The organism is Synechococcus sp. M16.1 (assembly GCF_014279895.1).
In the GTDB taxonomy this organism is placed as follows: Bacteria; Cyanobacteriota; Cyanobacteriia; order PCC-6307; family Cyanobiaceae; genus Parasynechococcus.
In genome coordinates, this window is the sequence record NZ_CP047954.1 from 1,849,252 (window position 1) to 1,959,441 (window position 110,190).

The 110,190-nt window shown below is 63.5% G+C and carries 114 protein-coding genes, 1 tRNA gene and 3 pseudogenes (2 of these 118 cut by a window edge); 51 read left to right on the forward strand and 67 right to left on the reverse strand.

What is annotated here, in order from left to right; translation table 11 throughout:
• From SynM161_RS10595 to SynM161_RS10615, 5 genes are all read right to left on the reverse strand, one after another.
• A protein-coding gene (locus tag SynM161_RS10595) for a glycosyltransferase family 39 protein (RefSeq protein WP_186541384.1) crosses the window boundary here: on the reverse strand, window positions 1-736 show its 5' portion. Its footprint begins 1,331 nt before the window's first position; only the first 736 of its 2,067 coding nucleotides appear in the window; it begins with the start codon at window positions 734-736; its stop codon lies beyond the left edge, outside the window.
• The gene (locus SynM161_RS10600; RefSeq protein ID WP_186541385.1) at window positions 733-1,401 is read right to left on the reverse strand and encodes a J domain-containing protein; all 669 of its coding nucleotides are present in this window, start codon (window positions 1,399-1,401) and stop codon (window positions 733-735) included. The genes SynM161_RS10595 and SynM161_RS10600 overlap by 4 nt, the downstream gene beginning before the upstream one ends.
• Window positions 1,398-2,366, reverse strand: coding sequence for a cysteine synthase A (gene cysK / locus SynM161_RS10605; protein WP_186541386.1), 969 nt, complete (start codon window positions 2,364-2,366; stop codon window positions 1,398-1,400). Before cysK ends, SynM161_RS10600 begins: the two co-directional genes overlap by 4 nt.
• A gap of 113 nt (window positions 2,367-2,479) precedes the next feature.
• Window positions 2,480-3,985: an iron uptake porin gene (locus SynM161_RS10610; protein WP_186541387.1), complete on the reverse strand. Its 1,506-nt coding sequence runs from the start codon at window positions 3,983-3,985 to the stop codon at window positions 2,480-2,482.
• Between the two features lie 213 nt (window positions 3,986-4,198).
• Entirely contained in the window at window positions 4,199-5,626 is a 1,428-nt protein-coding gene (locus tag SynM161_RS10615) for an iron uptake porin (RefSeq protein WP_186541389.1), read from the reverse strand.
• Between the two features lie 432 nt (window positions 5,627-6,058).
• Here SynM161_RS10615 and SynM161_RS10620 point away from each other — a divergent pair, with 432 nt between their 5' ends.
• The 3 genes and pseudogenes from SynM161_RS10620 (at window position 6,059) to SynM161_RS10630 (ending at window position 10,306) form a co-directional block, all read left to right on the forward strand.
• Window positions 6,059-7,654: a glycosyltransferase family 39 protein gene (locus SynM161_RS10620; RefSeq protein WP_186541390.1), complete on the forward strand. Its 1,596-nt coding sequence runs from the start codon at window positions 6,059-6,061 to the stop codon at window positions 7,652-7,654.
• A 23-nt stretch (window positions 7,655-7,677) separates the two neighbouring features.
• Window positions 7,678-8,808, forward strand: a pseudogene (locus tag SynM161_RS10625) (glycosyltransferase).
• Entirely contained in the window at window positions 8,771-10,306 is a 1,536-nt protein-coding gene (locus tag SynM161_RS10630; protein WP_255441785.1) for a glycosyltransferase family 39 protein, read from the forward strand. The pseudogene SynM161_RS10625 and the gene SynM161_RS10630 overlap by 38 nt, the downstream one beginning before the upstream one ends.
• A 40-nt stretch (window positions 10,307-10,346) precedes the next feature.
• Here SynM161_RS10630 and SynM161_RS10635 read toward each other — a convergent pair whose 3' ends face one another.
• The gene (locus SynM161_RS10635) at window positions 10,347-11,975 is read right to left on the reverse strand and encodes a DUF2079 domain-containing protein (RefSeq protein ID WP_186541391.1); all 1,629 of its coding nucleotides are present in this window, start codon (window positions 11,973-11,975) and stop codon (window positions 10,347-10,349) included.
• 27 nt (window positions 11,976-12,002) lie between these two features.
• Window positions 12,003-12,962: a hypothetical protein gene (locus SynM161_RS10640; protein WP_186541392.1), complete on the reverse strand. Its 960-nt coding sequence runs from the start codon at window positions 12,960-12,962 to the stop codon at window positions 12,003-12,005.
• An 87-nt stretch (window positions 12,963-13,049) separates the two neighbouring features.
• Between SynM161_RS10640 and SynM161_RS10645 the strand changes: the two genes are divergently transcribed.
• Window positions 13,050-13,790, forward strand: coding sequence for a hypothetical protein (locus SynM161_RS10645; protein ID WP_255441786.1), 741 nt, complete (start codon window positions 13,050-13,052; stop codon window positions 13,788-13,790).
• A 50-nt stretch (window positions 13,791-13,840) separates the two neighbouring features.
• On the opposite strand, the gene psbD is transcribed toward SynM161_RS10645, so the two are convergent.
• Window positions 13,841-14,896: a photosystem II D2 protein (photosystem q(a) protein) gene (psbD, locus tag SynM161_RS10650; RefSeq protein ID WP_006851499.1), complete on the reverse strand. Its 1,056-nt coding sequence runs from the start codon at window positions 14,894-14,896 to the stop codon at window positions 13,841-13,843.
• Between the two features lie 164 nt (window positions 14,897-15,060).
• Here psbD and SynM161_RS10655 point away from each other — a divergent pair, with 164 nt between their 5' ends.
• The 4 genes from SynM161_RS10655 (at window position 15,061) to SynM161_RS10670 (ending at window position 17,162) form a co-directional block, all read left to right on the forward strand.
• A complete protein-coding gene (locus SynM161_RS10655; RefSeq protein ID WP_115081151.1) occupies window positions 15,061-15,324 on the forward strand; it encodes a hypothetical protein in 264 nt (87 codons plus the stop codon).
• Complete coding sequence (locus tag SynM161_RS10660) at window positions 15,314-16,003, forward strand: ABC transporter ATP-binding protein (protein WP_186542659.1); 690 nt, start codon at window positions 15,314-15,316, stop codon at window positions 16,001-16,003. Before SynM161_RS10655 ends, SynM161_RS10660 begins: the two co-directional genes overlap by 11 nt.
• 16 nt (window positions 16,004-16,019) lie before the next feature.
• Window positions 16,020-16,091 (forward strand) — tRNA-Asn (locus tag SynM161_RS10665).
• A 282-nt stretch (window positions 16,092-16,373) separates the two neighbouring features.
• Entirely contained in the window at window positions 16,374-17,162 is a 789-nt protein-coding gene (locus tag SynM161_RS10670; RefSeq protein ID WP_186541393.1) for a response regulator transcription factor, read from the forward strand.
• A 14-nt stretch (window positions 17,163-17,176) separates the two neighbouring features.
• Here the strand turns inward: SynM161_RS10670 and holB are convergent, their stop codons facing one another.
• From holB to SynM161_RS10685, 3 genes are read right to left on the reverse strand one after another with little or no spacing between them, the layout of a single operon-like run.
• A complete protein-coding gene (gene holB / locus SynM161_RS10675; protein WP_186541394.1) occupies window positions 17,177-18,121 on the reverse strand; it encodes a DNA polymerase III subunit delta' in 945 nt (314 codons plus the stop codon).
• Window positions 18,118-18,747: a dTMP kinase gene (gene tmk, locus SynM161_RS10680; protein WP_186541395.1), complete on the reverse strand. Its 630-nt coding sequence runs from the start codon at window positions 18,745-18,747 to the stop codon at window positions 18,118-18,120. Before tmk ends, holB begins: the two co-directional genes overlap by 4 nt.
• The gene (locus tag SynM161_RS10685) at window positions 18,744-21,071 is read right to left on the reverse strand and encodes a cation-translocating P-type ATPase (protein ID WP_186541396.1); all 2,328 of its coding nucleotides are present in this window, start codon (window positions 21,069-21,071) and stop codon (window positions 18,744-18,746) included. Before SynM161_RS10685 ends, tmk begins: the two co-directional genes overlap by 4 nt.
• An 85-nt stretch (window positions 21,072-21,156) precedes the next feature.
• Here SynM161_RS10685 and SynM161_RS10690 point away from each other — a divergent pair, with 85 nt between their 5' ends.
• Window positions 21,157-21,678, forward strand: coding sequence for a photosystem I assembly protein Ycf3 (locus SynM161_RS10690; RefSeq protein WP_006849793.1), 522 nt, complete (start codon window positions 21,157-21,159; stop codon window positions 21,676-21,678).
• Window position 21,679: 1 nt separating this feature from the next.
• On the opposite strand, the gene radA is transcribed toward SynM161_RS10690, so the two are convergent.
• Window positions 21,680-23,077: a DNA repair protein RadA gene (gene radA, locus SynM161_RS10695; protein WP_006851231.1), complete on the reverse strand. Its 1,398-nt coding sequence runs from the start codon at window positions 23,075-23,077 to the stop codon at window positions 21,680-21,682.
• A 90-nt stretch (window positions 23,078-23,167) separates the two neighbouring features.
• Here radA and rpaB point away from each other — a divergent pair, with 90 nt between their 5' ends.
• Genes rpaB through SynM161_RS10720 form a run of 5 tightly spaced genes read left to right on the forward strand, consistent with a single transcriptional unit; the run spans window position 23,168 to window position 27,836 of the window.
• Window positions 23,168-23,914 (forward strand): response regulator transcription factor RpaB, encoded by a 747-nt coding sequence (gene rpaB, locus SynM161_RS10700; protein WP_025362545.1) that lies wholly within the window; start codon window positions 23,168-23,170, stop codon window positions 23,912-23,914.
• On the forward strand, window positions 23,895-25,214 hold the full coding sequence (gene plsX, locus SynM161_RS10705; RefSeq protein ID WP_114987532.1) for a phosphate acyltransferase PlsX: 1,320 nt from the start codon (window positions 23,895-23,897) through the stop codon (window positions 25,212-25,214). Before rpaB ends, plsX begins: the two co-directional genes overlap by 20 nt.
• Window positions 25,215-25,271: 57 nt before the next feature.
• A complete protein-coding gene (locus SynM161_RS10710) occupies window positions 25,272-26,261 on the forward strand; it encodes a beta-ketoacyl-ACP synthase III (protein ID WP_255441997.1) in 990 nt (329 codons plus the stop codon).
• 28 nt (window positions 26,262-26,289) lie between these two features.
• Complete coding sequence (gene fabD, locus SynM161_RS10715; RefSeq protein WP_186541398.1) at window positions 26,290-27,186, forward strand: ACP S-malonyltransferase; 897 nt, start codon at window positions 26,290-26,292, stop codon at window positions 27,184-27,186.
• Window positions 27,183-27,836 carry a 1-acyl-sn-glycerol-3-phosphate acyltransferase gene (locus tag SynM161_RS10720; RefSeq protein WP_115081170.1) on the forward strand — a complete coding sequence of 218 codons (654 nt, stop codon included), beginning with the start codon at window positions 27,183-27,185 and terminating at the stop codon, window positions 27,834-27,836. The genes fabD and SynM161_RS10720 overlap by 4 nt, the downstream gene beginning before the upstream one ends.
• Here the strand turns inward: SynM161_RS10720 and SynM161_RS10725 are convergent.
• The 3 genes from SynM161_RS10725 to SynM161_RS10735 are packed head-to-tail and all read right to left on the reverse strand — an operon-like array spanning window position 27,799 to window position 29,245.
• The gene (locus tag SynM161_RS10725) at window positions 27,799-28,374 is read right to left on the reverse strand and encodes a YdcF family protein (protein ID WP_115081171.1); all 576 of its coding nucleotides are present in this window, start codon (window positions 28,372-28,374) and stop codon (window positions 27,799-27,801) included. The two genes, SynM161_RS10720 and SynM161_RS10725, sit on opposite strands and share 38 nt — an antisense overlap.
• Window positions 28,374-28,997, reverse strand: a complete 624-nt coding sequence (tsaB, locus tag SynM161_RS10730) for a tRNA (adenosine(37)-N6)-threonylcarbamoyltransferase complex dimerization subunit type 1 TsaB (RefSeq protein ID WP_186541400.1) — start codon at window positions 28,995-28,997, stop codon at window positions 28,374-28,376. The genes SynM161_RS10725 and tsaB overlap by 1 nt, the downstream gene beginning before the upstream one ends.
• Window positions 28,994-29,245, reverse strand: a complete 252-nt coding sequence (locus SynM161_RS10735) for a Ycf34 family protein (protein WP_115160855.1) — start codon at window positions 29,243-29,245, stop codon at window positions 28,994-28,996. Before SynM161_RS10735 ends, tsaB begins: the two co-directional genes overlap by 4 nt.
• Window positions 29,246-29,277: 32 nt before the next feature.
• Here SynM161_RS10735 and SynM161_RS10740 point away from each other — a divergent pair, with 32 nt between their 5' ends.
• Together SynM161_RS10740 and SynM161_RS10745 are read left to right on the forward strand one after the other, a co-directional pair.
• Window positions 29,278-30,471 (forward strand): CCA tRNA nucleotidyltransferase, encoded by a 1,194-nt coding sequence (locus tag SynM161_RS10740; protein WP_186541402.1) that lies wholly within the window; start codon window positions 29,278-29,280, stop codon window positions 30,469-30,471.
• Window positions 30,472-30,532: 61 nt separating this feature from the next.
• Window positions 30,533-30,964 (forward strand): annotated as a pseudogene (locus SynM161_RS10745) (RNA recognition motif domain-containing protein).
• Window positions 30,965-31,034: 70 nt separating this feature from the next.
• On the opposite strand, the gene SynM161_RS10750 reads toward SynM161_RS10745, so the two are convergent.
• Together SynM161_RS10750 and pds are read right to left on the reverse strand one after the other, a co-directional pair.
• Window positions 31,035-31,943, reverse strand: coding sequence for a phytoene synthase (locus SynM161_RS10750; RefSeq protein WP_186541404.1), 909 nt, complete (start codon window positions 31,941-31,943; stop codon window positions 31,035-31,037).
• Window positions 31,944-31,946: 3 nt separating this feature from the next.
• Window positions 31,947-33,365 carry a 15-cis-phytoene desaturase gene (gene pds, locus SynM161_RS10755; protein WP_115081175.1) on the reverse strand — a complete coding sequence of 473 codons (1,419 nt, stop codon included), beginning with the start codon at window positions 33,363-33,365 and terminating at the stop codon, window positions 31,947-31,949.
• An 88-nt stretch (window positions 33,366-33,453) separates the two neighbouring features.
• Here pds and SynM161_RS10760 point away from each other — a divergent pair, with 88 nt between their 5' ends.
• Window positions 33,454-33,801 (forward strand): NAD(P)H-quinone oxidoreductase subunit M, encoded by a 348-nt coding sequence (locus tag SynM161_RS10760; RefSeq protein ID WP_186541406.1) that lies wholly within the window; start codon window positions 33,454-33,456, stop codon window positions 33,799-33,801.
• A complete protein-coding gene (locus tag SynM161_RS10765) occupies window positions 33,798-34,433 on the forward strand; it encodes a DUF3172 domain-containing protein (RefSeq protein WP_115081177.1) in 636 nt (211 codons plus the stop codon). The genes SynM161_RS10760 and SynM161_RS10765 overlap by 4 nt, the downstream gene beginning before the upstream one ends.
• On the opposite strand, the gene SynM161_RS10770 is transcribed toward SynM161_RS10765, so the two are convergent.
• Entirely contained in the window at window positions 34,424-35,413 is a 990-nt protein-coding gene (locus SynM161_RS10770; RefSeq protein WP_186541408.1) for a LysR family transcriptional regulator, read from the reverse strand. The two genes, SynM161_RS10765 and SynM161_RS10770, sit on opposite strands and share 10 nt — an antisense overlap.
• An 81-nt stretch (window positions 35,414-35,494) precedes the next feature.
• Between SynM161_RS10770 and SynM161_RS10775 the strand changes: the two genes are divergently transcribed.
• The 6 genes from SynM161_RS10775 to SynM161_RS10800 all read left to right on the forward strand — a co-directional run bounded on the left by SynM161_RS10775 (window position 35,495) and on the right by SynM161_RS10800 (window position 42,652).
• Window positions 35,495-36,226 (forward strand): NnrU family protein, encoded by a 732-nt coding sequence (locus tag SynM161_RS10775; RefSeq protein WP_186541410.1) that lies wholly within the window; start codon window positions 35,495-35,497, stop codon window positions 36,224-36,226.
• A gap of 34 nt (window positions 36,227-36,260) precedes the next feature.
• Window positions 36,261-38,270: an NAD(P)H-quinone oxidoreductase subunit 5 gene (locus tag SynM161_RS10780; protein ID WP_186541412.1), complete on the forward strand. Its 2,010-nt coding sequence runs from the start codon at window positions 36,261-36,263 to the stop codon at window positions 38,268-38,270.
• A gap of 89 nt (window positions 38,271-38,359) precedes the next feature.
• Window positions 38,360-39,997, forward strand: coding sequence for an NAD(P)H-quinone oxidoreductase subunit 4 (locus SynM161_RS10785; protein ID WP_186541414.1), 1,638 nt, complete (start codon window positions 38,360-38,362; stop codon window positions 39,995-39,997).
• Window positions 39,998-40,064: 67 nt separating this feature from the next.
• A complete protein-coding gene (locus tag SynM161_RS10790) occupies window positions 40,065-40,466 on the forward strand; it encodes a lipopolysaccharide assembly protein LapA domain-containing protein (protein ID WP_115160864.1) in 402 nt (133 codons plus the stop codon).
• A gap of 58 nt (window positions 40,467-40,524) precedes the next feature.
• Window positions 40,525-41,427 carry a segregation/condensation protein A gene (locus SynM161_RS10795; protein WP_186541418.1) on the forward strand — a complete coding sequence of 301 codons (903 nt, stop codon included), beginning with the start codon at window positions 40,525-40,527 and terminating at the stop codon, window positions 41,425-41,427.
• 46 nt (window positions 41,428-41,473) lie between these two features.
• A complete protein-coding gene (locus tag SynM161_RS10800; protein WP_115009929.1) occupies window positions 41,474-42,652 on the forward strand; it encodes an NDP-sugar synthase in 1,179 nt (392 codons plus the stop codon).
• Here SynM161_RS10800 and SynM161_RS10805 read toward each other — a convergent pair.
• Window positions 42,633-43,538, reverse strand: a complete 906-nt coding sequence (locus SynM161_RS10805) for a methylenetetrahydrofolate reductase (RefSeq protein ID WP_115081182.1) — start codon at window positions 43,536-43,538, stop codon at window positions 42,633-42,635. The two genes, SynM161_RS10800 and SynM161_RS10805, sit on opposite strands and share 20 nt — an antisense overlap.
• Before the next feature lie 67 nt (window positions 43,539-43,605).
• Between SynM161_RS10805 and SynM161_RS10810 the strand changes: the two genes are divergently transcribed.
• On the forward strand, window positions 43,606-43,884 hold the full coding sequence (locus SynM161_RS10810) for a helix-turn-helix transcriptional regulator (protein WP_186541420.1): 279 nt from the start codon (window positions 43,606-43,608) through the stop codon (window positions 43,882-43,884).
• 208 nt (window positions 43,885-44,092) lie between these two features.
• On the opposite strand, the gene SynM161_RS10815 is transcribed toward SynM161_RS10810, so the two are convergent.
• Genes SynM161_RS10815 through SynM161_RS10855 form a run of 9 tightly spaced genes read right to left on the reverse strand, consistent with a single transcriptional unit; the run spans window position 44,093 to window position 51,600 of the window.
• A complete protein-coding gene (locus SynM161_RS10815; RefSeq protein ID WP_186541421.1) occupies window positions 44,093-44,599 on the reverse strand; it encodes a CYTH domain-containing protein in 507 nt (168 codons plus the stop codon).
• Between the two features lie 3 nt (window positions 44,600-44,602).
• Window positions 44,603-45,553: an NAD(+) kinase gene (locus tag SynM161_RS10820; protein WP_115160870.1), complete on the reverse strand. Its 951-nt coding sequence runs from the start codon at window positions 45,551-45,553 to the stop codon at window positions 44,603-44,605.
• Window positions 45,554-45,571: 18 nt separating this feature from the next.
• Entirely contained in the window at window positions 45,572-45,901 is a 330-nt protein-coding gene (gene nuoK, locus SynM161_RS10825) for an NADH-quinone oxidoreductase subunit NuoK (protein WP_038552705.1), read from the reverse strand.
• The gene (locus SynM161_RS10830) at window positions 45,901-46,500 is read right to left on the reverse strand and encodes an NADH-quinone oxidoreductase subunit J (RefSeq protein ID WP_186541423.1); all 600 of its coding nucleotides are present in this window, start codon (window positions 46,498-46,500) and stop codon (window positions 45,901-45,903) included. Before SynM161_RS10830 ends, nuoK begins: the two co-directional genes overlap by 1 nt.
• On the reverse strand, window positions 46,497-47,144 hold the full coding sequence (gene ndhI, locus SynM161_RS10835) for an NAD(P)H-quinone oxidoreductase subunit I (RefSeq protein WP_115009924.1): 648 nt from the start codon (window positions 47,142-47,144) through the stop codon (window positions 46,497-46,499). Before ndhI ends, SynM161_RS10830 begins: the two co-directional genes overlap by 4 nt.
• A gap of 59 nt (window positions 47,145-47,203) precedes the next feature.
• Window positions 47,204-48,322 carry an NADH-quinone oxidoreductase subunit NuoH gene (gene nuoH, locus SynM161_RS10840; RefSeq protein ID WP_170950528.1) on the reverse strand — a complete coding sequence of 373 codons (1,119 nt, stop codon included), beginning with the start codon at window positions 48,320-48,322 and terminating at the stop codon, window positions 47,204-47,206.
• A gap of 27 nt (window positions 48,323-48,349) precedes the next feature.
• A complete protein-coding gene (locus tag SynM161_RS10845; RefSeq protein ID WP_186541425.1) occupies window positions 48,350-49,540 on the reverse strand; it encodes a citrate synthase in 1,191 nt (396 codons plus the stop codon).
• 13 nt (window positions 49,541-49,553) lie between these two features.
• Window positions 49,554-50,042, reverse strand: coding sequence for a phosphohistidine phosphatase SixA (sixA, locus tag SynM161_RS10850; protein WP_186541427.1), 489 nt, complete (start codon window positions 50,040-50,042; stop codon window positions 49,554-49,556).
• Window positions 50,020-51,600 (reverse strand): DUF3352 domain-containing protein, encoded by a 1,581-nt coding sequence (locus tag SynM161_RS10855; RefSeq protein WP_255441787.1) that lies wholly within the window; start codon window positions 51,598-51,600, stop codon window positions 50,020-50,022. The genes sixA and SynM161_RS10855 overlap by 23 nt, the downstream gene beginning before the upstream one ends.
• A 53-nt stretch (window positions 51,601-51,653) precedes the next feature.
• Between SynM161_RS10855 and SynM161_RS10860 the strand changes: the two genes are divergently transcribed.
• Both SynM161_RS10860 and hrcA read left to right on the forward strand, forming a co-directional pair.
• Window positions 51,654-52,010, forward strand: a complete 357-nt coding sequence (locus SynM161_RS10860) for a rhodanese-like domain-containing protein (RefSeq protein ID WP_186541431.1) — start codon at window positions 51,654-51,656, stop codon at window positions 52,008-52,010.
• Complete coding sequence (gene hrcA / locus SynM161_RS10865; protein ID WP_186541433.1) at window positions 52,010-52,984, forward strand: heat-inducible transcriptional repressor HrcA; 975 nt, start codon at window positions 52,010-52,012, stop codon at window positions 52,982-52,984. The genes SynM161_RS10860 and hrcA overlap by 1 nt, the downstream gene beginning before the upstream one ends.
• A gap of 10 nt (window positions 52,985-52,994) precedes the next feature.
• Here the strand turns inward: hrcA and trpB are convergent, their stop codons facing one another.
• Window positions 52,995-54,251 carry a tryptophan synthase subunit beta gene (trpB, locus tag SynM161_RS10870; protein WP_186541435.1) on the reverse strand — a complete coding sequence of 419 codons (1,257 nt, stop codon included), beginning with the start codon at window positions 54,249-54,251 and terminating at the stop codon, window positions 52,995-52,997.
• A gap of 99 nt (window positions 54,252-54,350) precedes the next feature.
• Here trpB and SynM161_RS10875 point away from each other — a divergent pair, with 99 nt between their 5' ends.
• On the forward strand, window positions 54,351-54,677 hold the full coding sequence (locus SynM161_RS10875; RefSeq protein WP_186541437.1) for a translation initiation factor: 327 nt from the start codon (window positions 54,351-54,353) through the stop codon (window positions 54,675-54,677).
• Between the two features lie 31 nt (window positions 54,678-54,708).
• Window positions 54,709-55,353, forward strand: a complete 645-nt coding sequence (cysC, locus tag SynM161_RS10880) for an adenylyl-sulfate kinase (protein WP_186541438.1) — start codon at window positions 54,709-54,711, stop codon at window positions 55,351-55,353.
• On the opposite strand, the gene SynM161_RS10885 is transcribed toward cysC, so the two are convergent.
• From SynM161_RS10885 to purE, 3 genes are read right to left on the reverse strand one after another with little or no spacing between them, the layout of a single operon-like run.
• Window positions 55,313-56,398 carry an AI-2E family transporter gene (locus SynM161_RS10885; RefSeq protein ID WP_186541448.1) on the reverse strand — a complete coding sequence of 362 codons (1,086 nt, stop codon included), beginning with the start codon at window positions 56,396-56,398 and terminating at the stop codon, window positions 55,313-55,315. The genes cysC and SynM161_RS10885 overlap by 41 nt on opposite strands.
• 21 nt (window positions 56,399-56,419) lie before the next feature.
• On the reverse strand, window positions 56,420-57,049 hold the full coding sequence (locus tag SynM161_RS10890) for an oxidoreductase (RefSeq protein WP_186541449.1): 630 nt from the start codon (window positions 57,047-57,049) through the stop codon (window positions 56,420-56,422).
• Window positions 57,046-57,600: a 5-(carboxyamino)imidazole ribonucleotide mutase gene (gene purE, locus SynM161_RS10895; RefSeq protein WP_186541450.1), complete on the reverse strand. Its 555-nt coding sequence runs from the start codon at window positions 57,598-57,600 to the stop codon at window positions 57,046-57,048. The genes SynM161_RS10890 and purE overlap by 4 nt, the downstream gene beginning before the upstream one ends.
• An 11-nt stretch (window positions 57,601-57,611) precedes the next feature.
• Between purE and SynM161_RS10900 the strand changes: the two genes are divergently transcribed.
• Together SynM161_RS10900 and bchM are read left to right on the forward strand one after the other, a co-directional pair.
• Window positions 57,612-58,811 carry an N-acetylglucosamine-6-phosphate deacetylase gene (locus tag SynM161_RS10900; protein WP_255441789.1) on the forward strand — a complete coding sequence of 400 codons (1,200 nt, stop codon included), beginning with the start codon at window positions 57,612-57,614 and terminating at the stop codon, window positions 58,809-58,811.
• A 27-nt stretch (window positions 58,812-58,838) separates the two neighbouring features.
• A complete protein-coding gene (gene bchM / locus SynM161_RS10905) occupies window positions 58,839-59,552 on the forward strand; it encodes a magnesium protoporphyrin IX methyltransferase (protein ID WP_186541451.1) in 714 nt (237 codons plus the stop codon).
• On the opposite strand, the gene SynM161_RS10910 is transcribed toward bchM, so the two are convergent.
• From SynM161_RS10910 to SynM161_RS10920, 3 genes are read right to left on the reverse strand one after another with little or no spacing between them, the layout of a single operon-like run.
• The gene (locus SynM161_RS10910) at window positions 59,516-60,475 is read right to left on the reverse strand and encodes an RNA pseudouridine synthase (protein WP_186541452.1); all 960 of its coding nucleotides are present in this window, start codon (window positions 60,473-60,475) and stop codon (window positions 59,516-59,518) included. The genes bchM and SynM161_RS10910 overlap by 37 nt on opposite strands.
• A complete protein-coding gene (locus SynM161_RS10915; RefSeq protein WP_115009911.1) occupies window positions 60,472-61,209 on the reverse strand; it encodes a response regulator transcription factor in 738 nt (245 codons plus the stop codon). The genes SynM161_RS10910 and SynM161_RS10915 overlap by 4 nt, the downstream gene beginning before the upstream one ends.
• Window positions 61,210-61,248: 39 nt before the next feature.
• Window positions 61,249-61,761 (reverse strand): hypothetical protein, encoded by a 513-nt coding sequence (locus SynM161_RS10920; RefSeq protein WP_170950883.1) that lies wholly within the window; start codon window positions 61,759-61,761, stop codon window positions 61,249-61,251.
• A gap of 26 nt (window positions 61,762-61,787) precedes the next feature.
• Between SynM161_RS10920 and SynM161_RS10925 the strand changes: the two genes are divergently transcribed.
• Entirely contained in the window at window positions 61,788-62,960 is a 1,173-nt protein-coding gene (locus SynM161_RS10925) for a cysteine desulfurase family protein (protein ID WP_186541453.1), read from the forward strand.
• Here SynM161_RS10925 and rsmH read toward each other — a convergent pair.
• Window positions 62,957-63,841, reverse strand: a complete 885-nt coding sequence (rsmH, locus tag SynM161_RS10930) for a 16S rRNA (cytosine(1402)-N(4))-methyltransferase RsmH (protein WP_186541454.1) — start codon at window positions 63,839-63,841, stop codon at window positions 62,957-62,959. The two genes, SynM161_RS10925 and rsmH, sit on opposite strands and share 4 nt — an antisense overlap.
• 54 nt (window positions 63,842-63,895) lie before the next feature.
• Between rsmH and SynM161_RS10935 the strand changes: the two genes are divergently transcribed.
• Window positions 63,896-65,080, forward strand: a complete 1,185-nt coding sequence (locus SynM161_RS10935; RefSeq protein ID WP_115009907.1) for an NAD(P)H-quinone oxidoreductase subunit H — start codon at window positions 63,896-63,898, stop codon at window positions 65,078-65,080.
• Between the two features lie 24 nt (window positions 65,081-65,104).
• On the forward strand, window positions 65,105-65,467 hold the full coding sequence (locus tag SynM161_RS10940; RefSeq protein ID WP_186541455.1) for a DUF2752 domain-containing protein: 363 nt from the start codon (window positions 65,105-65,107) through the stop codon (window positions 65,465-65,467).
• A gap of 4 nt (window positions 65,468-65,471) precedes the next feature.
• On the opposite strand, the gene SynM161_RS10945 is transcribed toward SynM161_RS10940, so the two are convergent.
• Window positions 65,472-66,149 (reverse strand): hypothetical protein, encoded by a 678-nt coding sequence (locus tag SynM161_RS10945; RefSeq protein ID WP_186541456.1) that lies wholly within the window; start codon window positions 66,147-66,149, stop codon window positions 65,472-65,474.
• A 59-nt stretch (window positions 66,150-66,208) separates the two neighbouring features.
• Between SynM161_RS10945 and SynM161_RS10950 the strand changes: the two genes are divergently transcribed.
• Window positions 66,209-66,658, forward strand: a complete 450-nt coding sequence (locus tag SynM161_RS10950) for a thioesterase family protein (RefSeq protein WP_186541457.1) — start codon at window positions 66,209-66,211, stop codon at window positions 66,656-66,658.
• Here the strand turns inward: SynM161_RS10950 and SynM161_RS10955 are convergent.
• From SynM161_RS10955 to menA, 3 genes are read right to left on the reverse strand one after another with little or no spacing between them, the layout of a single operon-like run.
• Entirely contained in the window at window positions 66,629-67,795 is a 1,167-nt protein-coding gene (locus SynM161_RS10955; RefSeq protein ID WP_186542661.1) for an AMP-binding protein, read from the reverse strand. The genes SynM161_RS10950 and SynM161_RS10955 overlap by 30 nt on opposite strands.
• Window positions 67,792-68,760, reverse strand: coding sequence for an o-succinylbenzoate synthase (gene menC, locus SynM161_RS10960; RefSeq protein ID WP_186541458.1), 969 nt, complete (start codon window positions 68,758-68,760; stop codon window positions 67,792-67,794). Before menC ends, SynM161_RS10955 begins: the two co-directional genes overlap by 4 nt.
• On the reverse strand, window positions 68,757-69,701 hold the full coding sequence (gene menA, locus SynM161_RS10965) for a 2-carboxy-1,4-naphthoquinone phytyltransferase (protein ID WP_186541459.1): 945 nt from the start codon (window positions 69,699-69,701) through the stop codon (window positions 68,757-68,759). The genes menC and menA overlap by 4 nt, the downstream gene beginning before the upstream one ends.
• A gap of 70 nt (window positions 69,702-69,771) precedes the next feature.
• Here menA and SynM161_RS10970 point away from each other — a divergent pair, with 70 nt between their 5' ends.
• Window positions 69,772-71,178 (forward strand): isochorismate synthase MenF, encoded by a 1,407-nt coding sequence (locus SynM161_RS10970; protein WP_186541460.1) that lies wholly within the window; start codon window positions 69,772-69,774, stop codon window positions 71,176-71,178.
• Here SynM161_RS10970 and gshB read toward each other — a convergent pair.
• Both gshB and grxC read right to left on the reverse strand, forming a co-directional pair.
• Window positions 71,145-72,068 (reverse strand): glutathione synthase, encoded by a 924-nt coding sequence (gene gshB, locus SynM161_RS10975; RefSeq protein WP_186541461.1) that lies wholly within the window; start codon window positions 72,066-72,068, stop codon window positions 71,145-71,147. The genes SynM161_RS10970 and gshB overlap by 34 nt on opposite strands.
• 3 nt (window positions 72,069-72,071) lie before the next feature.
• Window positions 72,072-72,329, reverse strand: coding sequence for a glutaredoxin 3 (gene grxC, locus SynM161_RS10980; RefSeq protein WP_115009898.1), 258 nt, complete (start codon window positions 72,327-72,329; stop codon window positions 72,072-72,074).
• 77 nt (window positions 72,330-72,406) lie between these two features.
• On the opposite strand from grxC, the gene prfB reads away from it, so the two are divergent.
• The 6 genes from prfB (at window position 72,407) to SynM161_RS11010 (ending at window position 76,103) form a co-directional block, all read left to right on the forward strand.
• A protein-coding gene (gene prfB / locus SynM161_RS10985; protein WP_222930177.1) for a peptide chain release factor 2 occupies window positions 72,407-73,535 on the forward strand; the annotation gives its coding sequence in 2 pieces (ribosomal slippage) (window positions 72,407-72,481 and window positions 72,483-73,535; 1,128 coding nt in all).
• 4 nt (window positions 73,536-73,539) lie between these two features.
• Window positions 73,540-73,704 carry a DUF3285 domain-containing protein gene (locus SynM161_RS10990; RefSeq protein ID WP_071840165.1) on the forward strand — a complete coding sequence of 55 codons (165 nt, stop codon included), beginning with the start codon at window positions 73,540-73,542 and terminating at the stop codon, window positions 73,702-73,704.
• A 2-nt stretch (window positions 73,705-73,706) separates the two neighbouring features.
• Window positions 73,707-74,225 carry an rRNA maturation RNase YbeY gene (gene ybeY / locus SynM161_RS10995; protein ID WP_186541462.1) on the forward strand — a complete coding sequence of 173 codons (519 nt, stop codon included), beginning with the start codon at window positions 73,707-73,709 and terminating at the stop codon, window positions 74,223-74,225.
• A 104-nt stretch (window positions 74,226-74,329) separates the two neighbouring features.
• Entirely contained in the window at window positions 74,330-74,737 is a 408-nt protein-coding gene (locus SynM161_RS11000; RefSeq protein WP_255441998.1) for a diacylglycerol kinase family protein, read from the forward strand.
• A 14-nt stretch (window positions 74,738-74,751) separates the two neighbouring features.
• A complete protein-coding gene (locus tag SynM161_RS11005; RefSeq protein ID WP_115081218.1) occupies window positions 74,752-75,345 on the forward strand; it encodes an aminodeoxychorismate/anthranilate synthase component II in 594 nt (197 codons plus the stop codon).
• Between the two features lie 35 nt (window positions 75,346-75,380).
• Window positions 75,381-76,103: an MBL fold metallo-hydrolase gene (locus tag SynM161_RS11010; protein ID WP_186541464.1), complete on the forward strand. Its 723-nt coding sequence runs from the start codon at window positions 75,381-75,383 to the stop codon at window positions 76,101-76,103.
• On the opposite strand, the gene SynM161_RS11015 is transcribed toward SynM161_RS11010, so the two are convergent.
• Genes SynM161_RS11015 through mnmE form a run of 5 tightly spaced genes read right to left on the reverse strand, consistent with a single transcriptional unit; the run spans window position 76,104 to window position 82,230 of the window.
• Complete coding sequence (locus tag SynM161_RS11015; protein WP_186541465.1) at window positions 76,104-77,087, reverse strand: asparaginase; 984 nt, start codon at window positions 77,085-77,087, stop codon at window positions 76,104-76,106. It lies immediately after the preceding gene.
• Window positions 77,084-78,202 carry a histidinol-phosphate transaminase gene (locus SynM161_RS11020; protein WP_186541466.1) on the reverse strand — a complete coding sequence of 373 codons (1,119 nt, stop codon included), beginning with the start codon at window positions 78,200-78,202 and terminating at the stop codon, window positions 77,084-77,086. The genes SynM161_RS11015 and SynM161_RS11020 overlap by 4 nt, the downstream gene beginning before the upstream one ends.
• Complete coding sequence (argS, locus tag SynM161_RS11025) at window positions 78,199-79,971, reverse strand: arginine--tRNA ligase (protein WP_186541467.1); 1,773 nt, start codon at window positions 79,969-79,971, stop codon at window positions 78,199-78,201. Before argS ends, SynM161_RS11020 begins: the two co-directional genes overlap by 4 nt.
• 43 nt (window positions 79,972-80,014) lie before the next feature.
• The gene (nadC, locus tag SynM161_RS11030) at window positions 80,015-80,854 is read right to left on the reverse strand and encodes a carboxylating nicotinate-nucleotide diphosphorylase (RefSeq protein ID WP_186541468.1); all 840 of its coding nucleotides are present in this window, start codon (window positions 80,852-80,854) and stop codon (window positions 80,015-80,017) included.
• A gap of 23 nt (window positions 80,855-80,877) precedes the next feature.
• The gene (gene mnmE / locus SynM161_RS11035; RefSeq protein ID WP_186541469.1) at window positions 80,878-82,230 is read right to left on the reverse strand and encodes a tRNA uridine-5-carboxymethylaminomethyl(34) synthesis GTPase MnmE; all 1,353 of its coding nucleotides are present in this window, start codon (window positions 82,228-82,230) and stop codon (window positions 80,878-80,880) included.
• A 54-nt stretch (window positions 82,231-82,284) separates the two neighbouring features.
• Here mnmE and SynM161_RS11040 point away from each other — a divergent pair, with 54 nt between their 5' ends.
• Complete coding sequence (locus SynM161_RS11040) at window positions 82,285-82,758, forward strand: DUF2062 domain-containing protein (RefSeq protein WP_186541470.1); 474 nt, start codon at window positions 82,285-82,287, stop codon at window positions 82,756-82,758.
• Here the strand turns inward: SynM161_RS11040 and SynM161_RS11045 are convergent.
• Window positions 82,755-85,088 (reverse strand): bifunctional (p)ppGpp synthetase/guanosine-3',5'-bis(diphosphate) 3'-pyrophosphohydrolase, encoded by a 2,334-nt coding sequence (locus SynM161_RS11045; protein WP_186542665.1) that lies wholly within the window; start codon window positions 85,086-85,088, stop codon window positions 82,755-82,757. The genes SynM161_RS11040 and SynM161_RS11045 overlap by 4 nt on opposite strands.
• A 20-nt stretch (window positions 85,089-85,108) precedes the next feature.
• Between SynM161_RS11045 and SynM161_RS11050 the strand changes: the two genes are divergently transcribed.
• Window positions 85,109-86,749 (forward strand): ABC transporter ATP-binding protein, encoded by a 1,641-nt coding sequence (locus tag SynM161_RS11050; RefSeq protein ID WP_186541471.1) that lies wholly within the window; start codon window positions 85,109-85,111, stop codon window positions 86,747-86,749.
• A gap of 4 nt (window positions 86,750-86,753) precedes the next feature.
• Here the strand turns inward: SynM161_RS11050 and SynM161_RS11055 are convergent, their stop codons facing one another.
• A complete protein-coding gene (locus tag SynM161_RS11055) occupies window positions 86,754-87,758 on the reverse strand; it encodes an RluA family pseudouridine synthase (protein WP_186541472.1) in 1,005 nt (334 codons plus the stop codon).
• Window positions 87,755-88,621, reverse strand: a complete 867-nt coding sequence (gene ylqF, locus SynM161_RS11060) for a ribosome biogenesis GTPase YlqF (RefSeq protein ID WP_186541473.1) — start codon at window positions 88,619-88,621, stop codon at window positions 87,755-87,757. Before ylqF ends, SynM161_RS11055 begins: the two co-directional genes overlap by 4 nt.
• A gap of 118 nt (window positions 88,622-88,739) precedes the next feature.
• Between ylqF and pgk the strand changes: the two genes are divergently transcribed.
• Entirely contained in the window at window positions 88,740-89,945 is a 1,206-nt protein-coding gene (pgk, locus tag SynM161_RS11065; protein ID WP_186541474.1) for a phosphoglycerate kinase, read from the forward strand.
• A 143-nt stretch (window positions 89,946-90,088) separates the two neighbouring features.
• Window positions 90,089-90,976: an NAD(P)-dependent oxidoreductase gene (locus SynM161_RS11070; protein ID WP_186541475.1), complete on the forward strand. Its 888-nt coding sequence runs from the start codon at window positions 90,089-90,091 to the stop codon at window positions 90,974-90,976.
• On the opposite strand, the gene SynM161_RS11075 is transcribed toward SynM161_RS11070, so the two are convergent.
• On the reverse strand, window positions 90,973-91,710 hold the full coding sequence (locus tag SynM161_RS11075; RefSeq protein ID WP_255441790.1) for a hypothetical protein: 738 nt from the start codon (window positions 91,708-91,710) through the stop codon (window positions 90,973-90,975). The genes SynM161_RS11070 and SynM161_RS11075 overlap by 4 nt on opposite strands.
• Window positions 91,711-91,768: 58 nt before the next feature.
• Here SynM161_RS11075 and SynM161_RS11080 point away from each other — a divergent pair, with 58 nt between their 5' ends.
• Entirely contained in the window at window positions 91,769-92,845 is a 1,077-nt protein-coding gene (locus SynM161_RS11080) for a glycosyltransferase (RefSeq protein ID WP_186541476.1), read from the forward strand.
• A gap of 31 nt (window positions 92,846-92,876) precedes the next feature.
• On the opposite strand, the gene SynM161_RS11085 is transcribed toward SynM161_RS11080, so the two are convergent.
• Complete coding sequence (locus SynM161_RS11085; RefSeq protein ID WP_186541477.1) at window positions 92,877-93,992, reverse strand: histidinol-phosphate transaminase; 1,116 nt, start codon at window positions 93,990-93,992, stop codon at window positions 92,877-92,879.
• A gap of 134 nt (window positions 93,993-94,126) precedes the next feature.
• Between SynM161_RS11085 and SynM161_RS12165 the strand changes: the two genes are divergently transcribed.
• Both SynM161_RS12165 and SynM161_RS12170 read left to right on the forward strand, forming a co-directional pair.
• On the forward strand, window positions 94,127-94,441 hold the full coding sequence (locus SynM161_RS12165) for a pentapeptide repeat-containing protein (RefSeq protein ID WP_255441791.1): 315 nt from the start codon (window positions 94,127-94,129) through the stop codon (window positions 94,439-94,441).
• Between the two features lie 9 nt (window positions 94,442-94,450).
• Window positions 94,451-94,930, forward strand: coding sequence for a hypothetical protein (locus tag SynM161_RS12170; RefSeq protein ID WP_255441792.1), 480 nt, complete (start codon window positions 94,451-94,453; stop codon window positions 94,928-94,930).
• A 1-nt stretch (window position 94,931) separates the two neighbouring features.
• Here the strand turns inward: SynM161_RS12170 and SynM161_RS11095 are convergent.
• The 3 genes and pseudogenes from SynM161_RS11095 to rnhA all read right to left on the reverse strand — a co-directional run bounded on the left by SynM161_RS11095 (window position 94,932) and on the right by rnhA (window position 97,576).
• Window positions 94,932-95,570: pseudogene (locus tag SynM161_RS11095) on the reverse strand (type II secretion system protein GspD).
• Window positions 95,571-95,627: 57 nt separating this feature from the next.
• Window positions 95,628-96,809: a quinone-dependent dihydroorotate dehydrogenase gene (locus SynM161_RS11100; RefSeq protein WP_186541478.1), complete on the reverse strand. Its 1,182-nt coding sequence runs from the start codon at window positions 96,807-96,809 to the stop codon at window positions 95,628-95,630.
• A gap of 8 nt (window positions 96,810-96,817) precedes the next feature.
• Complete coding sequence (gene rnhA, locus SynM161_RS11105; RefSeq protein WP_186541479.1) at window positions 96,818-97,576, reverse strand: ribonuclease HI; 759 nt, start codon at window positions 97,574-97,576, stop codon at window positions 96,818-96,820.
• Between the two features lie 51 nt (window positions 97,577-97,627).
• Between rnhA and SynM161_RS11110 the strand changes: the two genes are divergently transcribed.
• Complete coding sequence (locus tag SynM161_RS11110) at window positions 97,628-98,371, forward strand: DUF3747 domain-containing protein (protein ID WP_186541480.1); 744 nt, start codon at window positions 97,628-97,630, stop codon at window positions 98,369-98,371.
• A 271-nt stretch (window positions 98,372-98,642) separates the two neighbouring features.
• On the opposite strand, the gene rplL is transcribed toward SynM161_RS11110, so the two are convergent.
• From rplL to gloA, 8 genes are all read right to left on the reverse strand, one after another.
• The gene (rplL, locus tag SynM161_RS11115) at window positions 98,643-99,032 is read right to left on the reverse strand and encodes a 50S ribosomal protein L7/L12 (RefSeq protein ID WP_114987674.1); all 390 of its coding nucleotides are present in this window, start codon (window positions 99,030-99,032) and stop codon (window positions 98,643-98,645) included.
• 54 nt (window positions 99,033-99,086) lie between these two features.
• Entirely contained in the window at window positions 99,087-99,614 is a 528-nt protein-coding gene (rplJ, locus tag SynM161_RS11120) for a 50S ribosomal protein L10 (RefSeq protein WP_006851480.1), read from the reverse strand.
• Between the two features lie 238 nt (window positions 99,615-99,852).
• The gene (rplA, locus tag SynM161_RS11125) at window positions 99,853-100,560 is read right to left on the reverse strand and encodes a 50S ribosomal protein L1 (RefSeq protein WP_038552494.1); all 708 of its coding nucleotides are present in this window, start codon (window positions 100,558-100,560) and stop codon (window positions 99,853-99,855) included.
• A 71-nt stretch (window positions 100,561-100,631) separates the two neighbouring features.
• Window positions 100,632-101,057, reverse strand: coding sequence for a 50S ribosomal protein L11 (gene rplK / locus SynM161_RS11130; RefSeq protein ID WP_006851160.1), 426 nt, complete (start codon window positions 101,055-101,057; stop codon window positions 100,632-100,634).
• Between the two features lie 109 nt (window positions 101,058-101,166).
• Window positions 101,167-101,835, reverse strand: coding sequence for a transcription termination/antitermination protein NusG (gene nusG / locus SynM161_RS11135; RefSeq protein WP_114987676.1), 669 nt, complete (start codon window positions 101,833-101,835; stop codon window positions 101,167-101,169).
• Between the two features lie 21 nt (window positions 101,836-101,856).
• Window positions 101,857-102,099, reverse strand: a complete 243-nt coding sequence (gene secE / locus SynM161_RS11140; protein ID WP_006850159.1) for a preprotein translocase subunit SecE — start codon at window positions 102,097-102,099, stop codon at window positions 101,857-101,859.
• Window positions 102,100-102,169: 70 nt separating this feature from the next.
• Window positions 102,170-104,947 (reverse strand): AAA family ATPase, encoded by a 2,778-nt coding sequence (locus tag SynM161_RS11145; protein WP_186541481.1) that lies wholly within the window; start codon window positions 104,945-104,947, stop codon window positions 102,170-102,172.
• A gap of 8 nt (window positions 104,948-104,955) precedes the next feature.
• Window positions 104,956-105,354: a lactoylglutathione lyase gene (gene gloA / locus SynM161_RS11150; protein ID WP_186541482.1), complete on the reverse strand. Its 399-nt coding sequence runs from the start codon at window positions 105,352-105,354 to the stop codon at window positions 104,956-104,958.
• A gap of 112 nt (window positions 105,355-105,466) precedes the next feature.
• On the opposite strand from gloA, the gene eno reads away from it, so the two are divergent.
• Window positions 105,467-106,759 (forward strand): phosphopyruvate hydratase, encoded by a 1,293-nt coding sequence (eno, locus tag SynM161_RS11155; protein ID WP_186541483.1) that lies wholly within the window; start codon window positions 105,467-105,469, stop codon window positions 106,757-106,759.
• A gap of 21 nt (window positions 106,760-106,780) precedes the next feature.
• Here eno and SynM161_RS11160 read toward each other — a convergent pair whose 3' ends face one another.
• The 4 genes from SynM161_RS11160 to SynM161_RS11175 form a co-directional block, all read right to left on the reverse strand.
• Window positions 106,781-108,433: an AarF/ABC1/UbiB kinase family protein gene (locus SynM161_RS11160; RefSeq protein WP_186541484.1), complete on the reverse strand. Its 1,653-nt coding sequence runs from the start codon at window positions 108,431-108,433 to the stop codon at window positions 106,781-106,783.
• Window positions 108,433-108,744, reverse strand: a complete 312-nt coding sequence (locus SynM161_RS11165; protein ID WP_115009872.1) for a hypothetical protein — start codon at window positions 108,742-108,744, stop codon at window positions 108,433-108,435. The genes SynM161_RS11160 and SynM161_RS11165 overlap by 1 nt, the downstream gene beginning before the upstream one ends.
• Window positions 108,745-108,789: 45 nt before the next feature.
• Window positions 108,790-109,419: a hypothetical protein gene (locus tag SynM161_RS11170; protein ID WP_186541485.1), complete on the reverse strand. Its 630-nt coding sequence runs from the start codon at window positions 109,417-109,419 to the stop codon at window positions 108,790-108,792.
• A 215-nt stretch (window positions 109,420-109,634) separates the two neighbouring features.
• Window positions 109,635-110,190 carry the 3' portion of a phytanoyl-CoA dioxygenase family protein gene (locus SynM161_RS11175; protein WP_186541486.1) on the reverse strand. 389 nt of this gene lie beyond the right edge of the window, so 556 of the gene's 945 nt are visible here — the last part of the coding sequence; the start codon falls outside the window, past its right edge — the gene reads right to left on this strand; the stop codon is at window positions 109,635-109,637.

Below are 110,190 nucleotides of genomic sequence, written 5' to 3' on the forward strand. Positions count from 1 at the left end.
CCCGGTTGGTGCCGCCCAGGCTGGTGATCCAGTTGTGACGCAACCAGGGGCCAATCAGCACCATCGTGAGCAGAGGCAGCAGCAGGGCCTGGCGTAACCAGGGGCCGCCCCGCCGCATCGCCAAAACTGCTGCCCACACACCCGCCGGGATAAGCACAAGCAGGGCGCTTTGCTTTACCAGCACAGCAGCGATTGCTGCCACGGTGCAGCTCCAGGCCTGACCCCACCGGCCACCGCTCTGAGGATCGCACCAGACCCCCAGACGCCACACGGCCAAACTGCAACTGGCCATCAGGGCCATCTCAAGCACGTAATCCGTGCGCAGTTCCATAAACACCGGGGTTATCGCCGCCAACAGGCAGGCGATCAAGGCCAGGCCATCCCCCTGCAACCGTCTCCCCCAGCCCGCCATCACCACCAGCAGAAGGACGTGCCAGAGGCTGAGGCTCCAGGCCGCCTGCTCCGGAGCATCTCCAGCGATCGCCATGACACTGCCGTTCACCAGCGAGGCCAGGGGCGGAATCTTCGGTGACAGATCCAGCAGCGCCGGCCAACCCTGCCACCCGCCACCGGGAAGCAAACCCAAGGCGCGGCCATGGTCCATGGCGCTGTTGAGGTAGTCAGCCTGATCCCAGGCGGGGACGCCGGTCTGGAGCGTCCACCAGAGCCGATCCACCAGGGTGGAGAACACCCAGATCAGGGCAACCGAAGCCCAGAAACGCCAACGCTGCTTCACACGATCTCCAAGCGACGCCGTTCATCCTGGAGCCGCTTGCGTCGCTGCTTGGCCTCCCGCAGCATCTCGCGACCATCGTGGAGATACCCATCCACGTATCCCATGGTGTAGCGCTCCAATTCGGCCAGAGCGTCTTCCACTTCGGAAAGGCAGTGATACAGGCTCAGTCCGAAGCCTCGGGCCGACGCCGGCGTCGGCAACGACTGGAACAGTTGCTTGACCTTGTCCATCCGGCGTCCACTCGCCTCGAGATAGCTGCAGAACCCCTCCATCAGCTCGTCGTCGTAGGGATCAGCCGACAGTGCCTTGAGTTGCTTGGGGAAGGGATTGATCACCTCACCGAGCATGCGGTCGATCGGGGCGTAAACACGCTGCAGCCACTCCACCAGGGCATCGTCAGCGGCCACAGCACGATCATGGGCTCGGCTGGCCCGCCTCAGGTCCGTCGGCGATGCCGCTCGGCCGGGCTGTGACCGCGTGCGATCGAAGGCCTTGCGGCGCTGGGCATCCCCGAGAACTTCCCAGGCCGCATTGAGAGCCAGCATCTGCTGATCGTCGCCTCCAGCATCGGGATGGTGCTGCTTCACCAGCTGGCGGTAGGCCGCCTTGATCTCAGCGTTGCTGGCGGTGTTGCTGACACCGAGCACGGCATAGGGATCGCTCACAGCTGACCATCCCTCCGGGCGGGAAGCTGCGAAGCAGCACTGAACATCGGGGTGGAGAGGTAGCGCTCGCCATAACTAGCCAGCATCACCACCAGGCGTTTGCCCGCCATGGCGGGGGCTTGGCCCACCCGCAGGGCCGCGGCCATGGCCGCGCCACTGCTGATGCCACAGAGCAGACCCTCCTCCCGAGCCAGACGCCGGCCCACCTGCATGGCCTCCTCATCGCTCACAGTGAGGATCGAATCAATCCGATCGAGTTCCAACACCGCAGGAACAAAACCAGCTCCAATCCCCTGGATGCGATGGGCCCCAGGGGGCTTTCCAGACAGCACAGCACTGGCCTCGGGCTCAACGGCAATCACCTGCAGCTGCGGCTGGCGCTGTTTCAACAGACGGGCACAACCGGTGATGGTGCCGCCGGTGCCCACCCCCGCCACAAAAGCATCGATCTGGCCCTCGGTATCGCGCCAGATCTCCTCAGCCGTGGTGCGTTCATGCACGGCTGGATTGGCGGGGTTATCGAACTGCTGCAGCAGGTAAGCATTAGGAATTTCTTCCACCAACTCCTTGGCCAGCGCGATGGCCCCATTCATGCCCTGGGCACCGTCGGTGAGCTGCAACTCCGCTCCGTAGGCCCGCAGCATCGCGCGACGCTCCGTGCTCATCGTGTCCGGCATGGTGAGAATCAGCCTGTAGCCACGGGCCGCCGCCACCATGGCCAGAGCGATGCCGGTGTTGCCGCTAGTGGGCTCCACCAGCACCGTTCGACCTGGAACAATCGTGCCGGCCTGCTCCGCGTCCAGCACCATGGCGCTGGCAATACGGTCTTTGACCGAAGCGGATGGATTGAAGCTCTCCAACTTGGCCAGGATCTCGGCCTGACAGCCGCAGGCCTGGGGCAATCGATTCAGCCGCACGAGGGGCGTGCCACCGATCAAGGCTGTGATGTCAGGAGCAATGCTCATGGCTGCAGCTTGCCCGCAGAACGACCATAAAAAAAGCCCTCCGCAGAGGGAGGGCTAGGACGTGTATGTGAGGAAGGTCGTTCTGAAGGCCCAACCGAAGTTGGGCTGAGTGATCAGAACTTGAAGACAGTCTGGAGAACGGCACCAAACTGCTCATAGCCCGACTCACCCTGCTTGGAACTGGACTCAGGCAGATAGAAGATTGCCGGAATCAAAGTGATGTTGCTGGAAACCTTGTACTTCAGAGAGGCTTCCCAAGCAAGCTCGGGAGCATCAGGGTCATCACCCTCTTGGGATTCGACATACAAGGGTGCGCCGAAACCAACAGCCAGACTGTGGGAAGAACCGGCAATTTTGTCCCACTGAAGGCCCACCATCCAAGTGCGGAGCTCTTCGACAGTGCTGCCTTCGAGGTCAGACCAGCCGTAAGAAGCACTCAGTGACGGAATAAAACCAGTCTCGGAAGGCTTCCAGAAGCCGTTGATGGCGAAGTTCTGGGAGTCGACGGTGTCACCCTCTGAACCGCAGGACTGGGACTTGAAGTAGCCGGTGCCGAATCCAGCACCACACTGGCCATAGCGATAACCCAATGCAGCGCCCCACTGCTTGGTGCCATAACCAATCTGAGCGGTAGTGTTCCCCTTGGAATCAGACGTGAACATGCCTTTGGATGAATCGGCCTGTTCTCCGTCATCAGCGACGTAGTTGAGAGCAGCAGTCAAGCGGGGCTCACCCTTGGCAACTTGCTGCTTCCAGATCACACCAACGAGACCGCCGGTCTCTTTGTTGTAGACGTTTCCGGCACCAAACTGACCACCGAACATGTTCAAGGTCTTCACCGTGTAAGCCGTGGGCTTCATCCCCAGACTTTCAGTGTTACGGGCCATAGGGCCAACGATGGCTTCAAAGCCTGAAGCGACAGGGAACTTGTAGTACAGGCGGTCAAGCTCAAGAGTGTTGCCAGACATGCCGGAAACATCCAGCTTGCGGAAACCACCTGAAAAAGCAGAGCCGTCCTTCATATTGCCGGCACGCAGGCGTGCAAACAGAAGGTCCTTACCAGTGAAGGAAGTCTTCAGACCGAGGCGGTAGTCGTAGGAGAAGCTGAATGCGTCGTCGTCAGCCTTGGCATCATCGTCCTCAGAATCAAGGGCACCCGTGACGAAGGTGGCTTTACCTTTCAGCTTGGTGGTGGTGGAGAACTGGGTTGCTTCCAGTTCACCAACGCGGGCCTCGAGGCCGTCAACGCGACCCTTGAGGATGGCCAGCTCGGTCTCGAACTCAGCCATGAGGCGACGCAGCTCGTCGGTCACTTCGGTGACGCGGTCGAGGCAAGCGTTCAGCAGGGCAGCCGCTTCGTAGCGGGTCATGGCACGGTTGCCACGGAAGGTGCCGTTGGGGTAGCCGGCGACGCAGCCGTAGGTCTCAACCAGACCAGCCAGAGCCTGATAAGCCCAGTCGGTGGGGTAGACGTCGGAGAACTGGGTGACGCTGGTGACCTGATCAGCGGAAGCCGCGTAATCAGAAACGCCGTTGATGTTCAGCTCGGCGGCATTGGCGCCGGTGGCCAGAAGGCCAAGGGCGGCAGGAGCCACCAGCAGTTGCTGGAAAAGCTTCATTTTGGGGTCTCACACCATGAGAAAAGTGCCGGCAAGACATGCCGACGCCTCGACGCTATTGGTGGGACATCACTTTTTAAGTAAGAACTAGCGAAGGAGCCTTTATGTATCGTTTAAGACCATTCCTTCGCCTGGTCACAAAAAAGTCCCCCACCGAAGTGGGGGACAGAAGTTCTGAAGAAGTTGAATCCCGAAAGGGACTCAACATTTTGATCAGAACTTGAAGGTGGTTTTCACGATGCCACCGAAGACTTCGTCATCAGCAGAGTCGTCATCGTAGATGCCGAAGATTGCGGGAGTGACAGTGATGTTGTCGCTCACAGCGAAGCTGTAGAAGGCCTCCCACATGAGGTTGCCCTCTGCATCATCCCAAGCAGGGGCTTCACCGATAGCACCACCCAAGGAGTTGCCATCAATGAGTACGTCGCTCCACTCAAGGCCAACATACCAAGAGTCGATGTCGTCAGAAACATCTTCGACATCAGCCCAGGAGTAGCCGGTGCTGATAGAAGGAACGAAGCTTGCCTCAGCAGGCTTCCAAGCAGCAGCAACGCTGTAGCCATGGCGATCAGCCGTGGTAGAAGCGGTACCGATAGCGAGACCAGCGTTCTGCTCGTAGGAATAACCGATCTGAGCCAGGAAATTGCCGTCGAAGACTTCGCCTTCGTAGAACAACTGCCAGGAAGAAGTGGTAGTGCCGGCGTCGGTGCCAATTCCCTTAGAGGAATCGTCGCCATCAACAGCAACGTAGTTACCGCTCAACTTGAAGCCGCTACCGAGGGTGTAAACGGCACCAATGCCTGAACCGGTGTAGGCCAGGTTGTTGGTGGTAGGAGCTCCGCCGTAGGTGAAGAAGTCCAGCAGCAGGTCGGAGGGGTAGTACGTGGCATAGCCGGCGTACATGGAGGCATCGTCAGTACGGACGATGGGACCTGCAGTGACGCTCAGCCAGTCACCAACTGGGAAGGTGTAGAACAAGCGACCGATTTTCACGCTGTTACCGCTGCTCATGGCGGTTTCAACGAAGGTCAGGCCAGTGCCGAAGATGGAATCGTCGAAGTTGCCAGACCGCAGAACGGTGGTCAGCTGATCCTTACCAGTGAAGGAGGTAGCCAGCTTGAGGCGGAGGTCGTAGTTGAGGGTAGTGGCTTCAGAACCATCGATGCCGTCAACAGCACCAGCCACCCAAGCGGTGTAACCCTTGAGTTTGGTGGTGGTGGAGAACTGGGTTGCTTCCAGTTCACCAACGCGGGCCTCGAGGCCGTCAACGCGACCCTTGAGGATGGCCAGCTCGGTCTCGAACTCAGCCATGAGGCGACGCAGCTCGTCGGTCACTTCGGTGACGCGGTCGAGGCAAGCGTTCAGCAGGGCAGCCGCTTCGTAGCGGGTCATGGCACGGTTGCCACGGAAGGTGCCGTTGGGGTAGCCGGCGACGCAGCCGTAGGTCTCAACCAGACCAGCCAGAGCCTGATAAGCCCAGTCGGTGGGGTAGACGTCGGAGAACTGGGTGACGCTGGTGACCTGATCAGCGGAAGCCGCGTAATCAGAAACGCCGTTGATGTTCAGCTCGGCGGCATTGGCGCCGGTGGCCAGAAGGCCAAGGGCGGCAGGAGCCACCAGCAGTTGCTGGAAAAGCTTCATTTGATTCCTCACACAGGAAATAGGCGCTAGTGCGCCATCCCAGATTGTGAGGCGCGACCATTCGTTAATAAATGCAGCTTGTGCCGGTCCCTACATCGACATGTATCAGTCGATACTGTCTTGAGCCGGCAAGTCATCCCGCTCAATAAACGATGCCCCCGCCCGGACATCCGGACGGGGGCTCTCGCCGGGTCCGCTTTTGCCGCGGAACCGGATGATCAGTCAGAAGGCGCCGTTCAGCCGGCGTTCTCCGCGATCAGCAGACCCTGGGTCAAACAACTGGAAATCATGGACACCTCCTCCTGAAGGATTGTGAATGCCGGCAACGCATTCGGAGTTGTGCCCACTCCCCGAAGGAAGCCTTCACCTCTCCACGCCACTGCATCCTGAACACCCGGACCATACTCAGTTTTTGATGTCATGAGGGGCCCCATGCGCTCCGGCTCAGCTCCAGACGCAGCACCTTGGATCGCATTGGCTTGGCTCGGCCTGGCTGCTGCCGTGCTGGCCCTGATCGGCCTCGGAGATCTCCCTATGCGGGACTTCGATGAAGCGACCGTGGCCCGGGTGGCCCTCGAACTTCGCCACGGACTCGGGGAAGCACCATTACTGCCCACCCTCTGGGACAAGCCTTACCTCAACAAGGCACCTGGTCTGCACAGCCTGATCGGCCTGCTGATCAGAACAACAACCCAACCCGACCAGCTCCCCTCAGAGTGGACGATCCGTCTGGCACCCGCCTTGCTGTCGTGCCTGGTGGTGCCCCTTGGGGGCTGGCTGCAATGGACGCTGCGGCCGGGAGATCGCTCCAGCACCCTCTCCACCAGTGTGATTCTGCTGACGCTATTGCCGGTGGCCCGGCACGGACGTCTGGCGATGCTGGATGGCACCCAGCTGTCGGCCATGGCTCTGCTCTGGCTGGCCCTGCTGAAGCTCAACGGCAGCCGAACCAGCGCAATCTGGGGTGCCGTCGCCGGCTTGATGGCCAGCGCCATGCTGCTGCTCAAAGCCCCGCTGCTGGTGCCCGCGGCGGTAGCAGCCGGTTTGGCACTGGCCTGGGGCCAGGAATGGAGAACCTGGAACAACCTTGCAGCAGCCCTCGGCGGAATGCTGCTGGGCCTAGCACCCGGGATCGGCTGGCATCTCTGGCATGCCCACATCCGAGGCAGCGAAGCGCTCTGGCTCTGGGGCGGTGATGGCGCTGGGCGGGTTCTTCTGGATGCCGGCGAAGGCAGTGATCTGGGCTGGCGGGTCCCGGTGATCGAAGTGTTGGAGGGGGGCTGGCCCTGGCTGCCGCTACTGCCCTTCGCCCTGGTCTGGGCCTGGCGCTGGCGTCAGAGCCGTTGGGGCCGTTGGTCGCTGGCCTGCCTGCTCACTTTGGCCGGAGCCATTCTTCCGCTGCGCACCCAGCTCCCCTGGTACAGCCATCCGCTCTGGCTGCCCATCGCTCTCCTCTGTGCTCCGCTGCTGGTCTGGCTGGTGGAGTGGCCATTTTCTTCCAAGAGTGCACCCGAGAGCCCAAATCCCCCCTGCCGCTGGCTGCTGTTACGGCTTCCAATGTTCTGGTGCGGACTCGGGCTGCTGCTCCTGCTGCTTTGGCTGAGCAGCTTCAGCAGCATCGGTAGCAGCCTTGGGCCCTACCGCGGCCTGGCGGGCCTGCTAGGCCTCGGCTGGTGTGGCGGCGGATGGTGGCTGCGCTCTGGCGCACCACAGCGACGACGCCTTGGGGTGATCAGCCTCAGCTGCGGCAATGTGGCAGCACTGGCCCTGCTGTTTCACTCCCCCCTGTGGTTGTGGGAGCTCAACGAAGCCTGGCCCGTGCAACCGGTGGCAGCACTGGCCCGTGCCAACCCTGGAGACGAGATCAGGCTGAAGGGCTACGACGAACGCCCCAGCCTGAACTGGTATGCCGAACAACGCATTCAGCGCTTCAAAGGTGGCCCAGGCCGCCGTCTCAGCGACAAGCCGCAGAAGGACTGCATCACCGAAGGCCAGGCGGGGCGATGGACCCTGGCCAACTGTCGGTAACCTGAGACTTACTGGAGCGCACTGTGTCGTCCACCGCGGAACGTGAAGGAACGACAAGCCACAGCGGCCTGTCCGTCGTGCTGCCCACATTCAATGAAGGTGGTTCCATCCGCCAGGTGATCGAAGCCCTGCTTCACTAGGAGATGGATCATCCGCTCGAAATCCTGATCGTCGATGACGATTCCCGCGATGGCACCCCAGATCTGGTTCGCGCCCTGGCCCGCCAGGACCCAAGAATCCGGATCATCCAACGCGTTGGACGCTCCGGACTGGCCAGCGCCATCAAGGAAGGCCTGATCGCAGCCCTCTATCCCATCGCCGTGGTGATGGACAGCGATGGACAGCACGAACCGACCTCCGTGGGCGAGGCCTTGCAGCTCCTGGATCGAGAGGGACTGGACCTTGTGGCGGGCAGTCGTTTCCTCGACCACTCAGAAATCCGGGGACTCAGTGATCGACGCACCGATGGCTCCACCCTCGCCAACCGTCTGGCCCGTTGGAGCCTGCCCAAGTCCTACCGGCACCTGAGCGATTGCATGAGCGGCTTCATGGTGCTTCGCCTCGAGCGCTGCCTGCCGCTGGTGCGTCAAGTGGACGTCAACGGCTTCAAATTCTTCTACGAACTCCTGGCCATCAGTCGCGGCCAGCTGAAGGTGGGAGAAATTCCGCTGCGTTTTCAGCCAAGGCTGCATGGCAGCTCCAAGCTCGATCTCGCCGTCCTCTGGGACTTCGTCGTGTCCCTGATTCACACCGCAACCCTGCGGCTGCTGCCGCGGCGGGCCATCAGCTTCGGGCTTGTGGGCGCCTCAGGCGTGGTGGTGCAGCTGCTATCCACAGCACTGCTGATGGGCCTGTTCAACCTGGCGTTTCAGCAGGCGCTTCCTGTGGCGGTGATTACCGCCGCAAGCTCGAACTATCTGGTGAACAATGCCCTCACCTTTCGTGACCGACGCCAGAGCGGACGGCAATTGCTCCGGGGCCTGCTCAAATTCCTCCTAGTGGCATCCCTGCCGGCGCTGGCCAACGTCGGCCTTGCGACCAGTTTTTACACCCTGATTCAGGCCCATGCGCTCTGGGCCCAACTGGCGGGCATTGTTGTCGTCTACGTCTGGAACTATGCGGCCTCATCCCGATTTGTCTGGAACAGCCCCTAAGCCGACCTGGCTGCCCATCGGCCTGGGAAGCCTGCTGCGGCTTGTGCAGATCTGGATGCCCGTGGTCGGGGTTCACAGCTGGCGGCAAGCCGACACCGCAGCCATGGCGAGGCATTTCAGCCAGGCAGGCACACCGATCTGGCTGCCTCAGATCGATTGGGGAGGTGCAAGTGCTGGCTTCGTGGAATCGGAATTTCCCCTCTATCCCTTTCTGGTGAGCCGCCTGTACAACCTGATGGGCATGCAGGAATGGCTGGGCCGCGGGCTCTCGGTGCTCTGCAGCGCAATGACCATCTGGCTGGTGATGCGCCTGGGCCGGCGTTGGTTCAACCCCGAAGCCGGTTGGTGGGCGGGCCTGGCCTTTGCCATCTCACCCCTGGGGGTGTACTACGGCCGCGCCTTTCAGGCCGAAGCCCTCTTGCTGCTCTGTGCCGCAGGAGCCCTCGAGAGCCTGAGCCTGTGGCGTGAGCGACGGTTGCTCTGGGCCCTGGCCCTGAGCTGGCTGTGCTTCACAACGGCGGGCCTGATCAAGGTGATTCCACTGCTGTGGCTAGGGCTGCCCCTGCTGATGGTGCAGCTCACCCCATCGCCCCAAGCAGAAGTTGAATCTCCTCAACAGATCCTGCAACGGATCAGGCATTTGGCGCTGAATCCATGGTTCTGGGTCTACACAGCAACCGCCCTGGCCATCACGTCCGGCTGGTATTGGCACGCTTATCAATTGGGAGAAGCCAGCGGTCTGACCTTCGGCTTCTGGGGAGGGGACAGTGATCGCAGCAACATCGCGTTGGTGCTGAATCTTTCGAGCTGGATGAACCTTGCCATCCGAACCGGTGTACGCGCCTTGGCTTTGGTGGGGATTCCCTTCTTCGTGATCGGCAGCATCCGCAGCTGGCGGATTGGGGGAGGGCGCATTGCCCTGGGGGGCGTGATCGGGTTGCTGCTCTGCACCATGGCCACGATGAGATCAAGCACCGTGCATGAGTACTACCAATTCCCTTTGTTGCTGTTCAGCTCCCCATTGGTGGGACTGGGATGGCAAACCTGGCAATCCAAACAGCGAGGCTGGCTGGTTCAGGCGTTGCTCAGCATCACAGTGATGATCAGTGTGATGGTGCTGTCGTTCGATTACTGGGCTGTAGAGGTACGTCAACGCAACATCTGGATGCCACTTGCAGACACCATCCGCAGCGAACTCCCAGCTGAAGCCCGAATCGTGAGCGTCACAGGGCCCGACCCAACATTACTCAATCTGGCCCGGAGACAAGGCTGGTTGATCTCAAACAAGAAGCTCACCTCGGAACGCATCGCGAAGTTGAAGCACGCTGGAGCCAGTCACATCACAGGCAGCTTCCACTGGGAAGAGAGCTACCGACCACTGCCGAAAGAGCGGCGAACAATGCTTGAAAAGCTGACAGCTTCGAGCTCAGGTGCCTGGATAGATCCACGACAGCAGACTTTCTTGATTCCAATTGAAGGGTTGCCTAAAAATTTTTAATTCCGAGCCACAACGTTCAATCCTGCAAAGGAGAACAAGCTCAGTTCAACCACGAACAGGAGCGAGGATCGATTGCAGCTTCGGGGGATGTTCCGGCCTGCATTGAAACCCTCTTCAGGACAACAGCTCCCCGATGACAGTGCATTAGCTGATAACTATCAGACGCAACAAGCTTTGAAAGCTTGCGGCCAATCGAGCGTTGCAGATTGCGCTCGAGTTTGAACACTGGTGCCAAGGGTGTGTAGTAACCAGGGAAGGCCACCACCCAATCAACCGACTGTGGCTCTCCACCACGATCGAGATATTGCGTGGACTTCGGGAAACGGATCAACACCTCCCGTTGCGCCAGCCAGGGCAGCACAGACGTGTCGGCAGACACACTGGCCTGGTCAGGGATCAGGGCCACAGCGTCACGCAAAGCAGCGCGGCGCTCGAGCATCGCAGCGGGAGACACATGAACCCACGGCGAAAAACTATCGGGCACGAGGGCCGAAAGGCTGCGATGGGGATTCGCCACCAAGGTGAGCGTTAAGCCAAGCGCCAAGGCACCAAACCAACAGCGACGAATCCAAGGCATGGCCCAAACCGATGCATGGCGCTGCCACCAGAGGACTGAGCCCAAATAAAGACCAGGAACCAGGGCCAGCACATAGCGAAGCGTCACAGACAGTGCCGAGCGCCCTTGCGACACCAGCGCGATGAAGAGGGGAACAGCCACCAACAAAGCTGCATCGACCGACAACAACGGGATCAACAGCAGAGGAAGACTGAGGGCCAGCAGGAAACCAAGTGTTGCGCCAGGGGGAGAAACGATCGCCTGCAGAACCGACAGTGGATGCCGCAACATTGCAAGCAGTACCGAGAGGGTGCCGCCCGAAACGTCATCCACCAAATGACCAAACTTTTCCTGGAGAAAGCGATCGGACAACGATGAATCAACCGCTGGCTGGATCCATCCGGTAACCAGCAAGACCCAGAAAAATGACACCGCCATCAAGCCGACACCCTTCCAACGGGCGGCCGGCTTACGAACCAAAGCCCAAAGCCCCAAGGAGAACAACACCAGCCCGCTGTCTTCCCGAACCAGCAACAACATCACTGCCGCAAAAACGAGCTGACGGTTGCGCTGCTCCAAGAGCGCCTCCACCACGAGGAATCCCAGCAGAGGAAACCAGATCAGATCGTGAAAGTTCTCAAGGGCTGGGCCAATCACAGCACCACTGAAGTAATAAGCGGCGGTGATACGGATCGCCAGCGACTCCGGCAGACGCTTGGCAGCAATCCTCCAAAGCACCAAGCCTGCTGCCGTCAACAGCGAAACCTGCACCAATGGGAGCGCCCAGCTACCGAGCAGAAGCACCAGAGGTGCAATCAGCAGCGTGAGGAAATTGGCATGCTGGCCGAGGTGGAGGTAACTCACCGACGGCAGTTCACCGCCGACTTTTACAGCGGCGGACAGCACCGATGACAAACTGCTTTCAAAAGGACGCCCCTGAACCGTTGACCAGAGCTCTTGCAGGAAGAGGGCCTGGTCATAGGTGGCACTAAGGGTCTCAAGCCGCCAGACCTGAATGCTCAAACATGCCAAAAAAAAACCAGCCGCCAGGATCACCACCGGAGCTGGCATTGGACCTCGGGATGGGGCAGCAGATGCACTGGGATCGCTCATGCAAACCTGACGTCCAATGGATGAAGGTTAAGGATCCTCGGCAACGCAATCAGGAGCTTGAGGCTCCACAGAACCCAGCAAGACGCGCGTCCGTAGAAGCGAGAGGAGGAGCGAGGCGTAAAGCACCAACTCACCCCACTCCTGATCCCGATTGAGAATCACATGGGAGAAGGTGCGTGTGGCAATGCAAAACGCCAGTGCAGAAACGGCCATGAACAACGGCCAGCTGTAGACAGCGGGAGTGAGGGACCGGGACACGGCCGCCATCGATTCAGAACAGTTTGTTGTGAGCGCGCGCATCCAGCGAGGCGCGAGAACCACAACAGCCAAAACCCCAAGGGTCGCCAGGAAGGTGCCCAGATCCAGTCGATCCTGAAACCAACCGATGTTGTGCAGGGTCGTCTCGTTCTGCGCGTTGATCTCGTTCAACAAGGGTGGGGTCTGCCAACTAAAGATGACCTGCCCCCAGGCGAGCTCCTCCATCAAAATTAGGGCCAGGCATGTTGCGCCGAACTTGAACAGGCGCCCGGGTCGGCGCTCCTCAAGACGCGCATTCAAATCGTCGCCGATCAACCAGGCCGTCCGGGTGGCGAGCAGCAATACAAGCACTTGGCTCCACTCCACCAAGCCGCCCTCACCAAACACCAGCTGTTTGTAGGCATCACGGTCCGGCGCGCCTGTCTTCAATCCCACAACCAGCACAAGCACAAGTGCCAGCAGTCCCCATACAGCGCTGGTACGGCCTTGATGGGCTAAGGGATCAGCAACCGACAGCAACCGCAACAGCCCTTGGGAACGGGTGGCCCAAACCGCCAACGCCGTGGTCACACCAGCCAAGACACCCCAACCGAGATCAGGTTGGGAACCGCCAAAGGCAGACATCACCAGCTGCACGGCCATCGTCAACAGAGACGCAGCCGCAACCACCACGAACACAACGGCGATGGCAGTCTTGAGGGCACGACCCCGTGTGTAGATCACAGCCACCAACCCATCCCTTGCGCTAAGCGCAGGTTAAGCAAAGGTTTAGAACCGAACCCTGAGACCGGGGTTCACCCTCCGCACAAGCCAACCGTGATTCAGCAACCCAATGCAGCGGATCCAGGCCAGATCGGAATCATTCCGCTGACGCCACGATCGATCCGAAAGCTGCTGATGGCCATCACCGCAGGGCTCTTGCTGGCCCACAGCGTCGTGCAAGTGGGCATTTACGGCTTCGGGACGGAGAAGCATTGGCTGGACAGCCTCAACATGGACCGCGAACTCAACCTGCCCACCCTGTTCAGCAGCGCGCTGTTGCTGATGGCGGCCCTGTTGATGCAGCGGCTGGGGCAGAGCAGCGATCGCATCGCTGCTCAGGACTGGCGCTTGCTGTCGAAGATTTTCATCTTTCTGGCGCTCGATGAAGCCCTGCAGATCCACGAGATCCTGATCATTCCTGGGTTAAGGCACCAGGTGCACCCAGCCCTGGCATCCACCTGGGTGGTTCCCTATGCCGCCCTTGCCATGGTTCTGCTGTGGCGCTTTCGCCGCTTCCTCGGCTCAATCTCCCGAGCAACGGCATCACGGTTGCTGCGAGCAGGGGCCGTCTACATCGGCGGTGCCATCGGCATGGAGATGATCGGCAGCTTTGCCGTTCGATCAAGCCTGATCCGCCTGCATAGTCCCTGGTACGGCGCCATCACAGGCATGGAGGAAGCGCTGGAGCTGGTTGGCATCATTCTTCTCATCGATGCACTGCTGCGAGCGCTGCTCGATCAACGCAACAGCCTTGATCTCACCTTGCGTTTGAGCACGGATGCAAACGATAACTGAACAAAAAAAACCGCCCGGTTGGGCGGTTGAGGGAACAATCGGCTTTGCGATCAGAGGGCGTTACCGCGGGGCAGAACCTCTTCAGGGAAGACGAAGTTTTCGTGCGGCTGGTCAGCCGGTGCCATCCAGGCACGCAGACCTTCATTCAGAAGGATGTTCTTGGTGTAGAAGGTCTCAAATTCGGGATCTTCTGCAGCGCGGATTTCCTGTGACACGAAGTCATAGGCGCGCAGGTTGAGGGCCAGGCCGATGATGCCGATGGAGCTGGTCCACAGGCCCATCACAGGCACGAACAGCATGAAGAAGTGCAGCCAGCGCTTGTTGGAGAAGGCGATACCGAAGATCTGACTCCAGAAGCGGTTGGCGGTGACCATGGAATAGGTCTCTTCTTCCTGAGTGGGCTCGAACGCCTTGAAGGTGTTGGCCTGCTCACCGTCCTCAAACAGGGTGTTTTCCACGGTGGCGCCGTGAATGGCGCAGAGGAGTGCACCGCCGAGGATGCCGGCGACACCCATCATGTGGAAGGGGTTCAGGGTCCAGTTGTGGAAGCCCTGGAGGAAGAGAAGGAAGCGGAAGATCGCAGCCACACCGAAGGATGGCGCGAAGAACCAGCTGCTCTGGCCGAGGGGGTACATCAGGAAGACGCTGACGAACACCGCAATCGGACCGGAGAAGGCGATGGCGTTGTAGGGGCGGATGCCGACCAGACGAGCGATCTCGAACTGACGGAGCATGAAACCGATCAGTGCGAAGGCGCCGTGCAGGGCCACGAAGGCCCAGAGGCCGCCGAGCTGACACCAGCGAACGAAGTCGCCCTGGGCTTCAGGGCCCCAGAGCAGCAGCAGGCTGTGACCCATCGCATCAGCGGGGGTGGACACAGCAGCGGTCAGGAAGTTGCAACCTTCCAGGTACGAGGAGGCAATGCCGTGGGTGTACCAGGAGGTAACAAAGGTGGTGCCTGTCAGCCAGCCACCGATGGCCAGGTAGGCCGTTGGGAGAAGAAGGATGCCGGACCAGCCGACAAAAACGAAGCGGTCGCGCTTGAGCCAGTCATCGAGGACGTCAAACCATCCCCGCTGTGGCGCGCGTCCTACAGCGATCGTCATGAGAGGTGCTTCATGATCCGTTACACGGCCGAGCCTAGGGGGTGATCACCGAAATGGGGCGGCTCCCCGCACCCTTTTCGAGGGGATGAGTAGAAATGCGCATTTTTGGACCGACGGGATGCCGGTCCCTCCGCGAAGATGACGCATCGCTTCTTTCCAACGCTGTGTACGTCATCGAACTGGCCCTGCGCATGAGTCCTGTCCCGGTGTCTGTTCAGCGCAAGGAGCATGCAGATGCCGATGCGCTGTATCAGCAGATTCGCCAGGCCCTCGAGAACGGCCAACCGCGGCTGCTGGAGCTCACCTGCGAGAAAGTGGAAGGCAAGAAAGTAACGCTGCTGGTCAGTGAGGTTCTCGCCGTTCAGCTTTATGAGAAAGCTGCGGCAGCGGGTGGCAGCAAGCGTCCCGGCTTTTCCTTTGATTCCTGACACCTCAACCGCCGAACTGAGCGTTGAGGCCGTCAGCCACCGCTGGCCGAACGGCCAGCAGGCCCTCAACCGTTGCAGCCTGGTCATTCCTGGCCCAGGCCTGTGGATGCTGGTGGGCAGCAACGGCAGCGGCAAAAGCACCCTGTTCCGCCTGATTTCAGGACTGCTCGAACCCCAGAGCGGACGCATCGCCTGCCGCAGCAAAACGGCCCTGGTGTTTCAAAACCCAGACCATCAGCTGCTGCTCCCCAGTTGCGGCAGCGATCTGATGCTGGGCATGGACCCTGAAGGGCCCCAGCAGCACCGCCTAAGCACCGTGCACGGCCTGCTGAGCCAGCTTGGCCTCGCCCAACTGGAGAAGCGGCCGATTCACAGCCTCAGCGGCGGCCAGAAACAACGCCTGGCCATTGCCGGAGCCCTGGCCAGTGACGCCGGGCTCCTGCTGCTCGATGAACCGACCGCCCTGCTCGATCCCAGCAGCCAAGCAACCGTGCTGACCACGGTGCAACGGCTTTGCAACGACCCCGTGAAGCCGATCACGGCGCTGTGGATCACCCACAGGCTTGGGGAATTGGCCTTCGCCGATGGTGCCGCTCGCATGCAAGACGGTCGGATTGGACCATGGACCCGAGGGCCAGAACTGCAACGGCGCTTGCAGGGGGGCATATTCGAGGGGTAAGTTCTTCGGGTCTCATTCCTCGGTAGCTCAGCGGTAGAGCGGTCGACTGTTAATCGATTGGTCGCAGGTTCGAATCCCGCCCGGGGAGCTTTAAAGCCACAGCTCACGCTGTGGCTTTTTTATTGACGAACAGAGGAATTTCGTGACGGGTGATTGCTCGAAGCGGAAGACTTCCTAAACAGCCACCGGCGAAAGACAAGCAAAAAAACCTCCAAATCGCTGATCCTGCAAGCAATCTGCGACAACTAAGCCCCTAAGGGTCTCTTTGCTGAAAATCTGCAGACAGTTGAAAAGCTTGAGAGAATCCGTTCAGCGTTAATCCCGACAGACAAGCGCTCGTTATTTCGCCAGCCGAATTGCCGCCGAACCCATGAAGCCCTGCATCCTGCTAATCGAAGATGACCAGGACATGCGCGACCTGGTGAGTGGCCATTTGGAGCACAGCGGCTTCGATGTGCAGCGCGCCGACGATGGGATCAAAGGTCAGGCCCTCGCATTGCAGTACACCCCGGATCTGATCCTGCTGGATCTGATGCTGCCCAAAGTGGATGGCCTCACCCTGTGTCAGCGCCTACGGCGCGACGACCGCACCGCTGGGATTCCGATCCTGATGCTCACGGCTCTCGGCGGCACCAAAGACAAGGTGAGCGGTTTCAATTCCGGAGCCGACGATTACCTGACCAAACCCTTCGACCTGGAGGAACTTCAGGTGAGGGTCAAAGCCCTGCTGCGTCGCAGTGACCGAGCTCCTGTTGGAACCAGCAACCAAAACGAGATCCTCAGCTACGGGCCTCTCACCCTGGTGCCCGAGCGCTTTGAAGCGATCTGGTTTGATCAACCCGTGCGGCTCACGCACCTGGAGTTCAAACTGCTCCATTGCCTGCTGCAGCGTCACGGGCAGACCGTGGCCCCCTCGTTGATCCTCAAGGAAGTGTGGGGCTACGAGCCCGATGACGACATCGAGACCATTCGCGTGCACGTCAGACACCTCCGCACCAAGCTGGAACCCGATCCCCGCAAGCCACGCTTCATCAAGACGGTGTACGGAGCGGGCTATTGCCTGGAACTGCCCACCAGCGCCCAGATGGATGGCCTTGAGGACGTGGTGGCCATGGCCAGGGAAGAGCGCAAACAGCAAGGCGATCGAGCCACGGCCTGATCGCCTTCGTGCACCTAGGAGACGGATGGCGTGAGGTCCAGCAGCGCCACCTCCCAGGCCAATCGCGGCTGAACGAACGAAAGCAGCTGGCCGCGCAGCGTGTCCAAGCGCTTGAGACTTGAGGCGGAACTGCCGGAGCGCCAAAGCCGGTGCTGCCACCAGCCAATCAACCAGAGCTGCTGCTCGCCATCGAGGGCTTCGCAGAGATCGCGTGCCAATGCCAGCGCCTCCATGGGAGTAGCGGGAAACGAATCGAGGCGCTGAACCAACGCCTCGGGCAGACCAGCCAGGCTGCGGCGATGGTCGATCAGAGCGCCTGGAGACCCGGCAGCCAGGGCCAGAAGTTCCGGGGCATCCTGAGCTGAGGCGCCGGTGCGCTCGAGCACCTGGGCCATGGCCTCGGGGTTGAGCCGAAGGAAGCGGATCAACTGACAGCGGGAGCGAATTGTGCTGAGCAACCGCTCGGGGGCTGAGGTCAACAGAATCAGCACCCCATGGCCGGGTTCCTCCAGCGTTTTCAACAGGGCATTGGCCGCAGCTTCCGCCATCGCCTCAGCAGCCTCAATCACAACCATGCCGCGCTTCGCCTCCACTGGCTGCCGGGCCAGACAGCGTCCGATGTCGCGGATCTGCTCCAAGCGCAACTGGGGCGGAGTGCGGCGGCTGAGCCCCGCCTCCTCGGCTTCGGCGCGGGTCAGCAAACGGCCCTGATGCTGATAGGTGGGCTCCACCCAGAGCAGGTCGGGGTGATTGCGTTCCAGCAGGCGTCGGCGTTCCCGGGCCGAGGGCTGACCATCGGCCAGCAGTCCCTCCAGAAAACGCACCGCCGCCAACTGGCGTCCCACCCCTTCAGGGCCGGCAAAGAGATAGGCCGGGGCAACACGGCCCTGGGCCAGGGCCGCCGAAAGCAGATCAACAGCGAGGGGCTGGCCGATCAGATCCCCAAACAGAGCGCTCAAGCCAGATGCTCCTGAAGCTGACGTTCCAGAGCAGCACGAACGGCGCTGGCTGACTGATCTGCAGCGACGGCGCACCAGGAGCGCTGCTGGGCCAACTCGACAAAACCCTGTGCAACCCGCTCCAGGAATGCAGCTCCCTCGGCTTCGATGCGGTCCTCTTTGTCCCCGAGACGGCGCCGCAGGCTCTCTTGAACGGAAAGGCGCAGCCAAAGGGTGAGATCGGGCTGCAGCCCCGTGGTGGCGATCTGTTCGAGCCGCTGAATCAAGTCCTGATCCAACCCACGGCCATAGCCTTGATAGGCAAGGGTCGATCCCGAGAAACGATCGCTGATCACCCAATCACCACGCTCCAGCGCAGGACGGATCAGCGTTTCAACATGCTGAGCCCGGTCGGCGGCATACAGCAACAGTTCAGCGGTGGGAGCTGGTGCCTCCTGATCTGCCGTGTGCAGCAGGAGTTCCCGAATCGAGCGCCCCAGGGGAGTGCCTCCCGGCTCACGGGTGCAGAGCACAGCAGCGCCCTTCGGCATCAGACCGCTGTTGGGCAACCACTCGACCAGATGCTGGATCTGCGTGGTCTTGCCGCAGCCATCGATGCCCTCCAGAACAATGAAGCGACCGTTCATGGCAAGCGAAGAGCCAGGGCGTTGAGCACCACCGTGATCGAACTCAGGGCCATCAACAGCGCCGCCAACGGGGGCGACAGCAGCACCCCATGGCTGGGGAGCAGGGCACCGGCGGCCACCGGGAGAACGATGAGGTTGTAACCAAAGGCCCAGAACAGGTTCTGCCGCACCTTCACCAGGGTGCGGCGCGCCAGGCTGAGGGCTTCGGGCAGATTGTCGAGCCGATCGCCGAGCAACACCAGACCAGCGGAGTCTTGAGCGATCTGGGTTCCAGTGCCAATGGCAATCCCAAGATCAGCCGCGGCCAGGGCCGGCGCATCGTTGATGCCGTCGCCCACCATGGCCACCCGCTCCGCCTGCCGCAGCTGCTCGAGGCGCTGCAACTTCTGCTCCGGCAGCATCTCCCAGCCCAGATCCTTGGCGGCAAAGCCCAGCTGCTGACCAAGGCGCTGCACAGCCGCCTGCCGATCACCACTGAACACCGAGAGCGCCAGACCGTGCGAGCGCAGGCGTTGCAACGCCGGGGCAACATCCGGGCGCAGCTGATCCTCGATCTGCACCAGGCCCACCAGGACAGCTCCCACAGCCACAGCCACCACCGAGCCTTCAGCGGTAGAGAGCCAGTCCTGGGCGGTGGAAGCGATCGCAACACCCTGCTCCTCCAACCAGTCGGGCTTGCCAACACGCACCCGAGCCGATGCACCGTCCACGTGGCCCGCCAGGCCCAGGCCGGAGACGGTGCGAACGTCTTCGCAATCCAGTAGCGCGAGCTCACGGCGCTGGGCCTCCTGCAGCAGGGCGTAGGCCAAGGGATGGCGGCTGCTTTGCTCCAGGCTGGCCGCGAGCTGCAACAAATGATCCGGGTCATTCCCGTACACATCGGTCACGAGGGGACGACCCAAGGTGAGGGTGCCGGTCTTGTCGAAGACCACATGGTCCAAACCGGCGGCTGTTTCGATCACATCACCACCGCGGAACAGCCAGCCGCGCCGTGCTGCCAAGCCGGTGGCCACCGTGATCACAGTGGGGGTCGCCAGACCCAGGGCACAGGGACAGGCGACCACCAGCACGGCGATTGACAGTTGCAGGGCCAGACCCATCGGGGTGCTGGCTCCACTGCCCAAGCCGCCGTGATGCATCCCATGGCCATGGTCCACCCCATGGGACATCGCATGGGTCATGGGCATCCCAGGGGCTGACGCCTGCAGAACCTCAGGCCAGTGTTCAGCGCCGAACAACCACCAGAACAGAAACGTGGCGAGGGCCAGGCCGATCACGCCATAGCAAAAACGGCCTGCCACACGATCGGCCAGGCCCTGGATGGGGGCCCGACGGGCCTGGGCATGCTCCACCAGACGAATGATCCGGGCCAGGGCGGTTTCGGCACCGACACGGGTGACCTTCAAAACCAGGGTTGACTCCAGATTGAGGCTGCCGGAGGACAACTCCGTGCCGGGCTCCGCCTGCAGTGGCAAGGGCTCACCGGTGAGGCTGGACACATCAATGGCCGAGGCCCCCTCAAGCACCACCCCATCCACCGGAATGCGGTCGCCGGCCAGCAACTGCACGGTTTCACCGGGCCTGAGAGCACCAACGCGCACCTCACGAATCGCCCCGTCGCTCAACAGCAGGCGCGCCGTGTCCGGCTGGAGCTCAGCCAGTTGCTGCAGGGCCTGACCGGTCCGGAAACGGGCCCGTTCCTCGAGGAAACGTCCCAGCAGGACGAATCCCAGCAACATCACCGGTTCATTGAAAAAGCAGGGCCAACCCACCTGGGGCCAAACCAAGGCCACCAGGCTGGCCACATAGGCACTGCTCACCCCCAGGCCCACGAGGGAATCCATGCTGGGGGCCCCTGCGCGAGCAGCCGCAACACCACCCACCAGGATCGGACGGCCCGGCCCCAGCAGAGCCGCCGTGGCCAACGTGGCGTGGAAAGGCAGGCTGCCGATCAGAGGCAGCGACAAATGCCCTGCCTCGCTGACATGCCCCAGCACCGACAGCAACAGCAGCACCAGGGCCACCATCAGCTGTCGCCATTGCTGCCACCAGCCCGGCAGCGCCTGCCCGGCAGCCGCCGCTCCGATCGGGGCATCCAGGGAACGCTCCTTGGCCGGAAAGCCTCTGTCTGCCAGGGCTTTCAAGACACCCTTTACATCACTCTCACCGGCAGTGAGATCGAGCCAGGCCGAGCGGCTGACCAGATTCACATCGGCGCGCTGAACACCGGGCTGATCCAGCAGGGTGGTTTCCACAGCGCGGACGCAACCGCCGCATTTCATCCCTTCCACATCCAGGACGACGGTCTGAACCGAAGGGCTCACAGGTGTTTACGCAACAGGGATCTTTACGAGCAGGCTAGGTCGGGCTCCGGTCCCGTCAGGATGGGGGTCCGTCCGCCGGAGCGCCGTGCCCCGCAGCAACCGCAACGACAACTTCATTGACAAGAGCTTCACGGTGATGGCGGACCTGATCGTCAAGCTGTTGCCGATCAATGCCCGCTCCAAGGAGGCCTACGTCTATTACCGGGATGGCCTCTCCGCCCAGAACGATGGCGACTATGCCGAAGCGCTGGAGAACTACGAGGAGGCCCTGAAGCTTGAGGAGAACTCCACCGACCGGAGCGAAACCCTCAAGAACATGGCCATCATCTACATGTCCAACGGCGAGGAGGAGCGGGCGATCGAGACCTACCGCAAGGCACTCGAGGAAAACCCGAACCAGCCCTCCTGCCTGAAGAACATGGGGCTCATTTACGAGAAGTGGGGCCGCATCGCTGAGGAAGGCGGTGAGCAGGACGCAGCGGATCGCTGGTTTGACCAGGCCGCTGACGTCTGGACCCAGGCCGTGCGCCTCAATCCCGGCGGTTATCTCGATATCGAGAACTGGCTGAAGTCCACGGGCCGCAGCAACGTGGACGTTTACTTCTGAATCAGTCCTGGTCGGGCTGCACGGCATCACCGAGCGCCAGCACTAGGGCCTCGGTGACGCTGTCGGCCTCCAGAAGAGCGAGATCCAAACCCGAAGCCAGATCGCCCAGGCCACTGCCCCGGGGGACGACGGCCCGCTGGAAGCCCAGCCGGGCCGCTTCCTGCAGCCGAAGCTCCAGCTGACCCACAGGGCGCAACTGCCCCCCCAAACCAAGCTCGCCGATCAACACCGTGCCCGCAGGCAGGGTGAGATCCCTGAAGCTGGCCACCACCGCTGCAGCGACCCCCAGATCCGCTGCCGGCTCCTCCACCTCCAGGCCACCGGCCACGGCCAGATAGCAGTCGAAGCGGGAGAGCGGCAGTCCCATGTGCTTCTCCAGCACCGCGAGGATCTGGTGCAGACGGTTGGTGCCGATCCCTGTCGCCGTGCGTCGCGGACTGGCATAGCTGGTGACGTTCACCAAGGCCTGCAGATCCACCACCAACGAGCGCGTGCCCTCACAGGCCACGATCGTGGCGACACCGGAGGCGCGGGCATCGCTGAGGAACAGCTCACTGGGGTTGCCCACCTCGGCCAGGCCACCGCTTTGCATCTCAAACAAACCCAACTCATGGGTGGCACCGAAGCGGTTCTTGACGGCCCGCAACAGGCGATGACTGGCGAAGCGGTCTCCCTCGAAGGTGAGCACCGCATCCACGAGGTGTTCCAACACCTTCGGGCCGGCCAACATGCCTTCTTTGGTGACGTGGCCCACCAACAACAACGAGATGTTCTGGCGTTTCGCCAGCCGTTGCAGGGCAGCCGCACATTCACGCACCTGACCGACGGACCCCGGCGCACTCGTGAGGTTGGCGTCATGCAATGCCTGAATGCTGTCGATGATCGCCACCGCGGGGCGCAGCGCCTCCAGCTCCTCCAGCACCAGTTCCAGATCGGTTTCGGCCAGCAACTGCAGCTCCGATGCCCCCCCGGCAAGCCGCTGCCAGCGCAGCTTCACCTGCTGCGCTGATTCCTCAGCACTCACATAGAGCACGGATGCACCGGCCGCCATGGCCGAGGCGCTCTGCAGCAGCAATGTGCTCTTGCCGATGCCCGGATCACCTCCCACCAGCACCAGCGAACCGGGAACCAGGCCACCACCCAGAACGCGGTCAAATTCCGCCGACCCTGTCGCCAGCCGCTGCAGCGGCTGATCCTCCAGCGAGGCCATGGCCGTGGAGCGTCGCGGGGCAGCGGCCTGCTCCGGATCCGGAGCACTGCGGCGGCGACGGCCATCGTCGGCGGGCTGGGATTGCTCCACCAGCGAATTCCAGCTGCCGCACTCCGGGCAACGGCCGAAAAACTGTCGGGCACGGGCTCCACAGACCTGACAGATGAAAACAGCGGTGGATTTGGGCACTGCGAACTGTGAAGAAAGTTGCCGTTGAATGAACAGACCGGGGGGCTGCCCTTTTATTTGTGGCGAGAAGTGACTAACGCCTCAGCGCCCATGACGGCCACGGCTCCCACCAAGGAAACGATCCTCGTGGTCGACGACGAGGCATCAATCCGACGGATCCTGGAAACCCGTCTATCCATGATCGGATACAACGTCGTAACCGCCTGCGACGGCACCGAAGCCCTGGAATTGTTCCCCACCTGCACGCCCGACCTGGTGGTGCTGGACGTGATGATGCCAAAGCTGGACGGCTATGGCGTCTGCCAGGAGCTGCGCAAGGAATCCGACGTTCCCATCGTGATGCTGACGGCCCTCGGCGACGTGGCTGACCGGATCACCGGGCTTGAGCTCGGCGCCGATGACTATGTGGTGAAGCCTTTCAGCCCGAAGGAGCTGGAAGCCCGCATCCGCTGCGTGCTGCGCCGGGTCGAGAAGGAGCAGGTGGCGGGCATACCCAACTCCGGCGTCATCCAGGTCAGCGACCTGCGCATCGATACCAACAAACGCCAGGTGTTCCGCGGCGATGAACGCATCCGCCTAACGGGGATGGAGTTCAGCCTGTTGGAACTGCTGGTGAGCCGTTCCGGCGAGCCGTTCAACCGCGGCGAAATCCTCAAAGAGGTGTGGGGCTACACCCCGGAGCGCCATGTGGACACCCGGGTGGTTGATGTTCATATCTCCCGTCTGCGCTCCAAATTGGAGGATGATCCTGCCAATCCCGAGTTGATCCTCACAGCTCGGGGCACCGGCTACCTGTTCCAGCGCATCGTCGATTCCGTTGCCTCCGAAGGACCCTGATCCCACCCCGGCCCCTCAGCCGCGGCATAAAACAAACCGTCCTCGGGCGATCCGTCGCCTGGTGATTTGGTATCGGCGCAATGCCGCCGTCACAACCATCGTTGATGGCGCTGCCAGCTCAGCAACGGCCGCGGGTTCGATGGCCGGCAACGTGGCCGAAACCGTTGTCTCCGGAGCAGGCACGGTGGCCAGCAGCGTGCTCCAACCGCTGGGGTTTGATCCCCTGCGCTGGCTGCAGGGGGGCACCGATGCCGATGAGATCGACGATGCAGAGCGCCTCTGGGTGGCCGTCGATGGCATGGGCGGTGACCATGCGCCGGGGCCGATCCTGGAGGGATGCCTGGACGCCATTGACCGGCTGCCGCTGAAGATCCGCTTCGTGGGGGAGATCGACCGGGTGATGGCTGCCGCCACCAGCCTTGGGCTACGCGAAGCCTTGGAAAGTGCGCGTGCGGCAGGACATCTGGACCTGGTGGCCAGTGGGCCCTCCATCGGCATGGATGACGAAGCCACGGCGGTGCGGCGCAAACGGGACGCCAGCATCAATGTGGCCATGGACCTCGTGAAGAAAGGCGAGGCCGAGGCGGTGTACTCCGCCGGCAATTCCGGGGCGGTGATGGCCTCGGCGATTTTTCGGCTGGGACGGCTGAAGGGCATCGACCGCCCCGCCATCGGCGCCCTGTTCCCCACCAAGGATCCAGGCAAGCCGGTGTTGGTGCTCGATGTGGGCGCCAACATGGACTGCAAGCCCACCTACTTGCACCAGTTCGCCCTGCTGGGGAACATCTACAGCCGGGATGTGCTGCAGGTGAAACGGCCACGCATCGGCCTGCTGAACATTGGCGAGGAGGAGTGCAAGGGGAACGATCTCTCGTTGAAGACCCACGAATTGCTGCGGGACGAATCCAGGCTCCACTTCGCCGGCAACTGCGAAGGCCGGGATGTGCTTTCGGGCGACTTCGATGTGGTGGTCTGCGATGGATTCACCGGCAATGTGCTGCTGAAGTTCTTGGAGTCCGTCGGCAGTGTTCTGCTGGGGGTGCTGCGGGCGGAGCTGCCCCGAGGGCGTCGCGGCAAGGTGGGATCAGCGTTTCTGCGCAGCAACCTGAAGCGCATCAAGAAGCGGCTCGACCATGCCGAACACGGTGGTGCCCTGCTTCTGGGCGTGAACGGCATTTCCGTGATCGGCCACGGCAGCAGCAAAGCCCTCTCGGTGGTCAGTGCCCTGCGCATTGCCCACTCCGCAGCCAGCCATGGGGTGATGGAGGATCTCGCCACGCTGCAACAGGGTTGTGATTGACTGACGCGACGTCAATCAACCTCCGTCTTGGTCGAGCCGCTCAGCACAACCAGGGGGGTGTTGTTCCGAGGGTCTGGCAGCGCGACGCCCAGCCGCTCGATCAGCAACGCAGAGCTGGGCCAGCGGGTTGAGACGAGTGACGAATGGATCCGCAGTCGCACAGGCATTGCCGCGCGACGGGTGGTCAACAGCGACGAATCCCTGGCGGAACTGAGCGGGTTGGCGGCGGAACGCGCCTTAGAGATGGCCGGTTGGTCGGCCGACAGCCTCGATCTCATCCTGTTGGCCACCTCCACCCCAGACGACCTGTTCGGTTCGGCCCCACGGCTGCAGGCGCGCCTCGGCGCCACCCATGCCGCGGCCTTTGATCTCACCGCTGCCTGCAGCGGCTTTCTCTTCGCCGTTGTGACCGCCGCCCAGTATCTGCGCAGCGGGGCGATGCGCCGCATCCTCGTGGTGGGAGCCGATCAACTCAGCCGCTGGGTGAACTGGGACGATCGCCGCTCCTGCGTTCTCTTCGGTGACGCGGCCGGTGCCGTGGTGCTGGAGGCCTCAGAGAACGGCCAGGACGATCTCGACGGATTTCTGTTGCGCTCCGATGGCAGCCGCGGCGAAGTGCTCCAGCTGCCCCAGGTGAACCAGCGCCAGCCCCTGGTGGGGGACGCCAGCCATCAATGCGGCGGCTTCAGCCCCATCCAGATGAACGGTCAGGAGGTCTACAAATTCGCGGTGCGCGAGGTGCCGGCGATTCTCGAGAAGCTGCTTGCACAGGGTGGTGTCGCCGCAGATTGCCTGGATTGGCTGCTGCTGCATCAAGCCAACCAGCGCATCCTTGATGCCGTGGCGGATCGCTTCTCGGTGCCCTCCGAAAAAGTGCTCAGCAACCTGGCCCACTACGGCAACACCTCGGCGGCCACCATTCCCCTGATGCTGGATGAAGCCGTGCGGGATGGCCGCATCCAACCCGGCCACCGCATCGCCAGCAGTGGATTCGGAGCGGGTTTGAGCTGGGGTGCAGCCCTCTTCCGCTGGAGCGGGCCCGCCTAATCTCCGGCACGGTCTGCAGAACACAGCAATGGCGATCGCCTGGGTCTTTCCCGGTCAGGGCTCTCAAAAAGTGGGCATGGCGGAAGCGCTGCTCAGCATCGAAGGCAGCCGCGAGCGTTTCGCCATGGCCTCCGAGCTGCTGGGGCGTGATCTGCTGGCGATCTGCCAAGGGGAAAGCGGCGGTGGTGATGGCCTGGATGACCTCAACGACACCCGCAACACCCAGCCCGCCCTGTTTGTGATCGAATCGGTGCTGGCCGACAACCTTCAGCAGCAGGGCCGCGAGCCTGCGCTGGTGGCCGGCCACAGCCTGGGCGAGCTGGTTGCTCTGTACAGCGCAGGGGTATTTGGGCTGGAGACCGGTCTGCAGCTGATGAAAACCCGCTCAGAACTGATGGCGAACGCCGGGGGCGGCGCCATGACGGCCGTGATCGGCTTCGATCGCGCTCAGCTGGACGATCTGGTGGCCGCCACGGACGGCGTCAGCATCGCCAACGACAACAGCGATGCGCAGGTGGTGATCTCTGGCTCTCCAGAGGCCGTGGAAAGCGTGAGTGGAGCCCTGAAATGCAAACGCGCCATCCCCCTGGCCGTCTCCGGAGCCTTCCACTCCCCGTTCATGGCGGAGGCGGCTGAACGCTTCGCCGCCGAGCTGGACAACGTGCCCTTCCTGGATGCCCGCGTTCCAGTACTCAGCAACAGCGCCGCCAGCGCCAGCACCAGTGCGGACGAGCTCAAACAGCGCCTGAAGCAGCAGATGACCACCGGTGTGCGCTGGCGCGAAACCATGGCAGCGATGACCGACAGCGGTGTGAACACCCTGGTGGAAATCGGTCCGGGCAACGTGCTCAGCGGCCTGGCCAAACGCAGCATGAGCGGGGTCACCACCGCCCAGATCTCCGGGGCTGGAGACCTCGGACAGTGAGTCAATCCAGCCTCGTCCGCACCCCCAAGCCGAGCCTCACCTACCGGCTGGTCAGCAGCCTGCTGGTGTTCCCGGTCTTCCGCTTGCTGTTCCGCGGATCGACCTCCGGCAACAACCGAGTGCCCATGCAAGGCCCCCTTGTGGTGGTGGCTAACCATGGTTCGCACCTGGACCCGCCCTTGCTGGGCCATGCCCTGGGACGCCCCGTGGCCTTCATGGCCAAGGCAGAACTGTTCAGCATCCCGTTGCTGGGGCGCTTGATCCGGGCCTGTGGTGCTTATCCCGTGCGGCGAGGTGCCAGCGATCGCGAAGCGATCCGCACCGCCACCGCTCGACTTGAAGAAGGCTGGGCAACGGGGGTGTTTCTGGACGGCACCCGACAGAACGACGGCCGGATCAACAACCCACTCCCCGGAGCGGCCCTGCTTGCGGCTCGCACGGGAGCCCCGCTGCTGCCGGTGGCCATCTGCAACAGCCACCGCGCCTTGGGCAGCGGGCGCAGCTGGCCGCGCCTTGTGCCGATTCAGCTGCGCATCGGCGACCCCATTCCAGCCCCGGCCAGTCGCCGCAGGCCTGATCTGGATGCCACCACCGCTCTGCTGCAGGAACGCATCAACGCTCTGCTGGATCAGGGTCCGCAGCATCCCTGAGGTCGCGACCGGTCATCACCCACGCCACCGCACGAAGCCAATCACTCCATTGCTTGAGGCGTCCCTCCTGGGTGCAGTCCTCGCGGCAGGCCACGGGAACGCCGGTGAGCTGAATTCCGCGGCTGCCGGCCACCACCTGGCCCACCGCCATGGAACGGGGCAGGTGGTCTTCGCTGGTCACCAGCAGCACGTGGCGAACACCATCCGCCTGCAGCTCATCCACCACAGACGTGAAATTGCTGAGGGTGTCACGGGCCCGGTAATCCAGGGTGACGCGGTCGGGATTGAAGCGCTCCTCACTGAGCATCCATTCGGCGTACTCACGGTTGCTGCCGCCGCTCACCAGCAGGGGTAGATCGAGCTGACGCGCCAACCGGGCACCCATTCGTTCCCGGTCCACATCTCCCCCGAGCACCAGCACCAGCTGGGGCGGGCTGCGATCCAAGAGAGCCCGCCGATAGGGCGACAGCGGGCCGGGCCCCAACAACCAGGCCATCAAACCAGCTCCCAGCAGCAGCCCTGTACGCACGCCCGCCATCAGACCTGTCCAACAGGTGAGGTGGGGTAGATCGGCAGCACCTCAGCCCAGGGCATCGCAGCCCCGGCAGCATGGCTGCGCTGCAACAGCTGCAGGAGCCGCGCCACATCCGCTTCCACATCCAGCTGCACCTCAACAGCAGGCTTGGGTGATGCCCCCTGAGGCAGCAAGGTCGGCAGGCTGAGTTCGTGAACCTGCCCGGCCGTGATCCGGTACTGACCACCCACCACCCCGCGCCGGGGCAACTCCTGGGTGATCCAGAACGGTTCCCCCTGCATGGATTGGGGCAGTTGCCGCTCCAGGCGTGGGGCCATCAGGGCATAGCTGCTCACCCCCAGCAGGGGGCAATCCAGCTGTTGCGCCAGGGTGCGGGCCATCACCATCGTGAGGCGGGTGCCGGTGAAGCCGCCGGGTCCCGTCGCGACGGCAAGGCCCTGCAACTGGGGCCAACGCTCGGGCGGGAGGAGCCCCTGAACCCGCGAAATCAAGCTGTTGGAGAGGCCCCGGCCATCCGGATGAGCCTGCACCAGGGGCTCTGCCCCAGGCTGCTGAGGATCCAGCAGCGCCATGCCAAAGCAGTCGGAACAGCTGTGCAAGGCGAGCAGCAGCGGTGGAGCCGTCATCGGGGCAGCTCCTGTCCAGGACGGCAACGCTGCCACCGGCCTGGATCCGCCTTGAAGCTGGCGCAGGAGCGCACATCCCACTCAATCCCGGCCTGGCCATCGGGGAGATCCATCACCGACACGTGGATACGGGGCGCGTCTGGCTCAAAATCCGGGGCCTGGGCTAGATGCGGAACACCATGCTGACGCTCAACTGCGTGATAGGCCTGACAACGGTCGACCCAGCTGCAATCCACGCAGATGCACATGCCTCCCGAGGCCGTTCACTCCCCCCATTCTGATGGCCCAAGGCTCCGGCAACGCATTGCTTGACCAGCTGCGCGAGCGACTGGCTCCAGCCCAGTGGCCTCTCCCCCTGGCACGGCTTCCGGAGGGCACGGCGCTGGTGGGTGGCGCCGTGCGGGATGGCTTGCTGGACCGTCTCCAGGAGCAGCCGGATCTTGACCTGGTGGTCCCAGCGGATGCCATCGCTCTGACCAAGGCCCTGGCCCAGGAGCTCCATGGCACTTGTGTGGTGCTCGACGCGGAACGGAGCATTGCTCGGCTGGTGCTTGGTGGCTGGACGGTCGACATCGCCCGACAGGACGGAGACCGCATCGAAGACGACCTCTGGCGGCGCGACTACCGGCTCAATGCCATCGCCGTGTCGCTCCAGCCCTGGGGAGAGCTGTGGGACCCCACAGGGGGACTGAGCGACCTCCAGCAGGGCTGCCTGACCGCCGTCTCGGAAGCCAACCTCATCGACGACCCTCTGCGGTTGCTGCGGGGATTGCGGCTGATGGCGGAAATCCCCCTCACCATCTCCCACCAGACCATGGCGTGGATTGAGCGCCACGCCGCACGGCTTCCGGAAGCGGCACCGGAGCGAATCCTGGCGGAGCTGCAGCGCCTGGTGCGGGGCGAACACGCTGACGCCGCGATGGCAGCCCTCACAAGCCTGCCGTTGCTGCATCCCTGGGCGGCCGGAGGGCAACCTCCCACGCCCGGCAACATCGATGGCCTGACCAGCGAGGAAGCCGCAGAAGCAGTGCCCTTGGCTCGACTGACGGCCCTGGTGAGCGATGAGGGTCTCAGCCAACTCCGCGCCAGTCGCGCCCTTCGCCAGCGCTGCAAACGGCTGCGGAGCTGGCAGCAACGCACCGGCCAGGCACCGGGCGAGCTACCTGAGAGCGATCGACTGCAATTGCATGAGGAGCTCGAGGGGGATCTCCCCGCCCTGGCCCTGCAACTGCCCATGCCCGAAAAAGAAATCTGGCTGCGTCGATGGCGCAACGCCGAGGACCCTCTGTTCCACCCCAGAACCCCGGTCGACGGCAATGGCCTGCTGGCGGCCCTGGAGGTCGAACCCGGCCCCCGTCTCGGACGCCTGCTGCATCATCTGAAGCTTGAACATGCCTTTGGACGCATCCAGACCCCAAGCGAGGCACTGAAGGAGGCCCAACATTTCTTGACCCGTGAAAGCGAGGCTCTGTGATTAACTTTCCAGGTGTCAATGATGACGGTCAGACACCGACAGATCGCATTTCCTTTCCTTCATGAGCATCCGCCTGTACATCGGCAACCTGCCGCAGACCTTTGAAGAACAGGAGCTGGTGGCTCTGCTCAAGTCGGTGGGAGAAGGGATTCGGTTCAAGTCGGTTCTCGACCGCGAAACCGGTGCATGCCGCGGTTTCGGCTTCGCCAACGTGGACGATCCGAAGCTGGCCGACGCCGTACTCGAAGCTCTCAACGGCAAGGAGTTCGGTGGCAGTGCCCTACGCGTCGAGCGCTCCGAGCGTCGCGACAACAATGCTGGCGGCAACCGTCGTGGAGCCCCCAATGCAGCCGGCCAGCCTCAAGTTGCCCGAAAGGCTGTGAACAAGGTGGTCCACAGCGATGCGAAGAGCTAAGGCGCTCCTGACCCCCGCTGGGCCGGCGAACTGTCCAAGCTCAAGGATCTGCTGGCCAACCAGAAGACGGCGGTTTGATCAGTCGCTGATCTGATCGAGGGAAAAAGAAGATCAACTTCACCCCTGCCGGTTGTCCCGGCAGGGGTTTTTAGCGTGACTGAGCCAACAGGAATGAACGGGGCAGATCAAGCAGCTTGTTGACCTTGGCCACATAGGCACGGTGATTGAACACGTCGTAATCGACCCGTTCAATTTCATCCAGGATGCCGCGGTACAACCGCAACGACGTCCACACCGGCCAGCGCGCATCGGCGGACAGCCAACGGACTCCGGCTTCGGAGCGAGCAAACCAATCGCGAGCCCGCTCCAGCTGGAAGCGCATCAACGCACGCCAGGCGTTGTTGAGGGTTCCAGCCATCAGCTCCTCCTCGGAATAACCGAACCGCTCGAGATCTTCCTGGGGCAGATAGATACGACCACGGCCCCGGTCTTCCCCCACATCCCGAAGGATATTGGTGAGTTGGTTGGCGATCCCCAGGGCGACGGCAGCATCGGAGGTGTCGGGACAGTCGCTCCAGGGAGCTGAGGTGTAGGCCTGGTCGACGCCCATCACCCCCTGGGTCATCAGGCCAACGGTGCCTGCCACGCGATAGCAGTAGAGCTTGAGGTCTTCAAAGCGGGGGTAGCGGGTCCAGGTGAGGTCCATCCGCTGGCCCTCGATCATGTCGAGGTAAGGCTGAATGCCCTGGGGGAAGCGCTCCAGGGTGTCGACCATCACCGCATCCAGGTCGTCCTCCACCCGACCATCAAACAGAGCAAGGGTCTTCTCCTCCCAACGGTCGAGCCGCTCTGCAAGCTCCTTCACCGGACGCGCCTGGGCCTCCGGGCTGTCCATCAACTCGTCCGTGCGCCGGCACCACACATAGATCGCCCAAATGGCACGCCGCTTCTCCGGAGGGAGAAGCAAGGTGCCGATATAGAACGTCTTGGCCCACTCGGCGGTCTCCCGACGGCAGGCCTCAAAGGCTGCGTCGAGATCCGGGGAGGCGAGGGGCATGGCTCAGGCCGTCACAGGCTCACTGGAAGAGGTCGATGATGCCAGCTGACCTGTCTTGCGGTCCACTGCGCCGGCGCAGAGCTTGCCGCTGAGAACAGCACCTTCCATCGAGGCGAGATAGCGCTGCATCGTGTAGTCGCCCGCGAGGAAGAAGTTCTTGATCGGGGTGGTTTGATCCGGACGCAGCTCCTGGCAACCGGGAGTCGTCTTGTAGACGGACAAGGGCGTCTTCACGACCTTGTATTTGCGCAGGGTGGCGGGGTTGTCTCCACTGAAGTGCATCGGGAACAGCTTCTTGAGCTCACCCATGGTGGCCTCAATGATCTCCTCATCGGGGCGGCCGATCCAGTCTTTGGCAGGAGCAAAAACCAGCTCGAGCATCGACTTGTCGGGGTCTTCATACTCCTTGCAGGTGATGCTCATATCGGCATACACGCTGAGCAGGGGGGAGCGGCTGAACAGCAGATGGTCAATGTCGGTGAGCTTGCGATCGAACCAGAGGTGCAGGTTGATCACAGGGACACCCCGGAGACCATCCAGCTTCTGGAACACCTCCATCTGCTTCCAGGGCTCAGGCAGCAGCAGCTTGAAGGGATCCACCGGCAAGGCACTGACGTAGGCATCAGCGGTGAGGTCGAAGCTCTCCTTGCCCTTCACGCCACCGATGTGGAAGGCCGCCACCGAACCATCGGCATTGAGCTTGATCTCACGCAGGGGGCTGTCGAGGTGCACTTCACCACCCAGTGATTCGATGTGCTCGACCACCGGCTGGCAGAGGCGCTCCGGCGGTGCACCATCCAGGAACGCCATCTTGGAGCCGTTCTTCTCCTGCAGGAAGCGGTTCAAGGCCGTGAGCACCACGGTGGCAGAGATCTCATCGGGATCGATGAAATTCAGCGCCTTGCTCATCGCCAAGAACACTTCATCGTTCACCCGTTCGGGAATGTTGTGGACACGCAGCCACTCGGTCCAGGAGTATTTGTCGCACTCCTCGACATACCCCTGACCCCGGAGCATGGCGGGGACCAGTCCCAGTCCGAAGCTGATCTTCTCCGGCCAGGTGAGCATGTCGTTGTTGCCCAGAATCGCCGCAACACCGTTCACCGGTGCCGGCAGGTCGGGGAAATCAAAGCGGCTGTAGGTGCCTGGTTCGTCCTGCTGGTTGAAGATCATCGAATGGCTCTTCCACTGCAGCCGGTCTTCGATGTTCAGCTCCTTGAACAACTGCAGCATGTTCGGGTAAGCCCCGAAGAAGATGTGCAGGCCGGTTTCATACCAGTCGCCGTCCTCGTCTTTCCAGGCCGCAACCTTGCCGCCGAGAACATCCCTGGCTTCCACAACGATGGGGGTGTGGCCGGCATCCGCCAGGTATTTGGCACAGGAGAGTCCAGCAAGACCAGCTCCGGCAATAGCGACGCGCATGCGGCCGTCTCGAAAGTGAAACCAACCTTAAAAGGGCTTGACCCCCGTTCGCTTCTTAAAGTCGTGTCAGCTTTCCCGTGGGCGCGTCTTGGCTGACACCCTTCTCAAGTGCACCACCCGCCACGTGCGCCTGTTCACAGCAGCACTTCAAGAGGAGGATCTGATTCCTTCGGATGACCAACTGACCTTGGATCTGGATCCCGACAACGAATTTCTCTGGGATGCAGCCAGTCTCGCCAAGGTGCAGGGACGCTTCAAGGAACTGGTGGATGCCGCAGCCGGTGGCGAACTGAGTGACTACACCCTGCGCCGCATTGGTACAGACCTGGAGGGATTCATCCGGCAACTGCTCCAGGCCGGAGAACTCAGCTACAACCCGGATGGCCGCGTGCAGAACTTCTCCATGGGCCTGCCCCGCACCCCAGAACTGTTGTGACCGGCTCGCGCTACGACCGCGGCGGCCGCCGACCGCGTGATGGCCGCTACGACCGCGGTGAGCGGGACCGCTATGACGCTCCACCCCGGGGCGGATACGGCCGTCCTCCCGGCCCGCCACCAGGTGGCGGAGGCGGCCAGGGCGGCTTTCAATTCAGCACCCTCACCGTGGCCGTCTTGGCAGGCGTTCTCGTGGTGGGAATCGGCATCGGCAGCGCTGTCACCAGCACCACCACGGGAGACCAGGGAAACATCGCCAGCTCCCAGCAACTGGACATGGCCGTTCCCGACCCGGAGTTCTGCCGCCAGTGGGGGGCGAGCGCCTTCGTCATGGACATCGAGATGTACACGACGCTCAACCCCTCCAGCAGCTTTGTGACCCAGCCAACCCTGCAACCGGGTTGTGTGATCCGTCGGGAGAACTGGTCGGTGCTGCGCAAGGAGGGGGCCATCACCGCCGAGCAGGAGCGTGAGTGCAAACAGCGGATGAACACTTTTGCCTACATCGGCTCCGTTCGGGACAAGCCCGTGGTGCGCTGCGTCTACCAAACCGATATCAGTGAGAACAAATTCCTCACCCGAGGCGTGGCAGATGACGCTGTGGGCGTGACACCCGAGGCCGATCAGTTCTGAACCAGTTGCTCCCCGATCGCTTCAGGCGCGACCTTCGCTGCCTGACGAATCGGGCTGTCAGCGCTGGCAAAGACGGGCAGAACGTCATTGCGGAAGGCCACCGAGGCGCGTGAGCAGTAGCGGGCGGGATGGGTGATCAACTTGAGCTGGCGTCTCACCTGCAGATCAGCCACCTGGGGCCGGTGAATCGTTCCCGCCGATAACTCCCGCTCGATCGACACCACGGGAACAAAGGCGGCTCCCAGGCCCGCCTGAACGGCATTCTTGATGGCTTCCAGCGAATTCAGCTCCATGTCGATGCGCAGGCGCTGCACATCCAGGCCGGAGCGCGCCAGAAGCTGGTCGACCATCTTCCGGGTGGTGGATTGCGCATCGAGACAGACAAAGCCCAGGCGATACAGGTCTTCCTTGGTGAGTTCAGCCAGTCGGGCCAAGGGGTGCTTCACCGGCAGCACCAGCGCCAGCTCATCACTGGCGTAGGGCACCACCTGCAGCAGTTCATTGAGTTCCGCCGGCAATTCACCACCGATGATCGCCAGGTCGATCTGACCGTTGGCCACACTCCAGCCCGTGCGTCTGGTGCTGTGGACCTGGAGCTGCACGGACACGTCCGGATATTTCTGGCGGAACAGGCCGATCATCCGGGGCATCAGGTAGGTGCCGGTGGTCTGGCTTGCCCCCACGATCAGGGATCCACCTTTGAGGTTGTGGAGATCATCCAGGGCCCGACAGGCTTCATGGCACTGGCTCAGGATCCGGTCGCAGTAACTCAGCAGCAGATGGCCAGCCTCAGTGAGCTGCGCCTTGCGCCCGCCGCGATCAAACAGCGAAACCTCCAACTGCTTCTCCAGGTTCTGGATCTGAAGGCTGACGGCGGGCTGGGTGACGTAGAGACTGTCGGCGGCTTTCTTGAAGCTGCCCTCACTGACAATCGCGCGAAGGATCCGCAGCTGGTCAAGGGTGAACGGCAGATCGGCCACCGCGGAACACCCGGAGGAACACCAGAAATTTAGGACCGCCACGTCCGACAGCCAGAATCACGCCCTTCCAACGCAGCCGCCATGGCCTCCACCCACCACAGCAGCGTCGTGATGCTGGTGCTGCTGATCGTGTTTGCCGTAATTCACAGCGGTGGTGCTGCCCTGCGCAGCCGGGCTGAGGCCGTGATCGGAGCACGGGCCTGGCGCCTGATCTTCGCGGCAGCCAGCATTCCCTCGGCCGTGGTGGTGATCGGATGGTTCCTGGCCCATCGCTACGACGGGATGCGGCTGTGGAATCTCCAGGGCGTGCCTGGGGTGATTCCGCTCGTGTGGATCGGAACCGCCATCAGTTTTCTCTTCCTCTATCCAGCCACCTACAACCTGCTGGAGATCCCGGCGGTGCTGAAACCGCAGGTGCGTCTTTACGCCACAGGGATCATCCGCATCAGCCGCCATCCCCAGGCCATCGGGCAAATCCTCTGGTGCCTCACCCATGCCCTCTGGATCGGCAGCAGCTTCATGCTGGTGACCTGCGTGGGCCTGATCGGCCATCACCTCTTCGCCGTCTGGCATGGCGACCGGCGCCTGAAGGCCCGCTTCGGCGAAGCCTTTGACGAGCTCAAGGCAAGCACCTCGATCGTGCCTTTCGCAGCGGTGCTGGATGGACGCCAGCAGTTGCAGTGGCAGGAATTCGTTCGACCGGCACAACTGGGCATCGCCATCGCCGTCGGCGTGTTCTGGTGGGCCCATCGCTTCATTCCGACGGCTGCCGAGTTGATGCGCAATTCAGCACTCCAGAACCTGCTGGGCTGAGCTGCCTACACTCGCTTCAACCTCCTTTTTGCGGATGCCCTCGGCCGAGGAACTCGCCTGGCTCATTCCGGTTCTGCCCCTGTTCGGCGCAGTGCTGACCGGGTTGGGATTGATCAGCTTCAACCGCACGATCAATCGGTTGCGCAAACCCGTTGCGCTGCTTTTGATCTCCTGCGTTGGCGCAGCTGCGGCCCTCAGCTACAGCATCCTGTTCAACCAGCTCAATGGCGCCCCGCCCGTTGAGCATCTGTTCGTATGGGCCAGCGCAGGCAACTTCGTTCTGCCGATGGGCTACGTGGTGGATCCACTCGGGGCGGTGATGCTGGCGCTGGTCACCACCATCGCCCTGCTGGTGCTGGTGTATTCCCACGGCTACATGGCCCATGACAAGGGCTATGTGCGCTTTTTCACGTACTTGGCGCTGTTCAGCAGCTCCATGCTGGGTCTGATCATCAGCCCCAATCTTCTGGAGATCTACGTCTTCTGGGAGCTGGTGGGCATGTGCTCCTACCTGCTGGTGGGCTTCTGGTACGACCGCGACGGTGCCGCCCACGCCGCTCAGAAGGCTTTTGTGGTGAACCGGGTTGGTGACTTCGGCCTGCTGTTGGGCATCCTTGGCCTGTTCTGGGCCACTGGAAGCTTCGATTTCCAGGGAATCGCCGATGGTCTGCAGAACGGCCTGGCCGCCGGAACGGTGGCCCCATGGGCAGCGCTGCTGCTCTGCCTGCTGGTGTTCATGGGTCCGATGGCCAAGTCGGCCCAGTTCCCTCTCCACGTTTGGCTGCCCGATGCCATGGAGGGCCCGACGCCGATTTCAGCGCTGATTCACGCCGCAACGATGGTGGCCGCAGGGGTGTTCCTGGTTGCCCGACTCGATCCCCTCTACGCCCAGTTCCCCATCGTTCAAACCGTGATCGCCGTCGTTGGCACGATCACCTGCTTCCTGGGGGCTTCCATCGCCCTCACCCAGATGGACCTCAAGAAGGGTCTGGCCTACAGCACCGTCTCCCAGCTCGGCTACATGATGCTGGCGATGGGTTGCGGTGCCCCGGTCGCCGGCATCTTCCACCTGGTGACCCATGCCTTTTTCAAGGCGATGTTGTTCCTGGGATCAGGCTCCGTCATCCACGCCATGGAGGAGGTGGTGGGCCACGAGCCCGTTCTTGCCCAGGACATGCGCCTGATGGGCGGCCTGCGCAAAAAGATGCCCGTCACCTCGATCACCTTCTTCATCGGCTGCATCGCCATCAGCGGCATTCCGCCCCTGGCCGGCTTCTGGAGCAAGGACGAAATTCTTGGCCAGGCCTTCAACAGCTACCCACTGCTCTGGGTGGTGGGCTTCCTGACGGCGGGGATGACGGCCTTCTACATGTTCCGGCTCTACTTCCTCACCTTTGAGGGGGAGTTCCGCGGCAATGACACCGCCATGCAGGCCCAGCTGCTGACCGCCGCTGGCAAGGATCCTTCCGAGCACCACGCCCATGGCGGCAGCGTGCACGAATCGGCCTGGCCGATGGCGGCCCCCTTGGCGGTGCTGGCGGTGCCTTCCGTCCTGATTGGCCTCTTGGGCACCCCATGGAACAGCCGCTTTGCGGGCCTTCTCAATCCGGAAGAAGCCCTCGAGATGGCCGAACAGTTCAGCTGGGGCGAGTTTCTCCCCCTGGCGGGCGCCTCCGTGGCCATCTCCGTTGCCGGCATCAGCCTGGCTGTTCTGGCCTATGCCCTGCGTCGGATTGATCTGGGGCAGCTGGTGGCCGGCCGCTTCCCGGCGGTGAATGCCTTCCTCGCCAACAAGTGGTATCTCGATGTGTTGAACGAAAAGCTGTTCGTTCGCGGCAGCCGCAAACTGGCGCGGGAGGTGCTCGAGGTGGACGCCAAAGTGGTTGATGGCGTGGTCAACCTCACCGGACTGCTCACCCTGGGCAGCGGCGAAGGTCTCAAATATCTCGAGACCGGACGGGCCCAGTTCTATGCCCTGATTGTGTTTGCCGGTGTGATTGGCCTGGTGGTGCTGTTTGGCGTGATCGGCGGACCAATCGCTTGAAGCCCATCGTCCATGTGTGTCATCGCCTATCGAGGTGATGACACAGCGGCCATGATTTCTACGATCCATCCAGTGAGGATCGGATCAGCGTGTTCGAATTCGCAGTCGCCGGACTCAGCGATCCGGTGCAGGCAACCGTTCCATGGCTGAGCCTGTCGATCCTGGTGCCGATTGTGGGTGCCCTGCTGGTTCCGCTGGTTCCAGACAAAGGCGAGGGCAAACAGGTGCGCTGGTACGCCCTGATCGTGACGCTGATCACCTTCCTGATCACCGTTGCGGCCTACCTCACCGGCTATGACCCCAACCTGAGTGGTCTGCAGCTGTCCGAACGGGTGAGCTGGCTGCCGGATCTTGGACTCACCTGGGCGGTGGGAGCCGACGGGCTCTCAATGCCGTTGATCCTGCTCACCAGCTTCATCACCAGCCTGGCCTGCCTGGCGGCATGGCCGGTGAGTTTCAAACCGCGGCTGTTTTATTTCCTGCTACTGGCCATGGACGGCGGCCAGATCGCCGTCTTCGCCGTGCAGGACATGCTGCTGTTCTTCCTGGCCTGGGAGCTGGAACTGATCCCGGTGTATCTGCTGCTGGCCATCTGGGGCGGCAAGAAACGCCAGTACGCCGCAACCAAATTCATCCTCTACACCGCCGGCAGCTCCCTGTTCATCCTGTTGGCCGCCCTGGCCATGGGCTTCTTCGGCGGCGGCACCCCCAGTTTTGAGTACACCGCTCTTGCAGCCAAAGACTTCGGCACGGGCTTTCAACTGCTCTGCTACGCCGGGCTGCTGATCGCCTTCGGCGTGAAGCTTCCGATCGTGCCGTTGCACACCTGGCTGCCGGATGCCCATGGCGAAGCAACGGCACCGGTGCACATGCTGTTGGCCGGCATCCTGCTGAAGATGGGCGGCTATGCCCTGCTGCGCTTCAACTGTGAACTGCTGCCAGCGGCCCACTCTCAGTTCGCCCCACTGCTGATCGTGCTGGGGGTGGTGAACATCATTTACGCCGCCCTCACCTCCTTCGCCCAGCGCAACCTCAAGCGAAAGATCGCCTACAGCTCGATCAGCCACATGGGCTTCGTGCTGATCGGCGTGGGCAGCTTCAGTGCCCTGGGCACCAGTGGCGCCATGCTGCAGATGATCAGCCACGGCTTGATTGGCGCCAGCCTGTTCTTCCTCGTGGGTGCCACCTACGACCGCACCCACACGCTTCAGCTGGATGAGATGGGAGGCATTGGCCAGAAGATGCGCATCATGTTCGCGCTCTGGACGGTGTGTGCCCTCGCCTCCCTGGCCCTGCCCGGCATGAGCGGGTTCGTGAGCGAACTGATGGTGTTCGCTGGTTTCGCCACGGATGAGGCCTACACCCTGCCCTTCCGCGTGGTGATCTGCGGGCTGGCCGCCGTCGGCGTGATCCTCACACCGATCTATCTGCTCTCGATGCTTCGCGAGATCTTCTTCGGCAAGGAGAAAGAGGAGCTGGTGTCCCACACCAACCTGGTGGATGCGGAGCCGCGCGAGGTGTACATCATCGGCTGCCTGCTGGTGCCGATCATCGGAATCGGGCTGTACCCCAAGCTGATGACCGATAGCTACCGCAGCTCGATCGAAGCCCTGGTGAACCGAAACCTGGGTGCGATGGAACAGGTGATCTCACCAACGGCCCCCTTGATTCGAGGTCAGGCGCCCGTTCCAGCAGTCATCCAAGCCCCCGCCGTGCGCGCGTCATAAATCACGTATCGATTCCGATTCATTCCCAGCCAACCGTCCGTAAGTTCCAGGGGAACGCTCCCCTGCCATGCGTCAGATCAACTTCGGCCTGATCTTCAGCTTCGGCCTGATCACGGTGTTCTTCACCCTGGCGAACACCAGCCCAACAACAGTTCACGTGTTGCCCGGGGTCGAGTACACCCTGCCTTTGGCGGGTCTGCTGCTGCTGGCAGCGGGGTTGGGAGCCGTGTCGGCCTGGTTCTTCGCCGCCTGGACCGGGATGCTCAACAACGTTGAACAGTTCAGCAAGGCGAACGAATACGAGGCCCAGCAGGTGCGGATCCAGGAACTGGAGACCGACCTCAGCCGCTACCGCTCCACCGTTGAAACCCAGCTGGGCCTCCTCCCGGCCACCACCGTCAGCGCGACCAGTGCCGAGAGCGATGACAGCGACCAGGCGGAGGTCACCGATGCCAGCAGCGCGGCCTGAGGCAGCACTGGCGACACCGGTTGAGGACCGATACCTTGCCGGGAAAGGGTGAATTGACTTGCTCAAGGTGGCCCCCAACGACGGCGCTGATGCTGGAGCCCGCCTTGCGATTCGGCTGCTGCAGGACGCAGCGGAGCGGGGTGATCTCGATCCCTGGGATGTGGATGTGATTGCCGTCATCGACGGCTTTCTGGATCAACTCCGGCAACGCATCGAAGTTCCCGGGCAGGTGGCAGCCGCCTTGGCGGGACGGGGTGGCAGCTACGAACGGGACCTGGCTGATAGCAGCGAAGCCTTCCTGGCCGCCTCCGTGCTGGTGGGACTCAAGGCGGAGATGCTTGAAACCAGCATGTTGCCGCCGCCGCCTGAAGTCGAAGATCACTTCGATGCCGACTTCGATGAGCAAGGCTGGCTGGATCCGGCCTTTGATCTGCCCCGACGGCCGGAACGTCATCTGCAGCGGCGACCCGTGGCACCCCCGCCCTTGCGTCGGCCCGTCACCCTCGGGGAGCTGATCGAACAGCTGGAAACAATTGCCGAGCAGCTGGAATCAGACGAACTCGAGGCACGCCGCCGCAAACGGCAGAAGCGCTACAGCAACCGTGAAGCCATCGCCCAGGTGGCCGGACTGGCCCACCGCGAAAAGCTGCCGGAAACAACCGCAGCACTGGGGGTGTTTCTGAACGGTTGGGAGACCGCCCTGGACTGGGTGGGCTTCGATCAACTGGTGGATCAGTGGGAGGTGGCCGCCGCGGCGGACCTGGACCGTGACCGGGTCGGGGTGTTCTGGGCTCTGCTGTTTCTCTCCTCCCAGGGCCGGGTTGAGCTGGAGCAGGAGGGTTGGCTCCACGGACCGCTGCGACTGAAATTCATCCCCGCGAGTGGCACTGCAACGCAACTGCCGATCCGCAGCCTTCAGGTGCCAGATCCGTCGCCGACCCGGACGGTCGTGGCGGCCTAAGACCGGGTCTATGGTCACTACCTTGTAATGACCCGACCAAACGCCAATGAAGGCGATGATTCTGGCGGCTGGTAAGGGGACGCGGGTCCAACCGATCACCCATGTGATCCCCAAGCCCATGATTCCGATCCTGCAGAAGCCGGTGATGGAATTTCTGCTGGAACTGCTCAAGGAGCACGGTTTCACCGAGGTGATGGTGAACGTCTCCCACCTGGCCGAAGAGATTGAAAATTACTTCCGGGATGGGCAGCGTTTCGGGGTTGAAATTGCCTACAGCTTTGAAGGACGGATTGAAGACGGCGAACTGATCGGCAGTGCCCTGGGGTCTGCTGGCGGGCTCAAAAAAATCCAGGATTTCCAGCACTTCTTTGACGACACCTTCGTGGTGCTCTGCGGCGATGCGCTGATCGACCTTGATCTCAGCGAAGCGGTACGCCTACACAAAGAGAAGGGTGCGATCGCCAGCCTCGTCACCAAACGGGTCCCAAAGGATCAGGTGAGCAGCTACGGCGTAGTGGTCACCGATGACCAGAACAGAATTTCAAGCTTCCAGGAAAAGCCCAGCGTCGACGAAGCCCTCAGCGACACGATCAACACCGGCATCTACATCTTTGAGCCGGAGATCTTTGAACACATCCCTTCGGGGCAGTCCTTCGACATCGGCTCGGATCTGTTCCCGAAACTGGCCGAGCTCGGTGCACCCTTCTATGCCATCCCGATGGATTTCGAATGGGTGGATATCGGCAAGGTTCCCGACTACTGGCAAGCCATCCGCAGCGTGTTGATGGGTGACGTCCGTCAGGTGGGCATCCCCGGCAAGGAGGTGCGTCCCGGGGTTTACACCGGTCTGAATGTGGCCGCCAACTGGGACAAGATCAACGTCACCGGCCCCGTCTACGTGGGCGGCATGACCAAGATCGAAGATGGCGCAACGATCGTTGGGCCCACCATGATCGGCCCCAGCTGTCACATCTGTGAGGGCGCCACGGTCGACAACTCGATCATCTTCGACTACTCACGTATCGGCCCCGGCGTGCAGCTGCTCGAGAAGCTGGTGTTCGGCCGCTACTGCGTGGGCAAGGACGGTGATCACTTCGACCTGCAGGAGGCCTCGCTCGACTGGCTGATCACCGATGCCCGTCGTCAGGACCTTGTGGAGCCTTCCCCGCAGCAGAAAGCCATGGCGGAGCTGCTCGGCACCGACCTCACCCAGGCAGCGAGCTGAGTCCGGCGCGATCCAGGATCAACGGGATGCGCTCCTCGGCCTTGATTGCCATCAGGTGCACGCCACGAACGATGCCGAGATAGCGCTTCACCTGTTCAGCGGCGATGGCCACGCCCTCCATGGCGGGATTCTCGGCGCACTCCAGCCGATGGATCAACGCATCGGGGATGCAGGCTCCCGGCACAACGCGGTTGATGAACCGGGCATTCTTGGCTGACTTCAGCAGAAACACGCCAGCGAGCACGGGCAGACCCAGGGGGCCGGCCAGTTCGTGCTGGAAGCGCTCGAGCGCTTCAGGGTCCATCACCATCTGGGTTTGAACGAAGCGGGCTCCCGCCGCCTGCTTGCGCTGCAACCGGCGCTGGAGACCGCTCCAGCTCCTCGATTGTGGGTCGGCGGCACACCCGGCAAACAGCGTGGTCGCCCCATCCGGCAGGGTGCCCTGCACGGGATCCACACCCCGATTGAGGGCGTCCACCTGCTGCAGAAGCTTCACCGACTCGAACTCATTCACCGGCCGAGCATCCGCCTGATCGCCCGCCCGCACTGGATCACCTGTGAGACACAACAGGTTGCGGATCCCCAAGGCATGGGCCCCGAGCAGGTCGGCCTGGAGGGCGATGCGGTTGCGGTCCCGGCAGGCCATCTGCAACACCGGCTCCAGACCGGCCTCAAGCAGCAACTTGCAGGAGGCCAGGCTGCTCATCCGCATGACAGCCCGACTGCCATCGGTCACATTCACCGCATGGACACGGCCTTGCAGCGATGCGGCCATGGCCAGCATGTGCGAGGAGTCGGCTCCGCGGGGAGGCATCACCTCAGCCGTGAGCACCTGATCCCCGGCCTCAATTGCGCGCTGCAGCGCCGTGCTCAAATCCCGTTCCATTTCACCGGCCCACTATGCAGGATCAGACCGGTCGTCCGGACTAGCATGATCCCAACGGTGGTCGCCCATGTCCTCCCTCGACGGTACCGATCCTCTGGAGATCTCCCTCTCTGCCAGGGAGGTCGAGATCATCGAGCTCGTGGCCGAAGGACTGACCAATCAGGAAATCGCTGACCGTCTCACCATCAGCAAACGAACGGTGGACAACCATGTGAGCAACGTGTTCACCAAGACCGGCTCGAAGAACCGGGTGGCGCTGCTCAATTGGGCCATGGACAACGGCAAGATCTGCCGGGACGGCTTCAACTGTTGCGTCCTTCCAGAACACGATCCCCCCTCAGCCTGATCGTGGAACTGACAGGCTCCGGCAAGCTTTGAAGGGACGTGGGGCCCACAGGGATCTGAAACAGCGTGGCGTATTCCAAACAGGCCTCCACGCTGGAGCCTGCAAAGCGAAGCATTCCAGTTGTGTCGTACAGACCCACCACTGGAAGGAGCCACCAATCAGAACCCCTCAAAGCTAAAGGAAATCTGAAGACAAATCCAGTCCGGTCTTACGTCAGGCCTAAACGTCGACGCTGCGCCTCAGGCCAGGACTGAACCGGATGTTGGGCCAGCACCGCATTGCTCCAGCGGGACTCCCCAGTGATCTCCTCGCCGCACCAGGGCGGAATCCGGAGCTCCGCCTGGGCCGATGCCAGCTCCACCTCCGCCAGCACCAAGGGGGCATTCTCGCCCTGGAAACAATCCACCACCCAGTCACCACCCGGGCAATCCAAGGCGTAGCGGACTTTGTCCAGGCGATGCGGCGCCAGATCCCAGAGGGCTTCGGCGTCCGCCACGGGAATCGGGTATTCGAACTCGTGGCGGACCAGGCCAACGGCATCAGCCGCCGCCTTCAGGGTGAGCCAGGCCTGATCCAATCCGCGCAGGCGCATCCGCACCGTCACACCGTCGGCACTGGCGGCCAGGTAGCCCTGACGCAGCGGCTGTGCGGGGCCGGCACTGCTGCGCCAGGCGTCCGACCGCACCAGAAAGCGCCGTTCAATCTCAAGGGCCATGGCTCAATTCTGCGAGGGCTGAGACGCGTGCAGGCTTCCCGCCCAATGCAGCTTGTGGGAGAGGGTTCGGTAATACGACGGGCTTTGATTGAGCAACACCATCAGGGCATGGTGGCGCGCCTGCTGAACAACACAGCACTCACCAGGCTCCAGCACCGTGCAGCCCACACCGTCCTTCCAAAGCTTGATGCGGTGATCCCCAGCCCCCAGGGGCCAGATCGCCAACCTGGCCCGGGGCGGCACCACCAGCGTTCGGCTGGAGAGGCTCATCGGGCAGATCGGGGCAACGATGATGGCATCGATTCCGGGATGAAGAATCGGTCCCCCTGCCGCCAGGGCGTACCCGGTGGACCCCGTGGGCGTGGAGAGGATCAGGCCATCACCACGCACCTGGTCGATCACTTCCCCATCGATCTCGAGCTCCAGGGTGCAGGTGGGCGAAATCTCATCGCGGTAGGCCCGCAGGTAGAAGTCGTTGAAGGCCCAGTGGTGCTCTTCATCGTCTTCGAGATCCGGCTGCTGCAAAGGACCCGGCGAAGCCGCTCGATCTTCCGCGGAGCGGCGATCCACCATCGCCTGAAGCATCATGCGCCGTTCGATCGCGAACTGATCGTCCTGAAGGCGTTGCCAGATCTGATCGCCGCGCAACACACGCCGGTCATGGGTGAGAAAGCCCAGATGGCCTCCCACATTGATGCTAAGGATCGGGATGTCATGCACCGCCAGGTGGCGGGCAGCCCCAAGCACCGTTCCATCCCCCCCCAGCACCAGCGCCAGGTCGGGCAACGACTCCTCAACAGCCAGCAGGCCTGGGAAAGGATTCACCCGCGGCCCCGACATCGCCGTGACCACGTGGGAGCCGAGAGCTTTCAGCTCCTTGGCACATTGCCGGGCTTCACGCTGGGCAGGCTGGCTGTCGGCCCGATAGATCACCCAGACCCGATCGAGACGCATGACCCAGGTGTGCGGGGGTTACCAGCGCAGCAGGTTGAACTGCTCCATGTCGACGGTAACGCGATTGCGATAAAGCGACAGCAGGATCGCCAGACCGACAGCGGCCTCAGCGGCAGCCACCGTGATCACGAACACAGCAAAGACCTGGCCGCGAATCAGATCACCATCCACGAAGGAGGAGAAGGCCATCAGGTTGATGTTCACGGCGTTGAGCATCAGCTCAATGCTCATCAGCACGCGCACCGCATTGCGGCTGTTGATCAGACCCCAGACGCCGATGCAGAAGAGCATCGCGGCCACCAGGAGATAGGCCTGCAGTGAGGGAAGCGTGGCAAGGAAATCGCTCATCAGTCCGCTCGATTCATCAGCAAGGGAGTACGGGCCTTCTCAATCAGGCCTTGATCGGCCACCTCACCGGTGACCACATCGGTGGCCAGCACATCACGACGGGCCAAGACGATGGCGCCGATCATGGCCATCAGCAGCAGCACCGATGCCACCTCGAAGGGCAAGAGGTAATCAGTGAACAGGTGCTCACCAATGCGGGCCGTGGCTTCCTCACCCACGGCGGCAGGACCGGGCAGCGACCAGGGGGTGGTGACCACAACACGAACCAGCAACGCCAGCAGACCGGCGCAAACGCCGGCGGACACCACACGGCGCGTGGTGAGGTTGGCGATGGACTTGAGATCTTCCCGCTTGTTGACGAGCATGATCGCGAACAGGATCAACACGTTGATCGCGCCCACGTACACCAGGATCTGGGCCATGGCCACGAAACTGGCGTTCAGCAGCAGGTAGAGCCCTGCAACGGCGGTGAACACCCCGCCCAGCAGGAAGGCGGAATAAACGATGTTGCTAAGCAGCACCACGCCAAGGGCGCCGATCACCACAACGGCGGACAGCACCAGAAAACAGATCAGCTCGGTAGTTGTCGCGATGGTCATGCGTCGCCCTCCTTGGCCTCACTGGAGGATTGTCCCTCATTCTTGGCAGAGGACTTGGCAGGAGGGGTGAGGGTCTCCAACACCTGAGACGGCAGCTGACCAGCCCGGGGACGATCGGCGGCAACACCGTGGGGATCCATCTCGCCCGCCGGCAGATAGGCGAGTTCCCTGAGGGGAACAACGGAGGGGTCGGTGGTGACGCTGGTGGGAAGGCGTCCGAGGGCTACGTTGTCATAGTTGAGGCTGTGGCGATCAAAAGCCGCCAGCTCGTACTCCTCAGTCATCGAGAGGCAGTTGGTGGGGCAGTACTCGACGCAGTTGCCGCAGAAAATGCAAACACCGAAGTCGATGGAGTAGTTGCGCAGCTCCTTCTTCTTCGTGGCCTTGTTCATCACCCAATCGACCACCGGAAGATTGATCGGGCAGACCCGCACGCACACCTCACAGGCGATGCACTTGTCGAACTCGTAGTGAATCCGGCCCCGATAACGCTCGGAAGGAATGAGCTTCTCGTAGGGGTACTGCACCGTGACCGGACGGCGCTGCATGTGGTCGAAGGTGACCGAAAAGCCTTGGGCCAGATTCCGGGCTGCATCGACTGCATCCCGGGTGTAATCACCGACCTGTTTGAGGAAGCCGAACATGGTCTGAAGCGGAGAGAACGAAGCGGAGCCGGGAGCGAAGAAATCCTAGGTAGGAAAACCTAGCCGCCGAATGCAACGGGGAATGCGAGCTTGAGGGCCGCTGTCACCAGCAGGTTCACCAGGGACAGGGGCAGCAGGAACTTCCAGCCGAGATCGAGCAGCTGGTCAATGCGCACGCGGGGGGTGGTCCAGCGCAGCAGGATCGCCACGAACACCAGCAGATAGGCCTTGAGCACCGTCATCACGATGCCAACGGTGCCCGTGATGACCTGCACCACGGGGGCATCGATGGGCTGGTTCAACCAGCCGGCCAGCCACTCCACAGGAATCGGGAAGCCCCAACCACCGAGATACAGAACGCTGACCAGGACGGCCGAGAGCACCAGGTTGATGTAACCCGCCAGGTAGAAGAGGGCGAACTTCATGCCCGCGTACTCGGTCTGATAGCCGGCGACCAGCTCTTCCTCAGCTTCGGGAAGGTCGAAGGGCAGCCGCTCACACTCGGCCAGGGCGCAGATCCAAAAAATCAGGAAGCCCACCGGCTGGCGCCAGATGTTCCAGCTCAAGATTCCGGCACCGGTCTGCTGACCCACGATGTCGACCGTGCTCAGCGAGTTGGTCATCATCACGATGGCCAGCACCGCCAGAGCCAGGGGAATCTCGTAGCTGATCGATTGAGCCGCGGCCCGCAGCCCACCGAGCAGCGAGTACTTGTTGTTGGAGGCATAGCCGCTCATCAGCAAGCCGATCGGCTGGATGCTGCTGAAGGCGATCCAGAGGAAGATCCCCACGCCCACATTGCTAATCAGCAGGTTCTGGCCGAAAGGAATGATCAGCCAAGAGATGATCACCGGCACCACCACCAGCACCGGGCCGAGGGTGAACAGCAGGCTGTCGGCCCGCGCCGGGATGATGTCTTCCTTGACGAGCAGCTTGAGGCCGTCAGCCAGGGGCTGAAGCACGCCCAGGGCACCGGCGTACTCCGGACCGATTCGCTGCTGGACAGCGGCGGAAATCTTGCGTTCCAGCCACACAGAAACCAGCACACCCACCACTGCAGCCACCAGAACCAGCAGCATCGGCAGCGGCAGCCAAAGCAGCCTCGCCACCTCCGGGGAGAAGCCAAACCCTTGCAGGGCCTGGCTAAAGCTCAATTCCAGGTCCAATCCCGGACTCACCATGGTGTCGACGGAAGTGGGTGCAACTTAGGCGGCCGGAGCCGAGACGCGCTCCTCAATGGGCATCCAGGAGCGTGGCTGGGATCCGGAGTAGATCTGCGAAGGCCGGAAAATCCGGTTTGCCCCGAGCTGCTCCCGCCAATGGGCCAGCCAGCCGGCAACCCTGGCAATGGCGAAAACCGGCGTGAACAGATCCCTGGGGATGCCGAGCTTGCGGTACACCAGGCCCGAATAGAAATCGACGTTGGGATAGATGCCTTTGGGGCCGAGACGGGACGCTGCTTCTGCTTCGATCGCCCGGGCCACGTCGTAGAGGTCGTCATGGCCGAAGCTGGCGAACATCTCCTCCACCAGGGCCTGCAGGATCACGGCACGGGGATCCTTCACCTTGTATTCCCGGTGGCCGAAGCCCATAATTTTGCGCTTGGCCGCGATGGCTTCATCCAGGAAAGCGCCAGCGTTCTCGGGACTGCCCACCTGCTCGAGCATGGCGAGGACATCTTCATTGGCGCCGCCATGGAGTGGGCCCGCCAGGGTGCCCACGGCTGAAGCCACCACGGCGTAGGGGTCGGTGAGGGTGCTGGCGGTGACCCGGGCACTGAAGGTGCTGGCGTTGAGGCTGTGCTCGGCATGGAGCATCAGGCAGCGATCAAAGATCCGCGCCGCCAGGGGATCCGGCTCACGTTCGGTGAGCATGTAGAGGAAATTGGCGGAGTAAGCCAGATCATCCCGGGGCTGGATTGGGTCCTGGCCTTTGCGGATCAGCTGAAAAGCGGCCACCATCGTGGGGATCTTGGCGATCAGCCGCACCACCGCGTCATAGATGTACTGCGGGTCGTCGATCGCCCGGCGCGAATAGAACAGCCCCAGGGAAGCAGCACTGGACTGCAGCGCGTCCATCGGATGGCCGCTGGCCGGGAAGCACTTCATCATGTCCCGCACCCGGAAGCTGACCCGCCGGTGCATCTGCACCGCGTGCTCAAACTCCGCAAGCTGGTCGCGGCTGGGCAGCTCTCCCCAGATCAGCAGATAAGCCGTTTCCAGAAAACTGCTGTTGGCCGCCAGATCCTGCATCGGATAGCCGCGGTAGGTGAGCAGCCCTTGCTCTCCATCGATGTCGCAGATCGCCGACTGGGTGGCCGGCACGCCATCCAGGCCTGGACGCAGTTCGATCCCGGTCCGCGCATGGCGCAGGTCGCCTATCTGCTGCTGGGCCACCGCCTGATTGCCTCTAAGAGCAACCTAAATCGTCAATCAACAGTGCTGGCCGAAGCAAGGCCTTCAACTGCCACTGGCCCGCGGAACGACGCAGCTGAATCACGCCGGCTTTCTTCAGCACCAGGGATCCCGGGGCACACCCCAGAAGACCGCAGGCCAGATCTCCTAGATCCGGCTCATGACCGACCAAGCCAAGCCGTTGATCAAAGGCGGTCACCAGCATGTTGAGGTCCCCTCCCGGCTGGAGCCGTTCATCCACCGCGAGTTCAGAAGCGAGCCCCGCCTCCAACGCCAGTTCCGCCGTTTGCAGAGCCCGGCGATAGGGGCTGGACAGCAATCGATCCACGCGCAGCCCCCGTTGCACGAGGGCCGCCATCACCCGCTGGGTTCGCTGACGGCCAGCGGCGGTCAGGGGGCGATCCGGATGGTCCTGGCCCGCCTGGCGGGGTTCGGCGATGCCATGCCGCAACAGAACCAGGTCAGCCGAGTTCGAGCCGGGCATGCAAGGGAATCTCGGTACTGCCTTGCTCCTGACGATCAACGTCGACGGCCACCGCAAGGCCGCGGACCTGATCCTGAAGCGGTCGCCCCGCCATCACCTGCAGCAGGGCCCAAGGCCGCCATTGCCCCAACAGTGCGCGGGCCGGCTCATCCGCCAGCAGGAGGGCCTGCGCTGGTTGGGCGGAGGCTGTGAGCTCCTGCCACTGGCTCAAGCGGGGCTGGAGGGCACGCCCGTTCTGACGCTGCGCCAGAGCCATCAAGGACTCGCCCCACCAGTTCAGCGCAGACGAGCGCACCTGAGCCACGGCCAATTGAGCATCCACCCCAGGCTGGCGTCCCCGCTGGCGCACCAGCCGCGTCCACACGCTCAACACCTCGCCATCCCCCTCCAGCTCAGAACGGGTCAGACCCTGCTCCTGCAAACGCGCATCCACCGCATCCCTGGCGGGAGTTTGCGGGCGGGTGGCCAGCAGCCAGCCCTCGGGTTGGTCCTGCCAGAGGAGAGGGCCAGCATCGGCCCCCACAACAGCATCGGCCGCCGGCTGGTCCGCCAAGTACTGCTTCAGCACCGGAGCGAACCATTGGGCCAGCGGATGGCTTTCGCTGGGATCCAACAAACGGGCTGGACTCTGCAGCTGAGCCAGCCAGCGGGCATGGCCGCCCGCCGACGCCGTCAGATCCGTGAGCCCAGGCCAGGGGTCGGTACCAAGGGCTTGCCGGAACCCGAGGCGCCCATCCACCGCCAGGGTTGAACCCTCCGGTCGCAGTGATGCCACGAGTCCGCTCAGATCGTCCCGTTGGGCCACCAGCTCAGGCAGCTGCAGCCAATGCTCAAGGGCGTGGGGAGATGCCGTGAGCAGAGCCACGCCTTCGCCGAGCTCAGCCACCTGAGCTTGCAGGCGTTGATCGCCCAGCTGATGCTGATCCGGAAGCTGGGAGACATCGAGTGCCTGCTCCAGCACACCCCGGCCTGAGGCCACGAGGAGCAGATCGTCGTCAATCAGGGCCGTAGCCAGGGGTTGGGGGTCCTGCCCCACCAACGCTCCCTGACCGCTGATCACACCGATACCGCGGTAGCTGCTGATCTGCAGGTCGGTGCCCGCCAGGCTGCGGGTCTGCCAGAACCGTTGCAGAAAACGCCGGGCGCCGTCGTCATCCCGACTCGTCAAAGCCAACACCCAACCGGCGTTGGAATCACCATCGGTGAGGGTGAGACTGACCTCCTCGCCAAGCCAGGGCTCCAGCTCAAGACCGAACTGGAGGCCCGCCAAAGCAAAGACCCCTTCGCGCCACTGCCGGGCGCCATCACGGGCATCGCGGCGTTGGGAGGCAGGGGCAACGGCCTGGGCATAGGCCGGCAACCGTCCTGGATCGGCCAACCAATGGAGGGACAAGTCAGCATCCCGAGGCACAAACCGGGCCGCCCGAGGCAGATGCAACGGCTGCTCTGCCAGCTGCAGGGGGCTCTGGCGGTTCATGGTCCAGAGCAGGCCAACGGCCAGCAAAATCAGCGACAACAGCACAGCGCCGGCAGCGCTGAGGAAGGGGCGGGCCTTCATGGGCCGGCGGTCTCGAGTCGCCTCATCTTTGTCCATCACCGCAGAATGGCGCCATGGGCCAATCCCAACAACCACAACCAATCCAAGCCTCTGAACTGCAGCAATGGCTGCAAAGCGAGCGACCGTCACCGCAGCTGGTGGATGTGCGCGAGGAGGCTGAGCTTGCGATCGCTGCCTTCCCCGGTGCGGTGCTGCACCGCCCCCTGAGCCAATCCAATGCATGGCTTGGAACACTGCAGGCCGACCTCAACCCAGATCAACCCGTCGTGGTGGTCTGCCATGCCGGCGTGCGCAGCTACCACTTCGGCCTGTGGCTGCTGGACCAACCCTGGGGCCTTGAGGTGTGGAACCTTGAAGGAGGCATTGATGCCTGGAGCCTTCAGGTGGATCCAAGAGTTCCCCGCTACTGATGAGCAAGCCCCTGTCCCTTCGGCAAGAACAGGTGCTTCAGGCGACGGTGCACCACTACGTCGACACGATGGAGCCGGTGGGCAGCCGCACCCTGGTGCAACGCTTCGGCATCCCCGCCAGCTCCGCCACCGTTCGCTCCGCCATGGGGGCACTTGAGCGCCGAGGACTGCTGCATCAACCGCACACCTCCGCCGGACGCGTTCCCAGTCCGATGGGATACCGGCACTACGTGGATGCGCTGCTGCCGGAACCCGGCATCGCTGTTCAACACCTGGAACGGGAGCTCACCGGCCTCAGTCTTCGTTGGGCCGGTTTGGACGACCTGCTGATGCATCTGGCCCGGCGGCTGACGGATTTCACCGGTCTGATGAGCCTGATCACCCAACCGCAGCACGAGAACCAGCAACTGGAGACGATTCGTTTGGTGCCCAGCGGTGATCGACTGCTGGTGATGCTGGTGGAAGCCAATGGCCGTGCCAGCCACCTCAACCTGCGTCTGCCCCACGGGGCTGAAGCCGAACTCACCGCGATGGAACGCTGGGCGTCGGCCCAGCTCGAGCAGGGCGACCTGAACTGGGACGCACTGCCCAGGCAGCTGCAACGCAGCGGCGCTGTGCTGCGCAACGCCCTTGAGCAGCCCACCCCCGCCAATTCCACACAGGTGGTGGTGCATGGCCTTTCCAGGCTGGTGAGCGAACCGGAATTTGAAAGCACCTCAAGCCTTCGGCCGCTGCTGGAACTGATCGATGACCAACCAGCCACCTTGATCAGCCGCGGTGAATCCGCACGGGTGTGGATCGGCGACGAACATCCTCAGCCAGCCCTGGAGGCCTGTGCTGTGGTTCAGGCTCCATACCGCTGCAACGAGGGGCTCGGCCATGTGGCCCTGGTGGGGCCGATGCGGATGGCCTATGCCACGGCCCGAGCCGCCGTGCAGCGGGTGGCCCGGCACCTGGAATTGCTGCTGGCCTGAGGCCCGCTCCTTAGAGCTGATCCCCCAGCTTCTCCGCCACGGTGTTGACGTCCTTGTCGCCGCGGCCTGAGCAGTTGATCACCACTTCCGTGCCATCGGCCAGGGTGGGGCAAAGCTGCTCAAGCCAGGCGAAGGCATGGGCGGTTTCCAGGGCCGGAATGATGCCCTCAAGCTCACTCACAAGGCGCAGGGCATCGAGGGCCTGTTGGTCGGTGACTGCGGCGTACTCGGCACGCCCGATCTCCCGCAGGTAGCTGTGCTCCGGCCCCACTCCGGGGTAATCGAGGCCTGCACTGATGGAGTGGGCCTCCATCACCTGACCGTCTCCGTCCTGCAGCAGCAGGCTCATGGCGCCGTGCAGCACACCGGCACGGCCCTCGGTGATCGTCGCGGCGTGGCGACCGGTGGCCACACCATCACCGGCGGCCTCAACACCAATCAGCCGCACGGATGTGTCCTGCACAAATGGATGGAACAGGCCCATGGCATTGGAGCCACCGCCAACGCAGGCCATCAGCACGTCTGGCAGCCGGCCGAAGGCGTCCTGACACTGCTGCTTGGACTCCTCACCGATCACGGCATGGAAATCCCGCACCAACATCGGATAGGGGTGAGGCCCTGCGACGGATCCAAGGATGTAGTGGGTGGTCTCGACGTTGGTCACCCAGTCGCGGATCGCTTCACTGGTGGCGTCCTTGAGGGTGGCGGTTCCGGCCGTCACCGGTTGCACCGTGGCGCCCAGCAGGCGCATGCGGAAGACATTGAGGGCCTGACGGCGCATGTCTTCAGCGCCCATGTAGATCACGCACTCCAAGCCGAAGCGAGCACAGACCGTGGCCGTGGCGACGCCGTGCTGCCCCGCACCGGTCTCGGCAATGATCCGTTTCTTGCCCATTCGCAGGGCCAGAAGGGCCTGCCCCAGGGCGTTGTTGATCTTGTGGGCACCGGTGTGGTTCAGGTCTTCCCGCTTGAGCCAAATGCGGGGGCCACCGTCGGCGCGGCGGTAGTGGGCGGTGAGACGCTCGGCCTCATACAACGGTGTCGCCCGGCCGACGTAGTTCTTCAGCAGGCGGTTGAGCTCGGCGGTGAAAGCGGGATCGTTCCAGGCCTGGGCCGCTGCCTGCTCCAGTTCCGCCAGGGCCGGCATCAGGGTCTCGGGCACGTACTGACCGCCGAACCGTCCAAAGCGACCGTGGGCACCTGGGCGCACCGCTGGCTGCAGGCGGGAGGGATCCGGAGTGCTGGCGTTGGGCAGGGTGCTGGTCACGGATCCACGGCGGAGCGTCGGCTCAGCGTAAGCAGGCGGTCACGCCATGGGGCGCCGCATCGGCGCTCATCGACAATGCAAGCCGGTTGCGACAGGTGGATGCCGAAGGGAGGCTGGCAGGAATTCAGCAGTGCCGAGAGCCTGCAGCGACCGAGCGGCCCTGCGGCGAAGCCCGCAGCCAAGGCGCAGCAAATGGTGCGGGTGCAGCCCACCCGTGGTGGCAAAGGTGGCAAAACCGTGACGGTGATCCGGGGCCTGGAGCTGGATGCTGCAGGCTTCAAGGCGCTGCTGAAGAAGCTCAAAACACGCATCGGCAGTGGCGGGACCGCCAAGGAAGGCGTGATCGAACTGCAAGGAGATCAGGTGGATCTGGCGCTCGAGCTGCTCAGCAAGGAGGGATACCGGCCGAAACGGGCTGGGGGCTAAGGGAGAATGGCCGCCACTTCTTGCTGTGGCCATGACCGCCAGCCCCACCTACGGAGAGCTCACCAACAAAGGTGCGTCCACCAACATCGCCTGGCATGAGGCCTCCGTGGGCCGCGACGAGCGCTCGAACCAGCGTGGTCACCGCAGCGCCATTCTTTGGTTCACCGGACTCTCCGGCTCCGGCAAGAGCACCCTGGCCAATGCCGTCAACGCAGCCCTGTTCGAGCGAGGACTCGCCACCTATGTGCTGGACGGCGACAACATCCGCCACGGCCTCTGCAAAGACCTGGGCTTCTCCGATGCCGACCGTGAGGAGAACATCCGCCGCATCGGTGAAGTGGCCAAGCTGTTCCTGGATGCGGGCGTGATCGTGCTGACCGCCTTTGTGTCGCCCTTCCGTGCAGACCGGGACAAGGCCCGGGACCTGGTGGAGGACGGTGACTTCCTCGAGGTGTTCTGCGCCGCAGACCTCGAGGTCTGCGAATCCCGCGACCCCAAAGGCCTCTACGCCAAGGCACGGGCGGGGCAGATCAAGGAATTCACCGGCATCTCCAGCCCCTACGAAGCACCGGAAACGCCCGAACTGAAGATCGACACCGGCAAGCAGGATCTGGCCGACTCCGTGGAGCTGGTAATCAAAGCGCTCCAGGAGCGTGGGGTGATTCCGGCCGCCTGAGGTCGACGTCACCAGCCCTGGCGGCATCCGCCAGGGTTTTGATGCAACTGGCCACCGGCACCGCCAACAGCAGGCCCAGCAGATCGCCCACGCCATAGAGGGCGCCCACTCGGGCGCCAACGGGCAAGGCGATCAGCAACCAGGCCGGTTGCAACCCCACGATGCTGCCCATCAGCCGCGGTTGGATCACCTGATCCACGATCTGACCGACCACAATCGCCGCGGCAAGCAACTCAAGGCCTGTGCGCGGGTCCTGAACCGCCAGCACCGCACTCACCGAGACGATCGACACGGCACTGGCATAGGGCACCAGGGTGGTGAAGCCGATCAGCACGGCGAACAAGACGCCGTAGGGAATGTTCAGGGCGGTGAACACCAGGAGCTGACCACCACTGAGGATCAGAGCCAACACCACCTGACCGGCGAAATAGCCGCGAAAGGTGCGCTCGAGGGTCGTCTGCACCAGATCCCGCCAACGGTCGGGCAGCCAACGGGCCAGACCGTCGACGATCGGATCTGCCCCAAGCAGCAGGAAGACCGCCAACACCAGCACGATCACCACATTGATCGTGGTGCCCACCGTGGCCCCCAACAGGCCCAAAAGGCGTTGACTCAACTGCGTCGCCAAACGGCTGAACTGGGCCACCAGATCGCTGCTGAGATCAGCGAAATCCGTCGGCAGGCCATGGTCCAGCGCCCAGAGCTGACCCCGATCGATCCACTGCTCCGCCGCCGTAAGCAGAGACGGCGAGGCAGTAAGCAATTGGCTGAGCTGTTCGATCAGAAGCGGCACGAGGGCCACAGCCGCCCAGGCCAAGAGCCCCAAGGTCAGCAGGACCACGCTGACGATGGCCCAGGCGCGGGGAAGACCCCGTTGCGCGAGCCAGCGGCAGGGCAGATCCAACAAAAATGCGATCAAAGCCGCGGTGAGGAACAACCCGGGAAATGGAGCGAACTGCACCAGCAAACGCTTCAGCACAAAGGCGTTCAAGCCCAGTACAGGCAGCAGAAGACCAAGCCGCAACCAGGCCGGCCAGGGCGTCATCGAAACGATGAAGCGAATCGGTTAGTGCTGCTCAAAGGAAGCCGGCTTGGAGGCTGAACTGACGTAATGGCACCAAAAACTGAGCCAGGCGGCAATCCCAAGGAACTTGAATCCCTCTTCAAAGATCTGCACCGTCTCGTAAGAATTCGGCCACAGCCACTGGAGTTCATCGGTCAGAACCGACAGACCCAACAACACCACTGACATGAGAAAGGTGTCACCACCGAAACGCCGCAGAGGGCCACGGAATCGGAACAACAGCAACCCGGTAAAAAAGGCGTATGTGATGTACAAAAACAACTGGCCCAGATAGCGGTCATGCACCAAGAACATGTCGTCCAGGCAGAGCCAGAGCGAAAAACCACCCCCACAGAAGGCGAATTGACGGTTCAAAACGGAGCCTTGGATTTGCCGGGTGGACGCTGCGAATAGAGCAATGGCCGCGGCCGCCATCCAGAGCAAATAGCCCACGCTGGAAAGGAAACCTTCGCCAAGAGGTGCCTTACAGGACTGGGCCAAATCCCTCAATACCAATTTGGCGCTGATGCCCTCTGAGGCGCTCCAAACCAGCGCAACCGCATAAACAACAAGCGCCGGAACCACCGCCCAAAGCAGCGTGGATCGCAGGGTGGAACGAACGGGAACACTCATGAATTCATCCGGAAGAGGTAATCCGTGCTGCCCAGATCAACCAGGCGCGCATCCTTGGCGACCACAGCATCGTGGAGGCTGCTGCGGTACTCATCAAGTTTCTGAGCCAAGCCAGCGTCGCCCACCGAGAGGATCTGCGCCGCCAGCAAGCCGGCATTGAGTCCTCCACCGATGGCGACGGTGGCCACAGGAATCCCCCCCGGCATCTGCACGATCGAGTGGAGGGAATCAACCCCGGACAGCGCCCGGCTTTTCACCGGAACGCCGATCACAGGCAGCGTGGTGAGCGCGGCCACCATGCCGGGGAGATGGGCGGCCCCGCCGGCGCCGGCGACGATCACCCCAAACCCCTGACCCCGGGCCGCTTGAGCAAAGTTCACCATCTCCAAGGGGGTGCGATGGGCCGAGAGCACCCGAACCTCCACCTCCACCCCCAGCTCGCGCAGGATGGCGGCGGCGGGTTCCATGGTGGGCAGGTCAGAGTCACTGCCCATCACAACGGCAACACGGGGAAGCACTGGCGGCACAACGCAGAGGGGCAAGACTGCCATCGTCTCCCCCCATGGCTGCAGAAGCCAGTGTTGCGTTGATGCACCGGATCACCAACATTCGACTGCCGGGTCCCCTGCCGGGGGACGGAGACCAGCGCTATGCCATCGAACTGGACGAACAGGGTCGGATCTGCCGCATCGAGGCGATGGGCGGCGTGGCTCAACAAGTTGCGCAACAGGAGGCTCAACAAACTGATGCGGACTGGAACGGCAACTGGCTCAGCCCCCGGGGTGTGGACCTGCAGATCAACGGCGGGCTGGGACTGGCCTTCCCGGAACTGAGCGAGGCAGATCTGCCCCGGCTGGTGCAACTCCTTGAGCTGTTGTGGCGCGATGGGGTCGAAGCCATCGCCCCGACCCTGGTGACCTGTGGCATCGCGCCGCTGCGCCGGGCCCTGGCCGTGCTGCGGCAAGCGCGGGACCTGCATCAACCCGGCCGTTGCCGGCTGCTGGGGGCCCATCTGGAGGGCCCCTTTCTGGCCGCAGCCCGCCGCGGTGCCCATCCCCGTGAACACCTGGCCAGCCCCAGCCTGGAGGCTCTCGAGGAACGAATCGGTGGGTTCGAAACGGAGATTGCCTTGGTCACCCTGGCCCCCGAACTGGAGGGAGCCGCTGCGGTGATCGGGCGACTGCGGGAGCTGGGCATCAGCGCGGCCCTGGGGCACAGCGCCGCCACGGCCGAACAGGCCAGCACCGGGTTCGATCAGGGGGTGGCCATGCTCACCCACGCCTTCAATGCCATGCCTGGGTTGCACCACCGGGCACCCGGCCCTCTTGGGGAAGCCTGCAGGCGTGGAGGGGTGGCCCTGGGGCTGATCGCCGATGGCGTGCACGTGCACCCCACGATGGCGATGCTGTTGCAACGGCTGGCACCGGAGCAGACGGTGCTGGTGAGCGATGCGCTGGCCCCCTACGGCCTGGCCGACGGGGAGCACCGCTGGGACGAGCGGGTGCTGCTGGTGGAGAACGGCACCTGCCGCCTCGATGACGGCACCCTGGCGGGAGTGACCCTGCCGCAACTGGAGGGGGTGAAACGGCTGGCCCGCTGGAGTGAAGCCCCCGGTGCTGCGATCTGGAGCGCCACGGTGGCACCGCGGCGGGTGATCGGCGATGCAACGGGGTGCATGGATGCCCTGATGGGACGGCCACTGACGCAACTGCTGCGCTGGCAGCTGAAGGAGGGTGAGCTGCACTGGGCCTGCGCTGCTTAGGATCCCGCCGACGCAAACCCTTCCGCCATGGCCCCCGATCAGCTGCTGGAGCAGAAACAGGCCGAGAAAAAGGAAGTGAAGGGCTACTTCGAAACCACGGGTTTCGACCGCTGGAACCGCATCTACAGCGACAGCGACGACGTGAACAAGGTGCAGCGCAACATCCGCATCGGTCACCAGAAGACCGTGGATGAGGTGCTGGCCTGGATCAAGGAGAGCGGTGAACTCAGCCAGGCGAGCTTCTGCGACGCGGGCTGCGGTGTTGGCAGCCTGAGCCTGCCGCTGGCGGCGATGGGGGCCGGTTCCATCAGCGCCAGCGACATTTCCGAGGCCATGGCCCAGGAAGCCGAGCGCCGGGCCCGCGAGGCCGGCCTCGACATGGCCAAGCTGAATTTCTTCGCCAGCGACCTGGAAAGCCTGAGCGGCTCCTTCCACACGGTGTGCTGCCTGGATGTGTTCATCCACTACCCCCAGCAACCGGCCGAGGAGATGGTGAAGCACCTCTGCAGCCTCACTGAAGAGCGGCTGATCGTGAGCTTTGCGCCCTACACCCCGCTGCTGGCGCTGTTGAAGGGCATCGGCCAGCTGTTCCCCGGCCCCAGCAAAACCACCCGGGCCTACACCCTCAAGGAAGACGGCATCGTGAAGGCAGCCGAAGCCTGCGGCTTCAAGCTGGTGCGCCGCAGCCTGAACAAGGCCCCCTTCTACTTCTCGCGTTTGATCGAGTTCCGCAAGGCCTGATCTCCCTCACTCGGGGGATCCACCAGGAGGTTGAGCTCCCTCAAGTGAGGGAGACCCGAAAGCCGCCAGGCATGCAGCCGATAGCCCCCATCACCGGGCGTTGCGGTGGCTGAAATCTCGCGATTCATCAGATAGAGCGGATCACCCAGCAAGGGGCTGCCCAGCTGCGCCAGATGAATACGGATTTGATGCGGCCGTCCGGTGGTGATCGTCACCTGCAGGCGATCGCCCTCGGCCCTGCGCTCCAACAGCTCCAGCTCGGAGTGGGCTGAGAGCCGTTTGCGGATCGGCGCATCGTCGAACGGTTCCGGCCCCCAGATCCAGCCCAAGAGTGGATGCGGCCGTTCCACCACATCACTGCTCACCGTCAGGCACTGCCCCAACTCCAACCCCGGCACCCGCTGGCTCCAGGCCTGATACACCTTGCGGCAAGCGCCGTCGGGCCGGAACTGCTTCGACCAAAGGGCACGGGTCTGCGGCGTGCGGGCACACACCTGCAGGCCGGAGGTGAAGCGCCCCAGGCGGTGCACCGGCCGGGCCCCGGTGGGTTCAAGCAAGGCCGTGAGCGTGTGGTGCAGGAAGCCACCACCGGGCATCACCGGCAAACCGGAAGGCTTGTTGATCACCAACAGGTCGCCGTCGTCGTGGATCGTCTCCCATTGATCGGGGATCGCCTGCTCCAACCAGGGCGGACGCCGCCAACAGAGGGTCTCACCGCCCTGCAAGGCTCGATCAACGGCCAGCAGCGCTCCGTTCCAATCCAGCTCACCGGCGGCGATCCGCTGCTGCCACAACACAGCATCAGAGTGGCGGTAGCGATCCGCCAGCCATTCGCTCACCAAGATGCCGGCAGCGGACCGCGGCACCCGGTCGCGGTAGGTCCAACCATTGTTGAACGCCGCCTCGCGCCAGCCCGCCTTCAAGTCACCAGACGGTGCTCCAGGGCATAGCGCACCAATTCCGTGCGGCTGGAGGTGCCCGTCTTGTTGAACAACCGGCTCACGTACTTCTCCACGTTGCGGATCGACGTCTCCAGTTGCCGGGCAATCTCCTTGTTCATCAATCCTTCCGCCACCAGCTGCAGCACACTCGCCTCCCGCGGCGTGAAGCTGTGCACCACCGGCTCGGTGGAGGGCAACGCTTCGGCCTGGGCCAGCAGCGAACGGATCTCGGTGATCTGCTTGGCCATCTGGCCCATATCGGTATCCGCAAAGCGCGCTGCCTCCTGCAGCAGCCGTTGCTGGCGCTGGGCCACGTTGCGCACCCGCGCCACCAGCTCATCGGGATCGAACGGCTTGGGGATGTAGTCATCCACCCCGGCCAGATAGCCCTGGGTGCGGTCCGCCGTCATGCCCTTGGCGGTGAGGAAAATCACCGGGGTGCCACCAAGCCGTTCATCGGCGCGCAACTTCTGCAGCAGGCCATAGCCATCAAGCCGCGGCATCATCACGTCGCTGATCACCACATCCGGCAGCATCTGCTGCGCCTTGGCGAAGCCTTCCTCCCCGTCCACCGCGGTGGTCACCTCAAAGCCTTCGTCTTCCAGATAGGCCTGCACCGCCGTGCGCAGACCGGGCTCGTCGTCCACCAGCAACAGACGCGGGGCGGGCGCCGCGGCCTCTACGGATTCAGCGGTGGGGGTGGGCGCGTCGCTCATGGCTGGAATCGCTCTGGCAGCAATGTATGGAGAGCACGCTCAACGGGCCAGTGCGGGTAACTGCTCCTGCTGTTCGGGAATCAGGGTGGAAAAGCCCAGATCCAGAGCCTTCTGACGCAACGTGGCAGGGTCGGTTCCCGCCACCTCCGGCACGCAGGCTGCCCACCACACCAGGTGATCCTCCCGATTCACGTCCGTAATCGGACCGCCAGGGTTGAGGGTGCGCACGTAAACCGTCGACGGCGTGCGTTTCACCCGCAAGGGCTTCTCTGGGGAGCAATTGACGCTCTCCACATAGACGTTGAGATCCGACGCCGACTCCTCCCACAGGCTGTAGCTACGGGTGTCGGGATTGGACGAGGCTGGTTTCACCGCGTAAATCCCGATCGACAGGGTGCCGACGGGAGCAGGGCGTTCGATCAGCACCTTGAGATCGGCTGGCCGCGATTGCCGCATCTGCTCCAGCACCTGCTCACGGTCGAAGCCACTGGCGGGTTGCAGGCACACCAGCCCGCCCAGGCCCAGCAGTGCCATTGGCAATCGCAGACCCATGCCAGTGCCGTTCGCAATGCAGCACCATGATCGCAACATCTGCCTGCATCGTCCTGAGCGGCTCGGCTCTCGCCTTTGATTTCCAGGCCACCACCCCCTGTGCGGCTGAGGTGGTGGAGGCGATGGCGCCGTTCTGGAGTGCGGACTGGGGCAATCCCTCCAGCCGCCAGCATCGGCTCGGCCTCAACGCCTCTGCCGCGGTGAACGTGGCGCGGCGCCAGCTTTCGGAAGCGGTGGGAGTGAGCCCGGAACGACTGGTGTTCACCAGCGGTGCCACGGAAGCCAACAACCTGGCGCTGCTGGGCCATGCCCGCGCCCTGGGGAGCGGCCATCTGATCAGCGTGGCCACCGAACACCACGCCGTGCTGGATCCACTCCAGCAACTGCAACGGGAAGGCTTCAGCGTCACCCTGCTGACCCCAGGCCCCGATGGACTGATCAGCCCTGAGCAGCTGGAGGCGGCGATTACCCCCGAAACGCGGCTGGTGAGCGTGATGGCGGCCAACAACGAAATCGGCGTGCTCCAGCCGCTCGAGCAACTGGGAACGATTTGCCGCCGCCATGGCATCACCCTGCACAGCGATGGAGCCCAGGCCTTCGGGACGCTGCCGCTGGCCCCTGATGCCTTGGGGGTTGACCTGCTCAGCCTCAGTGCCCACAAGCTCTACGGGCCCAAGGGCATTGGCGCCCTGGTGCTGCGGGAGGACATCGCCATCGAACCGCTGCAGTGGGGGGGCGGCCAGGAAGCCGGGCTCCGGGCCGGCACCCTGCCCACAGCCTTGATCGTGGGCTTTGCCGCCGCCGCCCGCCTTGCGCTGCAGGAGCAGGAGCAGCGCAACAGCCACCTACAGCACCTGCGCGATCAGCTGTGGGAGGGCCTGCAGCAGCGCCTCCCTGGCGTGCTGCTCAATGGGGCCCTGCAGCCGCGCCTGCCCCACAACCTCAACATCAGCCTGCCCGGGGTGAACGGCAGCCACCTGCACCGGGCCCTGCGCCCGCACCTGGCCTGCAGCAGCGGCTCCGCCTGCAGCAACGGTGCCCCGTCCCACGTGCTCCAGGCGATCGGTCGCTCGCGGGCAGAAGCCGAAGCCTCCCTGCGGCTCAGCCTGGGGCGCGAGACCACATCCGGCGACGTGGATCAGGCCATCACAGCGATCACCGACGCCGCAACTGCCACCGGGTTCTTCAGCGGTCGCTAAACAGGGGCCAAACGCTGGGCCACACGCCATTTGGCACTGCGGCTGCGGGGGTTGGCCTCCTCCTCCTGCTCGGTGGCCACCACCGGCTTACGGGTGATCCGCTGCAAGCGCTCATCGCGCAGGAAGGCGGTCTTGACGCGGCGGTCTTCCAGGGAATGGAAGCTGATGATTCCCAGAAGCCCCTCGGGCTCGAGCCAGTCGGGGGCCTGCTGCAGCAGGCGATCGAGCACCCCCAGCTCATCGTTCACCGCAATCCGCAGGGCCTGGAAGGTGCGGGTGGCGGGGTGAATCCGTCCCCGCCGCGCCTTGGGTGGATAGCAACCGGCCACGGCGTAGGCCAAGGCCGCGGTGCCCTCATAGGAGCCCTTCTCCTTGAGGTCGGCTTTGATCCGCCGGGCGATACGACGGGAGAGCCGCTCCTCCCCGTAGCCATAGATCAGATCCGCAAGCTCGTTCTCCTCCAGGCGATCGATCAGCTCAGCCGCAGTCTCCCCCTCACCGCCGGCATTCATCCGCATGTCCAAGGGACCATCGAGGCGAAAACTGAAGCCCCGCTCCGCCACATCCAGCTGCGGGCTGCTCACCCCCAGATCCGCCAGCACCATCACGGCGGGCTCGGGCGGCACATAGTCGGCAAAGTTGGTGGCCACGATCGAGACGCGATCACCGAAGGGGGCCAGACGCTCCGCCGCCGCGGCCCGAGCCGTGGCGTCCTGGTCCAGTCCGATCAGGCGCAGGCCGGGATGCTGTTCCAGCAACAGGGCGCTGTGGCCGCCGCCGCCAAGGGTGGCGTCGATCAACAGGCCATCCGGACGGGGGATCTGCCGGGCCGCATCCAGCACCGCATCGGCCAGCACGGGCACATGGCTGAAGGGGGGCACAAGCCACAGGCGAAGACTCCTTAAGATCTACTCATCGATCGGACCACCGCTCCCATGACGCAGCTGGAAACGCGCACGGAGCCCATGGTGGTGAACTTCGGGCCCCACCACCCCTCCATGCACGGGGTGCTGCGGCTCGTGGTCACCCTCGATGGTGAGGACGTGGTCGACTGCGAACCGGTGATCGGTTACCTCCATCGCGGCATGGAGAAGATCGCCGAGAACCGCACGAACGTGATGTTCGTGCCCTACGTGAGCCGCATGGACTATGCGGCGGGGATGTTCTACGAGGCGATCGTGGTGAACGCCCCGGAAAAACTGGCGAACATCCCGGTGCCCAAGCGGGCGAGCTACATCCGGGTGCTGATGCTGGAACTCAACCGCATCGCCAACCACCTGCTCTGGCTTGGACCCTTCCTGGCAGACGTGGGGGCCCAGACCCCGTTCTTCTACATCTTCCGCGAGCGGGAGATGATCTACGACCTCTGGGAAGCCGCCACCGGCCAGCGGCTAATCAACAACAACTATTTCCGCATCGGCGGCGTCGCCGCTGATCTGCCCTGGGGATGGCTGGAGAAATGCCGTGATTTCTGTGACTGGTTCGGCCCCAAGATCGACGAATACGAAAAGCTGATCACCAACAACCCGATTTTCCGGCGCCGGATTGAAGGGTTGGGAACGATCGAGAAGGAGGACGCCATCAACTGGAGCCTCTCCGGACCGATGCTGCGCGCTTCCGGCGTGCCCTGGGATCTCCGCAAGGTGGATCACTACGAGTGCTACGACGACTTCGACTGGCAGGTGGCCTGGGAAAAGGAAGGCGACTGCTACGCCCGCTATCGCGTGCGCATCGAAGAAATGCGCCAGTCGCTCAAGATCCTGCGCCAGGCCTGCGACATGATCCCCGGCGGACCCACCGAAAACCTCGAGGCCAAGCGCCTCAACGAAGGCAAGGGCAGCGACGCTGCAGGTTTCGACTTCCAGTACGTGGCCAAGAAGGTGGCGCCGACCTTCAAGATCCCCAACGGCGAGCTCTACACCCGGCTGGAATCAGGCAAGGGAGAGATCGGCGTGTTCATCCAGGGCAACAACGACGTCACCCCCTGGCGCTTCAAGATCCGCGCTGCCGACAGCAACAACCTGCAGATCCTTCCCCACATCCTCAAGGGACACAAGGTGGCCGACATCATGGCCATCCTCGGTTCCATCGACGTGATCATGGGATCGGTGGACCGCTGATCTCTGAACCGGTTTCTGCGGCGGTTGCAACGCGCGGGCTATCTGCTGCCCGCAACCGTGACCGGTGCGTTATGGCTGAAGGGCTTGCATCCAGGGATACCCGGCCTCAGCTGCCCGCTTCGCGCCCTCACTGGCGTGCCCTGCCCCACCTGCTTTCTGACCCGAGCAATAAGCACAGCACTCACCGGTGATCTGGGCGGATCGCTGCAATGGCATCTGTTTGGCCCCATTGCCGCCCTGGGGCTGGTGTTCTGGAGTGTGCTGGCGCTCCAGCAACGGCGTCTCATCCCCAGAGGTCTTCCCCTCTGGCCCCTGCCGTTGGTGGCTGGAGGGTTGATCAGCTACTGGCTGCTGCGCCTGAGCACCAACAGCTGGCCCAGCGGCTGAGCGATCAGCGCAACAGTCCGCGCTGATAGGCGACGTTCTGAAGGAAGAAGCTGGCCATGGGAATCACCACAAAGCCCCCCAGACCGCAGGTCGCCAGGGTCAGCAGCCCCACAACGATGCCCGTCAACACCTCGAGCCCCACGAAGCTCAAGCCGTTTTCCGAGCGATACACCACCTGAAACGACTGAGAGAAGGCTTCACCGATGCCCATGTCGGTGACGAAGATGCGATTCACAAACACCGGCGTCACCAACGCCACGGCAATCCCGGGAAGGATGCAAAGCAGAAAGCCGATGGTGGTGATCAGCGAAAAGAACAGCCCCGCCAGCACATAACGCCACCAACGGCCGGTGAGCAGCTGAGCGGCCGTTGAAATCGTCACCACCTCACCGCGCTCGTAATAAAGGGCAGGAACGGCCACCAACAGCACCGACAACAGGCTGGCGAGGATGGAGAAAGGCAACTGAACCAATTGGGCGAGAACCGCTCCGAGCCCCAATGCCGCATCACTGCTGCCGATGATTGACGACACAGCAACGATGATCAGGCCATAGGCCAGAACAGCCAACAGCGACAGCACGATCGAGCCCACCCAGCTCACCAGCACCACAGGGATGTGCTGCAGGAAGGCCTGCCAGGCCTTCTGAATGGACGGAGGCTCGAAGGCGATCGGCGCGGCCATGGTTCGGGCGGGATTTCTGTCAGGGTGACAGTCGGCACCGGCTTGAACAACACATCGCCATGACCTCTGCCCCCTGGCTGGAGCTGAGCCGAACCGTGCGCTTCAGCGACACCGACGCCGCCGGTGTGATGCACTTCCAGCAGCTGCTGGGCTGGTGCCACCAGGCCTGGGAGGAAAGCCTGGAACGCTTCGGCCTGCCGGCCGGTTCAGTCTTCCCTGGCGGCCGCGGGGAGCAACCGAGCGTGGCCTTGCCGATCGTGCACTGCCATGCCGATTTCCGCGCCCCGGTGCAGGTGGGCGACAAGCTGCTGATCCGCCTGGAACCGGAACGGCTCGATCTCAGCAGTTTTGCGGTGAACAGCCAAGTGCTGCTGGAGGAGCAGCTGGTGGCCCAAGGCTGCCTGCGTCATGTGGCCATCGACGCCCAAACCCGGCTCCGCTGTGCCCTGCCCGATGGCGTGGACCGTTGGCTGGAAGCATCAAGCCTCGGCCGCATCCAACCGCTCTAACCACTCTCGCCAGCGCTGACGCTGCCATTTCCCCAGCGCGGAGAGGGCCAGGTCGGGGCACAACAGCCAACGCCGTGGTGTCTCCGCCGGCGGCCAAGGCCGAGTGAGGGCCTCAAGCCGCTGCAGCACCTCTGGGTCAGAACTGCCCACCAAGGCCACCAGCCGCTGCCCCCACTCCGGATCATCTACAGCAAGAAGCAGCACGGCACTCACCGGCAGCGATGCCGCCTGCAGCGCCGCCATCAAACGCTGCTCCAGCTGCTCGGGGAACACGGTTTCCCCCCCGGAGTGGATGGCTCCATCGATGCGCCCGGCAATCTGAAGGCTTGGGGTCAACGCGGCCTGATCCCCGGAGCGCCACCAGCCATCGCCATCCCCGAGCGATTCCCACCGATCCGGCTGATCAGCCCGCCAACAACCCAGCGCCAACCGATCAGTGCGCACCTCAAGCGCCCCATCAGCGGCCAGCCGCAGCTCCACATCCACCAGCGGGTCCCCACACCCGGGCTCGCCGGCCAAAAAGCGGTCCGGCGGGAGCGCCGCCACCATCGCCGCCGTCTCCGTGGACCCGTAACAGGGCGCCAGCGGCAGCTGCAAGGCACGCGCCTGATCCGCCAGCGGAGACGGGAGAGCCGCACCACCGATCCAGATCAGCTGCAGCTGCTGTAAGAAGGCCACCCCATCGGGATGGGCCAGCAGGCGCGCCAGCTGCGTGGGCACCAAGGACAGCACGGCAGGATTCGTCTCCCAAGCGGGCAGGCCCTGGCAGAACGCGAGCAGTTCGGCGGGGGTTTTCATCAACCCCGGCTCCAGTTGCTGATGCCCCGCGCCCCAGCAGCGGGCGCGCCAACAAGGCATCAGACCACTCACATGGGCCAGCGGCAGAGGATTGAGCAGCAGGGTGGAGGCGGGGTCCACGCCGATGCCCGTCAACCAATGGGCGGTGGCGGCGGCCGAACGGTCCAGATGAAGCGAGGGCTGGGCGCAGCAACGGCTGCCGCCACTGCTGCCACCACTGCGCACCAGCACCCCCGGTCCCGGCGGCAGCTGATCAATGGGCGCCGCTTCCGCCTCAGGTGACAGGGCCACCCACTGCCCCGCCGCCAGCCCCTGCTCCAGCCGCTCGAGCTCGCTCATGCCGCCGCGGCCCAGACCCGCTCTGGATCGTTGGAGAACATCGGCCCCGCTGGCGTCCAACCGGGGGCCAGGCCCGGTGCTGCCGGCGTGGGGCCCTGGGCCTGAAGACCGGCCAAATGCTCCAGCCAGCGCCGACCGATGCCGGTTTCAAACGCCGTGCTCAGCATCCGTTGGGGCAGCCCCGCCTGCAGCTCCCGCAACAGCAGGCGGGGATCGCCCTCCAGCGCAGGCCGACGCACCTGCCAGCCGCTCCAGCTACTACGCAGCTCGGGGTGCTGGTGGAGGGATTCATCGAGGGCCACCGGCCCCAGCGCCGCCAACTGCTCCAGGCCGGCTTGATCCTCCACCGCCAGCGGCTGCTCCAACCAGTCCAAGCGAGGGTCATCGCGCAACCGCTGCATCCAGACCTCAGCCGTGCTGCGATCCCAGCCGCCGTTGGCATCCAGACGCAGCCGGGCCGTGGGCGGCAGACGCTGGAGCAGCTGCTCGAGCAGCTGACGCTCCAGGCCATCCGGCGCCGTGGCCACCTTCCACTTGAAGGTGCAGTTCTCCAAGCCACCCATCGATGCCGCAGCAACCTCCAGGGCCGAAAGCATCGCCTCGCCAGCTGGCAGCAACAGCGCCGGGGCAGGGGCCTTCAGCCAGCCCTGGGGCGCAGCAGCACCCACCACACCCTGCAGCTCCGCCAAGGCCGCCCCAAGGCCAAAACCCAATGGCCCCGGGGCCTCCCGCAACACAGCCTCCAGCTGAGCCTGAGGAAGCTCGTCCGGCACCGAAGCGAGGGCCTGCTCACAGGCCATGAACTGCTGCGGCTGCAGCGGAGCCACTTCGCCCCAGCCCACGGCCCCCTGCTCGTCATCCAGCCGCAGCAACCAGCCACAACGCTCCCGCAGCTCGCCGGCAGCCGTGCGCAGCGGCTGCAGCAGGGCAAAGCGGAAGCGGCGACGCTGAAGCCGGAGCGTCATCCGCCCGTCCAGACGCGCGCCAGAGCCAGGCCCGCACTCATCCCCAGACCATTCCAGCCCTGGAAGCGCAGGGCCAGAAACTTACTGCCACTGATCAGCTCCGGCCTGTCGTGGTGGCGCTGGAGCAGACGCATCAGCTGCACACCGGCAGGAAGGCCGAGAGCGCTCAACAACACCGTCGGAGGCCAGTCTCCGTGCAGCACGGGCACCCACTCCAACGCCAGCGTCAAGGCCACAAACCAGGGCACCAAAGCCGCCGCCCGGGCCGTGCCCAGACGCACCACCGGCGAGCGTTTGCCATGGGCGGCGTCCTCCTCCACCTGATGGAAGTGGGAGCAGAACAACACCAGGGTGGTCGCCAGGGCGGGGCCTGATCCCAAGATCCAGGCCGTGCCCCAAGGGATTGATGCTGCCCCCCGGGGCTGCAGCACCACAAGGGCCGCTGCGGTGGCAAAAGGCCCAAAGGCCAGCCAGCACAGGGGCTCACCCAGGCCGCGGTAGCCCAGGCGGAACGGCGGGCCCTGATACACGTAACCCAGGCCGCAGCACACCAACACCAAGGCCAGCACGGCCTGGCTGCTGTTCCAGGCCAACCCGGCCATCACCAGCAAGCCCAGCACCAGAGCAGCGGTCGCCCCCAGGGCGACACGGTCCCGGCGGCCGGTGAGGTTCACCACGGAATGGGGTTTACCGGTGGCATCCACACCCGTGGCCGCGTCAAAAACATCGTTGCTGAGGTTTTCCCAAAGCAACAGCAGGATGGCCGCCAGCACAAAGCCCCCCAACTGGAGCCAGCGCAGGGAGCCCGCCACCCCGAACTGCCATCCAGCCGCCAGCAGCACAGGCATCACGGCAACGGAATACATCGGCCACTTGATCGCTGCCTTCCACAAACGGCGCCGATCGGCGTAACGGGATGCGACAGCCTGCGGCTCAGACATGGACAGGACCCGTTCCCGCAGGGCGAAGACCCATACATTTGAGCAGTAACCCTGGCCGGAAACGCCGCGGATGTCGGCTGATTGTTGTTTCAGCACCCTCCTCTCCGCTGCCCAGCGGGGATGGTTGGCCTGTGACGGCGATGAAGCTCTGCTCAGCCTGGCCCTGCCGATCGAAGGGATCGACCCGCTTCTGGCCTTGCCGCAGCTGGCGGAGCAGGAAAGCCTGCAGGTGCTGTGGGACAGCGCGCCAGGCCTCTGCCTGGCTGCCGCAGGGCCCTGCCAGGAACTGGAGCTGGCCGGCAGCCGTCGCTTTGAGCAGGCCCAGCGCTTCGCCGACCTCTGCCTGAGCCGGCTGCACGACACGGCAGCGGACAGCCCAGCCCATGCTCGGCCCCGGGTGCTGCTGCGCTTCCGCTTCTTTGATCAGGTGAGTGAGCGCCGCCGCAGTGAAGCGGTGGTGCCATCGGTGCAGGCCGTGCTGCCCCGCTGGCAACTCAGCCGTCAGGGACGCCGCGGCTGGCTGCGGCTGAATGGGGTCGTGAGCAGTGCAGCGGACTGCCGCGAGCTGGCGGAACAGCTCTGGCTCAAGCATGAACAGCTGCTCAAGACGCCAACGACGCCACCCCCCCTCAAGCCCCAGGCGCTGGTGGCGGCAACGGAACCGGAAACCTGGCGGCAGCGCTACGCCGCAGCCCTCACCCGCGGCATTGATCTGGTCAACAGCGGTGACCTGCACAAACTCGTGCTGGCGGTGCGGCACCGCATTGTTCTGGCCGACACCTTCGACCCCTTGCCGCTGTTGAAGCGGCTGCGACGGCAGCAGGCCGGCAGCTGCCGCTTCCTCTGGCAGCGTCACACCGGTGATGCCTTCTTCGGTGCATCGCCGGAACGGCTGCTCAGCCTGCGCGCCGGTTGGCTGCGCAGCGATGCCCTGGCCGGCACGGCGGGGCAAGGGGATTCCGGGGCGCAGCTGCTGCGCTCCGACAAAGACCGCCGCGAACATGAATTGGTGGTGGAAACCATCACCGACCAACTGCGCCGCAACGGCTTGACCCCCCGCCGCCGCCGCCAACCCCAACTGGCCCGCCACGGCAACCTCACCCACCTGCACACCCCGATCACGGCCGAAACCCAGGGTCAGCCCGTGCTGGCGCTGGCTGAACAGCTGCACCCCACCCCGGCCGTTGCCGGGTTGCCGCGACGCGACGCGATGGCCTGGTTGCGCACCCTCGAACCCTTCGAACGGGGCAGTTACGCAGCGCCGATTGGCTGGATCGACAGCGCTGGTGATGCGGAACTGCGGGTGGCGATCCGCTGCGGTCACGCTCGGGGCTGTGAGCTGGATCTCACCGCCGGCGCCGGCCTGGTGCGGGGGTCCGTTGCCGAGCGGGAACTTCAGGAAGTGGGGCTGAAGCTGGCCGTGCTGGCGGACCAGCTGGAACTTCAGACCAGCGCGCGCAACCGCTCGATCGTCTGATCAGCCAACGGCTGGTTCATCAGCCTCTCCACTTCCCGCACCCCGGTGGGGCTGGTGACGTTGATTTCGCTGAGCATGCCGCCGATCACGTCAATGCCAACGAAGAACAACCCCTCTGCCCGCAGCGCCGGGGCCAGAGCAGCGCAGATCTGACGTTCCCGCTCGGTGAGTTCCGTGGCTTCCGCCTGGCCACCCACGGCCAGATTGCTGCGGAATTCTCCGGCTGAAGGACGCCGGTTGATCGCCCCCAGGGGATCGCCGTCCACCAGCAGGATGCGCTTGTCACCCTCGCTCACGGACGGCAGAAAGGCCTGGGCCATCACCGGCAGGCGTTCCTGCTCCGTCACCAGCTCCAGCAGAGCCTTCAAGCCCGGCGCCTGGCCGTTGACCCGAATCACCCCCAGGCCGGCACGACCCCCCAAGGGTTTGAGCACGATCTCCTGCTGCTCCTGGGCAAACAACAGCAGTTCAGACACCCGCCCCGCCACCAGCGTGGGGGCCATCCAACGGCTGAAGCGCAAGGCCCCCAGCTTTTCGTTCCAGCTGCGCAGCGCACTGGGGCGATTGAGCACCCGCACCCCCGCTCGCTCCGCCACCTCCAGAAGATGGGTGGCGTACAGATACGCCTCATCCACCGGCGGATCCTTGCGCATCCAGATCACGTCAAACCCAGCCAGCGCCTGACGTTCAGCCACCCCAACCGTGATCCAGGGCTCCGGCGTCACCGGAAGGGCAATCGCGAGGGGTTCATCGCCCCGTGCAATCAGATCGGAGGGCGTGCAGGCCCACACCTCATCGCCGGCGCGATGGGCGGCCTGCATCAGCGCAGCAGAGGAGTCCTTGGCTGGATTGATCTGCCCCAGCGGATCCAGAACAAACAGCTGGCGCATCGATCAGGCCTTCAGCAGCGCATCGAGCTCACCGGCGCGATCCAGGGCATGGAGGTCGTCACAGCCACCGATGTGGCGATCGTCGATGTACACCTGCGGAACACTGCGGCGACCATCACCCCGCGCCGCCATGGCATCCCGAGCCGGCTCATCCCCATCCACGCTGTGTTCGGTGTAGCTCACCCCTTTGCGGTCCAGAAGCCCCTTGGCGCGGACGCAGAACGGGCATGTTTGCCAGGTGTAGATCTCAACCTTGGCCATTGCGTTGCTGATGCCGATGGTCGGATCCTATGCAGCTACTGCACTGATAGCGTCAGAGGCTGATCAGGACCGAGTCCTTGCTGGATCTCACCGACTTCAAACGCGATCTCTCCGAGCTCACTGACCGCCTGGGCAATGCCCAGGACTGTCTTTGACGTTCCTGCACTGAACGCCAGGCAACAGGATCTCGAACAACTCGCGGCCCAGCCCGATTTCTGGGACGACCAGCAGAACGCCCAGAAGCAGATGCGGCGTCTGGATGAGGTGAAGGCCCAGCTGTCTCAGCTGGCCGGATGGCGCGGTGCGGTCGACGACGCCCAGGCCACCCTTGAGCTTTATGAGCTGGAGCCCGATGAGGACCTGCTCCAGGAAGCTCAAAACGGACTGAACCAGTTGCGCCAGGGGCTGGACCGCTGGGAACTGGAGCGCCTGCTCAGCGGCGAATACGACAAAGAGGGTGCCGTGCTCAGCATCAATGCGGGGGCTGGCGGAACAGACGCCCAGGACTGGGCCCAGATGCTGCTGCGGATGTACACCCGCTGGGCGGAAGACCACGGCATGAAGGTGACCGTGGATGAACTCTCCGAAGGGGAGGAAGCCGGGATCAAGAGCTGCACGATCGAAATCGAAGGGCGCTACGCCTACGGCTATCTGCGCAACGAAAAGGGCACCCACCGCCTGGTGCGCATCTCACCGTTCAACGCCAACGACAAGCGCCAGACCAGCTTTGCCGGTGTGGAGGTAATGCCCAAAATCGAAGAGGACGTCAAGCTCGACATTCCCGAAAAGGACCTGGAGATCACCACCAGCCGCTCCGGAGGCGCCGGTGGCCAGAACGTGAACAAGGTGGAAACGGCTGTGCGGATCCTGCACATCCCGACCGGGCTGTTTGTGCGCTGCACCCAGGAGCGGTCCCAGCTCCAGAACAAGGAGAAGGCGATGGCATTGCTGATGGCCAAATTGCTGGTGATCGCCCAGGAGCAACGGGCGGCCGAAATTGCCGACATCCGCGGCGACATCGTTGAAGCGGCCTGGGGCAACCAGATTCGCAACTACGTGTTTCAGCCATACCAAATGGTGAAAGACCTGCGCACTAATGAAGAAACCAACGATGTGCAAGCGGTGATGGATGGGGCCCTCGACCCCTTCATCGATGCCTGTTTACGCCAGGGTGTCGACAGCCCCGGCGCCGACGCCGATTCCTGATCCCATGGCCAGCGAGAGCACCCCACCGCCGAGCTTCGTTAAACAGGCCATGCGCAACATGGTGCGCAAGGGCAGCAAGAGCCTGTTCCATTTCGGCCTCACGGCCATGGGATTCCTTGGCTTCATCACCCTCGTGGCTTGGCTGGGGCGGCCGACCCTGCCGGGCTAGGCATGGAGCTCGACCTCGCACTGGATCGGGAGGGGGTGACGCTGCAACCCTCCGACAGCACCGATCTGCTCGATGAAACGGCCTGGCTCCAGCAGCTGGAGCACTGGCTCAACAGCATCTGCGGCAATGCAAGCCTCGACTGCCCAACCCTGGTGCGTTCGGCGGACGAGCTCAGCCTGGGGCTGCGCTTCACCGATGACGCCACCATCGCGGATCTGAACAGCTCCTGGCGCCAGAAAACAGGCCCCACGGATGTGTTGTCCTTTGCCGCCCTCGATGACGCTGGCGACTGGATGGAAGGCCCCAGCATCGAACTGGGAGACATCGTCGTCTCCCTGGAGACGGCCCGGCGTCAGGCCCAGGAACAGGGGCACAGCCTTCAGCGGGAATTGCGCTGGCTGGTGAGCCATGGCCTGCTGCACCTGCTGGGCTGGGACCATCCCGACGACACCAGCCTTGCCGCAATGCTGGCCCTGCAGGAGAGACTTCTTGGGGATGGGTGGCCTGGACAACCCGGGTAGCCTTCGGAAAGGGGGCGTGTGCCCTGCGGAGGAGAAGTTCTGTTCCGATGACCACCGAATCGCCCCGGACACGAACCGCAGATGCAGCTTCCGAAGAGGTGGCCATGGTGCCCAATGCCATGCGACGTCGGGGCAGCTGGCGCATTGCCGGCGATCTGCCGGCGAGCTTTCGCTATGCCGCTCAGGGCCTGGGCTACGCCTTCCTCACCCAGCGCAACTTCCGCATCCATGTGGTGACGGGGCTGGTGGTGTTCGGCCTGGCCACCTGGCTGCAACTGGATCTGATCCGCCTGGCCGTGCTGGTGCTTACGGTGGCTGCCGTTCTGGTGTTGGAGCTGCTGAACACAGCGATGGAAGCGGTGGTGGATCTGGCCGTCGGTCGGCGCTATCACCCCTTGGCCCGCATCGCCAAAGACTGCGCTGCTGCCGCCGTGCTGACGGCCGCCATCAGCTCTTTGCTGATCGCTCTGTTTCTCCTGCTTCCGCCGATCCTGCTCCGCCTGGGGCTCTGACTCCCGATTCGCAGATGCTGCTGGTCATCGACAACTACGACAGCTTCACCTTCAACCTGGTGCAGTACTTCGGTGAACTCGCCGCCCAGCATCCGGTGGCAGCGGATCTGCAAGTGCATCGCAACGACGCCATCAGCCTCGAGCAGATTCGTGCCCTGAAGCCCGACGCGATCCTGCTTTCTCCAGGCCCTGGCGACCCGGACCAATCGGGTGTCTGCCTCGACATCCTCAAAGAGCTTTCCGCAACGGTGCCCACCCTGGGGGTGTGCCTGGGCCATCAGGCCATCGCCCAGGTGTACGGCGGCCGGGTGGTGCGCGCCCAGCAGCAGATGCACGGCAAGACCTCACCGGTCCTGCACAAGGGCGACGGCGTGTTCGCGGGACTGCCCCAACCGCTGACGGCCACCCGCTACCACTCCCTGATCGCCGAACGCGACACCCTGCCGGACTGCCTCGAGGTGACCGCCTGGCTCGAGGACGGCACGATCATGGGCTTGCGGCATCGTGAGCATCAGCACCTGCAGGGGGTGCAGTTCCACCCCGAAAGCGTGCTCACCGATCAAGGCCACCAACTGCTGGCCAACTTCCTGCGGGAAGCCGAGGGATAACGCTGTTAGCGTCCGAAACAGGTTTAACCCCACCCATGTCCGTCCTGCGTTCCGCCGTGACCGCCGCTGCAGGCCTGGCACTCAGCCTCACGTATCCGGCCTTAGCGGGTGGTGGAGTGTCGATCAGCAGCTATGGGCAGCGGTCCCTGCTGATCCAGGGGGGCGGGCAATCGGTTCTGCTCAACCCCTACAAGGCCGCGGGTTGTGCTGCGGGGCTCCCTGAACCTCGGCTGACGGCCGGCGTTGTTCTGGCCAACTCCGAACTCGCCGATGAAGGAGCCCGCGACGTGGCCGGTGGCCGCTTTCTGGCCCAACCTGGGTCGTATCGCATCGGCGGGCTGAGCCTTGAGGGCTTTGCCAATCCCCACGACCGCGTGGGCGGACGCCGCTTTGGCAACGCCACCCTCTGGCGCTGGCAGCAGGGGGGCCTCAGCTTTGCCCATCTCGGTGCCACCGCTGGAGAGCTCACGGCTGCCGACCGCGTGCTGCTCGGCAACCCCGATGTGCTGATCATCGGCGTGGGTGGCGGCAGCAAGATCTACACCGCCGAAGAAGCTGCGGCGGTGGTGGAGCAGTTGAACCCCAAGCGCGTCATTCCTGTGCAGTACGTCAACGGCGAGGCGCCTGAAGGCTGTGATCAAGAGGGTATTCAGCCCTTCCTCGATGCCATGGGCGGCACCGCCGTGCGCCGGGTGGGCCAGTCGCAAACCCTGCCGGGCCGCCTCGACGACGACACCGTGATCACAGTGATGCAGTGATCACGGTGATGCAGTGATCAGCGCCTGCAGCTGATTTCTGTCCCAACCCGCCAGCACAGCCAACAACAACATCACCCTGGCTTTCTGGGGATTGAGGCTCCCTGCCGGCAGCAGCCCGAGCCGTTCATCCTCGGGATGGTGGTGCACGGGCCCCGACCCGCAACGGTTGGCCCGCAGCATCAACGGCCGTGGTCCAGCCCACGCCTCCAACACACGGCATTCGCACGCCGACAACTGGCCGGCACCGGTACCGGTGAACACCAGGCCATCAACGCAGGCGTTGAGGCAAGCGCTGAGCAGGAGCGGCTCGGGCTCCACACACCCGTAGACGATCGGCACCTGGGGCCATTGCTCCGGCAAATCGAGCCCAGCAAAGGGCACCTGCCGGGATCCACTCGCCATGGGCAGATGAACGCCAACGTCATCCACCCAGCCCAAGGGCCCGCGGCCGGGACTGGCGAAGGCCCCCACCCCCTGGGATGCCAGCTTGGTGACCAACTGGGCGGCATGGATCTGGCCATCCATCACCACCAGCACGCCCTGACCGCGAGCTTCTGGGCTTGAGGCCACCTGCACCGCCTGCAACAAATTGAGGGGGCCATCGGCACTGAGGGCCGTGGCCGGCCGCATCGCACCCACCAGCACCACCGGCCGAGGATCGTCGATCAACAGCTGCAGCAACCAGGCGGTTTCCTCCAGCGTGTTGGTGCCATGGGTGATCACCACCCCAGCCAGCTCAGGGTCTGCCGCAAAGGCAGCACGGATGCGCCCCACCAGCGCACGCCAATGGGCAAACAACAGATCAGCGCTGTCGACGTTGGCGATCTGCTCCACATCGATCGCCGCCAACTCCTGCAGCTGCGGCACCGCCGCAAGCAGGGCGTCGCCCCCCAGCACGCCCGCGGTGTAGTTGTTCAGCGTTGCGCTGTTCTCCGCACAGCCGGCAATGGTGCCGCCGGTGGCGAGCAGCAGCAGGCGGTTCATTGCTGCAGGGGGAGGAACGCCTCCATGAAGCGCTGCATCTGGCTGGTGGTGCCGATGCTCACCCGGAAGCAGCCATCGATCAGGGGCTTGCCTGCCATCGAACGCACCAGAATTCCCGCCTCGCGCAACGCCGCATCGACCTCCGCCACCGGGCGCTGGGGCCAGATCAGCAGATAGTTGCCGCCATCGCAGTGATACCGAACCCCCGCGTCCTGCAGCGCCTGCAGGGTCCAGTCGCGAGCCCGCAGCACCTCAGCCACATAGGCATCCACATAGGACTGGTCCGCCAAGGCGGCAAAGGCCGCGGCCACGGCCACGCTGTTGACGTCGTAGGGGCCCGTGACGCGGCTAACCCGATCCACCACATCGGCATGGCCGATGGCAAAGCCAATCCGCAACCCCGCCAAACCAGCAGTTTTGGCCAAGGAGCGGAACACCAGCAGGTTCGGTGTGGCCGTAAAATCTGCGCTCGGCAGCACACTGTCTCCGGTGAAGGCTTCGTAGAGCTCATCCACCACCACCAAGGTGCCCGGGGCTGAGGCCGCCAAGGCGATCACCTGATCTGCTGGCAAGCGCGTGCCGGTGGGGTTGTTGGGGTTGCAGATCAACAGCAGCCGCGGCGCTCGAGCCGCTAACGCCTCCTGAATGGCCGCCAGCGGGAAGTCGAACGTCTCCCCTTCGTAGGGAATCGCCTCGATCGTCATGCCCTGCATGCCGGCGCAGGGGCTGTAGTAACCAAAGGTGGGCGCTGTGGTCAGCAACGTCTCACCGGCATCGCCATAGGCCTGAAACACCGCATGGATAGCGGCATCCACACCGTTGAACAGGCCCACCTGATCCGGCTTCAATCCAGGCCGGCAGCCGGTTTCCTCCAGGTTCTGCAGTAACGCCTCCCGCAGGCCGTCGTACTCCGGATAAACGGCAATCTCTTCGGTGCTGAAGTTGCGCAGGGCCTGGGCCACCAAGGGACTGGGGCCAATCGTGTTCTCGTTGAAATCCAGCCGCAGCATCTGGCGGCGGCCCTCCAACGGCGCGCTGTAGGCCTTGAGCTGCTCAACGGCGGCGCGGGCCACCGGAGCACCACCGGCTGTGAACGGTTGAGTGTTGTCGCTCACATGCGGTCCAGGGTGGCGATGCCCAGCAGTCCGAGCCCCAGTCTGAGGGTGTCGGCCGTCAAACGGCAGAGGGCGAGGCGGGATGCCAGCGCTTCAGGATCGGCCTTGAGCACAGGCACCTGGTCGTAGAAACGGTTGAACACCTGGCTGAGCTCGAACAGATAGCTGCACAAGCGGTTGGGCAGCAGCTCCTCCTCCACCTCTGCGATCACGGCATCGAACTTGAGCAGCTCCCGCACCAGGGCCCACTCCTGGGGCTCGCTGAAGTTCAGTTGGGCCTTGGTGGCGGCAAGGTCGCCCCCCTTGCGGGCGATACCGGCGATGCGCACTACGGCATAGAGGAGATAAGGCGCCGTGTTGCCCTGCAGCGCCAGCATCCGATCGAAGGAGAACTGGTAATTGGTGATCCGGTTCTGGCTGAGGTCGGCGTATTTCACCGCCGCCAAACCCACGGTGCCCGCCACATGCTGGATGAACTCCTCCGACTCGCTGCGCTCCTCCTCCATCAGGCGTGAACGCAGATCGGTTTCGGCGCGCTCGACGGCTTCATCGAGCAGATCCCGCAGACGCACGGTGTCTCCCGCACGGGTCTTGAGCTTCTTGCCGTCCTCCCCCTGCACCAGGCCAAAGGGCACGTGCTCGAGGCGCGCACCGTCCGGGATCCAGCCGGCCCGTTCGGCCACCTGGAACACCCCGGCGAAATGGTTCGCCTGGCCAGCGTCGGTGACATACACAACGCGGCGGGCACCATCCCCTTCAGGAGCCGCTCCGAAGCGGTAGCGGATCGCCGCCAGATCAGTGGTGGCGTAGTTGAAGCCGCCGTCGCTCTTCTGCACGATCACCGGCAGGGGCTTGCCGTCCTTGCCCTGCACACCCTCAAGGAACACGCACTGGGCACCGTCATCGGTGACCAGCAGCTCAGCGGCCTTCAGGCCATCAATCACCGCTGGCAGGAAGGGGTTGTAGAACGACTCGCCGCGTTCGCTCAGGCGAATGTCGAGCCGGTCGTAGATCTTCTGGAACTCGCGCCGCGACTGGTCGCAGAGCAGGCCCCAGGCCTTGAGCGACACCGGATCGCCCCCCTGCAGCTTCACCACCTCGTCGCGGGAGGTGGACTGGAACGCTTCATCGTCATCGAAGCGCTTCTTGGCCTCGCGGTAGAAAGCCACGAGATCTCCAAGATCCACCGCATCGGCGGTGTCCAGGGCTTCCGGCGCCACCTGCTTGAGGTGGGTGATGAGCATGCCGAACTGGGTGCCCCAGTCGCCCACATGATTAAGGCGCAGCACCGGATGGCCGCGGAACTCGAGCACCCGCGCGAGGGAGTCGCCAATGATCGTGGAGCGCAGATGCCCCACATGCATCTCCTTAGCGATGTTGGGGCTGGAAAAATCCACCACCACCGGCGCCGGGTTCTCCACCGCCGGCACGCCGAGACGCTCGTCCCCCAGCCGTGCCGACACCTCCGCCGCCAGCCGCTCCGGGCGGATCGTGAGGTTGATGAAGCCCGGCCCGGCGATCTGCGGCTCCAGGCAGAGGTCGGTGAAGGCAGGATCAGCCTGCAGCTGCTCCACGATCGCCGTGGCGATCTGCCGAGGAGCCTGCTTCAAGGGCTTGGCCAGGGGCAGCGCACCATTGGCCTGGAAGTCGCCGAATTCCGGCTTGCTGGCAGGGGCCAGCAGGGGGTCCAGCCCCGCATCCGCCTCCGGGAAGGCCCGTTGCATCGCCGCCCGCAGCTGGGCATCCAGGGACTGGGACAGGCTGAGCATGGGCAGTGCGTGGCCGGGGGAATCCGGCTCTGATCATCCCTCTTCAGGTGAAACGCATGCTCAGGTCCAACCAGCGGCTGCGGGTGACCGGCGCGCTGGTGGAGATCAGATCGATGCCGGTGGCGGCGTAGGCCTGCAACTGCTCCGGCTGAATGCCGGAGGCCTCAAGCACCACCCCACCGGCGCTGCAGTCCCGCAGGCGCGGCACCAGCTGCCTGAGCTGCTCGGAGCTGAACTCATCCAGCAGCACCCCATTGGCGCCCGCCTGCACCGCCTCCAACGCCTGGACTTCCGTCTCCGCTTCCACAATCACGGCCGTGGGCCAGGGGGCCTGCTCACGCACCGCCGCGATGGCCGCCGTGATGCCACCGGCCCAGGCGATGTGGTTCTCCTTGAGCATGGCCGCGTCATCCAGCCCCATGCGGTGGTTGATGCCGCCGCCGCAGCGCACCGCGTATTTCTCCAGCAGACGAAGCCCAGGCGTGGTCTTGCGGGTGTCGGCCAGACGCACACCGGTGCCCTCAAGCTGGGCCACCAATGCAGCGGTGGCGGTGGCAATGCCGGAGAGGCGCATGGCCAGGTTCAAGGCGGTGCGTTCCCCCGCCACCAAGGCCGCTGCGGGCCCCTGCAGCTCCAGCAGGCAGTCCCCGGCCTCGACGGCGTCACCGTCCTGCCGCAGCAGGCGAAGGCTCACCCCGGGATCCAGGCGCTGGAACAGGCGCTGCACCAACGGCCCACCACAGAAGCGGCCCGGCTGTTTGGCGACCCAATGGGCCTGACCCTGCTGTCCCTGCAAGGCAGCCGCCGTTAGATCACCGCGGCCGATGTCTTCCGCCAGCCAGGCCTCCAAGGCAGCGGTGAGTGCCGGAGATTGCCAGTCCAAACCGTTTCAGACGTCCGCTGAACCTATTTTCCGATGCAGAAGCGCGAAAACACCCGATCCAGCACCGCTTCGGTGAGCTCTTCTCCAGTGATCTCCCCCAGGGCGCGGATTGCCTCCCGCAGATCGATGGTCCAGAAGTCCCATGGGAGCTGCTGGGCCGCCACCTCCTGGCTGCGGGCCAGGGCTTCGGCGGCTTGGGCAGCCAGATCGCGTTGGCGTTGGTTCAGCGCCAGCAGCACCCCTTCGGTTCCAGCAGCACCACAACGCTCCAGCAGGGCCTGCACCAGGTCAGCCTCCCCCGTGCCCTCCAAGGCCGACAACTGAACATCCACCGGCTTGGGGAAGGTCCCCGCAGGGAGATCCGCCTTGTTGGCCACCAGGATCCTGGGGATCTGCGCAGGGATGCGCGCCAGCAAGGCGGCGTCTTCAGCGGTCCAGCCCGCATGGCCGTCGAGCACCAACAGCACCACATCCGCCGTGGCCAGAGCTTCCTCGCTGCGGGCAATCCCCAGCTGCTCCACCGCGTCATCGGTGCTGCGGATGCCGGCGGTGTCGAGCAGGGTGATCGGCACCCCTTCCAGCACGATCTCGCTCTCCAGCAGATCTCTGGTGGTGCCCGGCAGATCGGTCACGATCGCCCGCTCGCGGCGGCTGAGCCGATTGAGCAGGGAACTTTTTCCCACGTTGGGGCGACCCACCAGGGCCACGCGCAGGCCCTGGCGCAGGGCATCGCCCCGCTCGCCATCGCGCACCAACTGCTGAAGCTCCAGCCGCACGGCTTGCAGCTGCTGCAGCAGGGCCTCGCCATCGAGGGGCGGCAGGTCCTCCTCGAAATCCACCCGAGCCTCCAGTTCGGTGAGCTGATCGAGCAGACGTTCCCGCAGCGCCGTGATCTGGGCCTGAATGCCGCCATCGAGGCCTGCCATCGCCAACTCGGCTGCCCGGCGGCTGCGGGCCGCCACCAGCTCACTCACCGCCTCGGCACGGGTGAGATCGAGCCGGCCGTTGAGCACGGCCCGCTGGCTGAATTCGCCCGGATGGGCCCGCCGCACTCCCGGCTGCCGCAGCACCTGTTCGAGCACCCGCTGCACGGCGATCACCCCGCCATGGCAGTGGATCTCCACCACGTCCTCACCGGTGAAGCTGCGGGGCCCGCGCATCAGCAGCAGCAGCACCTCATCGAGACGGCGGCCCTCGCCATCCATCACATGGCCGTACACCACCCGGTGCGATCCCCACTCCTGCCGGCCCGGGCAGTGCACCACGCTGCGCCCCGTCGCTTCCGCAGCCGGTCCGGAGAGACGAATCACGGCGATGCCGCCCTGCCCTGGGGCCACGGCGGTGGCCACGGCCGCAATCGTGTCGGTGCTGGGCACAGCAGTCGCCGCTGGTGATCCATACCTAAGATCCGGCCGATTTCTGCTGGGTTCATGCGCCGGTTGCTGCGCCTCAGTCGCATCCGGATGCGCCGCGGGGTCCTCTGGTTGTGGAGACAGGAAGGCACCCCAGGCCAACGGGCCCGTGGCCTGGCCGCTGGAGTGTTCTGCGGCTGCTACCCCTTCTTCGGGCTGCAGATCTTCCTCAGCGTGGGTGTGGCCAGCGTGGTGCGTGGCAATCACCTGCTCGCCGCCGCAGGAACCCTGGTGAGCAATCCCCTCACCTATCTGCCCCTCTATTGGTTCAACTATCTGGTGGGCTGTCGGCTGCTGGGCCCAGGCCAAGGCGGGATCAACCTGGCGGAGCTGAATCGCAGCAGCCTGTGGGCCCAAGGGTGGGAGTTCAGCCAGCGCATCCTGTTGGGCTCCACCGTTGTGGGGATGGTGATGGCCATCGCCAGCGGCTGGATGGCCTACCGCCTGTTTCTGCAGCGTGAAGCCCGTGCCGTCGTGAGCCGAGGCAGCTAGCTCGTGCCCACCCGGGCAATCCCGATCACATCCGCCATCGAGCGGATCTGGTCCATGGTGCGGCTGAGCTGATCGGCACCCTCGAGCTCAACCCGCAGATCGATGCGGGCCGGCTTGCCCGCTGCCGTGGTGACCCGGGCATCACTGACGTTGATGGCCCCATCGGAGAGACGCAGCAGGATGTCTTTGAGGATGCCGACGCGATCGATCACTTCGATCCGCAACTGCACCGGGAAGCGCTGTTTCTCCTGTTCGGCATGGGCGGTGTTCCAGCGCACGGGGAGCCGCCGTTCCCGCGGGATTGTCTCCACGTTGGAGCAGTCCTGCCGGTGAATGGTGATGCCGTGGTTGCCGAGGGCCACCGTGCCCACGATCAACTCACCCGGCAGCGGACTGCAGCAGCCACCGAGGCGGTAGTCCAAGCCCTCCAGCCCAAGGATCGCCCCTTCGCCTCCGGAACGGTCCGGCGCCGGATCCCGCGATGGCAGCAGCGCAGCGGCCACGTCTTCGTTGCTGGGTGGGGCCTGCTGTTGTTCCGCCAGCAGACGCATCTCCTCCCGCAAACGGTTGAGCGCCTGCTGCAGCGTGACGTCTCCAAATCCCAGTGAAGCCAGAAGGTCTTCGGTGGTGGGCACATTGCAGCGCTGCGCCACCCGCTGCATCGCCTCACCGTTGAGTAGGGCATCGAAGCCATCCCGCCCCAGCTCCCGCTCCAGCAGATCCTTGCCCCGTTCAATCGTTTCGTCACGGTGGCTGCGCTTGTACCACTGGCGTATGCGATTACGGGCCGTCGGCGTGGCGACGAAGTTCAGCCAATCGAGGCTGGGATGGGCCGTTTTGCTGGTGAGCACCTGAACGAAATCACCGTTCTGCAGCGGCGTTGCCAGCGGACACAACCGATCGTTGATGCGAACGCCATGGCAGTGATTGCCCACCTCGGAGTGGATGCGATAGGCGAAGTCGACGGCGGTTGCCCCCTTGCGCAACCCGAGCACATCACCCTTCGGGGTGAACACAAACACCTCTTCGTCGAAGAGGTCTTCCTTGATCGAGGAGAGGTAGTCGTTGTGATCGTCGTTGCCGCCTTCCTGCTGCCAATCCACCAGCTGACGCAGCCAGTTAAACCGCTCCGCATCACTGCTGCTGCTGGCCGGTGAGCCGCCTTCCTTGTATTTCCAGTGGGCCGCAATCCCGAATTCGGCCACATGGTGCATCTCAAGCGTGCGGATCTGCACTTCGATCGGGCGATGCCGACCGATCACCGCCGTGTGCAGGGATTGGTAGCCATTGGGTTTCGGCAACCCGATGTAGTCCTTGAAGCGTCCAGGAATCGGGCGGAAGGTGTCGTGAACCACCGCGAGGGCGCGATAGCAGCTCTCGACATTGGGGGTGAGGATCCGCAACGCCGCCACGTCGTAGATCTCGTGGAACTCCTTCTGCTGGCGTTGCATCTTGCTCCAGATGCCAAACAGATGCTTGGGGCGACCACTCACCTCGCAGTGCTCTAGGCCGGCCCGTTCCAACCGCTCATTCAGCAGCCCCACCGTGACGCCGAGCCGTTGCTCCCGTTCACTGCGCTTGGTGGCCACCTCCTCCTGAATCTCCCGGAAGGCCTCCGGTTCCAGCAATTTGAAGGCCAGATCCTCCAGCTCCCACTTGAAGCGACCGATGCCGAGGCGGTTGGCCAGGGGGGCATAGATCTCACGGGTTTCGCGGGCGATCCGCTGGCGCTTCTCCTCCTTCAACGCACCCAGGGTGCGCATGTTGTGCAAGCGGTCGGCCAGCTTCACCAACACCACACGGATGTCGCTGGCCATCGCCAGGAACATCCGGCGCAGATTCTCCGCCTGCGCTTCCGTGCGGTCGTTGAAGTGGATGCCGCCGAGCTTGGTGACCCCCTCCACCAGTTCACGCACCTCGGAACCAAAGTGCAGCTCGATCTGATCGGGGGTGACGTCGGTGTCTTCGACCACGTCGTGGAGGAACCCTGCGGCGATCACCGGAGCGCTGGCGCCGATGTCCCGTAAGAGATCAGCCACCGCCACCGGATGGACGATGTAGGGGTCCCCACTGGCGCGGAACTGGCCTTCGTGCAGCTGAAAGCCGAAATCGAAGGCCGACACCAGCAGCGCCTCGGAATCGGTGGGGCAGCTCTGACCAATGCCGGGCGGCACATTGGCGATGCACTCCCTCAACCAGTCCGGTAGAGCGATGCCGTAATCGTCCGGATGGCGGACAGGATGGCGCCTCACTTCGGGCAACGCGCAGCCCACCGTGGCCGAACCTGAGCTGGTTCGGGGCTCTTTGGGTGTGGAGGCAGCGTTGAGCATCCGACCCATCGGGTCAATCCATGGTATTCAGTGCAGGACCTCCTGTCGCTCGCGCAGCACTGTTCATGGGCCGGCCTGTTCTGGAACTCGAACAGCTGCGGTTGCGCTATCCCGGCAGCAACTCCTGGACGCTGGATGGGATGAATCTCAACCTCGAGCCGGGAGAGACCCTGGCCTTGGTGGGATCTTCGGGCTGCGGCAAAAGCACGGTGGCGCGGGCTGTGATGCAGCTGCTGCCCCAGGGAACGGTCTGTGAAGGACGGCTGTACTTGACCGGCCAGGATCCACGCCAACTCCGGCGACCGCAGTTGCGGCAGCTGCGGGGTGAGGCCGTGGGTCTGGTGTTCCAGGACCCGATGACGCGGATGAATCCGCTGATGAGCGTGGGCGGCCATCTGATCGACACCCTCAGGGCCCACCGACCTCGAACCAGTGCCGCGGCCCACCAGGAACGGGCCCGAGAACTGCTGGAGCGGGTGGGCATTGGCGCCAACCGCTTCCGCGCCTACCCCCATGAGCTCAGTGGTGGGATGCGCCAGCGCCTGGCCATTGCCTTAGCGATTGCCCTGGAACCACCGTTGCTGATCGCCGATGAACCCACCACCAGCCTGGATGTGGCGGTGGCCGGGCAGGTGATGGCCGAACTCAGCGGCCTCTGCCAGGAACTGGGCAGCGCCCTGCTGCTGATCAGCCACGACCTGGCCATGGCCGCCCGCTGGTGCGAGCGCATGGCCATGCTCGACGGCGGACGCAAGGTGGAGGACGGCCCCAGCCATCAGTTGCTCACCCGGCCGCAGTCGCCGGTGGGGCAACGGCTGGTGGCCTCCGCCCAGGCCCGGGAAGGGGGACGCTCACCGGCACGTCCCGACAGCGGCAGCGTGCTGCGGGTGGAGGAGATGCGCTGCTGGCATGCCGTGGGTGGCCCACCTTGGGCACCCCTCTGGCTGAAGGCGGTGGATGGGGTGAGTTTCGAGCTCCGGGCCGGGGAAAGCCTGGGGGTGGTGGGGGCCTCCGGCTGCGGGAAAAGCACCCTCTGCCGGGCCTTGATGGGGCTCAATCTCATCCGCGGCGGACGGGTCGACCTGCTGGGCCAGGACCTGCTGAGCATGCGTGGTGAGGCGCTGCGAACGGCCCGCCGGGCCCTCCAGATGGTGTTTCAGGACCCTCTGGCCTGCCTGAATCCCGCCCTGCAGGTGGCCGATGCCATCACCGATCCGTTGCTGATCCATGGTCTCTGCTCGAAAGCGACAGCCCGGGAGGAAGCCCGTCGCCTGCTGGAACGGGTCGGCCTCAGCCCGGCTGAGCAGTTTCAAGATCGCCTGCCGAAGCAGCTCTCCGGCGGTCAGCAGCAGCGGGTGGCGATCGCCCGCGCCCTGGCGTTGAAACCCAAGGTGCTGATCTGCGATGAGAGCGTCAGCATGCTCGATGCCGAAGTGCAGGCGGATGTGCTGGCGCTGCTGCGGGAGCTGCAGCAGGAGCTGGGCCTGGCGATCGTGTTCATCACCCACGACCTCTCGGTGGCCAGTGGTTTCTGCCACCGGGTGATGGTGCTGGACAAGGGGAAAGTGGTGGAAGAAGGGCCAGGGGACCGGATCTTCAACGCACCTCAGGCGCCGATCAGCCGCACCCTCGTGGAGGCCTGCCCAAGGCTGCCCCGTTAAGCCCTCAGCCCGAGGCGGCGCGTCGCCTCAGCACCCCCAGCAACTTCTCCATCACTGGAGGCAGGGGAGCTTCGAACAGCATCCGCTCGCGGGTGATCGGATGGTCCAGCCCCAGCTGCACGGCGTGCAGGGCCTGGCCGTGCAGCTCAATCGGCAACTTGCGGCAGCGGCTGTAGGTGGGGTCACCCACCACGGGGTGATTCATGTGGGCGCAGTGGACGCGGATCTGATGGGTCCGCCCGGTGTCCAGCTTGAAGCGCAACAGGGAGTAGTCGCCCAGCCGCTCCACCAGGGTCCAGTGGGTGCAGGCATACCGGCCGTTTTCGCTGCTCACCACCGCGTACTTCTTGCGATCCGCCGGATGACGGCCAATGGCGCCGACGATCGTGCCGGAATCGCCGGCGGGCACGCCATGAACGACGGCGAAATACTCGCGGGAGGCGATTCGTTTCTGGATCTGCACCTGCAGCCGCACCAGGGCCTCCTGGCTCTTGGCGATCACGATGCAGCCGGTGGTGTCTTTATCAAGGCGGTGCACAATCCCCGGGCGCAACTTGCCGCTGATACCGGGCAGGTCCGGGCAGTGATGCAGCAGGCCGTTCACCAGGGTGCCGTCCTTGTTGCCCGGCGCCGGATGCACCGTCAGTCCGGCCGGCTTGTTGAGCACGATCAGATGGTCGTCCTCAAACAACACATCTAAATCCATCGGCTCCGGCTTGAGGTAAGGCAGCGGTTCCGGTGGTGGCATCCAAAGCTGCACCTCATCGCCCTGGCGCAGGGGGGTTTTGGCCTTGCCGGTCTTGCCGTTGACGCGCACGTAGCCCGCGTCGATGAACTTCTGAATCCGGGCCCGGCTCTGCTCCGTGCGCTGGCTCACCAACCAGCGGTCGAGCCGCATCGGCAACGGCTTGGGATAGGCCAGCGTCAGCAGCTCTCCCTCCCCTTCACCAAAGCGATCCGTGAAGGTCTCCTCCGGCAACGGAGGACGTTTCCACTGCTGCGGACTCATGCCGGCAGCTCCAATGCAATGCTGCCGAGGGCCGACTTGCGGAAATCATCCAGTAGCCGCTGGGCCATGCGCGCTGTCTCACCGGAGGTGTGGCGGGCCGCTGCGGCATCCAGCCAGAGAGCCGGGTCGGCCGTTTCACCGCTCAAGGGAATGCCGTAGCGCTCCTGAAGCAGCGGAATCGTCACCCCAGCGGCAGGCTGCGATCCCACATCCAGCAGCAACTGCAGGAAGGCCTGGGCCACCAGTTCACCGTCGTAGGCGGCCTGGCCGATGTCGTCGCAAAGGGCCAGCCGCAGGGCCGCCTGCTGGTCGTCGAGCCGAGGCGGCAGCACGCCAGGGGCATCAAGGAGGTCAAGGTCTTGCCCCAGACGCACCCAGCGCAGGGTGCGCGTCACGCCGGCCCGCCGGGCGCTAGCCACCACCTTCTGCCGCACAAGACGGTTGATCAACGCCGACTTGCCCACGTTGGGAAAGCCCAGGGTGAGCGCCCGCACGGGCCTGGGCCGCATGCCCCGGTTGCGGCGGCGTTCGTTGAGCTGATCGCCGGCACGGATCGCGGCCTGCTGCACCTGCTTCACGCCGGTACCGGCCTTGGCATCACACCAAACCGTCCGCTGGCCCTGGGCTTTGAACCAGGCCTCCCAGGCCTCCTTGGCGGCTGCGGTGACCATGTCGCGCCGGTTGATCACCAACAGATGCTGCTTGCCCTTCAACCAGCGGTTGAGGTGGGGGTGGCCCGTGGCCAGAGGAATGCGGGCATCACGCACCTCGATCACCAGATCCACCTTGTCGAGATGGCGCTTGAGCTGCTGCTCCGCCTTGGCGATGTGGCCGGGATACCACTGGATCGTTGGGGTGCTCACAGAGGCAAACGCACAGAACAGACGGCCAGCCGGAACGAATTCACTTTGAACGCGCTGGCACCAACGTCATTCACACGGGTTAATCTCACCCCGTTTTCTTACCGCACGACACAACCCTATGGCGAAGCGTTCCCTGGCCAGCCTCAACGCCGGCGACCTGAGCGGCAAACGCGTTCTCGTGCGGGTTGACTTCAACGTGCCCCTGAACGATGCCGGTGCGATCACCGACGACACCCGCATCCGTGCTGCCCTGCCCACGATCAACGACCTGATCGGCAAGGGCGCCAAGGTGATCCTGTCCGCTCACTTCGGCCGTCCCAAGGGCCAGGTGAATGACGCCATGCGTCTCACCCCCGTGGCGGCTCGCCTGAGCGAACTGCTGGGCAAGCAGGTGGCCAAGACCGACAGCTGCATCGGCCCCGACGCCGAAGCCAAGGTGGGCGCCATGGCCAACGGCGATGTGGTGCTGCTGGAGAACGTGCGTTTCTTCGCTGAAGAAGAGAAGAACGAAGCCGGTTTCGCCGAGAAGCTCGCGGGCTTGGCTGAGGTATATGTGAACGACGCCTTCGGCGCCGCCCACCGTGCCCACGCCTCCACCGAGGGCGTGACCAAGTTCCTCAAGCCCTCCGTCGCCGGCTTCCTGATGGAGAAAGAACTTCAGTACCTGCAAGGTGCTGTGGATGAGCCCAAGCGTCCCCTGGCGGCCATCGTCGGCGGCTCCAAGGTGAGCTCCAAGATCGGCGTGCTCGAAGCCCTGATCGACAAGTGCGACAAGGTGCTGATCGGCGGCGGCATGATCTTCACCTTCTACAAGGCTCGCGGCCTCTCGGTGGGCAAGAGCCTGGTGGAAGAAGACAAGCTGGAACTGGCCAAGGAGCTCGAGGCCAAGGCCAAGGCCAAGGGCGTGCAACTGCTGCTGCCCACCGACGTGGTGCTGGCGGACAACTTCGCCCCCGATGCCAACAGCCAGACCGCTGACATCAATGCCATCCCCGACGGCTGGATGGGTCTCGACATCGGCCCTGATTCGATCAAGGTGTTCCAGGACGCCCTGGCCGACTGTCAGACCGTGATCTGGAACGGCCCCATGGGCGTGTTCGAGTTCGACAAGTTCGCTGCTGGCACCAATGCCATCGCCACCACCCTGGCCGACCTGAGCGGCAAGGGCTGCTGCACGATCATCGGCGGCGGTGACTCGGTGGCAGCGGTCGAGAAAGCTGGCCTGGCCGAGAAGATGTCGCACATCTCCACCGGCGGTGGCGCCAGCCTCGAACTGCTGGAAGGCAAGGTGCTGCCCGGCGTGGCTGCCCTCGACGCGGCCTGATCAGCGGCTGAAGCCTGGAGCTTCAGGTCTTCATCGATCTTGTCCCGGACGTCCCTCAAAGCGGACGTCCGGGATTTTTTATGTCCTGGAGGCACAGCTGCTGCGCATCCGTCGATCAGGATCCAAATGCTTCGCCATGCGTCATGACCAAAGGTGACCTGAGCCTGGGCTTCGTGGGACTGGGGGCACTCGGCCTGCCGATGGCGGTCAACCTGAACAAGGCTGGCTTTCCACTACGGGTGCACACCCGCAGCCGCACCGCCGAAACCGATCCGGAGCTCGAGGGTGCAACGCCATGTTCCAGCCCAGCCGATGCCAGCACCGGCGTGGATGTGCTGCTGCTGTGCGTCAGCGACGATGCAGCCGTTGAGGAGGTGCTGTTCGGAGTAGAAGGCGCCGCATCACAGCTGCGCGCCGGCAGCGTGGTGCTGGATTGCTCCACCATTGCTCCCGCCACAGCCCAACACTGTGCGGAACGCCTGGCACGCCAGAACCTCCATTACATGGATGCCCCGGTCACTGGCGGCACGGAAGGGGCCAAACGCGGCAGCCTCACGGTGCTGGTGGGTGGAGCCAGCGAGCCATTGGAGCGGGTACGGCCCATCCTCGAGGTGATTGGAGGCTCCATTCATCACTTCGGTGACGTGGGGCGGGGACAACAGGTGAAAGCGGTGAACCAAGTGCTGGTGGCCGGCAGCTATGCCGCCGTGGCCGAAGCGGTGGCCCTAGGCCAGCGTTTGGAGCTGCCCATGCCCCAGGTGATCGATGCCCTCAAAAATGGTGCAGCCGGCTCATGGGCCCTCGACCATCGCAGCATCGCCATGCTGGAGGGCAGCTATCCCCTTGGCTTCCGGCTGAGCCTGCATCGCAAGGATCTCGGGATTGCCCTTGATGCAGCCAAGGCCGTCCAACTGGATCTGCCCGTCACAACGCTGGTGGAACAGCTGGAACTCGATCTGATCAACAACGGCCATGGCGATGAGGACGTGTCCGCCCTGCACCGCTGGAATCAAACAAGACAACGGAGCTAGTAGCTGCTGACCACGCGCACCCGTTTGGTGGCCGTCACCACGCCATCGGGATGCACCAGCATCACGGCCCAGGTCTGCGAACCGGGTTGCTGAGGTGCCTGGACGCTTTTGAACAATCCACCCCCAGCCTGAGGCGACAACGGCAGGTTGGGGCGCTGATGAGCCGACAGCTGCTCATCGGTGAGGTCGATCAAACCGCCCGCCACCAGGGCCTGGCCTAGCGGTTTTTCAACGATCAAGTCGACGTCATAACGGCTGCCGGTGAGCACCACGTCGGGGATGGCGACGTCAACCGCCAAGGGGCGCTCACCACTGCGCAGCAAGGACTGCTGGGCCAGCAGTTCCTGGTCTACGAGCTGGCCGTTGTCCAGACGAATCGCGATCTGTTCGCTGGCCTCAAGGGAATAACTGAGCCCCTGGGATTCGGCGGCACCCCGCACCTGCAGGCTGAGGGTTGGACGGCCATCTGGTGTGGGTGCTGCGGGCTCCACCTGCCAGGTGACCTCGGGGAAATCCTGCCGGAAACGCTCCAGGCGCTGGGCCAAAACAGGCTGAAGCTCAACGCTGGCCAGCGTGTCGAACGCCGAAGAGCTGCCGCTGTTCAACGCCGCTTGCAGGCGATCGCTAAAATGACCTACGGCACTGCCCTCGCGTCCGGGCTGCCCAAGGGCTTGAACCGGTGACAACACCAATGCCATGGCCGAGACGAGCGTGACTCCCAAGAAACGACGCACGGGCCAGACCACATCAACCCAATTAAGTTAGGCCTGGTGTGCGGTGACGGCCGACGCGATGACCCGGCTTCTGATCGCCGCCAGCGGCACCGGCGGCCATCTCTTCCCCGCCCTGGCCGTTGCGGAAGCCGTTGAAAGTCAGTGGCCCGTGCGCTGGCTGGGGGTGCCCGATCGGCTCGAAACGCAGCTTGTGCCGCAGCGTTTTGGCTTGGTGTGCGTGAACGCCGGTGGGCTGCAGGGACGCGGGCTGACCAAGCTGCTGCAGCTGCTGCGGCTGTTGCTGGCCAGCATCAGCGTGCGGCGGGTGATCCGCCGAAACGCGATCGATGTGGTGTTCACCACCGGCGGCTACATCGCCGCCCCCGCGATCCTTGCGGCACGTTGGTGCGGCATTCCCGTGGTGCTGCATGAATCCAATGCCATCCCGGGGCGAGTCACCCGCTTGCTGGGTCGCTTCTGCAGCGCCGTAGCCATTGGCCTGCCCGCGGCCGCCAAGCGCATCCCCGGCAGCCAGCCGGTGCTGACGGGCACACCGGTGCGTTCCAGTTTCCTGGCCCCACAAGCCCTGCCGGGCTGGGTCCCTTCCGGGGAGGGGCCGCTATTGGTGGTAATGGGCGGCAGCCAAGGCGCACTCGGCCTCAATCGGATGGTGCGTGCCGCGGCGCCAGCCTTGTTGGAGCAGGGCTGCCGCGTGGTTCACCTCACCGGCGACAACGACCCCGACATCGGGCAACTGCGGCACTCGCAGCTGGTGGAGCGCCACTTCAGCGACGAGATTCCCGGGCTGCTGCAGCATGCCGACCTGGCCATCAGCCGCGCGGGGGCCGGCAGCCTGAGTGAACTGGCGGTCTGCGGGACTCCAGCCGTGCTGGTGCCATTCCCGCAGGCAGCAGACCAGCACCAGGAGGCCAATGCTGCCTGCGCCGCATCTCTTGGTGCGGCCGTGATCGTTCATCAGCACGTGCCCGAGCATGGAGCACTGAAAGCAATGCTCCTGCACCTGCTCGGCCCTCGTCTAAGCGGTTGCACGGCAGAAGCCGATCCATTGGTAAGCATGGCGAAGGGGATGAAGCGCCTGGCCGTTCGCGATGCCGAAGCGGAACTGGCCACGCTTCTCAGAGCACTATCAACCTGAAGCAGGCTGCGCCTTAACGAATCCCTCTGCCTCAATTCAGCGGATGATCGTCCAGGCTCATTTGCAGAGCCCGCACAATCCGCCGATTGCCCGAACGGCTTTGCAGACCGATTCGCAACCAGCACTCCCCCAAGCCCTCAAACGAGCGGCAGTCGCGTAGCAACACACCCCTACGCGCCACCGCCTCCCGTACTGCCAGCAATGACTGGCCAGCCTCGACCAGCAGGTAATTGGCGCTGCTTGGGTAAGCCGTCAGACCTGGCAAAGCATCAAGTCGATGTTGCAACCAAGGCCCCTCACACTGCACCCAGTGATGAACACGGCGCAGCCAACGCTCCAATGCAGCCCCATCCGCCATCACCGCGCTGCCTGCAGCCAGCGCCAGCCCATTCACACTCCAGGGGTCACGCCAACCGCTCCAGCGCTGGAGGCGTTCAGGAGAGGCAAGGGCATAGCCGAGCCGCAGGCCTGCTATCGCGAACAGCTTTGTGAGGCTGCGGATCACCACCAGGTTGGGATGGCGGTTGAGCAGCGGCACCAACGATTGCGCTTCACCGCCAGGAACCAAAGGAAGAAACGCCTCGTCGCAGACCACCAGGGCATAACCAGGAACCAGGGCTTCCAAGGAGGCGCGATCCCACAACTGTCCGGAGGGGTTGTGAGGGTTGGTGATCCAGAGACACTGGCTCAAGCCTTGACATGGCGCAGCGGGTTTGAGAGGAAAGGGCTGGGGCCAGCTGCAGGGCCAGGACAACGGCAGTACCAGGGATTGCCAGTGGCCCTGCCAACAGCGCAGTGCGCGGGGATAGTCGGCAAATCCAGGTTGCGGCAACACGCTCACACCAAGGGCTGCCGCGTCGCGAGCTGCCCAGGTGAACAGCTCGGCCGCACCATTACCGGGCAACACCGCTGCTGGATCGAGCTTGTGATGCTCGGCCAGGACGACTCTCAACTCCCACTGCTGACGGTCGGGGTAGTCACGCAGGGCCGCCCCCCGAATCCCCTGCGCTAACGCGCGCTTCAAGACGCGCGGCGGCTTGAACGGCACCAGCGACGCACTGGCATCCAGCAGCCGCCAGGGATCAAGACCGAGACGCCGGGCTTCATCGCTGAGGTTGCCGCCGTGGGGAGGAACGGGGCTAACCACGGGGCGTTGACGCGGATGGATGCATCTTGGCGACCCGCGCGCAACATCAACATTGGAGACCGACGCAGCAGTCGATTGCGCCGCTTGACGGAGCAAGCGAAGCTCGGTGCAGCAAGCCAGCCACCTAAATACTGATGGCCGATCTCAAGCAACGCTTGGTTCTGGTGGCCGCTCTGCTGAGTCCATGGATGCTCGCGCCGCATGTCCAGGCCGACGAGGAGCTGATACAGCTGCTGCAAGACAAACGCTGTCCTCGGTGCCAGCTGGCCGACGTGGATCTCGTGCACGCGGATCTGCGCGATGCCGATCTCAGTGGTGCCGAACTGCAACGGGCGAATCTGAGTCAAGCCAGGCTCGACGGAGCCGACCTCAGTGGCGCCGACTTGCGCTTCACCAGCCTTCAGGGGGCCTCCCTACGGGGGGCCAACCTGCGGGGTGCGAATTTCTAAGGCACCGATTTGAGGGACTCCGACCTAAGCGGGGCACAACTTGATGCCAATGCCCTCGAGCAAGCCCACTGGAGCGGCGCCACCGGTCTGCCAGCCAAGGCCCAGAGCCACGCAGCACTGCACAACGCTGGCGTTATGGCCGCGGAAAGCGGCCGCTGGAAAGCAGCAGAGGAACTGTTCGGCAAAGCCATCAAACGGCAACCCGGCACTGCCGAAAGCTGGATTGCCCGTGGAATCACCCGAGAGAAGCTGGGCAAACGCCAACTGGCGATGCAGGATTTCAGCTACGCCAGCACCCTGTTTGACAAGGAGGGTGACAGCCAAAAAGCTGAACAGCTGAAAGCAGCTGCCAAAGCGCTCAAAGAACACATCACGAAGCCTGAGGGCGGCAATGGCATTGGCAGTGCCGTCCTCAACGGCCTGATCTCAACAACGCAGGCTCTGATCCCCCTGGCCTCGAAGTTATTCATGCCTGCCTTGGGCCTTTAAATCAACGGGTGCCGAGCAGCTGCCGTGCCTCTCGGGTGGAGGGACGATAGCCATAGCCATAAGACCCTCCTTGATTGTCATCAACAATGGAGGGAGTAACAAGAATGACCAGCTCATTCTTCTCCCGCGAAGAGGTTGTTTTGCTGAATAATGAGCCCAGGAAGGGTAGGTCACCAAGAATGGGCTACTTTATTACAATTTCGCGATCTTTATCTTGAATAACGCCCGTGAGAACCAATGCTTGACGGTCACGCAAGCGAATAGTTCCAGATTCCAAACTTCGCTTAGTAATTTTATAAACAAGTATACCGTCAACTGGATCCGCAGGCTGCGGCACCGAGATTTCAGGATTTACAGACAATGTAACGAATCCATTGTCATCGATTTTTGCAACTTCAAGATTCAAAGTCAGGCCCGCATTCTCCCTTTCCGTTGACAGAGTTGTTCCACTATCAGTAACTGTTTTCGTGACATCCGTAATCACGCTTGTGCCTGTTTGGACCTTGGCAGTATTTCCCTCTTGCACAAGAAGAGTAGGGGTTGCCAATGTTTTAGCGTTTCTGGATTCAATCTGCGCTTCAACATAGGCCAAGAATGAATCCTGAGGCTGACGGTATTCATTTGGATCCTTGCCAGCCACGTATATCGGGCGACCATTGGAATCCAAACGAGGTGACTTTGAAGCAACAGAACAGATTCAGTCCTGCCAGGGCAAACCGCTGCCGGATGCTTCCGCGATGTTTCGCAGACCGTGGCGGTCCAACTGCAGCAGAAGACCGTCCAGAATCCGCGGCACAAGATTCGGCCCCTGAAAGATCCAGCCGGTGTAGAGCTGCACCAATGAAGCCCCCGCGGTGATGCGCTCCCAGGCGACTTGCGGAGAATCAATCCCGCCCACACCGATCAACGGCAGCGCTGGTCCGGCACTAGCCCGCAAACGACGGATCACCTCCTGAGCCCGCTGACGCAACGGGGCACCGCTGAGGCCACCGGCTTCCTCCGCCAGGGTGCGCCCGGTCTGCGGCAGCCGCCGTTGCTCCAGGCCCAGCCGATGGAGGCTGGTGTTGACCGCGATCACACCGGCCAGACCCTCCTCAAAAGCCAAGCGGGCCACCGCATCAATCGATTCATCGTCCAGATCAGGCGCGATTTTCACCAACAAAGGGGGGCAAGCCGGCAGCCGGCGCAAGCGCTCCACCAGACGCCGCAACTGGGCTGTGTCCTGAAGATCCCGCAATCCAGGGGTGTTGGGGGAGCTGACGTTGATCACCGCGTAGTCCGCCAAAGGGGACAACATCTCCAGAGAAGCCGCGTAGTCGTCCGGTGCCTGCTCTAGAGCCGTGATCTTGGATTTACCCACGTTGATGCCGAGCACCGCTGGCCGCCGGCCTGGCGGGTCGAGACGTTGACGCTCCAGCGTTTTCAACAGCGCCTTGGCGCCATCGTTGTTGAATCCCATCCGGTTCAACGCGGCCTGCTCCACCGCCAAGCGGAACAGGCGTGGTTTGGGGTTGCCCGGCTGGCCATGCCAGGTGACCGTGCCCACTTCGGCGAAACCGAAGCCGAAGCGATCCCAGATCCCAGCCGCCACACCGTTTTTGTCGAACCCCGCCGCCAAACCCACCGGGTTGGGGAAGCGACAGCCAAACAGCACCTGTTCCAGGCGCAGATCGCGCCGTTGCAGATCCGCCGCAACGCCATCCAACACCGTGGACACCCCTGGCCAACGGCGGCGCAGGCTGGCCTGACCCAGTGCCGTGAGGGCAGTGCGCGACAGCTGTTCCGCATCCAGCCCTTCGTCCCGCGCCAACACGGGGCCAAGCCAACGCTGATAAAAGGCACCGCTGCTGAGCGGTCCGGCCGAAGAGGACGGCGACATGCTCTGGCTCAGGACTGTTCTGATCCTGCCTCGCGACGTTGCAGGGTCCAGCGACCTTCCGCCTGGGGCTCGACCATCCAATCCCTCCAGATCCAGCTCTCCCGCTTCGTTTCCAGCTGTTTGAGCGGCTTTTCCACCAGCTGCGCCAGCTCCAGCAACGAGAGGCTGTAGCCACCCTGCGCCAGACGGTCCGCCAGCTCCAACCGGGACAACAGCTGCAGCAGAGGCTTGGGGGCAACCTCGGATGGAGCTTCAGGTGCGGCCTCGGCGGAAGACAGCTCCAATGATCCCTGCTTCAGAGCCAGGGCCGGCTGGGCGTTATGGGAAAACGCCACGGCGATGCGATCGACCCGTTCGTTATCTGGATCACCGCTGTGGCCTTTGACGTAGCGCAGGGGGACATCGTCCAGACGAGCGGCATCCAAGGCCTTCCAGAGGTCCTGGTTGAGCACGGGCTTACCCGCAGCCGTTTTCCAGCCTTTGCGCTTCCAGCCTTTGATCCAGGAGCCCAGCCCATCAATCAGATATTTGCTGTCGGTGCGCAGGGTGAGATCCGGATGACGGGGCAGCTGGTCAAGCCGTTGCAGCACCTCCAACGCCGCCTGCAGTTCCATGCGGTTGTTGGTGGTGTCGGGCGCATGGCCACCGAATTCCTCGACACTGCCGTCTTCAAAACGCAATAAGGCCCCCCAACCTCCCGGACCTGGGTTGCCGCTGCAGGCACCATCCGTCGCTGCAGCCACGACCCGTCCCCGTCCTTCCGCCATTGATCGGTCCCAACACTGTTCGGTACAACACGGTTTCTGGCGTCACCGTGGATGAGCCGAACCTACCTGCGGGCGGCTGGTCTGACTGCCGTGGGGCTCTTGGCGGCCGGTCTGTCGCAGGAGGGCACCGCACGGGCCTTGTTTAACAGCGCTGCGGTGCCGCAGGAGCACTTCGCTGTGCTGGCACAACCCCTTGGCAGAGCCCAGTGGAAACTGCTGGTGCTGGAACAGATCAAGGCCCAACCGCGCTGCTGGAGGGCACGCCAGGACGGACTGGTGGAGCCCAGCCTGAATCGCTTCAACTTCAGAGGCATCTGCAAGCGCTACCTGGACAGCAATGGCTATTCGCTGCGCAGCGGTGGCCAAGACCTTGGAACCCGCTTTCGCTTCCGGCTCAAGCCATCCGGCGCCTCGCTGAGGCTCGAAGCCCTCGACCCCCAGCAACGGGCACCACTCCTGGTGGGTCAGGCTCCTTTACCAGCTCGCCGCGATCCCAACGGGTTCGTGGCTCTGCAGCTGGAGCCGGGCTGGGCCTTGGAACGCCGGGTTTACCAGGGTCGCCCGTTGAACCACCTGTACTTCGCGCATCACGACCCGGTGAACCGGCTGCTCGCGCTGGCCAGCAGCCGCGGCCAGCGTTCAGGCTTTCAGCGGTTGGGAGCGCCGATGCCGCCGATCGCACCACCGCCGTTGCCCACGGCACGATCAACACGGCGACGCACCACACACCGACGCACCACACGCCTGGCCAGCAATGCCCCGATCCGGCTGCAGGTGATCCCCTATCGCCGCTGAGGACCAACCGTCACAGTGCCAGTTGAGAGGGCGACCAGACAGGGCCTGACATCGGATTCCCCGCCCTTATTTTAAAAATGTGTGAGGAGTGCTGAACGCCTCTTCAGGGTCGAAACAAGGACAGACTCCTGAATGTGTTCCTCTCTAAAAAGCTCCGCCTTTGGCGGGGCTTTTTTATTGGCCAGAGAAAATCACAAAAAAAACCGGCCCTCGAAAGGACCGGTGACTGAATGCAAACAGGGGGAGAGGGACAAGCCCTCTCCCAAGGCGATCACTTGAGGGTGACCTTGCCGCCTGCTTCTTCGATGGCCTTCTTGGCAGCTTCGGCGTCTTCCTTGGAGACACCTTCCTTGACGGCCTTGGGAGCAGCCTCGACCAGAGCCTTGGCGTCGCCCAGACCCAGACCGGTGGCCTCACGGACGGCCTTGAGGACCTTGATCTTGGCGGAGGCATCGAAGCCTTCCAGGATCACGTCGAATTCGGTCTTCTCTTCAGCGGCATCGCCACCGCCACCAGCAGCGCCAGGGGCAGCCATCACAACACCAGCAGATGCTGCGGCGGACACACCGAAGGCCTCTTCGATCTGCTTGACCAGCTCGGAAGCTTCAAGCAGGGAGAGGGATTTCAGCGATTCGAGAATTTCGTCGGTTTTTGCAGACATGGTTTTGAAAGGGGAAGCAACAGATCAATGAACAGTGGTCTCGGCAGGGCCGAATCAGCCTTCGCCGCCTTCGGCGTGCTGCTTGAGTGCCCTGGCCATACCAGAGGGAACCTCGTTGATGCCCACAGCGACCTTCGTGGCCACGGCGTTGATGGCACCGGCGATCTGAGCCATGAGCTGCTCCTTGGAGGGGAGATCGGCAATGGCTTTGATCTCGTCCTGAGACAGGAGCTTGCCTTCGAAAAGGCCGCCCTTGGTCTCGGACTTCTTGAGTTCCTTCTGGAAGGTCTGAACGGCCTTCACACCGGCGCCAACATCGCCCTTCACCAGGACGAAGGCGTTGGTTCCGGTCAGCAGGGAATCGAGGCTGGCCCAGTTGCTGTCACCATCAATGGCACGGCGCATCAAGGTGTTTTTGGTCACCTTGCAAACGCTGTCGCTGGCCCGCAGACGATCCCGCAGGTCAGACATTTCCTTGATGGACAGGCCCTTGAAATCAAGGACAAGTGCCAGTTCGGCGTCGGCGAGGAGCTCTTTGAGCTCTCCGACGATCTGCTGCTTGTTCTCCAGCGTGCGGCCCATAGGGATTGGATCGGATCAAAGGAACAAGCTGGGCACACGGCCGATCGAGTCTTCGAAAGGAAGACGAGGCCGCGTGCCGATCCAATCCCGAATGGGACAAAACCTTGTCGCGTCTGCCTCGGCAGGGATTACATCAACGGGAATGACTGACGTCATGCCCAGGGACTTCCTGCTGTCTCTGGCCGGGCGCGTGCCCGATTTGGCTTTCGCCAATCGTTAAGTGTAGAGGAGAGCCGGATCAGCTCCCCTGCTCGATGTCCTGCAGAGCAGAGAAATCGACTTCAACGGAAGGACCCATGGTGGAGGTCACATACAGGGACTTCCAGTAACGGCCCTTAGCACCGCTGGGCTTGTTGCGGTCGATGGTTTCCTGCAGGGTCTTGAGGTTCTGCAGCAGGGCATCGGCACTGAAGCTGGCCTTGCCGAAGCGAACGTGGACGATGCCGGTGCGGTCGGCACGGAATTCCAGTTTGCCGGCCTTGAATTCCTTGATCGCAGCCTCGAGGTCCGTGGTGACGGTGCCTGCCTTGGGGTTGGGCATCAAGCCACGGGGACCGAGAACCCGACCCAACTTGGCCACTTTGGGCATCATGTCGGGGGTGGCGATCAACAGGTCGAAATCCATTTCGCCCTTGCTGATGCTTTCCACCAGGTCTTCTTCACCGGCGAGTTCGGCACCGGCGGCTTTGGCTTCAGCCACCTTCTCACCGCGGGTCACCACGGCGATGCGCACGGTCTGACCGGTGCCGTTGGGCAGAGCCACGGTGGTGCGCAGCTGCTGGTCGGTGTACTTCGGATCGATGCCGAGGCGCACATGGGCCTCCATCGTCTCGTCGAATTTCGCATTGGCGTTGTCCTTGACCAGGGCAATCGCCTCGAGGGGTGCGTAGGCACGATCCTCGATCTTGCCGGCCAGGCTGGCCAGGCGCTTGGAGATTTTGGGCATGTTCAGGGTTGGGGTTCAGACGACATCAGGGATGCCTCCCCCGTATGGGTTGGAGAAGCGATGCAGCGACGTCAGTCGCTGATGGAAACGCCCATGTTGCGGGCGGTGCCTTCGATGATCCGCATGGCGGACTCAACGCTGGTGCAGTTGAGGTCAGGGAGTTTGGTCTTGGCGATCTCCTCGAGCTGAGCCCGACTGATCGATCCAACACTGCCCTTGGCGGACTCACCGGATCCCTTTTGGATCTTTGCGGCCTTGGTGATCAGCACCGACGCCGGAGGCGTCTTGGTGATGAAGGTGAAGCTGCGGTCTTCGAAGACCGAGATCTCCACCGGAATCACATAACCGGCTTTGTCCTGCGTCCGAGCGTTGTACTCCTTGCAGAACATCATGATGTTCACACCGTGCTGACCGAGGGCAGGGCCCACCGGCGGCGCGGGGTTAGCTTTGCCGGCATCTAGGGCCAGCTTGATCACAGCTACGACTTTCTTGGCCATCGGCTGGGGGGTTTGGACAGCTGCGGATCACCAGACCCTCGGGTCGGGTGCGGCGGAATGGTTGCCCACTCCCAAGGCCGCCCTCCGCAGGGAGACGGCCGCCGCCAGGTCAGTTCTGTTTGCTGATCTGAGAGAACTCCAGTTCCACCGGGGTCTCGCGACCGAAGATGGAGAGCAGGGCCTTGAGCTTGTTGCGCTCGCCGGAGACCTCGATCACCTCGCCCTGGAAGTCCTTGAACGGACCAGCGGTCACCAGGATCTGATCGCCTTCGGTGAGATCCACCTTGACGACGGTCTTCTTCTCGGCAGCGCGCTTGAAGATGCGGTCCACCTCAGAACGGCTGAGGGGACGGGGCTTGATGTGACCGCGGGCCTTACCGGTGGCGCGCCGATCTTCAGCACCGACGAAATTGATCACGTTCGGGGTGCTCCGCACCGCCATCATCGTGTCCTCATCCAGCACCATCCGCACCAGCACATAACCGGGGAACACCTTCTCCTCGGTGGACTGACGGGTGCCGTCCTTCTTCAGCTTGACGGCAGGGGTCTGGGGAATCTCGATTTCGAGGATCCGGTTGCTCACCCCGAGGGTGACGGCCCGCTGCTCCAGGGTGGCCTTGACCTTCTTCTCGCAGCTGGAGGCCACCTGAACGGCGTACCAACGGGCGATGGCCGTGTTGGCGACAGCCGCCGCAGGCAAGGTGCCGTCTTCCCCCTCATTCGGGGCTGGCAGATCAAGCACCTCAGGGGCGTCCGGTGTGGTCAGGTCGTCGGGCACGGCGAGAAAGGTGATATCGAGTCAGCGGAACACCTGGGACGAAGCCCACCCAAAGAAGCGACTGACAGCCGCGATGGTGGCGGCCGAAAGGCTGACCATCAGGATCACAGCGATGGATTCGCTGAACAGTTGCTGGCGGCTGGGCCAGACCACGAGCTTCAGCTCATCAACCGTGTCCGCCAGAAAACCACCGGATTTGGTGGAATCGGCAGCGGCTTTTGAGCCGTCGGAAGTGGTGGTGTCCTCAGAGATGGGGCTGGTCACGGGGATGGGACCGGAAGTTGACAACGGTGCCGGTAGGCACTTCGCCAAACAGACACCCTACCGGATGCCCTCAAACCCCCACCGGATCGAACACCAGGGCATCCGTGCCGGCCTCCCCCAGCCGCACCGTCACGCCACTGGCTCCGGCAAAGCGCTCCTCAAGCAGCAGCGTGGAGAGCGGATTTTCCAGCTGGCGGCGCAGCACCCGACGCAGCGGCCGCGCCCCGTACTCCGGTTCATGGCCCTGACGGGCCATGGCCTCAGCGACAGCATCGTCCACCTGAAGGGCAAGACCCTGCTCGGCCAACAGAGCAGCGAGGTCCTTCAGCTGCAACTGAACAATCCGCACCAGATCGGAGACTTCCAACGGACGGAAACGAATCACCTCATCGATGCGGTTGAGGAATTCAGGCCGGAACTGGCTTGAGAGCGCTGCATCCACCTGCTGTTGCAGGGCTGACTCATCCGTGGATCCCGAGCGGGCATGCTCAAGGATCGCCGGGCTGGCCAGATTGCTGGTCATCACGACCACGGTGTGGCGGAAATCAACGGTGCGGCCCTGGGAATCGGTGAGCCGGCCGTCATCCAGCACCTGCAGCAGCAGGTTGAACACATCGGGATGGGCCTTCTCCACTTCATCGAGAAGCAGCACCGCATAGGGACGACGCCGCACGGCCTCCGTGAGTTGCCCCCCTTCCTCGTAACCGACGTAGCCCGGAGGAGCACCGATCAGCCGGGCAACAGCGTTCCGCTCCATGAACTCGCTCATGTCGAGGCGAACCAGCGCCTCCTCTTCATCGAACAACGACCCCGCCAGCGCCTTCGCCAGCTCGGTCTTACCGACGCCGGTCGGCCCCAGGAACAGAAAAGAACCCACCGGTCGACGGGGATCCTTCATGCCGGCCCTGGCCCGGCGGATGGCAGCAGCAACGGCGGACACCGCCTCACCCTGACCAATCACCCGTTCGGCGAGATGAGCGTCGAGATCCAGGAGTTTGCGCCGCTCGCCCGCCAACAGCCGCTGCACGGGAATCCCGGTCCAACGAGCCACCAGATCAGCGATGTCACCGGCTTCCACCTGCTCGCGAAGCAGAGCCGTTCCAGCGGACTGGGCCTCCGCCTGGGACGCCTCCAGTTCATCCCGGCGCTGCTGCACCCGATGCAGCTGGTCGTACTGGAGGCGAGCCGCTTCCTCCAGATCACCATCCCGCTCGGCCTCAGCGATGGCGTGGCGCAGGTCTTCATCCTGCTGAAGCAGCTGGCCGAGCTCCTCGAGCTGACCGCGCTCCTCCTGCCAGCGCCGCCGCAGATCTTCGAGTCGCGTGGACACTTCAAGCCGGTTGCGTTGGAGCTGAATCCGCTCCGCTTCAGGGGCCTGCTCGGCAGCGAGCAAGGCCAGTTCAACGCGGCGTAGATCTGCTTCGGCCTCCTCCACCACCTGCGGCTTGGAGGTGACCTCCATCTTCAGTTGTGCGGCCGCCTCATCGATCAAATCAATGGCTTTGTCCGGCAGGCAGCGATCACTGATGTAGCGGTCGGCAAGACGGTTGGCGGTCTGAATGGCCTCATCGGTGATGGTGACGCCGTGGTGCAGCTCGTAGCGCTCCTTCAAGCCGCGCAGAATTTCGAGGCTGAGCTCCAGATCCGGCTCGCGGATCACCACCTGCTGGAAGCGGCGGTTGAGGGCCGGATCCTTTTCCACCGTGAGCCGGTAATCCTCCGGCGTGGTGGCACCGATGCAGCGCAGGTCTCCCCGGGCCAGAGCTGGCTTCAACAGGCTGCCGGCATCGGTGCTGCTGCGATCGCTGCCAACAACGGTATGCAGCTCATCGATGAACAACACCACACCGGAATCGGAACCACTCACCTCCTCGAGCACCGAGCGCAAGCGTTCCTCGAACTGACCACGGAACTTGGCACCGGCGATCAAAGCCCCGAGGTCCAGCGCCACCAGCCGCAGACCTTGCAGCGACTCCGGCACTTCACCCGCCACGATCCGCTGCGCCAGCAGCTCTGCAATCGCTGTTTTGCCAACACCGGGTTCACCGATGAGCACCGGATTGTTCTTGCTCCGGCGCGACAGCACCTTGATCAGGTTGCGAATTTCAGAATCGCGACCGATCACCGGATCCAGGCTGCCTGCTTCCGCCTCTTCGGTGAGATCCCGCCCATAGGACTCCAAGGCCGAGGGGGGCTCCTGCAGGGGGGGCTCAGGGGCGGGCGACTGGGGGGTGACAGGGGAGGCGACAGGCTCCGGCCCGCTCAGCGCACGGGAGGAGGAGGGAACGCGCGCCACCCGTTCACGGCGGGGCGCTTCCTGCTGCACCTCCGGCTGAGCCCGCGGCATCGAGCGTTCTTGGGGAGGAACGGTCATGCCAGGAACCCGGTCATCCATGCCCCGTTGGATCAGCTGCTCCAGGGCATCGGCCGACAAACCAAAGCCGGCAAACAGATCAGCGCCGATCCGCGGATCGGCACCAATGGCCATCAGCACTTCCGGCAGATCGATGACGTCTCCATTCCAGCGCCGACGGATGGCATCAGCCGAATCGAGCAGCTGTTCCAGGTCATCACCGATGAAGAGCTCATCGCCTCGCCCCGAAGGCTGATCAGCCAGCACATCCTCCAAGCGATCCAAGAGCGCATCGATGGGGAGGGGCAAGCGCTCCACCAAGCGGCGGCAGGCGGGATCGGTGAACAGCACCTGAATCAGGTGCTCCACATCCAACTGCTCATGGCGCCAGCGACGGGCAACGTCCTGACCACTGAGCAGCAGATCCCAGGCCGCGTCGCTGAAGCGATCCGGCTCATGGGTGAGGCTGCCGTTCAACGCTGGCGATGAAGTCATCCGGTTCTTCAGGCGTGGGCTTTGGAGGACATCTCGATCAATTCCACCTTGTAGCCATCTGGATCCTCAACAAAGGCGATGACTGTGGTGCCGTGCTTCATCGGACCAGGTTCCCGCACCACACGACCACCCTTATCGGCAATGCCAGAGCAGGTGCTGTGGATGTCCTCCACCCCCAGCGCGATGTGGCCATAGCCATCCCCGAGGTTGTAGCTGTCGGTGTCCCAGTTGTGGGTGAGTTCGAGGACCGTGTGGTCGCTCTCCGAGCCATAGCCAACAAAGGCCAATGTGAAGCGGCCGCTGGGGTAATCCTTTCGACGCAGAAGCTGCATGCCCAGGACCTCGGTGTAGAAGCCCAGAGACCTCTCCAGATCAGCAACCCGGAGCATGGTGTGAAGCATCCGCATGGGTGAGCGTCGTGCAGCGTGAACCTGCCGTCATTCTGGCCAGGTATGACCCGTCACAACACGAGAGAGAGGGGCGACCCATAAGATCCCCGGGTTAAGCGTCCGTCCCAACGTGATCGATTCCCTCGACCTCGTCATCGACACCATCGTGGCCCGAGAGGTGCTCGATTCCCGCGGCAACCCCACAGTTGAAGCCGAGGTGCTGCTTGAAGGAGGTGCCATGGGACGGGCCATCGTTCCCAGTGGTGCCAGCACCGGTGCCCACGAAGCCCACGAACTGCGTGACGGCGGTGACCGCTACATGGGCAAGGGTGTGGGCCAGGCCGTAAACCACATCGAAGAGCGGATCGCACCGGCCCTCTGCGGCCTTTCCGCTCTGGATCAGGCGGCTGTGGATGCCGCGATGCAGGAGCTGGACGGAAGCGACAACAAATCCAACCTGGGAGCCAACGCGATCCTTGCGGTGAGCATGGCCACCGCCCGCGCTGCTGCCAACGGGCTGGGGATTCCCCTCTACCGCTACCTCGGCGGCCCGATGGCCAACCTGCTGCCGGTGCCGTTGATGAACGTGATCAACGGTGGCGCCCATGCCGCCAACAGCCTGGACTTCCAGGAATTCATGCTGGTGCCCCACGGCGCTCCGAGCTTCCGCGAAGCCCTGCGGATGGGCACCGAGGTGTTCCACACGCTCAAGAAACTGCTCAGCGACAAGGGCATGAGCACCGCCGTGGGCGACGAAGGCGGTTTCGCGCCGGATCTGGGCAATGTGGAAGCCGGCGAAATCCTGGTGGAGGCGATCAGCAAGGCCGGCTATAAGCCCGGCGAACAGATCTCCCTGGCCCTGGACGTGGCCAGCACCGAATTCTTCGAGAACGGTCGTTATGCCTTCGATGGCGGCAGCTACACCAGCGCCGAGATGGTGGGCCAACTCGAGCAACTGGTGGAGAAATTCCCGATCGTTTCGATCGAAGACGGCCTGGCCGAAGACGACTGGGATGGCTGGAAACTGCTGACAGAGCGCCTCGGCAGCAAGGTGCAGCTGGTGGGTGACGACCTGTTCGTGACCAACACCAAGCGGCTTCAACAGGGCATCGACAGCGCCACGGCCAACTCGATCCTGATCAAGGTGAACCAGATCGGTTCGCTCACCGAAACCCTCCAGGCCATCGACCTGGCAGGCCGCTCCGGTTACACCAGCGTGATCAGCCACCGCAGTGGCGAAACCGAAGACACCACCATCGCCGACCTCTCCGTCGCCACCCGCGCCGGACAGATCAAGACCGGCTCCCTCAGCCGCAGCGAGCGGGTCGCCAAGTACAACCAGCTGCTTCGCATCGAAGACGAGCTGGGCAGCCAGGCCGTCTACGCCGGTGCTGTTGGCCAGGGCCCTCGCGGTAAGGCCTGATCCCAGGCCCCCGACGAACGTTCAACGGTTGGAACCGGGCAACTGCTCCAACCGTTGATCACGACGGATCTTGACCTGCATTCGGAACCAGCCCAAGCCCACCGGCAACGCAGCAGCAGCCGGAAGAAGTGACCAGAGCGGGCGGGCACTGGCACCTACAATGGCGGTGGCCAAAGCCAGGCATCCGAGCAACACCGATTGGCCGATCGATTGCTGGGCCAGGGCCATCCGACGGAACTGACGATCCGATTCGCCCAGCCGCACCTGGAGCTGAAGATCCCCCTGCTCCAGACGTTCCAGACTTTCATCCAAGCGCCGCGGGAAGGCAGCAGCGCGGCTGCTGAGAGCCCCGACCTGACGGCCGAGTTCGTTGAACAGATCGTTGCTGCCGGAGCCGCTGGAGGTCATGAGTGGAAGGAGATAAGGCTTGGCAATCGCCACCAAGCTAAAAGCGGGATCAAGGCTGCGGCCAACACCCTCGAAGGTGGACAACGCCCGCATCACGAAGATCAGCTCAACCGGCAGACGAAAGGGCTGTCCATAGACCAGGTCGTAGAGATCGCCGGAGAGTTTGTCGATCACGTTGGCCGTGAAGGGTGGGGTGAGGGCCTCCTGCAGCATCAACCGCACGAGACGGCGCACCGGACCCACATCAATGCCGCCGGAGATCACACCGGCCGCCTGCATCTCCTCCACCAATGCCGCTGAATCTCTCGCAGCAGCAGCGCGGACCATGGCTCCCAGACGTCGACGCAAGCCGTCCGACAACAACCCCATCATCCCGAAGTCGTAGTAGATGAGCGCTCCATCACTCGCCACGGCGAGGTTGCCGGGGTGGGGGTCGGCATGGAAGAAACCAAACCTCACCAACTGCTTGAGATAACTGGCTGCACCCACCTCAGCCACCGCGGCCGGATCAACGCCGGCTTCAAGCAACGCCTCACGGTCGTTGACCTTGATGCCGGGCAGGTAGTCGAGGCAAAGCACACGGCGCGTGCTCAACTCCCAGACCACACCGGGGATTCTGATGCGTTCGTCATCCAGAAATTGCTGACGGAAACGAGCGGCGTACTGCGCTTCAACGCGGAAATCGAGCTCACGCAGCAGCACACGTCGACATTCCCGTGCCATCGCCGGCCAATCCCGACCACGCCCCCAACTGGGATTGCGTTGCAGCACAGCTGCCACCTGCTGCATCACCTCCAGATCAAGGCGAAACAGGCGATCGAGCCCAGGGCGCTGCACCTTGAGCACCACCTGCCGGCCACTGCGCAGGCTGGCGCGATGCACCTGGGCCAGCGAGGCTGCACCCAGGGGTTCGGGATCCAGATCGATCACCTCGGCACAGCGTGGCCCAAGCTCTCGCTCGAGCACGGTCTGCACCTGATCAAAACTGAAGGCCGGAACGCTGTCTTGCAGCGCTGCCAGTTCGGCCACCCAACCCGCGGGGAGGATGTCTGGGCGGGCGGAGAGCAGTTGCCCCAGCTTGATGAAGGCGGAGCCCAGAGACAGCAACTCAGCCGTCAACCAACGGGCTCGCTGTTGCTGACGGCGGGCACGACGCTCGGCGGTGACACCTCCGCGGTAGGTCCAGGACTGGCCATCCCACCAAAGCAGCAGCAGCAACGTCAGGACAGCGCGCCAGATGCGGAGCGCTCGCAGCAGTCCCAGCATCAGGGACGCGCCTCGATCGCTTGGCTCAGATCAGCCACCTTGGCCCGAAGACGATCGATCACCGCCTGAGGACTCTCCGGCGGTTCCGACGAGGACGCCCCATCCGTGCTCATCGGAGCCGAATCACCCCGTTCGATCCGTTCCGCCTCAGCACGCACCTCGTCTTGAAACAGATCCCATTCCTGGCGCAGCCGTTGCGGGGCATCTTGCGCCAACACCGCCAACTCGGCGGCCGCGTCCGCAAAGCCGTGACCAAGGCGCGCACTGATGCGGTTCACCGTGGCGCGTATCAAGGCCTCCGACGAGCCCATGGACCGATTGCAGAGAGCTTCGACTGTGGCAGATCCAACCGGAGATCAGGGCTGAGGCGGGGTCATGGGCTCAATGGCTTCGAAAAAGGCTTCCGCGCCAGGCGGCAGCACCAAAGGGTCCGGCTCAGCCACCAACACCGGTGAATCACCGCCTGGAACAACAACAGCAGGCATCACCTCAATGGACTCCTCAGGAAGCACCAGGGAATCAGCGTTGCTGTCATCAAGCTCAGGTCCAGGCTCCTGGGCGGATGAAGGGGCGGGTCCGTTGTCGCCCTCCATCTCGGGGGCAATGGTTTGGGGGTCCGACCAGGCTGGGGCCGTCCAGACCTGGGGTTCGGGCGTCTGCAGCGCCACATCGGGTTTGGGTGTCTCCTTGACCACTGGTTTGGCCGCTGGCTGGGCCGGTCGGCTCGCAGCCTCCAAGGCTGAGACATCCACTTGCAGGGATGGATCCTCGTCACTGAACCGGGCCCGAATCTCCTGCAGGGAATCCCCTGGAAACGCAAGTGGTGTGAAGGCCTCAGGGACAGGGTCCTGAGCATTGGTCTGCAGCGTCAGCACCCGCTCGGCGATGCCGTAACCAAGGGCGAAACAACAACCAGCCACCAGTGGGCCCACCCAGAAACGTGCCTTGGTCTCAACGGGAGCGTCAGGGGAGCTGGAATTGTCCACGGATGGGTCTGACGGAGACTCGGATTGTGACAGGGATCCAGAACAGAAGCTTCAGGTGGTGTAGTCGGCGTTGATGCGCCAAGTAAAAATTTGATCAACGCGAACATTCTCTAAAGGGAGAACAAGGATGAGAAAAGAGCGAGCTTCAGCAACCTTTCAATCAAAGCAAAGGGACAAAACATCTACGAGGAAAGCCTTTTCTTACCCTGATTTTACTAATAAGAATTCGAACGCATATCATTACTTATGGCTCCTAAAGTGTTCTTTCCGGTCACAAATGAGCCTAGCTGTAATAGAGAGTATTTTAAGTTTTCAAGCGCCCGAGCCAAAGGCGTATTAAGCTGATAAATGGCATTACCTCTTGAACGATTAGGAGCTCTCATCAAGGATTTAAAAATTCTAAAAGAAATAGACTTCGGCGTGGAAGTAAACTTGGTCTGCAATGATGCGTTCAGAGGAAAGTAGTGAGAAGTCAAAGACTTCCTTGAAAAAGAGTTGTCTTTCACTTTACTTGCCCCATGTATTGTGCAGGAATTCCAGACAACGAGATCGCCCTTTTTTAAAATCAGTTCCCGGCAAGGAAAATCTTGCTTTACTTGTTGAATAATTTTTATAAAATCATCATGAGCCAATTCTTGAATTTTATAAGCTTCAACTATTTTATGAGATCCCGGATAGACCCTAAAGGGACCAGAATGAGGATGAATATCTTCAAGCGCAATCCAAGCCCCAACGAGCGCCCCTTTTGGATGTGTATCAAGATACCAGCTA

What these genes read in the sequence shown, in the direction of transcription:
- cysK (WP_186541386.1), bottom strand. Translation starts at nt 2,366, where the DNA reads ATGAGCATTGCTCCTGACATCACAGCCTTGATCGGTGGCACGCCCCTC.
- SynM161_RS10610 (WP_186541387.1), bottom strand. Translation starts at nt 3,985, where the DNA reads ATGAAGCTTTTCCAGCAACTGCTGGTGGCTCCTGCCGCCCTTGGCCTT.
- SynM161_RS10615 (WP_186541389.1), bottom strand. Translation starts at nt 5,626, where the DNA reads ATGAAGCTTTTCCAGCAACTGCTGGTGGCTCCTGCCGCCCTTGGCCTT.
- SynM161_RS10620 (WP_186541390.1), top strand. Translation starts at nt 6,059, where the DNA reads ATGCGCTCCGGCTCAGCTCCAGACGCAGCACCTTGGATCGCATTGGCT.
- SynM161_RS10630 (WP_255441785.1), top strand. Translation starts at nt 8,771, where the DNA reads ATGCGGCCTCATCCCGATTTGTCTGGAACAGCCCCTAAGCCGACCTGG.
- SynM161_RS10635 (WP_186541391.1), bottom strand. Translation starts at nt 11,975, where the DNA reads ATGAGCGATCCCAGTGCATCTGCTGCCCCATCCCGAGGTCCAATGCCA.
- psbD (WP_006851499.1), bottom strand. Translation starts at nt 14,896, where the DNA reads ATGACGATCGCTGTAGGACGCGCGCCACAGCGGGGATGGTTTGACGTC.
- SynM161_RS10670 (WP_186541393.1), top strand. Translation starts at nt 16,374, where the DNA reads ATGAAGCCCTGCATCCTGCTAATCGAAGATGACCAGGACATGCGCGAC.
- tmk (WP_186541395.1), bottom strand. Translation starts at nt 18,747, where the DNA reads ATGAACGGTCGCTTCATTGTTCTGGAGGGCATCGATGGCTGCGGCAAG.
- rpaB (WP_025362545.1), top strand. Translation starts at nt 23,168, where the DNA reads ATGACGGCCACGGCTCCCACCAAGGAAACGATCCTCGTGGTCGACGAC.
- fabD (WP_186541398.1), top strand. Translation starts at nt 26,290, where the DNA reads ATGGCGATCGCCTGGGTCTTTCCCGGTCAGGGCTCTCAAAAAGTGGGC.
- SynM161_RS10725 (WP_115081171.1), bottom strand. Translation starts at nt 28,374, where the DNA reads ATGGCGGGCGTGCGTACAGGGCTGCTGCTGGGAGCTGGTTTGATGGCC.
- tsaB (WP_186541400.1), bottom strand. Translation starts at nt 28,997, where the DNA reads ATGACGGCTCCACCGCTGCTGCTCGCCTTGCACAGCTGTTCCGACTGC.
- SynM161_RS10735 (WP_115160855.1), bottom strand. Translation starts at nt 29,245, where the DNA reads ATGTGCATCTGCGTGGATTGCAGCTGGGTCGACCGTTGTCAGGCCTAT.
- SynM161_RS10740 (WP_186541402.1), top strand. Translation starts at nt 29,278, where the DNA reads ATGGCCCAAGGCTCCGGCAACGCATTGCTTGACCAGCTGCGCGAGCGA.
- SynM161_RS10750 (WP_186541404.1), bottom strand. Translation starts at nt 31,943, where the DNA reads ATGCCCCTCGCCTCCCCGGATCTCGACGCAGCCTTTGAGGCCTGCCGT.
- pds (WP_115081175.1), bottom strand. Translation starts at nt 33,365, where the DNA reads ATGCGCGTCGCTATTGCCGGAGCTGGTCTTGCTGGACTCTCCTGTGCC.
- SynM161_RS10775 (WP_186541410.1), top strand. Translation starts at nt 35,495, where the DNA reads ATGGCCTCCACCCACCACAGCAGCGTCGTGATGCTGGTGCTGCTGATC.
- SynM161_RS10780 (WP_186541412.1), top strand. Translation starts at nt 36,261, where the DNA reads ATGCCCTCGGCCGAGGAACTCGCCTGGCTCATTCCGGTTCTGCCCCTG.
- SynM161_RS10790 (WP_115160864.1), top strand. Translation starts at nt 40,065, where the DNA reads ATGCGTCAGATCAACTTCGGCCTGATCTTCAGCTTCGGCCTGATCACG.
- SynM161_RS10800 (WP_115009929.1), top strand. Translation starts at nt 41,474, where the DNA reads ATGAAGGCGATGATTCTGGCGGCTGGTAAGGGGACGCGGGTCCAACCG.
- SynM161_RS10805 (WP_115081182.1), bottom strand. Translation starts at nt 43,538, where the DNA reads ATGGAACGGGATTTGAGCACGGCGCTGCAGCGCGCAATTGAGGCCGGG.
- SynM161_RS10810 (WP_186541420.1), top strand. Translation starts at nt 43,606, where the DNA reads ATGTCCTCCCTCGACGGTACCGATCCTCTGGAGATCTCCCTCTCTGCC.
- SynM161_RS10815 (WP_186541421.1), bottom strand. Translation starts at nt 44,599, where the DNA reads ATGGCCCTTGAGATTGAACGGCGCTTTCTGGTGCGGTCGGACGCCTGG.
- SynM161_RS10820 (WP_115160870.1), bottom strand. Translation starts at nt 45,553, where the DNA reads ATGCGTCTCGATCGGGTCTGGGTGATCTATCGGGCCGACAGCCAGCCT.
- nuoK (WP_038552705.1), bottom strand. Translation starts at nt 45,901, where the DNA reads ATGAGCGATTTCCTTGCCACGCTTCCCTCACTGCAGGCCTATCTCCTG.
- SynM161_RS10830 (WP_186541423.1), bottom strand. Translation starts at nt 46,500, where the DNA reads ATGACCATCGCGACAACTACCGAGCTGATCTGTTTTCTGGTGCTGTCC.
- ndhI (WP_115009924.1), bottom strand. Translation starts at nt 47,144, where the DNA reads ATGTTCGGCTTCCTCAAACAGGTCGGTGATTACACCCGGGATGCAGTC.
- sixA (WP_186541427.1), bottom strand. Translation starts at nt 50,042, where the DNA reads ATGCCCGGCTCGAACTCGGCTGACCTGGTTCTGTTGCGGCATGGCATC.
- SynM161_RS10855 (WP_255441787.1), bottom strand. Translation starts at nt 51,600, where the DNA reads ATGAAGGCCCGCCCCTTCCTCAGCGCTGCCGGCGCTGTGCTGTTGTCG.
- SynM161_RS10860 (WP_186541431.1), top strand. Translation starts at nt 51,654, where the DNA reads ATGGGCCAATCCCAACAACCACAACCAATCCAAGCCTCTGAACTGCAG.
- hrcA (WP_186541433.1), top strand. Translation starts at nt 52,010, where the DNA reads ATGAGCAAGCCCCTGTCCCTTCGGCAAGAACAGGTGCTTCAGGCGACG.
- SynM161_RS10875 (WP_186541437.1), top strand. Translation starts at nt 54,351, where the DNA reads ATGCCGAAGGGAGGCTGGCAGGAATTCAGCAGTGCCGAGAGCCTGCAG.
- cysC (WP_186541438.1), top strand. Translation starts at nt 54,709, where the DNA reads ATGACCGCCAGCCCCACCTACGGAGAGCTCACCAACAAAGGTGCGTCC.
- SynM161_RS10885 (WP_186541448.1), bottom strand. Translation starts at nt 56,398, where the DNA reads ATGACGCCCTGGCCGGCCTGGTTGCGGCTTGGTCTTCTGCTGCCTGTA.
- SynM161_RS10890 (WP_186541449.1), bottom strand. Translation starts at nt 57,049, where the DNA reads ATGAGTGTTCCCGTTCGTTCCACCCTGCGATCCACGCTGCTTTGGGCG.
- purE (WP_186541450.1), bottom strand. Translation starts at nt 57,600, where the DNA reads ATGGCAGTCTTGCCCCTCTGCGTTGTGCCGCCAGTGCTTCCCCGTGTT.
- SynM161_RS10900 (WP_255441789.1), top strand. Translation starts at nt 57,612, where the DNA reads ATGGCTGCAGAAGCCAGTGTTGCGTTGATGCACCGGATCACCAACATT.
- bchM (WP_186541451.1), top strand. Translation starts at nt 58,839, where the DNA reads ATGGCCCCCGATCAGCTGCTGGAGCAGAAACAGGCCGAGAAAAAGGAA.
- SynM161_RS10915 (WP_115009911.1), bottom strand. Translation starts at nt 61,209, where the DNA reads ATGAGCGACGCGCCCACCCCCACCGCTGAATCCGTAGAGGCCGCGGCG.
- SynM161_RS10920 (WP_170950883.1), bottom strand. Translation starts at nt 61,761, where the DNA reads ATGGGTCTGCGATTGCCAATGGCACTGCTGGGCCTGGGCGGGCTGGTG.
- SynM161_RS10925 (WP_186541453.1), top strand. Translation starts at nt 61,788, where the DNA reads ATGATCGCAACATCTGCCTGCATCGTCCTGAGCGGCTCGGCTCTCGCC.
- SynM161_RS10935 (WP_115009907.1), top strand. Translation starts at nt 63,896, where the DNA reads ATGACGCAGCTGGAAACGCGCACGGAGCCCATGGTGGTGAACTTCGGG.
- SynM161_RS10945 (WP_186541456.1), bottom strand. Translation starts at nt 66,149, where the DNA reads ATGGCCGCGCCGATCGCCTTCGAGCCTCCGTCCATTCAGAAGGCCTGG.
- SynM161_RS10950 (WP_186541457.1), top strand. Translation starts at nt 66,209, where the DNA reads ATGACCTCTGCCCCCTGGCTGGAGCTGAGCCGAACCGTGCGCTTCAGC.
- SynM161_RS10955 (WP_186542661.1), bottom strand. Translation starts at nt 67,795, where the DNA reads ATGAGCGAGCTCGAGCGGCTGGAGCAGGGGCTGGCGGCGGGGCAGTGG.
- menC (WP_186541458.1), bottom strand. Translation starts at nt 68,760, where the DNA reads ATGACGCTCCGGCTTCAGCGTCGCCGCTTCCGCTTTGCCCTGCTGCAG.
- menA (WP_186541459.1), bottom strand. Translation starts at nt 69,701, where the DNA reads ATGTCTGAGCCGCAGGCTGTCGCATCCCGTTACGCCGATCGGCGCCGT.
- SynM161_RS10970 (WP_186541460.1), top strand. Translation starts at nt 69,772, where the DNA reads ATGTCGGCTGATTGTTGTTTCAGCACCCTCCTCTCCGCTGCCCAGCGG.
- gshB (WP_186541461.1), bottom strand. Translation starts at nt 72,068, where the DNA reads ATGCGCCAGCTGTTTGTTCTGGATCCGCTGGGGCAGATCAATCCAGCC.
- grxC (WP_115009898.1), bottom strand. Translation starts at nt 72,329, where the DNA reads ATGGCCAAGGTTGAGATCTACACCTGGCAAACATGCCCGTTCTGCGTC.
- SynM161_RS10990 (WP_071840165.1), top strand. Translation starts at nt 73,540, where the DNA reads ATGGCCAGCGAGAGCACCCCACCGCCGAGCTTCGTTAAACAGGCCATG.
- ybeY (WP_186541462.1), top strand. Translation starts at nt 73,707, where the DNA reads ATGGAGCTCGACCTCGCACTGGATCGGGAGGGGGTGACGCTGCAACCC.
- SynM161_RS11000 (WP_255441998.1), top strand. Translation starts at nt 74,330, where the DNA reads ATGGTGCCCAATGCCATGCGACGTCGGGGCAGCTGGCGCATTGCCGGC.
- SynM161_RS11005 (WP_115081218.1), top strand. Translation starts at nt 74,752, where the DNA reads ATGCTGCTGGTCATCGACAACTACGACAGCTTCACCTTCAACCTGGTG.
- SynM161_RS11010 (WP_186541464.1), top strand. Translation starts at nt 75,381, where the DNA reads ATGTCCGTCCTGCGTTCCGCCGTGACCGCCGCTGCAGGCCTGGCACTC.
- SynM161_RS11015 (WP_186541465.1), bottom strand. Translation starts at nt 77,087, where the DNA reads ATGAACCGCCTGCTGCTGCTCGCCACCGGCGGCACCATTGCCGGCTGT.
- argS (WP_186541467.1), bottom strand. Translation starts at nt 79,971, where the DNA reads ATGCTCAGCCTGTCCCAGTCCCTGGATGCCCAGCTGCGGGCGGCGATG.
- SynM161_RS11040 (WP_186541470.1), top strand. Translation starts at nt 82,285, where the DNA reads ATGCGCCGGTTGCTGCGCCTCAGTCGCATCCGGATGCGCCGCGGGGTC.
- SynM161_RS11045 (WP_186542665.1), bottom strand. Translation starts at nt 85,088, where the DNA reads ATGCTCAACGCTGCCTCCACACCCAAAGAGCCCCGAACCAGCTCAGGT.
- SynM161_RS11050 (WP_186541471.1), top strand. Translation starts at nt 85,109, where the DNA reads ATGGTATTCAGTGCAGGACCTCCTGTCGCTCGCGCAGCACTGTTCATG.
- SynM161_RS11055 (WP_186541472.1), bottom strand. Translation starts at nt 87,758, where the DNA reads ATGAGTCCGCAGCAGTGGAAACGTCCTCCGTTGCCGGAGGAGACCTTC.
- pgk (WP_186541474.1), top strand. Translation starts at nt 88,740, where the DNA reads ATGGCGAAGCGTTCCCTGGCCAGCCTCAACGCCGGCGACCTGAGCGGC.
- SynM161_RS11070 (WP_186541475.1), top strand. Translation starts at nt 90,089, where the DNA reads ATGACCAAAGGTGACCTGAGCCTGGGCTTCGTGGGACTGGGGGCACTC.
- SynM161_RS11080 (WP_186541476.1), top strand. Translation starts at nt 91,769, where the DNA reads ATGACCCGGCTTCTGATCGCCGCCAGCGGCACCGGCGGCCATCTCTTC.
- SynM161_RS12165 (WP_255441791.1), top strand. Translation starts at nt 94,127, where the DNA reads ATGGCCGATCTCAAGCAACGCTTGGTTCTGGTGGCCGCTCTGCTGAGT.
- SynM161_RS11100 (WP_186541478.1), bottom strand. Translation starts at nt 96,809, where the DNA reads ATGTCGCCGTCCTCTTCGGCCGGACCGCTCAGCAGCGGTGCCTTTTAT.
- rnhA (WP_186541479.1), bottom strand. Translation starts at nt 97,576, where the DNA reads ATGGCGGAAGGACGGGGACGGGTCGTGGCTGCAGCGACGGATGGTGCC.
- SynM161_RS11110 (WP_186541480.1), top strand. Translation starts at nt 97,628, where the DNA reads ATGAGCCGAACCTACCTGCGGGCGGCTGGTCTGACTGCCGTGGGGCTC.
- rplL (WP_114987674.1), bottom strand. Translation starts at nt 99,032, where the DNA reads ATGTCTGCAAAAACCGACGAAATTCTCGAATCGCTGAAATCCCTCTCC.
- rplJ (WP_006851480.1), bottom strand. Translation starts at nt 99,614, where the DNA reads ATGGGCCGCACGCTGGAGAACAAGCAGCAGATCGTCGGAGAGCTCAAA.
- rplA (WP_038552494.1), bottom strand. Translation starts at nt 100,560, where the DNA reads ATGCCCAAAATCTCCAAGCGCCTGGCCAGCCTGGCCGGCAAGATCGAG.
- rplK (WP_006851160.1), bottom strand. Translation starts at nt 101,057, where the DNA reads ATGGCCAAGAAAGTCGTAGCTGTGATCAAGCTGGCCCTAGATGCCGGC.
- SynM161_RS11145 (WP_186541481.1), bottom strand. Translation starts at nt 104,947, where the DNA reads ATGACTTCATCGCCAGCGTTGAACGGCAGCCTCACCCATGAGCCGGAT.
- gloA (WP_186541482.1), bottom strand. Translation starts at nt 105,354, where the DNA reads ATGCGGATGCTTCACACCATGCTCCGGGTTGCTGATCTGGAGAGGTCT.
- SynM161_RS11160 (WP_186541484.1), bottom strand. Translation starts at nt 108,433, where the DNA reads ATGCTGGGACTGCTGCGAGCGCTCCGCATCTGGCGCGCTGTCCTGACG.
- SynM161_RS11165 (WP_115009872.1), bottom strand. Translation starts at nt 108,744, where the DNA reads ATGGGCTCGTCGGAGGCCTTGATACGCGCCACGGTGAACCGCATCAGT.